The 114,001-nt window shown below is 67.7% G+C and carries 90 protein-coding genes and 19 pseudogenes (2 of these 109 only partly in view); 58 read left to right on the top strand and 51 right to left on the bottom strand.

The window, feature by feature from the left end:
- From scpB to ABFB10_RS18475, 8 genes and pseudogenes are all read right to left on the bottom strand, one after another.
- A protein-coding gene (scpB, locus tag ABFB10_RS18510) for an SMC-Scp complex subunit ScpB (protein WP_347168061.1) crosses the window boundary here: on the bottom strand, positions 1–11 show its start. 649 nt of this gene lie to the left of the window's left edge; 11 of the gene's 660 nt are visible here — the first part of the coding sequence; it begins with the start codon at positions 9–11; the stop codon falls past the left edge of the window.
- Between the two features lie 55 nt (positions 12–66).
- Positions 67–864: a segregation and condensation protein A gene (locus tag ABFB10_RS18505; protein ID WP_347167616.1), complete on the bottom strand. Its 798-nt coding sequence runs from the start codon at positions 862–864 to the stop codon at positions 67–69.
- Between the two features lie 50 nt (positions 865–914).
- Complete coding sequence (locus tag ABFB10_RS18500; RefSeq protein WP_347167615.1) at positions 915–1,865, bottom strand: glycoside hydrolase family 3 N-terminal domain-containing protein; 951 nt, start codon at positions 1,863–1,865, stop codon at positions 915–917.
- The gene (locus ABFB10_RS18495; RefSeq protein WP_347168060.1) at positions 1,862–2,068 is read right to left on the bottom strand and encodes an SPOR domain-containing protein; all 207 of its coding nucleotides are present in this window, start codon (positions 2,066–2,068) and stop codon (positions 1,862–1,864) included. Before ABFB10_RS18495 ends, ABFB10_RS18500 begins: the two co-directional genes overlap by 4 nt.
- Positions 2,069–2,314: 246 nt before the next feature.
- Positions 2,315–2,839 carry a hypothetical protein gene (locus tag ABFB10_RS18490; RefSeq protein ID WP_347167614.1) on the bottom strand — a complete coding sequence of 175 codons (525 nt, stop codon included), beginning with the start codon at positions 2,837–2,839 and terminating at the stop codon, positions 2,315–2,317.
- A gap of 83 nt (positions 2,840–2,922) precedes the next feature.
- Positions 2,923–4,662, bottom strand: coding sequence for an arginine--tRNA ligase (argS, locus tag ABFB10_RS18485; protein ID WP_347167613.1), 1,740 nt, complete (start codon positions 4,660–4,662; stop codon positions 2,923–2,925).
- 199 nt (positions 4,663–4,861) lie between these two features.
- A pseudogene (locus ABFB10_RS18480) lies at positions 4,862–6,734 on the bottom strand (cation:proton antiporter).
- A 179-nt stretch (positions 6,735–6,913) separates the two neighbouring features.
- Positions 6,914–8,098, bottom strand: coding sequence for a deoxyguanosinetriphosphate triphosphohydrolase (locus ABFB10_RS18475; protein ID WP_347167612.1), 1,185 nt, complete (start codon positions 8,096–8,098; stop codon positions 6,914–6,916).
- Between the two features lie 332 nt (positions 8,099–8,430).
- On the opposite strand from ABFB10_RS18475, the gene ABFB10_RS18470 reads away from it, so the two are divergent.
- The gene (locus ABFB10_RS18470; RefSeq protein ID WP_023852369.1) at positions 8,431–8,754 is read left to right on the top strand and encodes a HesB/IscA family protein; all 324 of its coding nucleotides are present in this window, start codon (positions 8,431–8,433) and stop codon (positions 8,752–8,754) included.
- Between the two features lie 164 nt (positions 8,755–8,918).
- Here the strand turns inward: ABFB10_RS18470 and ABFB10_RS18465 are convergent, their stop codons facing one another.
- Genes ABFB10_RS18465 through ABFB10_RS18455 form a run of 3 tightly spaced genes read right to left on the bottom strand, consistent with a single transcriptional unit; the run spans position 8,919 to position 11,260 of the window.
- Positions 8,919–9,833: a DMT family transporter gene (locus tag ABFB10_RS18465; protein ID WP_347167611.1), complete on the bottom strand. Its 915-nt coding sequence runs from the start codon at positions 9,831–9,833 to the stop codon at positions 8,919–8,921.
- Positions 9,830–10,891 carry a DUF6902 family protein gene (locus ABFB10_RS18460; protein WP_347167610.1) on the bottom strand — a complete coding sequence of 354 codons (1,062 nt, stop codon included), beginning with the start codon at positions 10,889–10,891 and terminating at the stop codon, positions 9,830–9,832. The genes ABFB10_RS18465 and ABFB10_RS18460 overlap by 4 nt, the downstream gene beginning before the upstream one ends.
- A 60-nt stretch (positions 10,892–10,951) precedes the next feature.
- A complete protein-coding gene (locus ABFB10_RS18455; protein ID WP_347167609.1) occupies positions 10,952–11,260 on the bottom strand; it encodes a hypothetical protein in 309 nt (102 codons plus the stop codon).
- A 489-nt stretch (positions 11,261–11,749) separates the two neighbouring features.
- On the opposite strand from ABFB10_RS18455, the gene xth reads away from it, so the two are divergent.
- From xth to grxD, 3 genes are all read left to right on the top strand, one after another.
- Positions 11,750–12,559, top strand: coding sequence for an exodeoxyribonuclease III (gene xth, locus ABFB10_RS18450; RefSeq protein WP_347167608.1), 810 nt, complete (start codon positions 11,750–11,752; stop codon positions 12,557–12,559).
- A 92-nt stretch (positions 12,560–12,651) separates the two neighbouring features.
- The gene (locus ABFB10_RS18445) at positions 12,652–12,888 is read left to right on the top strand and encodes a BolA/IbaG family iron-sulfur metabolism protein (protein ID WP_206565859.1); all 237 of its coding nucleotides are present in this window, start codon (positions 12,652–12,654) and stop codon (positions 12,886–12,888) included.
- 57 nt (positions 12,889–12,945) lie between these two features.
- Complete coding sequence (grxD, locus tag ABFB10_RS18440; protein ID WP_023852375.1) at positions 12,946–13,305, top strand: Grx4 family monothiol glutaredoxin; 360 nt, start codon at positions 12,946–12,948, stop codon at positions 13,303–13,305.
- 152 nt (positions 13,306–13,457) lie between these two features.
- On the opposite strand, the pseudogene ABFB10_RS18435 reads toward grxD, so the two are convergent.
- A pseudogene (locus tag ABFB10_RS18435) lies at positions 13,458–13,861 on the bottom strand (cell division protein ZapA).
- 50 nt (positions 13,862–13,911) lie between these two features.
- Here ABFB10_RS18435 and ABFB10_RS18430 point away from each other — a divergent pair.
- Both ABFB10_RS18430 and tkt read left to right on the top strand, forming a co-directional pair.
- Positions 13,912–14,517, top strand: coding sequence for a hypothetical protein (locus ABFB10_RS18430; protein WP_347167607.1), 606 nt, complete (start codon positions 13,912–13,914; stop codon positions 14,515–14,517).
- Between the two features lie 278 nt (positions 14,518–14,795).
- Positions 14,796–16,817, top strand: a complete 2,022-nt coding sequence (gene tkt, locus ABFB10_RS18425) for a transketolase (RefSeq protein WP_347167606.1) — start codon at positions 14,796–14,798, stop codon at positions 16,815–16,817.
- Positions 16,818–17,111: 294 nt separating this feature from the next.
- Here the strand turns inward: tkt and lpxB are convergent.
- The 12 genes and pseudogenes from lpxB to frr all read right to left on the bottom strand — a co-directional run bounded on the left by lpxB (position 17,112) and on the right by frr (position 28,593).
- A pseudogene (lpxB, locus tag ABFB10_RS18420) lies at positions 17,112–18,273 on the bottom strand (lipid-A-disaccharide synthase).
- Complete coding sequence (locus tag ABFB10_RS18415; RefSeq protein WP_347167605.1) at positions 18,273–19,061, bottom strand: LpxI family protein; 789 nt, start codon at positions 19,059–19,061, stop codon at positions 18,273–18,275. The pseudogene lpxB and the gene ABFB10_RS18415 overlap by 1 nt, the downstream one beginning before the upstream one ends.
- 33 nt (positions 19,062–19,094) lie before the next feature.
- The gene (gene lpxA, locus ABFB10_RS18410) at positions 19,095–19,883 is read right to left on the bottom strand and encodes an acyl-ACP--UDP-N-acetylglucosamine O-acyltransferase (protein ID WP_347167604.1); all 789 of its coding nucleotides are present in this window, start codon (positions 19,881–19,883) and stop codon (positions 19,095–19,097) included.
- A 20-nt stretch (positions 19,884–19,903) separates the two neighbouring features.
- Entirely contained in the window at positions 19,904–20,365 is a 462-nt protein-coding gene (fabZ, locus tag ABFB10_RS18405) for a 3-hydroxyacyl-ACP dehydratase FabZ (protein WP_347167603.1), read from the bottom strand.
- Positions 20,366–20,468: 103 nt separating this feature from the next.
- Positions 20,469–21,113 (bottom strand): OmpH/Skp family outer membrane protein, encoded by a 645-nt coding sequence (locus tag ABFB10_RS18400; protein WP_347167602.1) that lies wholly within the window; start codon positions 21,111–21,113, stop codon positions 20,469–20,471.
- A 7-nt stretch (positions 21,114–21,120) separates the two neighbouring features.
- A complete protein-coding gene (bamA, locus tag ABFB10_RS18395) occupies positions 21,121–23,388 on the bottom strand; it encodes an outer membrane protein assembly factor BamA (RefSeq protein ID WP_347167601.1) in 2,268 nt (755 codons plus the stop codon).
- A gap of 265 nt (positions 23,389–23,653) precedes the next feature.
- Positions 23,654–23,785, bottom strand: a complete 132-nt coding sequence (locus tag ABFB10_RS18390) for a hypothetical protein (RefSeq protein ID WP_347167600.1) — start codon at positions 23,783–23,785, stop codon at positions 23,654–23,656.
- A gap of 82 nt (positions 23,786–23,867) precedes the next feature.
- Positions 23,868–25,212: pseudogene (gene rseP / locus ABFB10_RS18385) on the bottom strand (RIP metalloprotease RseP).
- Positions 25,213–25,228: 16 nt separating this feature from the next.
- Positions 25,229–26,395, bottom strand: a complete 1,167-nt coding sequence (gene dxr, locus ABFB10_RS18380; protein ID WP_347167599.1) for a 1-deoxy-D-xylulose-5-phosphate reductoisomerase — start codon at positions 26,393–26,395, stop codon at positions 25,229–25,231.
- On the bottom strand, positions 26,395–27,180 hold the full coding sequence (locus ABFB10_RS18375; RefSeq protein WP_347167598.1) for a phosphatidate cytidylyltransferase: 786 nt from the start codon (positions 27,178–27,180) through the stop codon (positions 26,395–26,397). Before ABFB10_RS18375 ends, dxr begins: the two co-directional genes overlap by 1 nt.
- On the bottom strand, positions 27,177–27,902 hold the full coding sequence (uppS, locus tag ABFB10_RS18370; RefSeq protein WP_347167597.1) for an undecaprenyl pyrophosphate synthase: 726 nt from the start codon (positions 27,900–27,902) through the stop codon (positions 27,177–27,179). Before uppS ends, ABFB10_RS18375 begins: the two co-directional genes overlap by 4 nt.
- A gap of 127 nt (positions 27,903–28,029) precedes the next feature.
- On the bottom strand, positions 28,030–28,593 hold the full coding sequence (frr, locus tag ABFB10_RS18365; RefSeq protein ID WP_347167596.1) for a ribosome recycling factor: 564 nt from the start codon (positions 28,591–28,593) through the stop codon (positions 28,030–28,032).
- 212 nt (positions 28,594–28,805) lie between these two features.
- On the opposite strand from frr, the gene ABFB10_RS18360 reads away from it, so the two are divergent.
- The 3 genes and pseudogenes from ABFB10_RS18360 to glmM all read left to right on the top strand — a co-directional run bounded on the left by ABFB10_RS18360 (position 28,806) and on the right by glmM (position 32,264).
- Positions 28,806–29,744 carry a dihydroneopterin aldolase gene (locus ABFB10_RS18360; protein ID WP_347167595.1) on the top strand — a complete coding sequence of 313 codons (939 nt, stop codon included), beginning with the start codon at positions 28,806–28,808 and terminating at the stop codon, positions 29,742–29,744.
- 163 nt (positions 29,745–29,907) lie between these two features.
- Positions 29,908–30,918, top strand: coding sequence for a dihydropteroate synthase (folP, locus tag ABFB10_RS18355; RefSeq protein WP_347167594.1), 1,011 nt, complete (start codon positions 29,908–29,910; stop codon positions 30,916–30,918).
- 1 nt (position 30,919) lies between these two features.
- Positions 30,920–32,264 (top strand): annotated as a pseudogene (gene glmM / locus ABFB10_RS18350) (phosphoglucosamine mutase).
- Between the two features lie 278 nt (positions 32,265–32,542).
- Here glmM and ABFB10_RS18345 read toward each other — a convergent pair.
- Together ABFB10_RS18345 and proS are read right to left on the bottom strand one after the other, a co-directional pair.
- Positions 32,543–33,079 (bottom strand): DUF2937 family protein, encoded by a 537-nt coding sequence (locus ABFB10_RS18345; RefSeq protein WP_347167593.1) that lies wholly within the window; start codon positions 33,077–33,079, stop codon positions 32,543–32,545.
- Between the two features lie 477 nt (positions 33,080–33,556).
- Positions 33,557–34,896 (bottom strand): annotated as a pseudogene (gene proS / locus ABFB10_RS18340) (proline--tRNA ligase).
- Between the two features lie 250 nt (positions 34,897–35,146).
- Here proS and ABFB10_RS18335 point away from each other — a divergent pair.
- The 5 genes from ABFB10_RS18335 to ABFB10_RS18315 all read left to right on the top strand — a co-directional run bounded on the left by ABFB10_RS18335 (position 35,147) and on the right by ABFB10_RS18315 (position 42,029).
- Positions 35,147–36,691, top strand: a complete 1,545-nt coding sequence (locus tag ABFB10_RS18335) for a trypsin-like peptidase domain-containing protein (RefSeq protein WP_347167592.1) — start codon at positions 35,147–35,149, stop codon at positions 36,689–36,691.
- Entirely contained in the window at positions 36,682–37,401 is a 720-nt protein-coding gene (locus ABFB10_RS18330) for a hypothetical protein (RefSeq protein ID WP_347167591.1), read from the top strand. Before ABFB10_RS18335 ends, ABFB10_RS18330 begins: the two co-directional genes overlap by 10 nt.
- 411 nt (positions 37,402–37,812) lie before the next feature.
- Positions 37,813–38,883, top strand: a complete 1,071-nt coding sequence (locus tag ABFB10_RS18325; protein WP_347167590.1) for an AI-2E family transporter — start codon at positions 37,813–37,815, stop codon at positions 38,881–38,883.
- Positions 38,880–39,578, top strand: coding sequence for a P-loop NTPase family protein (locus ABFB10_RS18320; RefSeq protein ID WP_347167589.1), 699 nt, complete (start codon positions 38,880–38,882; stop codon positions 39,576–39,578). The genes ABFB10_RS18325 and ABFB10_RS18320 overlap by 4 nt, the downstream gene beginning before the upstream one ends.
- 276 nt (positions 39,579–39,854) lie before the next feature.
- Complete coding sequence (locus tag ABFB10_RS18315) at positions 39,855–42,029, top strand: RNA degradosome polyphosphate kinase (protein WP_347167588.1); 2,175 nt, start codon at positions 39,855–39,857, stop codon at positions 42,027–42,029.
- A 413-nt stretch (positions 42,030–42,442) separates the two neighbouring features.
- Here ABFB10_RS18315 and pyrH read toward each other — a convergent pair whose 3' ends face one another.
- The gene (gene pyrH, locus ABFB10_RS18310) at positions 42,443–43,177 is read right to left on the bottom strand and encodes a UMP kinase (protein WP_023850517.1); all 735 of its coding nucleotides are present in this window, start codon (positions 43,175–43,177) and stop codon (positions 42,443–42,445) included.
- Positions 43,178–43,291: 114 nt separating this feature from the next.
- Between pyrH and miaA the strand changes: the two are divergent.
- From miaA to ABFB10_RS18270, 8 genes and pseudogenes are all read left to right on the top strand, one after another.
- Positions 43,292–44,192, top strand: a pseudogene (miaA, locus tag ABFB10_RS18305) (tRNA (adenosine(37)-N6)-dimethylallyltransferase MiaA).
- Positions 44,189–45,046, top strand: coding sequence for a helix-turn-helix domain-containing protein (locus ABFB10_RS18300; protein WP_347167587.1), 858 nt, complete (start codon positions 44,189–44,191; stop codon positions 45,044–45,046). The pseudogene miaA and the gene ABFB10_RS18300 overlap by 4 nt, the downstream one beginning before the upstream one ends.
- A gap of 223 nt (positions 45,047–45,269) precedes the next feature.
- Positions 45,270–46,943, top strand: a complete 1,674-nt coding sequence (locus tag ABFB10_RS18295; protein WP_347167586.1) for an ABC transporter substrate-binding protein — start codon at positions 45,270–45,272, stop codon at positions 46,941–46,943.
- Positions 46,944–47,076: 133 nt separating this feature from the next.
- The gene (locus tag ABFB10_RS18290; protein ID WP_347167585.1) at positions 47,077–48,123 is read left to right on the top strand and encodes an ABC transporter permease; all 1,047 of its coding nucleotides are present in this window, start codon (positions 47,077–47,079) and stop codon (positions 48,121–48,123) included.
- Between the two features lie 10 nt (positions 48,124–48,133).
- Positions 48,134–49,576 carry an ABC transporter permease gene (locus ABFB10_RS18285; RefSeq protein WP_347167584.1) on the top strand — a complete coding sequence of 481 codons (1,443 nt, stop codon included), beginning with the start codon at positions 48,134–48,136 and terminating at the stop codon, positions 49,574–49,576.
- Positions 49,577–49,673: 97 nt separating this feature from the next.
- Positions 49,674–51,757, top strand: a pseudogene (locus ABFB10_RS18280) (dipeptide ABC transporter ATP-binding protein).
- Positions 51,758–51,914: 157 nt separating this feature from the next.
- Positions 51,915–53,225, top strand: coding sequence for a hypothetical protein (locus tag ABFB10_RS18275; protein WP_347167583.1), 1,311 nt, complete (start codon positions 51,915–51,917; stop codon positions 53,223–53,225).
- 470 nt (positions 53,226–53,695) lie between these two features.
- Complete coding sequence (locus ABFB10_RS18270; protein ID WP_347167582.1) at positions 53,696–54,646, top strand: cation efflux transmembrane domain-containing protein; 951 nt, start codon at positions 53,696–53,698, stop codon at positions 54,644–54,646.
- Positions 54,647–54,989: 343 nt separating this feature from the next.
- Here the strand turns inward: ABFB10_RS18270 and ABFB10_RS18265 are convergent, their stop codons facing one another.
- Positions 54,990–55,604 (bottom strand): lytic transglycosylase domain-containing protein, encoded by a 615-nt coding sequence (locus ABFB10_RS18265; RefSeq protein WP_347167581.1) that lies wholly within the window; start codon positions 55,602–55,604, stop codon positions 54,990–54,992.
- A gap of 159 nt (positions 55,605–55,763) precedes the next feature.
- On the opposite strand from ABFB10_RS18265, the gene ssb reads away from it, so the two are divergent.
- Positions 55,764–56,291 carry a single-stranded DNA-binding protein gene (gene ssb, locus ABFB10_RS18260; protein WP_206565895.1) on the top strand — a complete coding sequence of 176 codons (528 nt, stop codon included), beginning with the start codon at positions 55,764–55,766 and terminating at the stop codon, positions 56,289–56,291.
- Positions 56,292–56,417: 126 nt separating this feature from the next.
- Here the strand turns inward: ssb and ABFB10_RS18255 are convergent, their stop codons facing one another.
- The 3 genes and pseudogenes from ABFB10_RS18255 to ABFB10_RS18245 all read right to left on the bottom strand — a co-directional run bounded on the left by ABFB10_RS18255 (position 56,418) and on the right by ABFB10_RS18245 (position 58,608).
- On the bottom strand, positions 56,418–56,909 hold the full coding sequence (locus tag ABFB10_RS18255) for an asparaginase domain-containing protein (RefSeq protein ID WP_347167580.1): 492 nt from the start codon (positions 56,907–56,909) through the stop codon (positions 56,418–56,420).
- Positions 56,910–56,924: 15 nt separating this feature from the next.
- Entirely contained in the window at positions 56,925–58,037 is a 1,113-nt protein-coding gene (aroB, locus tag ABFB10_RS18250; RefSeq protein WP_347167579.1) for a 3-dehydroquinate synthase, read from the bottom strand.
- Positions 58,034–58,608, bottom strand: a pseudogene (locus ABFB10_RS18245) (shikimate kinase). Before ABFB10_RS18245 ends, aroB begins: the two are co-directional and overlap by 4 nt.
- 97 nt (positions 58,609–58,705) lie before the next feature.
- Between ABFB10_RS18245 and ABFB10_RS18240 the strand changes: the two are divergent.
- From ABFB10_RS18240 to ABFB10_RS18225, 4 genes are all read left to right on the top strand, one after another.
- Positions 58,706–58,855, top strand: coding sequence for a hypothetical protein (locus ABFB10_RS18240; RefSeq protein ID WP_023850535.1), 150 nt, complete (start codon positions 58,706–58,708; stop codon positions 58,853–58,855).
- On the top strand, positions 58,845–60,305 hold the full coding sequence (locus ABFB10_RS18235) for a hypothetical protein (RefSeq protein WP_347167578.1): 1,461 nt from the start codon (positions 58,845–58,847) through the stop codon (positions 60,303–60,305). The genes ABFB10_RS18240 and ABFB10_RS18235 overlap by 11 nt, the downstream gene beginning before the upstream one ends.
- On the top strand, positions 60,302–61,231 hold the full coding sequence (locus tag ABFB10_RS18230) for a site-specific tyrosine recombinase XerD (protein WP_347167577.1): 930 nt from the start codon (positions 60,302–60,304) through the stop codon (positions 61,229–61,231). The genes ABFB10_RS18235 and ABFB10_RS18230 overlap by 4 nt, the downstream gene beginning before the upstream one ends.
- A gap of 320 nt (positions 61,232–61,551) precedes the next feature.
- Entirely contained in the window at positions 61,552–62,880 is a 1,329-nt protein-coding gene (locus ABFB10_RS18225; RefSeq protein WP_347167576.1) for an HlyC/CorC family transporter, read from the top strand.
- 47 nt (positions 62,881–62,927) lie between these two features.
- Here ABFB10_RS18225 and ABFB10_RS18220 read toward each other — a convergent pair whose 3' ends face one another.
- From ABFB10_RS18220 to ABFB10_RS18210, 3 genes are all read right to left on the bottom strand, one after another.
- The gene (locus tag ABFB10_RS18220) at positions 62,928–64,046 is read right to left on the bottom strand and encodes a histidine kinase dimerization/phosphoacceptor domain -containing protein (protein WP_347167575.1); all 1,119 of its coding nucleotides are present in this window, start codon (positions 64,044–64,046) and stop codon (positions 62,928–62,930) included.
- 151 nt (positions 64,047–64,197) lie between these two features.
- A complete protein-coding gene (locus ABFB10_RS18215; RefSeq protein ID WP_347167574.1) occupies positions 64,198–64,440 on the bottom strand; it encodes a hypothetical protein in 243 nt (80 codons plus the stop codon).
- Positions 64,441–64,517: 77 nt separating this feature from the next.
- Complete coding sequence (locus tag ABFB10_RS18210) at positions 64,518–65,777, bottom strand: DUF2254 domain-containing protein (protein WP_347167573.1); 1,260 nt, start codon at positions 65,775–65,777, stop codon at positions 64,518–64,520.
- Between the two features lie 738 nt (positions 65,778–66,515).
- Here ABFB10_RS18210 and ABFB10_RS18205 point away from each other — a divergent pair.
- The gene (locus ABFB10_RS18205) at positions 66,516–67,124 is read left to right on the top strand and encodes a nucleotidyltransferase family protein (RefSeq protein WP_347167572.1); all 609 of its coding nucleotides are present in this window, start codon (positions 66,516–66,518) and stop codon (positions 67,122–67,124) included.
- Positions 67,125–67,154: 30 nt separating this feature from the next.
- Here ABFB10_RS18205 and ABFB10_RS18200 read toward each other — a convergent pair whose 3' ends face one another.
- From ABFB10_RS18200 to ABFB10_RS18185, 4 genes are all read right to left on the bottom strand, one after another.
- Entirely contained in the window at positions 67,155–67,553 is a 399-nt protein-coding gene (locus ABFB10_RS18200) for a response regulator (RefSeq protein ID WP_347167571.1), read from the bottom strand.
- Positions 67,554–67,742: 189 nt separating this feature from the next.
- Complete coding sequence (locus ABFB10_RS18195; protein WP_347168059.1) at positions 67,743–69,485, bottom strand: Ig-like domain-containing protein; 1,743 nt, start codon at positions 69,483–69,485, stop codon at positions 67,743–67,745.
- On the bottom strand, positions 69,424–69,831 hold the full coding sequence (locus ABFB10_RS18190; protein WP_347167570.1) for a hypothetical protein: 408 nt from the start codon (positions 69,829–69,831) through the stop codon (positions 69,424–69,426). The genes ABFB10_RS18195 and ABFB10_RS18190 overlap by 62 nt, the downstream gene beginning before the upstream one ends.
- Before the next feature lie 742 nt (positions 69,832–70,573).
- Positions 70,574–71,290, bottom strand: coding sequence for a GntR family transcriptional regulator (locus tag ABFB10_RS18185; protein WP_347167569.1), 717 nt, complete (start codon positions 71,288–71,290; stop codon positions 70,574–70,576).
- 149 nt (positions 71,291–71,439) lie between these two features.
- On the opposite strand from ABFB10_RS18185, the gene ABFB10_RS18180 reads away from it, so the two are divergent.
- The 8 genes and pseudogenes from ABFB10_RS18180 (at position 71,440) to ABFB10_RS18145 (ending at position 81,478) form a co-directional block, all read left to right on the top strand.
- Positions 71,440–72,471 (top strand): TRAP transporter substrate-binding protein, encoded by a 1,032-nt coding sequence (locus ABFB10_RS18180; protein ID WP_347167568.1) that lies wholly within the window; start codon positions 71,440–71,442, stop codon positions 72,469–72,471.
- Between the two features lie 118 nt (positions 72,472–72,589).
- Positions 72,590–74,666 (top strand): annotated as a pseudogene (locus ABFB10_RS18175) (TRAP transporter large permease subunit).
- Positions 74,667–74,724: 58 nt separating this feature from the next.
- Positions 74,725–74,847, top strand: a complete 123-nt coding sequence (locus ABFB10_RS18170; RefSeq protein ID WP_347167567.1) for a dihydroxy-acid dehydratase — start codon at positions 74,725–74,727, stop codon at positions 74,845–74,847.
- Between the two features lie 87 nt (positions 74,848–74,934).
- Positions 74,935–76,674, top strand: a complete 1,740-nt coding sequence (gene araD, locus ABFB10_RS18165; RefSeq protein ID WP_347167566.1) for an L-arabinonate dehydratase — start codon at positions 74,935–74,937, stop codon at positions 76,672–76,674.
- 45 nt (positions 76,675–76,719) lie between these two features.
- Positions 76,720–77,622: a dihydrodipicolinate synthase family protein gene (locus ABFB10_RS18160; RefSeq protein ID WP_347167565.1), complete on the top strand. Its 903-nt coding sequence runs from the start codon at positions 76,720–76,722 to the stop codon at positions 77,620–77,622.
- 27 nt (positions 77,623–77,649) lie between these two features.
- Positions 77,650–78,369, top strand: a complete 720-nt coding sequence (locus ABFB10_RS18155) for a ribonuclease activity regulator RraA (RefSeq protein ID WP_347167564.1) — start codon at positions 77,650–77,652, stop codon at positions 78,367–78,369.
- 3 nt (positions 78,370–78,372) lie between these two features.
- Complete coding sequence (locus ABFB10_RS18150; protein ID WP_347167563.1) at positions 78,373–79,893, top strand: UxaA family hydrolase; 1,521 nt, start codon at positions 78,373–78,375, stop codon at positions 79,891–79,893.
- Positions 79,894–80,038: 145 nt separating this feature from the next.
- Positions 80,039–81,478, top strand: a complete 1,440-nt coding sequence (locus tag ABFB10_RS18145; protein ID WP_347167562.1) for a hypothetical protein — start codon at positions 80,039–80,041, stop codon at positions 81,476–81,478.
- A gap of 686 nt (positions 81,479–82,164) precedes the next feature.
- On the opposite strand, the gene purC is transcribed toward ABFB10_RS18145, so the two are convergent.
- Positions 82,165–82,926: a phosphoribosylaminoimidazolesuccinocarboxamide synthase gene (purC, locus tag ABFB10_RS18140; RefSeq protein WP_206565919.1), complete on the bottom strand. Its 762-nt coding sequence runs from the start codon at positions 82,924–82,926 to the stop codon at positions 82,165–82,167.
- A gap of 227 nt (positions 82,927–83,153) precedes the next feature.
- On the opposite strand from purC, the gene ABFB10_RS18135 reads away from it, so the two are divergent.
- From ABFB10_RS18135 to ABFB10_RS18090, 10 genes and pseudogenes are all read left to right on the top strand, one after another.
- Positions 83,154–83,468 (top strand): DUF1476 domain-containing protein, encoded by a 315-nt coding sequence (locus ABFB10_RS18135; protein ID WP_347167561.1) that lies wholly within the window; start codon positions 83,154–83,156, stop codon positions 83,466–83,468.
- 494 nt (positions 83,469–83,962) lie between these two features.
- The gene (locus tag ABFB10_RS18130; protein ID WP_347167560.1) at positions 83,963–84,847 is read left to right on the top strand and encodes a DMT family transporter; all 885 of its coding nucleotides are present in this window, start codon (positions 83,963–83,965) and stop codon (positions 84,845–84,847) included.
- A 120-nt stretch (positions 84,848–84,967) separates the two neighbouring features.
- Positions 84,968–86,227, top strand: a complete 1,260-nt coding sequence (locus tag ABFB10_RS18125) for a hypothetical protein (protein WP_347167559.1) — start codon at positions 84,968–84,970, stop codon at positions 86,225–86,227.
- Positions 86,228–86,630: 403 nt separating this feature from the next.
- Positions 86,631–87,531: pseudogene (locus tag ABFB10_RS18120) on the top strand (DMT family transporter).
- A gap of 57 nt (positions 87,532–87,588) precedes the next feature.
- A pseudogene (locus ABFB10_RS18115) lies at positions 87,589–88,447 on the top strand (ATPase).
- Positions 88,448–88,534: 87 nt separating this feature from the next.
- Entirely contained in the window at positions 88,535–89,464 is a 930-nt protein-coding gene (gene metA, locus ABFB10_RS18110) for a homoserine O-acetyltransferase MetA (RefSeq protein ID WP_347167558.1), read from the top strand.
- Complete coding sequence (locus ABFB10_RS18105) at positions 89,464–90,429, top strand: alpha/beta fold hydrolase (protein WP_347167557.1); 966 nt, start codon at positions 89,464–89,466, stop codon at positions 90,427–90,429. Before metA ends, ABFB10_RS18105 begins: the two co-directional genes overlap by 1 nt.
- A gap of 87 nt (positions 90,430–90,516) precedes the next feature.
- Complete coding sequence (ppk2, locus tag ABFB10_RS18100; protein WP_347167556.1) at positions 90,517–91,386, top strand: polyphosphate kinase 2; 870 nt, start codon at positions 90,517–90,519, stop codon at positions 91,384–91,386.
- 15 nt (positions 91,387–91,401) lie between these two features.
- Positions 91,402–92,018, top strand: a pseudogene (locus tag ABFB10_RS18095) (TetR/AcrR family transcriptional regulator).
- Between the two features lie 352 nt (positions 92,019–92,370).
- Entirely contained in the window at positions 92,371–92,841 is a 471-nt protein-coding gene (locus ABFB10_RS18090) for an FkbM family methyltransferase (RefSeq protein ID WP_347167555.1), read from the top strand.
- Positions 92,842–92,847: 6 nt separating this feature from the next.
- Here the strand turns inward: ABFB10_RS18090 and ABFB10_RS18085 are convergent, their stop codons facing one another.
- Both ABFB10_RS18085 and ABFB10_RS24260 read right to left on the bottom strand, forming a co-directional pair.
- Positions 92,848–93,381: a glycosyltransferase gene (locus tag ABFB10_RS18085; protein ID WP_347167554.1), complete on the bottom strand. Its 534-nt coding sequence runs from the start codon at positions 93,379–93,381 to the stop codon at positions 92,848–92,850.
- A gap of 142 nt (positions 93,382–93,523) precedes the next feature.
- Positions 93,524–93,949 (bottom strand): annotated as a pseudogene (locus tag ABFB10_RS24260) (glycosyltransferase); the annotation flags it as partial.
- Positions 93,950–94,053: 104 nt separating this feature from the next.
- On the opposite strand from ABFB10_RS24260, the gene ABFB10_RS18080 reads away from it, so the two are divergent.
- The gene (locus tag ABFB10_RS18080) at positions 94,054–95,076 is read left to right on the top strand and encodes a glycosyltransferase family 2 protein (RefSeq protein ID WP_347167553.1); all 1,023 of its coding nucleotides are present in this window, start codon (positions 94,054–94,056) and stop codon (positions 95,074–95,076) included.
- Between the two features lie 99 nt (positions 95,077–95,175).
- Here ABFB10_RS18080 and rpsI read toward each other — a convergent pair whose 3' ends face one another.
- Together rpsI and rplM are read right to left on the bottom strand one after the other, a co-directional pair.
- Positions 95,176–95,664, bottom strand: coding sequence for a 30S ribosomal protein S9 (rpsI, locus tag ABFB10_RS18075; protein ID WP_206565933.1), 489 nt, complete (start codon positions 95,662–95,664; stop codon positions 95,176–95,178).
- A gap of 2 nt (positions 95,665–95,666) precedes the next feature.
- Positions 95,667–96,125, bottom strand: coding sequence for a 50S ribosomal protein L13 (rplM, locus tag ABFB10_RS18070; protein ID WP_206565934.1), 459 nt, complete (start codon positions 96,123–96,125; stop codon positions 95,667–95,669).
- Between the two features lie 247 nt (positions 96,126–96,372).
- Here rplM and ABFB10_RS18065 point away from each other — a divergent pair, with 247 nt between their 5' ends.
- On the top strand, positions 96,373–96,675 hold the full coding sequence (locus ABFB10_RS18065) for a hypothetical protein (RefSeq protein ID WP_347167552.1): 303 nt from the start codon (positions 96,373–96,375) through the stop codon (positions 96,673–96,675).
- On the top strand, positions 96,672–97,709 hold the full coding sequence (locus ABFB10_RS18060) for a hypothetical protein (protein WP_347167551.1): 1,038 nt from the start codon (positions 96,672–96,674) through the stop codon (positions 97,707–97,709). Before ABFB10_RS18065 ends, ABFB10_RS18060 begins: the two co-directional genes overlap by 4 nt.
- A gap of 55 nt (positions 97,710–97,764) precedes the next feature.
- On the opposite strand, the gene ABFB10_RS18055 is transcribed toward ABFB10_RS18060, so the two are convergent.
- The gene (locus tag ABFB10_RS18055) at positions 97,765–97,914 is read right to left on the bottom strand and encodes a hypothetical protein (protein ID WP_347167550.1); all 150 of its coding nucleotides are present in this window, start codon (positions 97,912–97,914) and stop codon (positions 97,765–97,767) included.
- A 96-nt stretch (positions 97,915–98,010) separates the two neighbouring features.
- Complete coding sequence (locus ABFB10_RS18050; RefSeq protein WP_347167549.1) at positions 98,011–98,436, bottom strand: PaaI family thioesterase; 426 nt, start codon at positions 98,434–98,436, stop codon at positions 98,011–98,013.
- 54 nt (positions 98,437–98,490) lie between these two features.
- Here ABFB10_RS18050 and ABFB10_RS18045 point away from each other — a divergent pair, with 54 nt between their 5' ends.
- The 3 genes and pseudogenes from ABFB10_RS18045 to gluQRS all read left to right on the top strand — a co-directional run bounded on the left by ABFB10_RS18045 (position 98,491) and on the right by gluQRS (position 101,530).
- Positions 98,491–99,273, top strand: coding sequence for an enoyl-CoA hydratase (locus ABFB10_RS18045; RefSeq protein ID WP_347167548.1), 783 nt, complete (start codon positions 98,491–98,493; stop codon positions 99,271–99,273).
- A 39-nt stretch (positions 99,274–99,312) separates the two neighbouring features.
- Positions 99,313–100,678: pseudogene (gene trmFO, locus ABFB10_RS18040) on the top strand (methylenetetrahydrofolate--tRNA-(uracil(54)-C(5))-methyltransferase (FADH(2)-oxidizing) TrmFO).
- A gap of 6 nt (positions 100,679–100,684) precedes the next feature.
- Positions 100,685–101,530: a tRNA glutamyl-Q(34) synthetase GluQRS gene (gluQRS, locus tag ABFB10_RS18035; RefSeq protein WP_347167547.1), complete on the top strand. Its 846-nt coding sequence runs from the start codon at positions 100,685–100,687 to the stop codon at positions 101,528–101,530.
- Between the two features lie 101 nt (positions 101,531–101,631).
- On the opposite strand, the gene hisI is transcribed toward gluQRS, so the two are convergent.
- The gene (gene hisI / locus ABFB10_RS18030; protein ID WP_347167546.1) at positions 101,632–101,988 is read right to left on the bottom strand and encodes a phosphoribosyl-AMP cyclohydrolase; all 357 of its coding nucleotides are present in this window, start codon (positions 101,986–101,988) and stop codon (positions 101,632–101,634) included.
- 81 nt (positions 101,989–102,069) lie between these two features.
- Here hisI and ABFB10_RS18025 point away from each other — a divergent pair.
- A pseudogene (locus ABFB10_RS18025) lies at positions 102,070–102,524 on the top strand (iron-sulfur cluster assembly scaffold protein).
- Between the two features lie 269 nt (positions 102,525–102,793).
- On the opposite strand, the gene ABFB10_RS18020 reads toward ABFB10_RS18025, so the two are convergent.
- The 5 genes and pseudogenes from ABFB10_RS18020 to sciP all read right to left on the bottom strand — a co-directional run bounded on the left by ABFB10_RS18020 (position 102,794) and on the right by sciP (position 108,516).
- Positions 102,794–102,916: a hypothetical protein gene (locus tag ABFB10_RS18020; RefSeq protein WP_347167545.1), complete on the bottom strand. Its 123-nt coding sequence runs from the start codon at positions 102,914–102,916 to the stop codon at positions 102,794–102,796.
- Positions 102,917–103,022: 106 nt separating this feature from the next.
- Positions 103,023–105,114 (bottom strand): annotated as a pseudogene (recG, locus tag ABFB10_RS18015) (ATP-dependent DNA helicase RecG).
- A pseudogene (gene ligA / locus ABFB10_RS18010) lies at positions 105,111–107,365 on the bottom strand (NAD-dependent DNA ligase LigA). Before ligA ends, recG begins: the two co-directional pseudogenes overlap by 4 nt.
- 62 nt (positions 107,366–107,427) lie before the next feature.
- Positions 107,428–108,144, bottom strand: a complete 717-nt coding sequence (gene ctrA / locus ABFB10_RS18005) for a response regulator transcription factor CtrA (RefSeq protein ID WP_206565515.1) — start codon at positions 108,142–108,144, stop codon at positions 107,428–107,430.
- Positions 108,145–108,237: 93 nt separating this feature from the next.
- Positions 108,238–108,516: a CtrA inhibitor SciP gene (gene sciP, locus ABFB10_RS18000; protein ID WP_347167544.1), complete on the bottom strand. Its 279-nt coding sequence runs from the start codon at positions 108,514–108,516 to the stop codon at positions 108,238–108,240.
- A 124-nt stretch (positions 108,517–108,640) separates the two neighbouring features.
- Here sciP and mnmA point away from each other — a divergent pair.
- The 5 genes and pseudogenes from mnmA to ABFB10_RS17975 form a co-directional block, all read left to right on the top strand.
- Positions 108,641–109,786, top strand: a pseudogene (gene mnmA, locus ABFB10_RS17995) (tRNA 2-thiouridine(34) synthase MnmA).
- 127 nt (positions 109,787–109,913) lie between these two features.
- Positions 109,914–111,053 carry an acyl-CoA dehydrogenase family protein gene (locus tag ABFB10_RS17990; RefSeq protein ID WP_347167543.1) on the top strand — a complete coding sequence of 380 codons (1,140 nt, stop codon included), beginning with the start codon at positions 109,914–109,916 and terminating at the stop codon, positions 111,051–111,053.
- A gap of 64 nt (positions 111,054–111,117) precedes the next feature.
- Complete coding sequence (locus ABFB10_RS17985; RefSeq protein WP_347167542.1) at positions 111,118–112,155, top strand: enoyl-CoA hydratase/isomerase family protein; 1,038 nt, start codon at positions 111,118–111,120, stop codon at positions 112,153–112,155.
- 3 nt (positions 112,156–112,158) lie between these two features.
- The gene (gene mmsB / locus ABFB10_RS17980; protein ID WP_347167541.1) at positions 112,159–113,031 is read left to right on the top strand and encodes a 3-hydroxyisobutyrate dehydrogenase; all 873 of its coding nucleotides are present in this window, start codon (positions 112,159–112,161) and stop codon (positions 113,029–113,031) included.
- Positions 113,032–113,089: 58 nt separating this feature from the next.
- Positions 113,090–114,001, top strand: the 5' portion of a protein-coding gene (locus ABFB10_RS17975) for an AI-2E family transporter (protein ID WP_347167540.1). Its footprint extends 267 nt past the window's final position; 912 of the gene's 1,179 nt are visible here — the first part of the coding sequence; the start codon lies at positions 113,090–113,092; its stop codon lies beyond the right edge, outside the window.

Raw genomic sequence — 114,001 nt, 5'->3', positions numbered from 1 at the left:
TCCGGGGTCATGGTATCCTTCGGGGCATCATTCGGGGCATTGTTGCGGGTCTCGTCCGGGGCGTCGTCAGTCATCGCGTCTCTCCCGGCGGCGCAGCTGGATCGGTTCGAAACTGCCGGACTGGCGCAGCTCGGCCTTGCCTTCCTTGACCAGCTCCAGCGAGGCGGCAAAGGTCGCGGCGGTGGCAGAGCGCCACATGACCTCGTCCTCGCCCCAGCCGTCCGGCAGGTAACTAGAGATCTCGGTCCACTGCCCGGCAAAGCCGATCATGCCGCGCAACCGCTCCAGCGCCTGTTCCATGGTGAAGACCTTGTCGCGGTCCATCACGAAGGGGCGGAATTCGTCGCGCGTGCGGATGCGCGCATAGCCCTGCATCAGGTCCAGCAGCGTCGCGGTGTATCGCACCCGCCGCACCCGTTCCATTTCCTCGGGCAGGCCCCGGGCGAAGAAGTTCATCCCCAGCCGGTCGCGCGCCATCAGCTTGGCCGCCGCCTCGCGCATGGCCTGCAGGCGTTCCAGCTGGAACGCGAGATGCGCGGCCAGTTCCTCGCCCGACGGGCCCTCTTCGGTGGGATCGGGCGGCAGCAGCAGGCGCGATTTCAGAAAGGCCAGCCAGGCCGCCATCACCAGGTAATCGGCGGCCAGTTCGATCCGCAGCGCCTTGGCCTTGTCGACAAAGGCCAGGTACTGCCGCGCCAGCGCAAGGATCGAGATCTTGCGCAGGTCGACCTTCTGCACCCGCGCCATGTTCAGCAGCAGGTCGAGCGGTCCCTCGAATCCATCCACGTCCACCACCAGCGCCTCGGCGGCGAGGCGGTCGGTGACGGACAGCGGCATTTCGGACTGGGCGTCAGGCTCTGTCATTCAAGGCTCTTGCGATCAAGGCCTCAAATTCCTGTTGCAGGGCCTCGATGTCAACCGGCGCGGGCGCCTGCCGGGCCGCCAGTGGCCGTCTCTGCGCGGGTCTGTGCCGCCGGGCTCATCGCGCCCGCCGCCTCTGCGACGGCCTGCATCTCGGCAAGGTCGCCGTTGCAATGCAGGACGACGTCGCAGCCCGCGTCCAATGCGGCGCGGGCACGCTCGGGCACCGTGCCGGACAGCGCCTGCATGGAGATATCGTCGGTCATCAGCAGCCCGCCAAAGCCGATGCTGTCGCGGATCAGCTCGATCATCACCGGCGACTGGGTGGCGGGCCTGTGGTCGATCGCCTCGAAGACGATATGCGCCGACATGGCCATCGGCAGGGTGTTCAGGGCCCGGAACGGGGCGAAGTCCATGCCATCCAGCGCGTCGAGGGGGGCCGCGACGCGGGGCAGTTCAAGGTGGCTGTCCAGCGTCCCCAGCCCGTGACCGGGGATATGCTTCATCACCGGCAGGACGCCGCCCTGCATCAGCCCCTCGGCCGCGGCGCGACCATGGGCCACCACCGTCGCCACATCCGCGCCGTAACAGCGGTTGTGCAGGAAGCGATGCGTCTCTGGGCGCGCGATATCCAGTGTCGGGATGCAATTTCCGTCGATGCCGAGGCCGCGCAGTTCCTCTGCCATGATGCGCTCGCGCAGCCAGAAGGCGCGCGCGGCATCGCGGCCCAATTGGGTGGCATCCTCCAGCGGCGGGCGCCAGTCGCGCGCCAGCGGCGGGCGCAGGCGCTGGACGCGTCCGCCCTCCTGGTCGATGAAGATCGGCGCGTCCCATCCGACAGCGGCGCGCATCTCTGCGCAGAGCGCGCGGATCTGCGCCGGCGTGTCGAGGTTGCGGGCGAAAAGGATAAAGCCGAAAGGCCGCGCCTGCCGGAACAGCGCGGTCTCGTCCTTGGTCAGGCGCAGCCCCGCGCAGCCGTAGATGGCCGCGCCGAACCCCGTCATCGCGTCACAACCGGGATGCAGTCGATGTTCTGCGACACCAGCGCCGAACAGAAGCGGCGCGCGTCGGCCAGATCCTCGAAACCATGGGCGCGCAGGCGGTAGAAGGTGCGCCCGCCAGAGCTGGCCTTCTGGACCACGCGGTCCTTGCCGTCGAGGAACTCGCCCAGACGCCCGCCCAGCTTGTCCCACTCGCTGCGGGCCAGTTCGGCGGAATCATAGGCGCCGATCTGTACCAGCCGGGTGCCGGAGGCAAGCTGCGCGGGGTCGATCTCCTCGCGTTGCGACGGCAGCGGCGGCCCCCGCTGCCACGGCGGCGGAGGCCTCCGGCGCAGTTGCGGCGCTTCTCAGGCCTGCGGGGCGCAGGTTCGGGCGCAGCGACCGGGCCAGCCCCGGCCCGAGGCTGGCCACCTGTGTCGTCTCTTCGGCCAGCGACGTCTCTCCGACCGAGGTCACCACCGGCACCATATCCCCGCCGTCCAGCGGTTCCAGTGGCCTCGCCGCCGATGCTTGCGACCAGCGCGGCAAGCTGGGCGTCTTCGTCTTCGGACAGCCCCGGCTCGATCTCGGCGATTTCGGCATTGGCGGCCAGCGAGGTCCGCATCGGCTCGGGCTGTTCGGCGGGCACCAGCAGCCCGGCGGCCACGTCCTCTGCCCCCAGCCCGGCGGCGCGCGGTGCCAGAACCAGCCGGTCCGCCGGAGAGGCCGCGGCGCCAAGGCCCGCGACCGTGTTCACAGCCAGCCCCTCGGTGATCGGCAAGCGTGCCGCCGGGATCGACGGGCGCCTCGCGCATCGGGCCGGCCAGGGCCATCACCACCGGCACGCCCGAGACGTCGCGCGCCATGACCTTGTAGCCCCAGACGCCCACGCCCACGACCAGCGCAACAGAGGCAGCCGCCCCAAGCCAATGGGCCAGCGATGCCGCTTTTACGGATGCAGGGGCCCCATAGGCCCCGTCAAAGGTATACTCTGCCATGTCTGCCTCATGTCTCCCCCGCACGGTACATGGCCGTTCGGGTGGGTGCCTGCTCGATCAGATCCGGCCGGGGCGCCTGTTTGTCAGCGCATCTCTTCGACCGGGGTCACGCCAAGGATACCAAGCCCGGCGCAAATCACAACCGCCGTGGCGCGGGCCAGCAGAATTTTCGCCTGTGTTGCGGCAGGGTCATCCTGCACGAAGCGCAGCGCCACATTGTCGTTGCCCTTGTTCCACAGCCCGTGCAGGTCGGCGGCCACCTCGGACAGGTAGGTAGCGACGCGGTGCGGCTCATGCGTGCGCGCGGCGATCTCGACCAGACGCGGCCATTCCGCCAGCTTCGCGGCCAGCGCGATCTCGGCGGGGTCTTCGAGCACCGGGGTCAGCCCCGCAAGCGTGGCGTCCGAGACGTCGACACCCGCATCGGCGGCCTTGCGCAGCACGGAACAGATCCGGGCATGGGCGTATTGCACGTAGAAGACCGGGTTTTCCTTGGACTGCTCGACCACCTTGTCGAAGTCGAAGTCGAGCGCCGCGTCGGGCTTGCGGGTCAGCATGTGGAAGCGCGCCACGTCGGCGCCCACCATGTCGACCAGGTCGCGCAAGGTGACGAAGGTCCCTGCCCGCTTGGACATCTTGAAGGGCTGGCCGTCCTTGAACAGCTTCACCAGCTGGATCAGCTTGATATCCAGCGGCACGCTGCCTTCGGACAGAGCGCTGACGGCGGCCTTCATGCGTTTGACATAGCCGCCGTGGTCGGCGCCGAAAATGTCGATGAGCATGTCGAAGCCGCGGGTCACCTTGTCGTAGTGATAGGCGATGTCGGGCGCGAAATAGGTCCAGGAACCATCCGACTTCTTGATCGGGCGGTCGACGTCGTCGCCGTGTTCCGTCGAGCGGAACAGCGTCTGTTCGCGCGGCTCCCAGTCTTCGGGGGTCTTGCCCTTGGGCGGCTCCAGCACGCCGCGATAGATCAGGCCCTTGTCGTCCAGCGTCTGGATCGCATCCTCGATCCGCCCGGTACCGTAAAGGCTTTTCTCGCTGAAGAAGTTGTCCATGTGGACACCCAGCGCGGCCAGATCCGCGCGGATCAGGTCCATCATCGCATCGGTGGCGAAGGTGCGCACCTCGGCCAGCCATTCCTCTTCGGGGGCGTCCAGCCAGCGGTCGCCGACCTTGTCCTTGAGCGCCTCGCCCACCGGGATCAGGTAGTCGCCCGGGTAGCTGCCCTCGGGCCAGTCGACGCTGAGGTCATGCGCCTCCCGGTAGCGCAGGTAGACAGACCGCGCCAGCACGTCGACCTGTGCGCCGCCGTCGTTGATGTAATATTCGCGGGTGACGTCATAGCCCGCATAGGCCAGCAGCGAGGCCATGGCGTCGCCGACGATGGCGCCGCGCGCATGGCCCACGTGCATCGGGCCGGTCGGGTTGGCGCTGACGTATTCGATATTGACCTTGGTGCCCGCGCCCATGTCGGAGCGCCCGTAACCGGTGCCGTCGGTCAGGATCGCGGCGGGCAGCGCCGCCCATGTGGCGTTCGACAGCCGCAGGTTCAGGAAGCCCGGCCCGGCCACCTCGGCGCTGGCGATGCGGTCATCGGCGCGCAGCTTCTCGGCCAGAGCCTCGGCGATGTCGCGCGGCTTCATCTTCGCGGGCTTGGCCAGCACCATAGCGGCGTTGGTCGCCATATCGCCATGCGCCGGGTCGCGGGGCGGCTCTGTGGTGACGGGATCGGTGTTCAGGCCCTCGGGCAGCGTGGCCTCGGCTTGCAGGGCGGAAATGCTGTCGATCACCAGCGCGCGGATATCGGAAAACAGGTTCATGGGATGCCTCTTGGATTGGCTGTCCTCTACCACTTTGACGGGCTGCGTCAAACAGGGGTGTTTCGCGCGGCCCTGCGGCCGCGCGACTGGCGGGGGCTTTGCCCCCGGACCCCCAAGGTATTTGAAAGACCAGAGAAGACGGGAGAGGCGCGCCGGGGCGCGGGCCGCGCCTTGCCCTGCCGGTCCGGCGGACCGCCCTCTAGGCGACGTCCTGCGGATCCTCGGTCTTGCGGGCTTCGCCGTTTCCGTTGCCCTCGCCATTGCGGTGCGGCTTCTTCGGGGTCAGCGACAGGATGCGGGTGCCCGCGGCGTCCTTGGGTTCGTCCTCCGGCCCGAGCAGGCGCAGCGTCCCGTTCGGGCCGATGTCTGCGAAGGCCGTGGCATCGGGCAGTTTCTCGCGCCAGTGCTCCAGCGTGAATTCCTCGGACAGCCGGGTGACGCGGAACTCGCAGCCCTGCGCCACGCGGGCGTTGACCTCGAAGAAGGTCTCGTCGGCGCCGAGGGCCCGGCCACCCAGCGTCGCGGGCAGCGCATGGCGCGACGAGGCCTGTTTCACCCGCTTCAGCTGATAGACGTTCTCGCGCCCGAACTCGGGCGCCAGATCGGTGGCCACCAGCGTGTTATAGGCGTCGTTGTCGGTGGCCGTGATCAGCTTTTCATAGGCGACGTGGTCGATCCGGTGCTCTGCCGCCTCGGAGAGGATATCGCCGAAGAAGGTGTCCAGTCCCGCCTCGCGCGCCGCCCGCAAATGCGCATGGTTCGGGTCGGCGATCATCACCGGCAGCTCCATCTTCCGCAGCGCCTTGCCCAGTTCCACCGACCATTGCGAGCCGCCGAGGATCAGCACCCCCGGCACCTTGGCCGCCGTCAGCCCCAGCCAGCGCGCCATGGGTGTCAGGGTGAAGCCGTGCAGCACCACCGTCGCCGCCACCAGCGCGAAGGCCAGCGGCCCGATGCGATTGGCATCGGTGATCTCCAGCGCCGCCAGCCGCTCTCCGAAGAGCCCGGCCACCGCCACCAGCACCACGCCGCGCGGGCCGGTGAAGGCCACCAGCAGGCGCTCTTTCCACGGGATATTCGACAGCGCCAGCGAGATCAGAACCGCCGCAGGCCGCGCGACGAGGATTACCACCACAACGAAGACCAGCGCCCGCCAGTCGAGGATGGCCAGCTTCTCGAAGCTCATGTTCGCCGCCAGCAGGATGAAGACGCCCGAGACCAGCAGGATGGTCGCATGTTCCTTGAAGCGGCGCAGCTCGGTGAAGCTGGGCAGTTCGGCATTGGCCAGCCACAGGCCCATGACGGTTACCGCCAGCAGGCCGCTTTCATGCAGCACGCTGTCCGACACCGCAAAGACCGCCAGAAGCACCACGAAGAGCACCGGCACCTTCATGTACTCGGGCACAAAGGCGTTGCGGAAGGCCCGGACCAGCCCCCAGCCCGCCGCCGCGCCAAGCACGATGGCGACGAGGATGCCGACGATCAGTACCTGCGCCGCATGGCCCGCGCCGGTCGCGGTCTCGAAGACCACGACGACCTCGAAGGCCAGCACCGCGGCCAGCGCGCCGATGGGATCGTTGACGATCGCCTCCCACTGCAAGAGCGCGGCGGGGCGGCGCGACAGCCGCGATTGCCGCAGAAGCGGCGCGATGACCGTCGGTCCGGTGACGATCATGATGCCGCCGAAAACCGCCGCGCCAGCCCAGCTGACGCCCGCCACGTAATGCAGCGCCAGCGTCGAGAACAGCCAGCCCAGCGGCGCGCCGATCACCACGAGGCGGCGCACCCCCTCGGCGGCATCCTTCAGCGAATGCAGGTTCAGCGTCAGACCGCCCTCGAAGAGGATGATGGCTACGGCAATGGCGATCATCGGCTGCAGCATGTCCCCGAACTGCGCGCCGGGATCGAGAAAGCCCAGCACCGGCCCGATCACCAGACCGGCGGCCAGCATCAGCACGATGGCGGGCAACCGCAGCTTCCGAGGCCAGCCACTGGCTGCCCACGCCAAGCGCGCCCACCAGCGCGAAGGCCAGTACCGGATCGAGCGCGCCGCCCGTTTCTGCCGTTGCCATCTGTCGGTCTTCCCTGTCCCAGTCGCAGCCCTTTGCGGGTCATGCGTAGCTAGCGCAGCCTGCGCCGGCGTCCATGGCCGGTCAAGACGGCGGAACGGGGGAGGCACGCCCGGCGGTGGGACGAGGCGCTGTCAGGCCACCCCGATCCGGGCCCGCACAGCGCCCGGACGGCGGCACCGTCAGTAGCCGCTGCCGCCCAGCCCTTCGAGACAATCGCGCCCGGTCAGCTTGATGTGCTGCTGCAGCGCGAAACGGTCGGTCATCCCCGCCACGTAATCCGCAACCAGCCGCGCCAGGCCGGCCTCGTCACCGGCCCGCAGGGCCGTCTCGACGTCGCCCTGCCAGCGCGCCGGAAGCAGCGTCGGATCGGCCATGTACAGCGGAAAGAGCGCCTCCAGAGCCTGCGTGACCCGGGCGCGCTTTTCCATGACCTCTGGGGCGCGGTACATGTTGGTGAACAGGAAGCTGCGGATCTGCCGCAGGTCCGCCCAGAGGGCCTCGGAGAAACGGATCACCGGGCGTCCCAACTCGCGGATCTCCTGTGCCGAGCCCGCGCCAGACTCCTTCAGGCAGGCCTCGGAGGTCTGGATGAGATCCGAGACCATGGCACCGAAGACCCGGCGCAGCGCCTCGTGCCGGCGGCGATAGGCATCCAGACCGGGATAGGTGGCATCGACTTCGGCATAGGCCTCGCGGATGATCGGCAACGCGGCGATCTCTTCCTCGGTGAACAGCCCGGCCCGCAGCCCGTCGTGCAGGTCGTGATTGTTGTAGGCCACGTCATCCGACAGCGCCGCCACCTGCGCCTCGGCGCTGGCATGGGTGTGCAGTTCGAGGTCATGCAGGGCGTTGTAGGCGGACAGCGCATAGGGGATGGCGCCCTCGACCGGCCCGTTGTGCTTGGCGATGCCTTCCAGCGTGTCCCAGGTCAGGTTCAGCCCGTCGAACTCGGCATAATGCCGCTCCAGCGTGGTGACGATCCGCAGCGTCTGGGCATTGTGGTCGAACCCGCCCCAGGGCTGCATCAGCGCATCCAGCGCATCCTCGCCGGTATGCCCGAAGGGCGTGTGGCCCAGGTCATGCGCCAGCGCCACCGCCTCGGTCAGGTCGGTGTTCAGGCCAAGCGCGTTGGAAATGGTGCGCGCCACCTGCGCGACCTCGATGGAATGGGTCAGCCGCGTGCGGTAGAAATCGCCCTCGTGTTCGACGAAGACCTGCGTCTTGTGCTTCAGCCGCCGAAAGGCCGAACAATGGATGATACGGTCCCGGTCGCGCTGGAAACACGAGCGGAAGGCGCTTTCCTCTTCGGCATGGCGCCGCCCGCGGGACACGGCGGGATGGCAGGCAAAAGGGGCGTCGGGCATGGCAGGGTCTCCGGATTCGGGGGCTGTTTACTGAATGACGGCCCCGAATGACATTGCTTCCTGCCCCCCGCCGGGCATTTGGCGGCAAGGACCGGGCCCCTTGCCCAGCCCAGGCCGCGATCTTCCGCCCCCCCGACGTCGCCGCCGAAGGCGCTTCCCTTCGCCCCAGGCCCGCTCCGCCAGCGCCCGCTTTTGCAGGCGCAGCCGACCGGTCACCGCGCTTCGACGCTGTTGCTCCTCGTGGCCACCGCCGCCGGCAAACCCGCCGGGGGCTTGCTGCCGCGTCCGCGCGGGCCTATCTCTGGGAAGAACCGCAATACCCCAGGTGCCCCATGCAACTGCCGCCCAAAGTCACCCCCCGCGCCTTCGAACGCCTGGCCGAAATTGGCGCCGGCGACGAGGGCAAGGCCCTGCGCGTCGCCGTCGAGGGCGGCGGCTGCTCCGGCTTCCAGTACGACATCCGCCTCGACGAACCCGCCGACGACGACCTGGTGATCGGCGAGGGCGCCGAAAGGGTTGTCGTCGATCCGGTCTCCCTGCCCTTCCTGTCCGGCGCCGTGATCGACTTTTCCGAAGAACTCATCGGCGCCCGTTTCGTGATCGAGAACCCCAACGCCTCCAGCTCCTGCGGCTGCGGAACCTCCTTCTCGATGTAACACGCCTGCCGCGCCCGCACCGCAGCGTCCGGGCCGGTTCCGCATCGCAGGGAAAAGCGGCGCCCGGAAAAAGCGCCGCATCCCTTTCGCACGGGACATCCTGCTTCTTCCTGCTTCTTCTTGGTCCAAATACCTCCGGGGGTCTGGGGGCAGAGCCCCCGTCCCTACTCCGCCGCCAGCGCCGCCGCCGGACGGGTGGCGCGCGCGCCGGCAAGGCTCTCGTCGGCCACCAGCCAGATCCCCGAGCCGATGACCAGCGTCACACCCATCCATGTGCCCGCCGCCGGAACCTCTCCGAAGGCAACCAGGCCGATGCCCACCATCCAGACGAATTGCAGGTTCATCAGCGGTGTCGCCACATAGGCGGGCAGCAGCCGCAGCGCCTCGGCCACCACGTAGCGCGCGGCGAAAAGCGCGGCGGCATAGGCCGCGACCCAGCCAAGATCCGCCAGTGGCATCGGCTTCCAGACCAGCGGCAGCGCCAGCGCCATCACCCCCATCAGCGCCGCGTTGGGCCAGAAGACCTGCGCCAGCGGCACGCGTTCGGCGCGCGCGATCACCCGCGCCGCCAGCATCGAGCCGGTGCCCGAAAGTGCCGCCAGAAGCGCCCAGCCATGGCCCGCCTGCGCGCCCGACAAGCCGCCCGGCATCAGGAACAGCACACCCCCGGCCCCCAGCGCCAGCGCCGCCCAGGCCATCGGACGCGGCGCCTCGTTCAGGACCGGGCCGCTCAGCGCCGCCGCGATCATCGGGATCAGCCCGATGAACAAGAAGACATCCGCGAAGGGCAGCAGCCGGAAGGCCATGAAGAAGGCGACCGAGGCGACCACGGTCAGCACCGCGCGCACCGCCATTGGTCTGACCGAGCGCAGGCGGATACCCTCGACCGCGCTCTTGCCCTGCGCCCGCGCCGCGCCCAGCGTGAAGGCCAGCACCAGCGCCGAGGACAGCACGAACAGCTGCGGCGCCTCGTAGCCGCCCGCGATGAACTTGGTGATGCCGTCGGCAGCGGCCATCATTCCGGTGTACAGCACGACCAGCGCCGCGCCCGCCCCGGCGCCTGTCGTCAGCGCCCTCATAGCCGCCCGGCCCGGGCGAAGCCCTCGAAATAGCTTTCGAAAAGCGCGCTCGACCGCGCCGCCGCGCTCAGCAGCTCCATCGCCTCCGGCGACAGCCTCGGCGCCATGCGGCGCCGCATCCTGTGCCAGTCGCCGCTGCGCCCCTCCTCCATGCCCAGCATGGCCTCGCTGATCTCGCGCAGGGCGTTGCCCTGACGCGGCGCCCGGTCAAAGCGCATCCGTGCATCCGCGACCGGCTTGCGAAAGACCGGTTCGCCGATCACCCCCAGATGCCAGTTGCCGACGAGGAACTCGTGGTAATCGTCGCTCAGCGCCACGCCCTCGCCTGCCGCAATGGCGAAACCCTCGGACCGGGCGCGCAGCCAGGCCGTCCAGACCGCCGGCGCGCTGTCCCCGGCATAGGCCGGGGCGATGCAGACCTCGGCCAGCAGGTCGGCGTTCTGGTCCAGAAAGGCGGTCAGCCCGGCGAAATGCAAGCTTTGCAGCACCTCGGGCGGCAGATCGGGATCGCGGCGGCCGTATTCCGACAGGTAGTAGACGATATGGGTCAGCTCGTAGGCCGCCTTCTTGTTGGGCAGCGCAAAGGTCGCGCTGCGGGCGGCGAAGGCGCGCAGCCGGTCGTCCAGCCCCGGCTCGCGGATCGGGTCGACGCCGCGCCGCGTCATCAGTCGTCGCGCCTCGGCGCGTTGCAGGTCGGAGAGTTCCGCCTGGGCCAGCCCTTCGGACGCGGCGAAATCCACCATGCGCGCGGCCTGCGCGCCGGGCATTCCGAGGTCTTCGAGATCCAGCGCCAGCGACAGGAAAAAGCGGTAGTACTGCGGGAAGAACCGCAGGCGTTTCTCGGCGCCGGCATAGAACCCGGCGTGGCGGGCCAGCGCCTCGGGCGGCACCGGGGTGCCGGTACATTCGAGGATGTTCAGAAGCTCGGCGTTCTCCTTCAGCCAGAAGACATCCTCTTCTGGCCGCCGATGGTCGGCGAAACAGCCCAGAAGCGCGGTCACCCGCGCTTCCGAGGGGGCAATCCGGGTCGGGACGGTCAGAGGGATGACATTGGTCATATCCGTGGCTCCTTGTCTGTCAGGACAGGGCCCGCCCCGCCCGGTTCGGCTGTCTGGGGGTCAGGCCTTGGGACCGGACCAGGAGGTGAAGGCCTGCACCTGCTCACCCTCTGCGATGCCGCCCTTCGCCGGGCCGGACCACGAGGTGAAGACCTCGACGTTGTCGCCCGAGCTGCGGTCGCCGGTCGCCGGGCCGGACCACGAGGTGAAAGCCTCGACGTTGTCGCCCGAGCTGCGGTCGCCGGTCGCCGGGCCGGACCATGAAGTGAAAGCCTCGATGGCATCGCCGGCAAAGCGGTCCCCGGTTGCGGGACCGGACCACGAGGTGAAGGCCTCGACTGCCTCGCCGGTCAGGGCGCTTGCTTCCACATTGGAAACGGCTTCTTCAGAGAATATACGTTTACTGCGTGCAGACATGTTCATGCTCCAGTTTAAGTTTTGGTGATATGCCCTTGAAATCTGCACGCAAAACGGGTTTGCAAAAAGTTAATTCTTGTTAAGGTTGTTTAAGGCTGGGGTTATGCACAGTCGGTGCCCAGTGCATCCGTTTCGAACTGCGAAACGAACGGGTTTTTCCACAGATATAAATTTCTTGGGGATAACACCGGAATTTGCAGCGCAACGCCCTTTGCAAAGCCGACAACAGCCGAATCATTGCCCCGCCCGGCAATGTCCTCGCCGCGCGTCAGCGTCAGCCTGTTTCTAATCCGCATCCCCCTCCCAACCCGCACAGCCCCCCTGTGCCAGACCCGACGCCAAGGGGCGGCACCCGGTGGCCCCACCCGCAACCCGGCCTGTCACCCCCTTGACCCGGCTGACCACATCGGGTCTGCCTGCGGCATATCGAAGGAGCCCGCCATGAAGATCGCCACGTTCAATATCAACGGGATCAAGGCCCGCATCGGCGCCCTGACCGACTGGCTGGACGAGGCCCAGCCCGACGTCGTCCTCTGCCAGGAGATCAAGTCCGTCGACGAGGCCTTTCCGCGCGAGCCCTTCGAGGATCGCGGCTACAACGTCGAGACCCATGGCCAGAAAGGCTTCAACGGGGTGGCGATCCTGTCGAAACTGCCGCTGGAGGACGTCACCCGCGGCCTGCCCGGCGACGACAGCGACGAACAGGCCCGCTGGATCGAGGCGACGGTGGTCGGCGACAGCCATGCCGTGCGGCTGTGCGGGCTCTACCTGCCCAACGGCAACCCGGTCGAGTTCGACGCCGAGGGCAAGCCCCTGCGCGACGGCAAATACGGTTACAAGCTGGACTGGATGGACCGGCTGGAGGCGCGCGCCCGCGCGCTGATGGCGGCGGAAATGCCCGCGATGATGGCGGGCGACTACAACGTGATCCCGCAGGCCGAGGACGCCGCAAAGCCGCAAAGCTGGGAAACCGACGCGCTTTACCTGCCGCAGACCCGTGCAGCCTTTCGTCGAATCCTGAACCTTGGCTTCACCGAGGCCTTCCGGGCGCGCGTGCAGGGCCCCGGTCACTATAGTTTCTGGGACTATCAGGCCGGCGCCTGGAACCGCAACAACGGCATCCGCATCGACCACCTGCTGCTGACCCCGCAGGCCGCCGACCTGATGACCGACTGCGTGATCGACAAGGCGGTGCGCGGGCGCGAGAAACCCTCGGACCACGTGCCGGTCTGGGTGACGCTTGCCGCCTGACCCGGTGCGGGCGCTCAGGCATCCGCTTGCACCCCGCCCCCGCGCACACTAATTTCAAACGGAACACTCAGGTAAAGACGAGGCTTCTCTTCATGCCCATGCACGCCCAGGAAATCGAGGATCTGCTGCGTCAGACCTTTCCCGATGCCCGGATCGTCGTCGAGGGTAACGATGGTGTACACATGTCCGCCATGGTCATCGACGAAAGCTTTCGCGGCAAGAACCGGGTCCAGCAGCAACGCGCGGTCTATGCCGCGCTGAAGGGCCGGATGGACGGCCCCGACGGGGACCTGCACGCGCTGGCGCTGACCACCAAGGCCCCGGATTGACACACCTTTCCGCCCCGGCACGGGCCGGGCGCGGATCATCAGAAGGATGAGACAGCCATGTCCGCCGAAGACCAGATCAAGCAGACCGTAACCGCCAATGACGTGGTCCTTTTCATGAAGGGCACCAAGACCATGCCGCAATGCGGCTTTTCCAGCCGTGTCGCCGGGGTCCTGAACTACATGGGTGTCGACTTCGCCGATGTGAACGTGCTGGCCGACGACGCGATCCGTCAGGGGATCAAGGATTACTCGGACTGGCCGACCATCCCGCAGCTTTACGTCAAGGGCGAGTTCGTGGGCGGCTGCGACATCATCACCGAGATGACCCTGTCGGGCGAGCTGGACGCGCTCTTCGAGCAGAACGGCGTTGCCTATGACAAGGATGCGGCAGAGAAGATCCGCGAAGCCAACGCCTGAGGCGCGCGCCGCTGCGCAGGCGGGATGACACGAAAAACGGGCGGGGAATTCCCCGCCCGTTTGCGTTCAGGGCTCTGGCAATGCATCGGCGCACCGGAACAGATCGACGCGCCGGACCGGCCCCGGTCCGGGGCCGATCGCGGCGCCTGACCTCAGGTCGCGCCAAGCGCCTCTTCGACCTGCTCTGCCAGAGATTCCGCCCGGGCGGCAATCTCTGCAAGGCTGTCGGTCAGGTCGTCCGGGATCACCGGCACCTCTACTTTTGTGGGCTCCGGCGCCGGACGGCCTTTTCCCTGGCCAGCGCGCTTTCGGCGGCGGCCAGTTTGTCCTGCGCGTCGCGCAGGCGCTCTTCCAGACCGGCGGTCTTGTCGGCCAGCATCAGCCCCGCCATCAGCAGCATCCGCGCCTCGGGCATCCGTCCGATCTGCGACACCAGGGTCCCGGCCTCGTCGTCCAGAAGCTTGGCGGCGGTAAACAGGAACTGCTCTTCGCCATCCTGACAGGCAACCTCGAAGGTGCGCCCGCCGATGACGATATCGACTTCTTTCTGAGCCATCAGCCCGCCTCCCCCGGGTTCGCACCGCATCGGCCAGCATCGGCTCCAGCGTGCCGATCACCGCCTCGACCTCGGCCACCTCAGAGGCGCGCGCGGCGCGCAGCGCCTCCAGTTCGGCGGCCATGGCCCTGTCGATCAGACCGGCATCGGCCAGCCCCTGCGCATTGGCCTCGCGCAGCGCGGCGCTGCTGTCCAGAAGCCCCTCGTTGGCCCTGCGCAGCCGCTGCATTTCGGGATCGAGCCTTGCCACCGCCTCGGGCGACGGGCCACCGGCGGGCCGCGCCTTCAGCGCCCTCAGGCGTTCCTGCAACTGGGCATTGGCCATCTGCTCGTCTTCCAGCGCCTCGCGCAGCGCGGTCAGTTCCGCCGGGTCGGCGGTGGGTTCGGAGGCCGCGGGCGCGGGCTCTGCCGGATCCTCTTCGGGGTCCGGCGCGGCCTCGGCCAGCGCGGCCTCGACCGCCTTGTCCAGATCGGCGGCAGCCTCGGCCCGCGCCGCCTCGACAGCCGCGGCCAGATCCTCATCCGCCTTCCGCCGCGCGGCATCCGCCGCCTCCTGCGCCGCTGTCAGGGCCGTCTCGGCCTCTGCCAGCCGCGCCTTCAACGCCTCGATCTCTGCCGCGGGGACGCTTGCAGCCCCGGCTTTTTCCACGGTCTGACCGATCCGGTCCAGCGCGCGGCTGAGCCGCGTCTGCAAGTCTTCGATCTGGCTCATGCCACCCCTCTTGCCGTCCCACCTGTCACCGGCGCGCGAATCACGCCCGGTGCTGTTTGGGTAAAGTTTAACAAGCGCAAAGGAAATTGCGCCCCCCATACGTTACAAGGCCTTACCGGCAGGCCCTCACCCGCGAAACCGGAGGCATGGCGCCCGATGCTTGCACTTTGTCCCGACATTGATATTGAGCCGTTATCGCTAAAACTTGAGGATGGACATACGGTGGATATCGCAGAGCTTCGCACCCGCAATCCCGATCACTGGATGCGCGCAACCGCCATTCGCGCCCTTGCGCTGGACGCCGTCGCAGCCGCCAATTCCGGCCACTCGGGGATGCCCATCGGCATGGCCGACGTGGCCACCGTGCTGTGGTCGAAGCACCTGAAGTTCGACGCCGCCAACCCCGGCTGGTACGACCGCGACCGCTTTATCCTGTCCGCCGGCCACGGCTCGATGCTGATCTATGCGCTGCTCTACCTGTCGGGTGACAAGCAGATCACGCTGGACGAGGTGAAGAACTTCCGCCAGTGGGGCGCCCGCACCGCCGGCCACCCCGAGAACTTCCTTGCCGACGCCATCGAGACCACCACCGGCCCGCTGGGTCAGGGCATCTCGAACTCGGTCGGCTTCGCCATGGCCGAGGAAATGCTGCGCGGTCGCTTCGGCAAGAAGATCATCGACCACCACACCTATGTGATCGCCGGCGACGGCTGCCTGATGGAAGGCGTCAGCCAGGAGGCCCTGGGCCTCGCGGGCCGCTATGAACTGGGCCACCTGATCGTCTTCTGGGACAACAACGACATCACCATCGACGGCAAGGTCTCGCTGTCGGACCGCACCGATCAGGTTGCACGCTTCAAGGCCTCCGGCTGGCATGTGCAGGAAATCGACGGTCACGACCCCGAGGCCATCGACGCCGCCATCGTGGCGGCCAAGGCCGAGACCGGCAAGCCCTCGATGATCGCCTGCAAGACCCATATCGCTCTGGGCCACGCGGCGCAGGACACTTCGAAGGGTCACGGCGCGCTGACCAACGCCGAGCAGAACGAGGCCGCCAAGGCCGCCTGGGGCTGGACCAACGGCGCCTTCGACATCCCCGCCGAGATCAAGTCCTGGTGGGAAGAGGCCGGTTCGCGCGGCGCCGCCGAGCGTGAGGCCCGGGAGGCCCGCCTGGCCGAGACCTCGGAAAGCCGCCAGAAGGAAATCCACCGCGTCTTCGCCGGTGAAGCCCCGAAGAAGCTTTCGGCGGTGATCAAGGCGCTGAAGAAACAGATCTCCGAGACCAAACCCAAGGTCGCGACCCGCAAGGCCTCGGAGATGGCGCTGGAAGTGATCAACCCGATCATGCCCGAGACCGTCGGCGGCTCTGCCGACCTGACCGGGTCGAACAACACGCTGACCGGCGACATGGGCACCTTCGACGTGGACAACCGCAAGGGCCGCTACGTCTACTGGGGCATCCGCGAACACGGCATGGCCGCGGCGATGAACGGCATGGGCCTGCACGGGGGCCTGCGCCCCTACGGCGGCACCTTCATGGCCTTCACCGACTACGCCCGCCCGGCGATGCGCCTTGCGGCCCTGATGAAGACGCCCACCGTCTTCGTCATGACCCATGACAGCATCGGCCCGGGCGAGGACGGCCCGACCCACCAGCCGGTGGAACATGTCGCCATCAGCCGCGCCACGCCGAACACGCTGGTCTTCCGCCCCGCCGACGCGGTGGAAACCGCCGAGGCCTGGGAAATCGCGCTGAAGCAGACGGCGACACCCTCGGTGATGTCGCTGACGCGCCAGAACCTGCCCACTGTCCGGACCGAGCACAAGAACGCCAACCTCACCGAGAAAGGCGCCTATGTGCTGGCCGAGGCCGAGGGCAAGCGGCAGGCCATCCTGATGGCCACCGGCTCGGAGGTCGAGATCGCCCTGGCCGCCCGCGACCTGCTGCAGGCAGAGGGCATCGGCACGCGCGTCGTCTCCATGCCCTGCTGGGCGCTCTTCGAGCAGCAGGAGGAAAGCTACCGCCGCCGCGTGCTGCCGCCCGCCGGTCCGGTGCGCGTGGCCGTCGAGGCCGGGGTGCGCTTCGGCTGGGACCGCTGGCTCTGCGGCGAGCGCGGCAATGCCAAGAAGGCGGGCTTCGTGGGCATGGAAGGCTTCGGCGCCTCGGCCCCGGCAGAGGTGCTCTACGAAAAGTTCGGCATCACCGCAGAGGCGGTCGCCGCCAAGGTGAAAGAGCTGCTCTGAGGCGGTGCGAAGGCCGCTGGAACGGCCTTCCCCCATCCCGAGACCAAAGGGCTGCCCGCGGGCGGCCCTTTTCCTTTTCGGGGGGGCTGAAAAGCACTCAGGTCCGGGACGGGGGCTCTGCCCCCGAACCCCCGAGGTACTTCAGGACCAAAGAAGCAGGGACGCTCGCCCTCCCTTCTTCTGTCTTCAAATATCCCGGGGAGCGCGAGGGGCTGGCCCCTCGCCTCCATGCGATCACTTGGCGGTAGGGGTCTTGTGATTGCCGGGCCCTGCCTCCCCGGGGCAAGGCCCGTCTCAGGCGCTGCCGGTTCCGCCGGACAGGCCGTCCAGCACCGCGCGGGCCGCGCGCAGCCCCGGCGGGTCTTCATGCAGGCCAAGCTGCCGCATGGTGTCCGCCATGGCCTCGCGTTGCGCCTCTGGTGCGTCCAGGAGCGCGGTGAAGGCGCGCGCGATCGGCTCTGGCCGGCAGGCCTTGCCGATGAACTCGGGCACGGTTCGGGTGCCGCTGACGAGGTTCACGAGGTTCACGCTGTCGACCAGAAGCAACCGCCCGATGATCTGGCGCGACAGCCAGCCCATGTCGTAGGCCACCACCATCGGTGTGCCCGCCGCCGCCAGTTCCAGCGCGACGGTGCCCGAGGCGGCCAGCGCCGCATCCGCCGCGCGGAAGGCAGCGCGCTTGTCCGCGCCGTCCGGGTCTTCGGCGGGGTCGATCAGCACCGGGTTCCCGGGCCAGTCGCGCGTGGCCGCGCGCACCGCCAGCGCCACATTCGCCGCCATGGGCACCACCAGCCGCAGGCAGGGCCGCGCGAGCCGCGATGCGGTGCACCGCGTCGGTCAGGACCGGCATCAGGCGCGCGATCTCGGACCGGCGCGAGCCCGGCAGGACAAGCGCCATCTCGCCGTCGATGCCGTGGCGCGCGCGGAAGGCCTGCGCCTCGGCGGCGCTGGCCAGCGGATCGGTCACGACCGGATGGCCGACGAAGTCGCAGGGGATGCCCGCGGCTTCCATATAGGGCGGTTCGAAGGGCAGCAGCGCCAGGACCTGATCCACATGCGCCGCCATCTTCACCGCCCGTTTCGGGCGCCAGGCCCAGACCGTCGGCGCCACGTAATGCACCGTGCGCACGTCAGAGGCCGCCTTGACCAGCCGTGCCACGCGCAGCGAGAACTCGGGCAGGTCGATGGTGACCAGCACGTCCGGCTGCGCCGTCACCACCGCCTCGGCGGTCTGGCGGATGCGCGCCTTGAGGTGGCGGTATTCCTTCAGGATCTCGGTGATCCCCATCACGCTGATCTCGTCCATCGGGAACAGGCTTCCCAGCCCCTCGGCAATCATGCGCGGCCCGCCCACGCCGGTAAAGCGCACCCCCGGCACAAGCGTCTTCAGCCCGGCCATGAGCGCCGCGCCCAGTTTGTCGCCCGAGGCTTCCCCGGCGGTAATGAAAACATGCATCAGGCGGGCCTTTCGCGGATCCAGAGGAACAGGCCATGGGCGTCGAGCGTCTCGACCAGCGCCTCGCGGTCCAGCACCAGCACGCCGCCCGCTTCGATCACCATGCCCGAGAGGCCCGCGTCGACGCAGGCCCGCGCCGTGGCGGGCCCCACCACGGGCATGTCGACGCGGCGGTCCTGCGTGGGCTTCAGGGCCTTGTAGAACAGCCCGCCGCGGGCCTCGGCGGGCAGCGCGCCAAGCATGGCATCGGTGCCCTCCCGCGTCTCGCGGGCCAGCACGCGGCCCTGCCCCAGCACGCAGCACTGGCCAAGGTCGCGGTTGCCCTGCTCGACGCTCACCCCGTCGCCAAGCGCGGCGTCGCGGCGCTGCACGGGGGAGGGCTGCACCCGGGTATATACCCCGGCGGGCGGCAGCAGCCCCGGTGCGATCTCATGCGCGCCGACAACCCGCACCCCGGCATCCTCGAAGACCGCGATCGCCGCGCGCAGGGCGCCGTCTTCGCCCTGCCTCAGCACCCGCAGGATCTTCGGCAGCACCCAAAGCGTCGAGACGCTCAGCCGGGACAGCCGCAGCGGCGGGCGGGTCACCACGCCCGCCATGCACAGCTCGGTCACCCCCCGCTGCCGGAGCCAGCGCAGAAAGTTGCCCAGTCTCTCGATGCAGAACAGGTGGTCCGGCTCCAGCCGGTCGGGTGGCGCATGGGCCGTGGCGCAGACCGAGGGCCGCTCTGGCAGCGCGGCCAGCAAGGCCTCGGGCAGCCTGCCGCGCCCGGCGATCACCGCCAGCATGGCAGCCCCCGACCCCGTAGTTCCGCCATCGGATCAGCCCGGCGTCAGGTAGTGGCGGTCGCTGTCGCCAAGGATGAAGTCGACGATCTCGCGCACGTAGTCGCTTTGCGTTTCGGCGCCCAGCTTCCCGGCGCGGTCGGCAAAGGCCCCCTCGCCCTGCGCCAGCATCTGGAACGCGGCCCGCAGCGCGGTGATATCCGCGCGCGCCACGCCCCGGCGCTTCAGCCCGACGAGGTTCAGCCCGTCCAGCTTGCCACGCGGTGCCTGCACCAGCCCGTAGGGGATCACGTCATTGGTCACCATGGTCACGGCGCCGATGATCGCGCCGCGCCCGATGCGCACCCATTGATGCACCCCCGACAGCCCGCCGACGATCACGTCGTCCTCGAGCACGCAATGCCCGGCCAGCGCGGCGTTGTTCACCAGGATCACCCGGTTGCCGACCTGCGCGTCATGGGCGACGTGACAGCCCGCCATAAAGAGGCCGTCGTCGCCGACACGGGTGACGCCGCCGCCTCCCTCGGTACCGGCGTTCATCGTGACATGCTCACGGATGCGGTTGCGGGCGCCGATCTCCAGCCGGGTCTTTTCGCCGCGGAACTTCAGGTCCTGCGGGATCTCACCGATCACCGCGAAGGGAAAGATCACCGTTTCCGCCCCGACCGAGGTCCTGCCGTTCACCACGACATGGCTTTTCAACTCGACGCCGTCGCCCAGAACGACCTCTGGCCCGACGTGGCAGAAGGGGCCGACGCGCACGCCCTGCCCCAGTTGCGCGCCCTCCTCGACGACAGCCGAGGGATGGATGACGGTTTCGGGCACAGAACCCCCTTCGGTTTCGCTCAAGACGGCAGGTCCATCATCGCGGTGAACTCGGCCTCTGCGGCCATCTCACCCTCGACCGTGGCCACGCCGCGGAATTTCCAGACCTTGCCGCCGGGCTTGCCGCGCAGCGTCTCCAGCTTCATCCGAAGCTGGTCGCCGGGCACCACCTTGCGGCGGAACTTGCAGGCGTCGATAGCCATGAAATAGACCTTCATCTCCTTGTCGGCCATCTCCAGCGTGACACCCACCATGACGGCGGCGGTCTGGGCCATGGCCTCGACAATGGTCACGCCGGGCATGATCGGCAGACCCGGGAAATGGCCCCGGAAATGCGGCTCGTTCATGGTGACGTTCTTCAGGCCGACCGCGCTGGCCGTCCCGTCGATCTCTTCGACCCGGTCGACGAGCAGGAAGGGATAGCGGTGCGGGATGATCCGCTGGATCAACTGGATGTCGGCGGATATTTGCGTGTCACTCATGCGCGGGGCCTGCCTTTTCTTTCTATTGGTGCCTTGTCCGTAGCAATCCGCGCCCGTCAGGGCAAGCAAGCCTGTCGGGCCTGCGCCGCTTCCCGCCCTGCCTTCAGTCCGCGGTGGCGGGGGCCTCGGGGATCCTGTCGTCCGCCGGCTCCGCATCGGGGACGGCGCCTTCGGGCAGGTCCGGCAGCACGTCAGAGCCGCCGTCGCCGACCACATGATCCAGAAGCGCGATCGCCCGGTCGGTGGCGTCCACCGCATCGGCGGCCACGAAGACCGCGCGCCGTTCAAGGATCATCACGGCGCCGGTTTCCCGCATCAGCTGTTCGATGGCAGGCTCCGCAAGGCTGAGAAAGCGCCGCCGCGCCTCGTCCTGACGGGCCGACAGCGCGCGCGCCTTGGCATCCTGTTCGCTGCGCAGACGCTGCACCTTCTCGTCGAAGGCATCGGCAAGATTGCGGAACTCTGCCGGGGGCATGGTCGGACGCTGGTCGGTCAGGCGCCGCTCTTCCTCGATCAGTTCCGCCTCGATCCGGCGGTTTTCCGCAGCAATGGCAGAGCCTTCGCTTTCAAGCGTGTCCTCCAGCCGTTGACCAAAGGCGCTTTGCGCGAAGACCCTGTCGAAATCGATCACCAGGATCGGGCTGTCGGTCAGGCCGGTGTCCAGCGGCGCGCCCATCGACTGCGCAAGGGCGCCGGCGGGGCCGAGGCCCGCCAGCAGGATGCAGATCGCAGCGAACCGGCGCAGCATCGACCGCTCAGAACTGGGTCGAGACGGTCAGGTTGAAACGCCGGTCGTCGTCGAAGTCCCGCTTCTTCAGCGGCTCCGAGAAGTTCAGGCGAAGCGGGCCGATGGCGCTGTCCCAGAAGATCGAGAAGCCGACCACATGGCGGGCGTCGAAGTCCTCGGACACGATGCTGTTGCCGCCGGCCACCTTGGCCTTGGTGGCATCCGACAGCCCCCAGACAGAGCCGACGTCGTAGAACAGACCGCCCGAGATGCCGTATTCGTCCGGCAGACCGATGGGGAACTCTGCCTCGAAACGCGCGACGGCGAAGTATTCGCCGCCCAGCGGATCGTCGACATTGTTGCCGATCTCACGCGGACCGATGCCGCCGTAATCGAAGCCCCGCAGCTGGTTCGGCCCCACGAGGAAGCGGTCGGTCACCCGGCTGTTGCCGCTGGAGTAGCTGATCGCACCGGCATCGAGCGAGGCCCGCAGCGTCACCTCTTCAGAGAAGACCTTGGTCTGGGCCACGGCGCGGACATTGGTCCGCACATAGGTGGAATCGCCGCCAAGCCCGGCAAAGTCCTGTCCGAATTCCAGCAGGTAGCGCGTCTTGTCGTCCAGACCGAAGCGGGCGGTATCGAAGTTCAGCGTATAGCCGAGCGAGCTGTCGAACCGCTCGCCCTCTGCGGCCTCGGCCTGGATGATCCCGCCGATATCGTCGTCCTTGGGATCGACGTTTCGGATGTCGCTGTAGCGCGCCGAATAGCGCAGTTGCAGCGAGGTCGCTTCCGACAGCGGGAAGGTCAGCGCGGGCTGGAACAGGCCCTTCGCCGTGTCGAAGGTCGCGTTCAGGTTGTCCGTCTCGCTGTAGTTCAGATCGAAGCTCAGCGACAGGTCGCGGCCCAGCAGGGCCGGTTCGGCGAAGCGCAGCGAATAGGACCGCGAGGACGAGGCGGTGTTGATCCCGAAGCTGAAGAACTGGCCCCGGCCAAGGAAGTTGCGTTCCGAGAAGGTGATCGCGGCGCCGATGCCGTCGGTGGTGGAATACGAGCCGCCGAAGGACAGCGAGCCGGTCGGCTGCTCTTCGACGTCGACGTCGACGATGACCTGCTGCGGGCTGGACCCTTCGCGGGCCTGCACGTCGGCGGTGGCGAAGAAGCCAAGCGCGCGGATGCGTTCGGCGGCCTCGCGCACGGCGCGCGGGTTGAAGGGATCGCCCTCGACCACGTCGAACTGGCGCCGCACCACGCGGTCCAGCGTGGTGGTGTTGCCCTCGATGTCGATGCGTTCGATAAAGACCCGCTCGCCGCGCGTCAGAACCAGATCGACATCCAGCGACAGGTCGCGGTCGTTGCGGCTGATCCGCGGTTCGACCCGGACAAAGTTCAGACCTTCCTGAATCGCCAGCTTTTCAAGCCGCGCGATCTCGTTCTCGACCAGAACCGGCGAGTAGACCTTGCCCGAGCGCATCTTGACGCGGCGCTGGAACAGCGCGGTATCGACCTCGGCGAGATCCGAGGAGACCGTCACATTGCCGACGCGGAACTGCTGGCCTTCCTCGACGTTGAAGGTGACGAAATAGCCGTCCCGTTCCTGCGCCAGTTCGGCGTTCACCCCGGTGATGCGGAAATCGACGTAGCCGCGCGAGGAATAGAAGTCGCGCAGAAGCTGCTTGTCGAACTCGACACGGTCCTCGATGAAGGTGTCTTTCGAGATCACCGCCCGCAGCAGGCCCGCCTGCTTGGTTTCCAGCACGCGGCGCAGGCGCCGGTCGGTGTATTTGCCGTTCCCCGAGAAGCCGATGCGCTCGACCTCGGCGACGCCGCCCTCGAAGACCTCGAAGACCAGGTCGACGCGGTTGTCGCTGCGGCGGATGACCTTGGGCGACACGCGGGCGGCCACCCGGCCCTGCGTCACATAGGCCTCGGACAGGGTCTGGGCGTCGGCCTCGGCCACGCTGGGGCTGAAGACGCGGCGCGGCTGCGATTGCAGCGCGGCGGCAAGGTCTTCGTCCTTGATGCGGCGGTTGCCCTCGATCGAGATGCGGTTGATCGTCGGGTACTCGACCACGCGGATCAGCAGCGTGCTGCCCTGCGGCACGATCTCGACCCGTTCGAAGAGGCCGGAATTCAGGACGCGCTGGTAGGCGTCGTTCAGCTCGCCGCCGGACACGGTCTGCCCGCGCGCGATCCCGGCGTAGGACAGGATCGTGCTGGCGTCGACGCGGCGGTTGCCCTCGATCCGGACGGAACTGAAACTGTAGGCCTGCGCCACGGCGGGGCTTGGCAGGGTCACGACCCCGGCGCCCAGCCCAAGGGCGAAGGACAGGGTTACGGCCTGAACCGCCGTCCTGACCCGAAATTTGTTTTTATCAATCTGCGCTGCTCGCGCGGAAATGACTGAGGCCATTCTCGCAATCCACTTCGACATCCCACGCGAAGGGAGTATCGGGATTGCAGGGGCTTGTCAAAAGCCAGCGTCGCCTTTTTGCCCCTTCTGTCGCGCAGAGGCCGCCCGTGCGGCGGGGCGGTACCGTTCATGCAGGGGTCAAAGGCCCGTTTCAGGTCAGGACGGTCCCGAGGTAGGCGCCCAGAAACAGCGCGAAGACGACGGTCGCGATGTAAAGAAGCCGGTCCCAGTTGATGGTGACCAGCAGGCTCATGCTGCGGTATCCGGCGGAGAGGGTCTGCATGGATTCGGTTCCCCTTGACTGCTGGAAACCGTCCTACCCCCGGATTCAGACCGAATTTTGGCAGGGACCGGGCGAACTGTTGTCAGGGACAGAACAGATCGTTGGTCAGCGCGAAGATCATCAGCGACAGCACAACAGTCAGGCCGATGGACATCAGCACCTTCAGCGCCTTGTCGCTGGGCGGACGGCCCGAGACCGCCTCGTAGGCGTAGAACACCAGGTGTCCGCCATCCAGCACCGGCACCGGGAAGAGGTTCAGCAGGCCCACCGCCGTCGACAGCACCGCGACGAACCAGATGAAGCTGGTCGTGCCCTGCCGCGCCATGTCGCCGCTGGTTTCGGCGATACCGATGGGGCCGGACAGGTTGCAGGTGCTGATCGAGCCGGTGATCATGTGCCACATGCCCGAGATCGAGCCTTCCATGATGCGGCCCACCTGGCTGACCCCGCCCCAGAGCGCGGTGCCGAAGCCCGGTGTCACGGTGGCCGGTTCAAAGGCCACGCCGCCGACGATGCCGATGCGGTAGAAGGTCTGGAAGCCGCCGCCGGGCTGCGGTTCGTCGATGCGGCGCGGCGTCAGCTCCTTGGCAAGGATGTCGCCGTCACGCCAGACCTGCAGCGCCAGCGTCGCGCCGTCAGAGCCCTCGACCTTGTCCTTGAGCTGCTCGAAGGCAAAGACCTCTTGCCCGTCGATGCTGACGATCACGTCGCCCGCCACCAGACCGGCATCGCCGGCGGCAGAGCGCGGCGCGATCTGCGTGGCGATGGGCGGATAGACATAGGGGCCGGCCACGGTTGTTTCCTGCCCGTCACGGCGCACGGTGTAATCCAGCAGCGGCTCTTCCGGCAGCGCCTGCATGTAGGCCTCGTAGGCGATGCTGTCCGAGAAGGAGGGCAAAGCGTTGCCCTCGATGGCGATGACCTCGTCACCCTCCTGCAATTCCTGCTGCACCGGCAGCGGGCGCAATTCGCCCACGGTGACGGGCTCCGCGATCTCGCCACGGACCATGAAGACGCCGGTGAAGATGATGATCGACAGGGCGAAGTTGAACAGCGGTCCCGCCGCGACCGTTGCCGCGCGCGCCCAGAGCGGCGCGCCGGACATGGTGTGGCGCATTTCCTCTTCGTTCAACCCGCGCAGCGCCTCGTCGTCGATGCCGCCAGAGGGATTGGCGTCGCCGCGGAACTTGACGTAGCCGCCAAAGGGAAAGGCCGCGATCTGCCATGTCGTGCCGTCGCGGTCGACGCGCGACCAGATGACCGGGCCGAAGCCCAGTGCTGAAGACCTCGGGAAAGATGCCCGATTTCTTGCCGACGATGTAATGGCCGTATTCGTGGATGGCGATGATGATGGACAGCGCGACGACGAAGAAGACGACGGTCCAGAGGAATCCGCCGAACTGCGGTATCAATGTCATCAGGTCCAAAGGAACGCCCCCGTTATCAATTCCTGCCGCCGATATCTCGGGCCGTATGCCTCGCGAGATGGTCAGCCTGCAGGATCATATCAAGTGTAAACTGGTCACGATTGTGTCCCGCGTGGGACGAAAGGCAGGAGAGTGTCTCTTCGACCACCCCCGCCATGCGGGTGAAAGGGATCTGCCCCACGATGAACTGGTCCAGCGCGACCTCTTTCGCCGCATTGAAGATCGCCCCGGACAAACCGCCCGCCTGCATCACCTCGCGCGCCAGCCGCAGAGCCGGCCAGCGCGTTTCGCAGGGCTCGCGGAAGGTCAGTTGCCCCAGCTTCACCAGGTCCAGCCGTTCGACCGGCAGCGCCCGGCGTTGCGGATGGTGCAGGGCAAAGCCGATGGCGTGGCGCATGTCGGGTGGGCCGACATGCGCCATGAGCGCGCCGTCGCAGAAGCCGACCAGCGCGTGAATCATCGATTCCGGGTGGACGACAACCTCGATCTGCTCGGGGTCCAGCGCAAAGAACTCTCTTGTTTCAATGACTTCCAGCGCCTTGTTGAACATGGAGGCCGAGTCGATGGTGATGCGCTGGCCCATGTCCCAGTTGGGATGGGTGGCGGCCTGTTCCGGCGTGGCCCGGGCCAGATCCTCCAGCGGCCAGTCGCGGAAGGCGCCGCCGCTTGCGGTGATGATCACCCGTTCGACCGCCGCCATATCCTCGCCGATCAGGGCCTGGAAGACGGCGGAATGCTCGCTGTCCACCGGCAGCAGGGCCGCGCCATGGGCCTGCGCCGTGCGCAGCATCAGCGGCCCGGCGCAGACCATGCTTTCCTTGTTGGCCAGCGCCAGCGTGGCGCCCTGCTCCAGCGCCCGCAGGCCCGGTTCCAGCCCCGCCGCGCCGACGATGGCCGACATGACCCAGTCCGCCGGGCGGCTCGCCGCCTCGATCAGCGCCGCGCGGCCCGCCGCCGCCTGCACGCCCGACCCGGCCAGCGCCTCGCGCAGCTCGGGCAAGAGGTCGTCATGCGCCGTGACCGCCACCTGCGCCCGCAGGGCGCGCGCGTCCTTCGCCAGCTGCGCGATATTGCGCCCGCCGGTCAGGGCCACGACCGCGTAGGCGTCGCGGTCGCGCGCGATCAGGTCGATGGTGTTCTGCCCGATAGAGCCGGTGGCCCCGAAAATGGAAATCCGCCGCATCAGACCCCCGACGGAAAGCCCACGATCTGGCCGGCGATGATCAGGAAGACCGCCCCGCCCAGCATCCCGTCAAAGCGGTCCATCAGACCGCCGTGCCCCGGGATCAGGTTGGAGCTGTCCTTCACACCCGCCTTGCGCTTGATCGTGCTTTCGGCAATGTCGCCGATCTGGCTGGCCATGCTGACGGCGATGGAAATGCCGATCAGCCCCGCGCCCTCGATGGTCCATCCGGCCCAGAAGGCGCCGACAACCGCCGCGCCGACCCAGCCGCCCACGGTGCCCGCCCATGTCTTGTTGGGAGAGACGCGGGGCCAGAACTTCGGCCCGCCGATGCTTTTCCCGGCGAAATACCCCATGACGTCGGTGGCGACGATCACCGCCACCAGCCACAGCATCCAGGTCAGACCGTAGTCGCTGCGCAGCGCCATCATCGAATAGCCCGCCAGCAGGATCATCATGGTCGTGACCGCATAGGTGACGCCGCCCCGCTCCATCCGGCTGAACCCCAGCATGGTCGGCAGCATCAGCAGCGGCAGCGCGAAAGAGGGCGGAATGCGGATCGCGACGAAGACGCAGACAACCGTTGCGGCGGCCAGGATATACTGCGCCTTGGTGCGTCCGCTGTCGACCATGGTCACCAGTTCCCAGACCATGCCGCCGCAGATCAGCGCGATCAGCGCCTGCCACCAGACCCCGCCCAGCCAGACCGCCGCCATGCCGATGGCGATCATGATCAGGCCCGAGATCACCCGGGGCTTCAGGTCGGACCAGCGCTTGCGCGTCATCGGCCCACGGCGCCGAACCGCCGGTCCCGCTTGCCATAGGCGCCGCAGAGCGCCGCGAATTCCTCGGCTGAGAAATCCGGCCAGAGCGTATCGACGAATTCGTATTCCGCATAGGCCGACTGCCACAGCAGAAAGTTGGAGATCCGGGCCTCTCCGCTGGTGCGGATCACAAGATCCGGATCCGGCAGCACATGCGTGTCCAGATAGCGCGGCAGCGTCTCTTCGTTGACGTCGTCCGGGTGCAGCTTGCCGTCGGCCACGTCCTGCGCCAGCCGCTGGGTGGCGCGCGCCACCTCGTCCCGCCCGCCATAGTTGAGCGCGATGGTCAGGTTGGTGCCGGTGCAATGCCCGGTCATGCGCTCCGCCTCGTCCATCAGCCCGCGCAGCTTGGCATCCAGCCGGGGCCGGTCGCCGATAAAGCGGACGCGGACGTTTTCCTTCACGAAGGCCTGCATCTCTTTCATGATATAGCGCCGGAACAGGCTCATCAGGCCTGCCACCTCGACCTGGGTGCGCTTCCAGTTCTCTGTCGAAAAGGCGAAGATCGTCAGGTACTTGACCCCGGCATCCGGGCAGGCCTCGACGATCTCGCGGACCCGGCGCGCACCGGCGTGGTGCCCGAAGAGGCGCGGACGCCCCTTCTGCGTGGCCCAGCGTCCATTGCCGTCCATGATGATGGCCACGTGGCACGGGCCATCGGTTTCACGGAGGGGTCTGGACATTACACTGTTCCCTGAGATCAATCGTCTGCCCCCCTCTGTAGCCTATCGGGCGGTCAACCCAAAGCCGATAGCTGGCGGCACGGTCAAAGCAGGCGGCATGGCGCGCGCAGAGGCACGCGCCGGGCGCTCAGACCTGCATGATCTCTTCTTGTTTGCCGGCCAGCGCCTCGTCGACCTTCTTGATATAGGTGTTGGTCAGGTCCTGAACCTCGGATTCCCAAAGCTTCTGGTCGTCCTCGGATATGCCGTCGGCCTTGGCCTTCTTGATCTGGTCCATGCCGTCGCGGCGCACGTTGCGGATCGAGACCCGGGCGTGTTCGGCATATTGCGCGGCGACCTTGGTCAGCTCCTTGCGGCGCTCCTCGTTCAGCTCGGGAATCGGCAGCATGATGATGGTGCCGTTGAGCTGCGGGTTGATGCCAAGGCCCGACTCGCGGATCGCCTTTTCCACCTTGCCCACAAGACCCTTGTCCCAGACGTTGATGGTGACCATGCGCGGTTCCGGCACGTTCACGGTGCCGACCTGGTTGATCGGCGTCATGGAGCCGTAGGCATCCACCTGGATCGGTTCCAGCATGGAGCCCGAGGCGCGCCCGGTCCGCAGCGAGGCAAATTCCGTGCGCAGGTTGGACATCGCGCCATCCATGCGGCGGGTCAGGTCGTCTGTATCGAGCATGAAGTCGTCGGACATGGGTTTCAGAACCTCGTTCTAGGGGTCGTGCCTTGAAAAAACGGCTTATCGCCTCGGGATGCGAAGATCAATCGAGCATGGCACCCGCACCGACAATCGCTGTCGACCTCCCCCTGACGCGTCGCGCCACCCTGCATATCCGTCGCTCCTGCCCTCGCCAAGCCGGGCCGGGCGGTGCATAAGGGCCGCAAGCCGGAAACCGGAGAGACATCATGGTCAGCGAAACCCGCCTAGCCTTCGCCCACCCCGCCGAGCGCGCCATCGCCACGGCAGAGGACAGCCTGCGCGACCGTATCAGCCTGCGCGATCACCTCGTCGAGGTCGAGATCGGCGCCTTTCAGGCCGAACGCGGCACCCGGCAAAGGATACGCTTCGACGTGGTGGTCGAGGTCGTGCCCTTCAGCGGGCCGCTGGACGACGACGTCGACCGCATCCTGTCCTACGACCGCGTTACAGAGGCCATCGCGCACGAGCTTGCCGCCGAGCGGGTGAACCTTCTCGAAACCCTGGCCGAACGGATCGCAGAGCGCATCCTGCTGGAACCCCAGGCCCTGCGCAGCTTCGTGCAGATCGAAAAGCTGGATCGCGGGCCGGGCGCCCTTGGGGTCGAGATCGTCCGCGCCCGGCAGGACGTGGCGGCCCATCGCGAGGCGCTGGCACAGGAAGTGGCGCAGGAACGCCCGCATCCCCGCGTGGTGTACCTGTCCAATGCCGCCATGGCCGATGACCGGCTGGCGGCCTGGCTGGATGCGCTGGCGGCCCGGCCCGAGCCGCTGATCCTCTGCGTCGACCGGCCCGACCTGCCCGCCCCGGTCACCGGCCACAAGATGACCCAGCGGCGCATCGACCTGCTGTCGATCGAGCAGAACGCCTGGCTGCTGGCGGCGCGGGACCTGCGCTGCAAGGTTGTTGCCACGCGGACGGAACTGGACTGGGCCATGAAGAACGGCCAGATCTGCGTCTGGGCGCCTTCGAAGATCGTGCTCGACGCCACGCATGGCCCCGGGGTGCAGCCCGCTGAGTCGGTCGCCCTTGCCGCCTGGTTCGCGGCAGAGATGGAAGCCTCGGAGATGGTCGTGCTGGGCGAGGCCGCACCGGCGCAGGCCGAGGTGCCGCTGCGCGCCCTGGCGCTGCACGACGCCTTGTTCTGACCCGAGGTCCGGCAGCGGATTCGCCAATCCGCTGCCGACCCGGGCTGCGGCGGCCCGTTGTAACATGGCGTGAGCGCTTTCGGCGACGGTCTGCCAGCCGGATCTGCCGCCCGTCGCCCGCGTCTCTTGCCAAGACCGGCCCGATCCGTCAGTCACTTCGGCCATGACAGAGTATTACAGGCCCATCGTCCGCTTCGGTCCCGACCGCCCCGAAGGCGCCCTGCCCCTTGCGGGCGGGCCCGGCTGGTTCACCGAGGTCCAGCTCCGACGCCGCGACACCGCCCCCCGTGCCCTGCCCGCGCAGGACCTGCCCCCGGACTGGCGCCAGCGCCTGACCGCACCGCGCGCCGCTGTGGCCGGGCTGGACATGGGGCGGGCCAACGTCATGGGCATCCTGAACGTCACGCCCGACAGCTTTTCCGACGGCGGCAGCCACCAGACCGCCAATGCGGCGCTGCACCGGGCGCGCGGCATGGTCGCGGCGGGCGTCGACATGATCGATGTCGGCGGCGAAAGCACGCGGCCCGGCGCCGCCACGATCCCCCCCGAGGCAGAGATCGCGCGGATCGAGCCGGTGATCCGCGCCATCGGTCACGAGATTCCGGTGCCGGTCTCGATCGACACGCGGAAGTCCAGCGTCGCCGAGGCGGCGGTCGAGGCGGGCGCGGCGCTGGTCAATGATGTCTCGGGCTTCACCTACGATCCGATGCTGGGCCGCTTCTGCCAGACCCGCGGCCTGCCGGTCTGCGTCATGCACGCGCTTGGCGACCCGGAAACCATGCAGGACGATCCGCGCTACGACGATGTGCTGCTGGACGTCTACGACTTCCTCGAGCGGCAGGTCTCCGCGCTGGAACGGACCGGCATCCCCCGCGACCGCATCGTGGTCGACCCGGGCATCGGCTTCGGCAAGACCATGGCGCACAACCTGACGCTCCTGCACAATGTCTCGCTGTTTCACGGGATGGGCTGCCCGGTGCTTGTGGGCGCCTCGCGCAAGGGCTTCATCGGCACCCTGTCGGGTGCCGTCGAGCCCTCGGGACGCGTGGCGGGATCGCTGGCCGCCGCTCTGGCCGCCGCGGCGCAGGGCGTGCAGATCGTCCGGGTGCATGACGTGACCGAAACCGTGCAGGCGCTGAAGGTCTGGCGCGCAATTGAACAAGCAGAGGCATGAGATGAGCAGGACACTCTTCGGCACCGACGGCGTGCGCGGCACCGCCAACACCTATCCGATGACCGTCGAGATGGCGATGATGCTGGGCGCCGCCGTGGGCCGCCACTTCCGCAACGAGCATGGCGGCGTGCACCGCGTGGTGATCGGCAAGGACACGCGGCTGTCGGGCTACATGTTCGAGAACGCCCTGACCGCCGGGCTGACCTCGACCGGCATGAACGTGCTGCTGCTGGGGCCGGTGCCGACGCCCGCCGTCGGGCTGCTGACACCCTCGATGCGGGCCGATCTGGGCATCATGATCTCGGCCAGCCACAACCCGGCGGAAGACAACGGCATCAAGTTCTTCGGCCCCGACGGCTTCAAGCTGTCCGATGCGGTCGAGGCCGAGATCGAGGCCCTGGTCGAAGGCGGCGTGCGCCCCGCCGCGCCCGAGAACATCGAGCCGCGCCAAGCGCATCGACGACGACCGCTTCCGCTATCAGGAACGGGTGAAGTCCACCCTGCCCCACGGGCTGCGGCTGGACGGGGTGAAGGTGGTCGTGGACTGCGCCAATGGTGCCGCCTACAAGACCGCCCCCGAGGTGCTGTGGGAACTGGGCGCCGATGTGATCCCGGTGGGCGTCTCTCCGAACGGGCTGAACATCAATGCCGAATGCGGATCGACCAAGCCGCAGCGCGCCGCCGAGGCGGTGGTCGCCCATGGGGCCGACGTCGGGCTGTGCCTCGACGGCGATGCCGACCGGATCATCCTGATCGACGAGAACGGAGAGATCGCCGACGGCGACCAGATCATGGCGCTGATGGCGGCCCGCTGGGCCGAGGAGGACCGCCTGAAGGACGGCACGCTGGTGGCCACCGTGATGTCGAACCTCGGGCTGGAACGGTTCCTGCAGGACCGGGGCCTGCGGCTGGAGCGCACCAAGGTCGGCGACCGCTACGTGGTCGAGGCCATGCGGACGGGCGGCTTCAACCTTGGCGGCGAGCAGTCGGGCCATATCGTGATGACCGACTATGCCACCACCGGCGACGGGCTGATGGCAGGGCTGCAGTTCCTCTGCGAGATGGTGCGCACCAATCGCGCCGCCTCGGAACTGACGCATAGCTTCGCCCCGGTGCCGCAGCTTCTGAAGAACGTGCGCTACGGCGCGGGCGGGCTGCCGCTGGAAGAGGCCCGCGTGCAGGCCGCCATCGCCGAGGCCGAGGCCTCGCTGACCGGCAAGGGGCGGCTGTTGATCCGCAAGTCGGGGACGGAACCGCTGATCCGGGTCATGGCGGAATGCGAGGACGAGGGCCTGCTTGCGCAGGTGGTCGACGGAATCGTCGCCGAGGTGCAGGCGGTGGCCTGAGCCGCCCGGACCCGCGCGCCGGGTGGAAGGCGGGCTCGCCTGTCCTTGGCCGATGTCGCAGGGGCTCTGCCCCCCGGCCTGCGGCCTCCCCCCGAGGTATTTCGGGACCAAAGAAGCGAGGGGCAGCGCACCGGGGGCGAGGCGGGACCTTGCAGTCCGGCGATGTGCGGCCTGTTGCGGGTTCCGGCCTGCGCGCAGGCCCCAAAGGGGCGGCTGGCGGTGCGCCGGTCCGGCCCGGGGCCGGAGGCTTCAGGGGGGCTGGGCGTGACTGGCGCGGCTCAGCCCTGCCGCGCGGTCCGGCGGCGCCGCCCCGGAAAGAGGACCGCGCGGGCGGTGCGCCAGGAGGTCTTGAGGAACCACAGCGCGATCCCGAGAGCGAGCCAGCCCGCGAAGAACCCCACCCCGGCGAAGGTGATCCCCTCGAAGGTCAGCGGCAGGGCGGGCTTGAAGCTTTCCATGGTGCGTTCGGCCACCGCGCGGTCGCCGATATGCGTGGCGAGTTTCGCGCGCATGAAGGGGCCGGCGCCCTGAAGCGCCGTCAGCGCCGCTGACATTTCCCCGAGGCGCGCGATGTCGCTGGCCATATTCGCCGCCTGCGTCTGTGCGAGCGGCCCCTCGGCGCCGAGCCGTTGCAGGTAGGTCGCCATGGGCAGGCCCGCCGCCTCTGCATCGGCGCCGTAACGGTCGACCTGCCGGGACAGCTCGTCCACCGCGCCGCCGAGGCGCTGCATGTATTGCTGAGAGAATTCCGGGAACTGCGACAGCCCCGCGGCCCCGGTCAGCCCGGCGGCCAGTGTCACTGCGCGGGTGATCATCTCCGGCGCCTCTTTGTTTTTCTGCTCGGCGGAAGAATACCGCGCGGAGGATGGCCGGATCAAGCATTGGCAGCATGGGCTGGATATGCGCCCCGCGACAACCGGGGGTCGGTTCGGCGAAGGGCGCGGGCTTTGAAGGGGGCCGTGCAGCCGCGCCCGCCGAGATGCCTGTGTGGCGCATTCGGCAAGACCGCACGGGTCGGCAGCGGAGGCCGTGACGCGCAGAGACGCCGGGGCGGTCCGGGCGGAACCGCCTTCAATCTACGCGGTCGGATCCAATCTGTCGGAGGAGGGCATCGACGGGCGCGCGGCGGGTGTCGGGTCGGCGGCGGACATCGGCGGGTGCACGGAGGGCTTCAGGTCGCGGGTCTCAGGACGGCTCGATCCGTGACCGTCATTGGAGGTGCGCCCCCATGCAAGCCGGCCCCGGGCAAGGGCGGGTGGCGGACAGGATCGCCCTGCCCGCCACCCGTCCGGTCAGGCCGACTTGCCGTAGATCTGCGCGATGCGGGCCACCGCCGCTTCGGGCGGCAGTTCCTCGCTTTCGCCGGTGCGGCGCGAGGTCAGTTCCACCACGCCGTTCTTCAGCCCGCGCGGCCCGACGGTGATCCGCCAGGGCAGGCCGATCAGGTCCATGGTGGCGAACTTGGCGCCCGCGCGTTCGTCGGTGTCGTCGTAGAGCGGCTCCAGCCCCGGGGCGGTCAGCGACGCATAAAGCGCCTCGCAGGCCGCGTCCGCCTCGGCGTCGCCGGTCTTGAGGTTGACGATACCGCAGTGGAAGGGTGTCACGCCCTCGGGCCAGATGATGCCCTTGTCGTCGTGGCTGGCCTCGATGATGGCGCCCAGAAGGCGGCTGACGCCGATCCCGTGGCTGCCCATGTGCACCGGCACCTCGGCCCCGTCGGGGCCCTTGACCGTCGCGCCCATCGGCTCGGAATACTTGGTGCCGAAGTAGAAGATCTGCCCGACCTCGATGCCCCGCGCGGTGCGGCGGCGTTCTTCCGGCACCTCGTTGAACAGCGCCTCGTCGTGGGTTTCATCCGTGCGGGCATAGCGCGAGGTGAACTCTTCCAGCACCGCCTGGCACTGCTCGACCGAGTCGTAATCGATCTGGCGGTCGCCGAACTTCAGGTCGGTGATCTGGCTGTCGTAGAAGACCTCGCTTTCGCCGGTCTCGGCCAGCACGAGGAATTCATGCGTGTCGTCGCCGCCGATGGGGCCGGAATCGGCGCGCATCGGGATTGCCTGCAGGCCCATGCGCTCGTAGCTGCGCAGGTAGCTGACGAGGTGGCGGTTGTAGGCGTGCAGCGCGTCTTCCTTGGTCAGGTCGAAGTTGTAGCCGTCCTTCATCAGGAACTCGCGCCCCCGCATCACCCCGAAGCGCGGACGGATCTCGTCGCGGAATTTCCACTGGATGTGGTAGAGCGTCAGCGGCAGGTCCTTGTAGCTGCTGACATGGCTGCGGAAGATGTCGGTGATCAGCTCTTCGTTGGTGGGACCGTAGAGCATGTCGCGGTCCTGCCGGTCGCGGATGCGCAGCATCTCGGGACCGTAGGCGTCATACCGACCGGATCCTTCCACAGCTCCGCCGATTGCAGCGTCGGCATCAGCAGCGGGATATGCCCGGCGCGCTGCTGTTCCTCGTGCACGATGCGCTCGATATTGCGCAGCACCTTGTAGCCCAGCGGCAGCCACGAATAGATGCCCGCGCTGGCCTGCTTGATCATGCCGGCGCGCAGCATGTAGCGGTGAGACACGATCTGCGCCTCGGAGGGCGTTTCCTTGAGGACGGGCAGGAAGTAGCGGGACAGGCGCATGGGCGGGACCTTCGGTTGCGTTTCGCCCTTCCCTAGCGGCTCGGCGAAGGGCGGACAAGGGTGGCGCGCGGTGCAGGCCGGATGGCCCGCGAAGCGGCCCTGCCTTTCGCGGCAGCACGCCCTTGGGCCCGGCCCCATCCGCCCCGGCAGCGGTGTTTCCCGTCGACCCGATGCCATCCAGCCGGAAATCCCCACCTTCCCTTGCGTCGAACCCGTGGCATACTGCGGCAAAGCCATTTCCGGGGAGACCATGCGTTTTCTGATCACCGCCCTGTTCCTGCTGGCCGCCCTGCCCGCCCGGGCGCAGATCGCCGATTGCGACTTCGGCTTCGACATCGACCGGCAGTCCAGCGCCTTCCAGTCCATGCTTGTCGACGGCGAGCAGAAAAAGGGCTTCTGGCTGTCGGTCAACCGCGCGCCGCCGGAAATCCGCGGGCTGGCGAAATACATCGGGCGGTTGCAGGTCTGCCTGATCACCCCCGACGGCAAGCCGCGCGAGATCCGGCGGGGCGGCGGCACGATGACGCTGGACAGCCCCTTCGTCGCCAATTGCACCGCCGCTCTGCTGCCGGACAACCGGCTGCTGACCAACGCGCATTGCTACTTCGACCCCGATCTGGTGGCGGCGGGTTTCTCCATCGTGCAGGAGGCGCGGATCAATTTCGACTATACCTCGAAGGACGACACCGGGTCGGTCCGAACCTATCGCGTGCTGACCGGCCCCATGGCGGTGGACGAGGATCTGGACGCGCTGCTGTTGCAGGTGATCGGCGATGCCAATGCGGATCTGGGCGGGCACATCCCGATGAAGATGCGCCGTGACCTGCAACCCTACCAGTCGCTGGCCATGATCCACCACCCGGGCGCCGAGCCGCAGCAGTATTCAACCGGGACCTGCCAGATCCACCGCCGTCAGGACGAGATCGACGCGGGCCGTTCGCCGCTGCGGCACACCTGCGAAAGCATCGGCGGCTCGTCCGGGTCGCTGCTGTTCGACGCGCGGACGCTGGCGGTCGTGGGGCTGCACAACCAGGGCGGGTTGTCGCGGCTGGACGAGAGCTTCAACGGCGGCCACAAGATCGCGATGATCGACGAGGCTTTCGGTCTGGGTTTCGAAGAGGTCGGCACCGCCGCCCCCGCCGCAGGCCCGGCCACCCCGGCCCCCTCGCGCGCAGAGCAGGCCCGCGCCGCATTGTCCGAGGCGCTGCTGGAGCCGGAGGCCGAGACCCAGATCGCCCGCCTGCGCGCGGTGATCGAAGAGTACCCCGGCACCGACATGGCCAAGCGCGCCCAGTCGATGCTGGCGCGGCTGGAAGACCAGCAGGCCAGCGCGTTGACGACACAGGCCAACGCTGCCCTGACCGAGGCCTTGCTGATGCCGGAAGGCGCCGCCAAGCTGACCGCCCTGCAAGCAGTGGCCCGCGACTACGCGGGCACCACGGCGGCGGTCAACGCAGGCGATGCGGCGCGGCGGCTGCAGGCTTCGATGCAGGCGGCACAGGCCGCGCCCACGGTTCAGCCGCGCGTACAGGCCGCGCCGGTGGCCCCGAGAGAGACCACCCGCCAGCCCACCCTGCGGGTCTGCTACGTCAACGACGTGCGCCCGCCGGATGCCTATCTTGCCCTGCGCTCGCAGCCCTCGTCGCGCTCGGGTAGCCGCCTGCGCCTGCTTTACAAGGGCGAGAGCTTCTCGATGGTCGGCCCGCGTCAGGGCGACTGGCACCTCGTCTCGACCCCGGACGGGTTGCAGGGCTGGGTGTCCTGGGCCAAGTCGCGGTGGATCACATGCCCCTGAAGGCGCTTTTCGCGGCGCTCTTTCTGGCGGGCGGCGCGGCGGCAGAATGCCCCGCCGTGCTGACCGGCGCCGCGCGTCTGCTGGTGGTCACCACCCCCGGCATGAGTGCGCCCACGGGCACCGGGCAGCTTTGGAAGCGCACGCCCGGCGCCGACTGGCAGGCGGTCGGCGGCCCGATCGCCATGGTGCTGGGGCGCAACGGGCTGGGCTGGTCGCACGATCAGGGCGCGCTGGCGCGGGGCAGCGAGCCGATCAAGCGCGAGGGCGACGGGCGCACCCCCGCCGGGATCTTTGCGGCGGGCGAGGCCTTTGGCATGGGGCCGACGCTGCTGCCCGAGGGCCGCCGCCGCACCCTGACCGAAGGCACCGCCTGCGTCGACGACCCGCGCAGCCCCGCCTACAACAGCATCACCACCCGCAGGCTTGCCAAGGGCATCAGCCACGAGAAGATGTGGACGATCCCGCAATACCGGCAGGGCATGGTGATCCGCAACGCCACCGATGCGGCGAAACGCGGCGGCTCCTGCATCTTCCTGCACGTCTGGCGGGCGCCGGGAAAACCGACCTCGGGCTGCATCGCCGCCGAGGAACGCCATGTCGAGGCGGTGCAGCTGCTGTTCGACGGCCTGCCCTCGGCGGTGGCGATCCTGCCCCGCGACGGCGGGGCGCGGATCGCGGGCTGTCCCCTGCCCGGTCTCGCCCGGGACTGACCCGGTCCCGGCCCCGCCCCCCGCGATGGCCTGCCCGGCTGCCTGCCGGTCTGCCTGTCGGCGACGCCTCTCAGGGCAACAGCCTTGCGGCAGGGCCTATGGCGGCGCGCGCAAAGGCGTCGGAGGGCGCCAGGCGCGCCAAAGCTGCAGGCCCGGCCCTTCCGGACCCCGTCACGGCAAGGACCGGCGCGCCGCCGTGCGACCGGCGCGGCCCCGACAGGGCCATGCCCATCGGCGGGATGCGCCATGACACCGGCTGCCGCGCCGCCGCCACCCGGCTGGCCGGGCGCCCTGTGCGGTCTGTCGCGACAGGAAGCGACACCGACCTCTCGGAACAACTTTCCCTTTGCGCGGCGCGGTGATACGCGCAATCCTGCGCCAGACAGCGACCGGAAGCAGGAGAAAGGCAGCGTGGCTTTGCCAGTCAGGACTCAGCTCAAATACTGGGGCATCGCCGCCCTGATCTTTGCCGTCGTCCTCTGGTCGCTGGGCAATGTGCTTCTGCCGTTCATCCTTGGCGGCGCCATCGCCTATTGCCTTGATCCGGTGGCCGACTGGCTGGAGCGTCTGGGCCTGTCGCGCGCCGCCGCGACCGCCGTGATCACCGTGGTCACCATCCTGATCTTCGTCATCATGGTGCTGGCGATCATCCCGACGCTGGTCAACCAGACGGTCTCGCTGTTCAATACCGCGCCACAGGTGTTCCGCGACCTGCAGGCCTTCCTGTCGGAGAAATTCCCCTCGGTCCTGACCGAGGGCAGCGTCGTGCGCGAAACCATCACCTCTGTCGGCACCGCGATCCGCGACAAGGGCGGAGAGCTGATGAACACCGCGCTGGCCTCGGTCGCCTCGCTGCTGAGCATCGTGACGCTGTTCGTCATCGTGCCGGTGGTGGCGGTCTACCTGCTGCTGGACTGGGACCGGATGGTGGCCAAGATCGATGCCATGATCCCGCTGGACCACCGCGCGACCGTGCGCCACCTCGCGCGGGAAATCGACCGCGTGCTGGCGGGCTTCATCCGGGGCATGGGGTCGGTCTGCATGATCCTTGGCGTCTATTACGCCGGGGCGCTCTGGCTGGTCGGGTTGCAGTTCGGGCTGGTGGTGGGCGTCGTGGCGGGGATGCTGACCTTTATTCCCTATGTCGGCGCCATCGTTGGCGGGGTGCTGGCCATCGGCCTCGCGCTGTTCCAGTTCTGGGGCGACTGGGTCTGGATCATCGTGGTCTGGGCGATCTTCCAGTCCGGCCAGTTCATCGAAGGCAATGTGCTGACGCCGCGCCTGGTCGGCAACTCTGTCGGGCTGCACCCGGTGTGGCTACTGCTGGCGCTGTCGGTCTTCGGCTCGCTCTTCGGTTTCGTGGGCCTGCTGGTGGCGGTGCCTGTCGCCGCCGCGCTGGGGGTCGTCGCGCGTTTTCTTGTGGATCGCTACAAGGGCAGCCGGCTGTACCTCGGGCTCGGGCAGGAGCACGACGAGCCATGAGCGGTCCAGAGCAGCTTCCCCTGCCCCTGCCTGCACTCGAGGCACTGGGGCGTGAGGACTTTTTCGTCAGCCCTGCCAATGCACTGGCCGTGGCGCAGGTCGAGGCCTGGCGCGACTGGCCGTCGCGCAAGATGGTGGTCTACGGCCCCGAAGGCAGCGGCAAGACGCATCTCGCGCATGTCTGGGCCTCGCTGTCGGGCGCCCGGATCGTCGAGGCCGTGGCGCTGTCGGAGGACAGCGTGCCGGGGCTGGCCGAGGCACCGGCCTGCGTCGAGAACGTCGAGGCCATCGCCGGAAACGCCGCCTGCGAGCGGGCGCTCTTTCACCTGCACAACCTTTGCCTGGCGCAGGGCCACGCGCTGCTGATGACCGCGGCCCGCGAACCCGCGCGCTGGCGGCTGGGCCTGCCCGACCTGCAAAGCCGCGTGCAGGGCGCGCAGGCGGCACGGCTGTCCGAACCGGACGACCTGCTGCTGACCATGCTGCTGGCGAAACTGCTGTCCGACCACCAGACCCAGGTGCGGCCCGATGTCATCCCCTATCTCGTCAGCCACATGCCGCGCAGCTACCGCGCCGCTCGCGCGCTGGCCGAGGCGCTGAGCGCGGATCTCGCTGGCGGCGAAGAAAGCGGTGTCCCGGCGCATGGCCGCAGAGGCCCTGGAGCGGCTGGGCCCCGGGCTCTGATCGCGGCGTAACGCCACGGGGCGCGGCGCCGATGCCCCGGCACCCGGGCACGGGACCGGGCAGATCCGCAAGCGGCCCGCCCGCGACCCACCGGCCAGACAGGTATTTTTGCCAAGAAGAAACCCAGGGCGGTTCCCTGTCGGCGACGGGTCGGGGCCGGAACGGCCTTTCCGCGCGGCAGGCCCTTGGGGGCTTGCGGCGGGGCATCGGAACACGGCAGAGTGTGGGTGCCCGGGCGCGGCGTTCCGCGTCATGAAACCGTTGCACTTCATCCGCATAAGCCCCCCATGACTCAAGCCGATTTCCTCAAATCCCCGCTCCCGCCTGCCATCGACCTGCCGGATCTCGACCTGTCCGGACCGGGGCGCTTCTTCAACCGCGAGCTCAGCTGGCTGGGCTTCAACTGGCGTGTGCTGGAAGAGGCCGAGAACCCGCGCGTGCCGCTGCTGGAGCGGCTGCGCTTCGCCTCGATCTCGGCGGCGAACCTCGACGAGTTCTATACCGTCCGCGTCGCCGGCCTGCGCGAGCTGGCCCATGCGGGCAACACCGCCCTGGCCGCCGACGGGCTGACGCCGGCGGAACAGCTGGTGCTGATCGACGAGGATGCGCGCCGCCTGATGGCGCAGCAGCAGACGGTCTGGGGCGAGTTGCGCGCCCTGATGGTCGAACAGGGCATCCACGTGGTGCTGCGCAAGGACCTGACCGACGCCGACCGCGCCTATCTGAACGAGGCCTTCCTGAACCAGGTCTTTCCGGTGCTTTCGCCGCTGGCCATCGACCCGGCGCATCCCTTCCCCTTCATCGCCAACATGGGCTACTGCCTTGCCCTGCAGCTGGAGCGGATGCGCGACAAGCGCGCGCTGCAGGCGCTGCTGCCGGTGCCCGCGCAGATCGACCGCTTCATGCGCCTGCCCGCCGAGGACGGCACCCACCGCTTCATCCTGCTGGAAGACGTGATCCTGCTGCATATCGACAGCCTGTTTCCGGGCTATCGCAGCAAGGACCACTTCGGCTTCCGCGTGCTGCGCGACAGCGACCTGGAAGTCGAGGAAGAGGCCGAGGACCTGGTGCGCGAGTTCGAGGTGGCGCTGAAGCGCCGCCGACGCGGCGAGGTGGTGCGGCTGACCGTCACCACCGGCGCCCCCAAGGCGCTGCGCAATATCGTCATGCGCGAGCTGCATGTCGAGCCGGAAGAGGTGATCGAGCTGGACGGCATGATCGGCCTTGCGGATACCAAGGAGCTGGTGATCGACCAGCGCCCCGACCTTCTGTGGCCCTTGTTCACCCCGCGCGTGCCCGAGCGCGTGCAGGACCACGACGGCAACATGTTCAAGGCCATCGCGCAGAAGGACATGCTGCTGCACCACCCCTACGAGACCTTCGACATGGTGGTCCGCTTCCTCAACCAGGCGGCGCAGGACCCGGACGTGGTGGCGATCAAGCAGACGCTCTACCGGACGTCGAAGAACTCTCCCATCGTCGAGGCGCTCTGCGAGGCCGCGGAGGACGGCAAGTCCGTCACCGCGCTGGTGGAACTGAAGGCGCGCTTCGACGAGGCCGCCAACATCCGCCAGTCGCGGCGGCTGGAACGGTCGGGCGCCCACGTCGTTTACGGCTTCCTCGACTGGAAAACCCATGCCAAGATTTCCTCGGTGGTGCGGCGCGAGGGCGACAAGCTGGTGACCTACACCCATTGGGGCACCGGCAACTACCACCCGATCACCGCGAAGATCTACACCGACCTCAGCTTCTTCACCTGCGATGCGGCGCTGGGGCGCGATGCGGCGAAGATCTTCAACTACCTGTCCGGCTACGCCATGCCGGAGGGGCTGGAGAACCTGCATATCTCGCCCCACGACCTGAAGTCCGGCATGATCGAGATGATCGAGGCCGAGATGGCGCATGCGGCCAAGGGCAAGCCCGCGCAGATCTGGATCAAGATGAACTCGCTGATCGAGCCCGACATGATCGACGCGCTTTACCGCGCCTCGCAGGCCGGGGTGCGGATCGACTGCGTGATCCGGGGCATCTGCGGGCTGCGTCCGGGCGTGAAGGGCCTGTCCGAGAACATCCGGGTGAAGAGCATCGTGGGCCGCTTCCTCGAACATTCGCGCATCGCCTGTTTCGGCAACGGCCACGGCCTGCCCCATGCCAAGGCGCGGGTCTTCATGTCCTCGGCGGACTGGATGGGCCGCAACCTGAACCGCCGGGTCGAGACCGGGGTGGAGATCATGAACGCCACCGTGAAGGCGCAGATCGTCAGCCAGATCATGGCCGCGAACCTTGCCGATACGGCGCAAAGCTGGGTCATGGAGCCCTCGGGCGCCTTCACCCGCCACCCCATGCCGGAGGGGGCCTTCTCTTTCAACTGCCACCGCTTCTTCATGGAAAACCCCTCGTTGTCGGGGCGGGGCACGGCGGGCGCATCGGATGTGCCGAAGCTGACCCACACAGAGGACTAGGCCCCGGGAGGGCGGGCCACGGCCCGCCCTGCACCGGGTGTTCATGGTCGTCAGCCGGAAACAGCGAAAGACCGCCGCGCCCTGTCGCTGCGGTCTTTTTTCTGCGTTCAAATGGCTGTCGAGCCGCCCGGATCCCTTGTCAGACCGTCTGTTCCGCAGGCACCTGGGACATCCCGCGCGTCGGAGACCGGGTCAAAGCTGTGCGGCTGGGTCGCGGCAGAGGGTTCAGGGCCGCGTCAGGCGGGCGCGGTGGGTGCGGGCCTTCAGCGCAGTCTGCGACGACGACAAGCCCACCCGCACCGAGGCAGGTCCGCAGACCCAGACGGGCGCCCTGATGCTCTGCCCCAATGCCGCGCCGCAGGTCCTGCCAGGCCTGTTCCGGCAGCGGCCCGGCCTACCCGGGCCGACCGCCGTTACGCGTGGATGCGCGTGCAGGTGCCCTTGCCTTCGAGGATGCCGCGGAAACCGCCCGGTTCGTCCAGCGAGAAGACGATCAGCGGCATGTTGTTGTCCCGCGCCAGCGCGATCGCGGAGGCATCCATGACCTTGAGGTTCTTCGACAGCACCTCGTCGAAGGTGACCTCGTCGAAGCGCACCGCGTCCGCATGGGCGCGCGGGTCCTTGTCGTAGACGCCGTCGGTGCCGTTCTTGCCCATCAGGATCGCCTCGCAGGCCATCTCGTTGGCGCGCAGCGCGGCGGCGGTGTCGGTGGTGAAATAGGGGTTCCCGGTCCCGGCGGCGAAGATGCAGACGCGCTTCTTCTCCAGGTGGCGGACGGCGCGGCGGCGGATGTAGGGCTCTGCCACCTCGTCCATGCGGATCGCGCTGATCACCCGGGTGAAGACGCCCAGACCTTCCAGCGCCGACTGCATGGCCAGAGCGTTCATCACCGTGGCCAGCATGCCCATGTAATCGGCGGTCGTCCGTTCCATGCCCTGAGCCGACCCGGCGAGGCCCCGGAAGACGTTGCCGCCACCGATCACCATGCAGATCTCGACGCCGAGGGCATGCACCGCCTGCACCTCGCGGGCGATGCGCTCGACGGTCGGCGGATGCAGGCCGTAGCCCTCGGGGCCCATCAGAGCCTCGCCGGAAATCTTGAGCATGATGCGCTGGAAAGCGGCGGGTTGAATGGATGTGTCGCTCATGTTGCGCTCCGTCTTGGCCCGGGGGTAGGATTGCGGGCATATGTGGCCGAAAACCGCCCGCGCCGCAATGGTGCACGGAGGGTGAACACCGCCACCAGAGGGACCGAGGGCAGGATGAGCGACAGCACCGCGATCACCGCGCGCATTTCCGCGCTGGACCCGGCGCGCCCGGTGCTGATCGCCGGGCCGACCGCCAGCGGGAAATCGGCGCTGGCGCTGAGGATCGCCGAGACGCAGGGCGGCACGGTCGTCAATGCCGACGCGATACAGGTCTTCGGGGACTGGCGGGTGCTGACCGCCCGCCCCTCGGTCGCGGAAGAGGCGCGCGCGCCGCATGCGCTCTTCGGCCATGTCCCCGGCACGCAGACCTACAGCGTCGGCGACTGGCTGCGCGATCTCGCGCCGCTTCTGCGCGGCCCGCGCCCGATCATCGTGGGCGGCACCGGCCTGTATTTCACCGCGCTGACCGAAGGGCTGGCGCAGATACCCCCCGTGCCGCCCGCGATCCGCGCCGAGGGCGAGGCGCTGTTGCGCGCGCAGGGTCTTCCTGCCCTGCTGGCGGATCTCGATCCCGAGACCGCCGCGCGCATCGACCGGCAGAACCCCGCCCGCGTGGCCCGCGCACTGGGAAGTCCGGCGCGCCACCGGGCGCGGGCTGGCCGACTGGCAGGACGAGACGCCGCCGCCGCTGCTGCCCCTTGCCAAGGCGCAGCCGATCCTGCTTCATGCACCCAAGGACTGGCTGACGCCCCGGATCGAGACGCGCTTTCGCCAGATGATCGAGGACGGCGCCCTGGACGAAGCCCGAAACAACCGCGCCACGTGGCGCCCCGACCTGCCCTCGGCCAAGGCCATCGGCGCGGCCGAGCTTATGGCCTATCTGGATGGCACAATGGATCTGGACCGGGTGATCGACCGCGCCACCATCCTGACCCGGCAATTCGCCAAGCGCCAGCGCACCTGGTTCCGGGCGCGGATGGGCAACTGGCCGCAGATCAACATGAGCACGCCATGAGCCGACCGGGCTTCCTGCGCAACCCGATGCCCCCGGCACCGGCCCGCGCCGGTGGCCCCGTCCGCAGCGGCTCTTTCGGACCGGAATTGCAGGCCGCGCCGTGGAAATACACCCTGTCGCACGACCGCGAAGAGGATTGCCTGCTGTGGATCACCCGCGGACAGGGCCGCGTGACGATCAACGGCCTGCGGCGCGGCCTGTCCATGCATCACGCGATCTTCCTGCCCGCCGGGACGCTCTTTGCGCTGGATCTTCAACAGGGCACGCAGGCGCTTTTTGTCCAGTCGCCGCACGGGCTGGCGCCGCGCATGCCGCAAGAGCCGCTGCTCTTGCGCATCCGCGACGGGCTGGCGCAGGCCGAACTGACCGGAGAGATCGACGCCATGGCCCGCGAGACCCAGCGCGCGCGTTCGCTGATGGGCGATGCGCTGGAGGCGCGGCTGCAACTGGTCGCCATCTGGTTGCGCCGCCAGATCGAGGCCGGCGCCGCCGAGGCCCCGGAAGAGACCGCCGCCCTGCGGCTGGTCCGGCGCTACGCCCGCCTTGTCACCCGCGAATTCCGCAGCGCCGAGCCGATCGCCCATCATGCCGGGGTGCTGGGCGTCACGCCCACACATCTGTCGCGGGTCTGTCGCCAGTGCTGCGGCAAGACCGCCGCCGACCTGCTGACGGAACGGCGCCTGCATGCCGCCCGCGTCGCGCTGGAAAGCCCGCGCCCGCCTGTGCAGGAGATCGCGCGCGGCCTGGGCTTTGCCTCGCCGGCCTATTTCACCCGCTTCATCCAGAGCCATACCGGCCTCACCCCCAGCGCCCTGCGCGCGGGCGCCGCCCGCGCCTCGCCCCGGCGCGCGTAAAGGTCTTGTGACATTGTCCTTTGCCCCGTTGCCTTTCCGGCGATGTCGCTTTTGAATGGTAACCATGTCGTATTTTGACCACGGAATGTCGAATTCGGGCTTTGACGCATCGACTTGCGGCATGCGCAATGCGATCAGCCCCCTTCCGCCTCGCGGGTCCGGCGCGCCCGTGGCCAACCGTAACCGAGTTAACGACACCCATCCGTGTCACAGGGAGACCAAGATGACCGATACGCACAGCCAGGACCGGGTCCATCCCGCCGCCAAGCTTTATGCGCGCGAGTTCAGGGCAGGCCAGCTTGGCCGCCGCGAGTTCCTGGCCCGCAGCACGGCGCTTGGGCTGACGGCGGGCGCGGCCTACATGCTGGGCGGTCTGTCCCAGCCGGCCCGCGCGCAGGGCGCCATGCAGGAGGGCGGCACCATCCGCCTGCAATGCGAGGTGCGCGCCCACAAGGACACGCGCACCTACGACTGGACGCAGATGGCCTATGTCACCCACGGCACGCTGGAATACCTCGTCGAGTACAACTCTGACGGGACCTTCCGCGGCATGCTTCTGGAAAGCTGGGAGGTGAACGACGACGCCACCGAATACACGCTGAAGGTGCGCCCGGGCATCACCTGGTCGAACGGCGATCCCTTCACCGCCGAGGACGTGGCCCGCAATGTCACCCGCTGGTGCGACGGTTCGGTCGAGGGCAATTCCATGGCCGCGCGCATGGCATCGCTGATCGACGACCAGACCGGCAAGGCGGCAGAGGGCGCGATCACCGTGGTCGACGACATGACCGTGGCGCTGGTCTGCAAGCAGCCCGATATCACCATCGTTGCGGGCTTCGCCGATTATCCCGCCCCGGTCGTGCATTCCAGCTACGACCCGAACGCCGACCTGTCGGAGCTGGTCGGCACCGGCCCCATGGACATCGTACAGATGGACGTCGGCGTGAAAGCGGTGCTGCAGAAATCCGACCGCCCGTGGTGGGGCAACGAAGCCTTCGAGGAAGGCGGCTGGTACATCGACACGTTGGAAATCATCGACTACGGGCAGGACCCGGCGGCCTGGGTCGCGGCTGCGGAATCCGAAGAAATCGACGTCTTCTACGAGACCGTGGGCGATTTCATCGACATCATGGACGCGATCGGCTGGCAGAACTCCGAGGTGGCGACCGGCTCGACCATCGTGATCCGCCCGAACCAGCTGGCCACCGATGCCGAGGGCAACACGCCCTATGCCGACAAGCGCGTGCGGCAGGCGCTGGCCATGGCGGTCGACAACGCGATCTGCCTCGAACTGGGCTATGCCGACCGGGGCACGGTGGCCGAGAACCACCACGTCGGGCCGATCCACCCGGAATACGACCCCTCGGTCGGGCGGCTGCCCCATGACCCGGCCCGCGCCATGGAGCTGATGACCGAGGCCGGCATGGCCGATTACGAGCACGAATTGCAGTCCATCGACGACGACTGGCGCAAGAACACCACCGACGCGGTGGCGGCGCAGCTGCGCGACGCGGGCTTCAAGGTGCGCCGGACGATCCTGCCCGGCTCGACCTTCTGGAACGACTGGACGAAATACGCCTTCAGCTCGACCAACTGGAACCACCGCCCGCTGGCCGTGCAGATCCTTGCGCTGGCCTACAAGTCCGGCGAGGCCTGGAACGAGTTCGGCTTTGCCAACCAGGAATTCGACGCCCTGCTGGCCGAGGCCTCGTCCATCGCCGACGCCGACAAGCGGCGCGCGGTCATGGGCAAGTTGCAGGCCATCCTGATCGAGGAAGGCGTGACGATCCAGCCCTACTGGCGGTCGCTCTACCGCCATTCGGCAGAGGGCATCCTGGGCGCAGAGCAGCACATCTCTTACATGCCGCAGGTCTACAAGTGGGGCCTTGCCGCCTGACGGATCCGCTGACGCTCGACCGGGCCGTTTCCTGACCGGGGCGGCCCGTTTCGCAACAGCGCGCCCCGAAGCGGGGTGCCAGCAAGGGCGGGCGGCGATGCACCCCCTGCCCGGCCAGCCCTGAGAGGCCCATATGGGATTGTTCATACTCAGGCGGATCGGCGTCATGCTGCTGACCGCCCTCTGCCTGACTTTTCTGGTTTTCTACCTGACCAACCTTTACCCGAACCTTGAAAAGCTCGCCAAGACGCAGGGCAATTTCCGCATGTCGGACGAGGCGGTGGCATCCTGGCTGGACAAGGGCGGCTACCTGCAACCGACGCCGGTGAAATACGCCGAGTGGCTGGGGCTGGTGCCCTCCTACCGCCACACCGACGCCGAGGGCAACGTGACGGGCCGCTGCATCGAACCGGGCATGACGGCAGAAGAGGCGCCCGCGTTCTGCGGCGTGTTGCAGGGCTACTGGGGCTATTCGACGGTCTTCCGGGACCCGGTGGCCGAAATCATCGGCACGCGGCTGTCGCTGACCGGCGTGCTGATGTTCTGGGTGATGATGCTGATGGTGCCCGGCGCGCTGATCATCGGCGTGCTGGCGGGCATGAAAGAGGGCTCTCCGCTGGACCGGTCCCTGTCGACCGTGTCGATCACCACGACGGCGACGCCGGAATATGTCTCGGGCGTGCTCTTCATCGCGGTCTTCGCCTCTTCCGCCGTCGGGCTGAAATGGTTCAAGGGCACCGCGACCAGCGCCATGGACGGCCCGACCTTCGAGAACTTCTTCCTGCCGGTGCTGACCATCGCGCTTTTCGGCATGGGCTATATCGCGCGGATGACGCGGGCCGCCATGGCCGAGGTCATGACCGCGCAATACATCCGCACCGCGCGGCTGAAGGGCGTTTCCTTCCGCAATATCGTGTTGAAGCACGCGCTCAGGAACGCCCTTATCGCCCCCTTCACCGTCATCATGCTGCAATTCCCGTGGCTGCTGAACGGCGTGGTGATCGTCGAGACCCTGTTCAACTACAAGGGCTTCGGCTGGACGCTGGTGCAGGCGGCCTCCAACAACGACATCGAGCTGCTGCTGGGCGTCTCGGTGGTCTCTGTCATCGTCGTGCTGGTGACGCAGCTGATTTCCGATATCGGCTATGTCTACCTGAACCCCCGCATCAGCGTGACCTGAGGAGGGCGTGATGGAAGACCTTACATGGACAGGCTGGCTGGGCACGGTGCTGGACCCCGTGTTTTACGTGCTGGTACCGGTCTTCGCCGCCTCGCTGGCGGCGCGCATCCTGCTGTCGTGGTTCGAACCCGATCCCGGCATCCGCAGCAACCCCGACGGCACGCTCATGGCGACGGGCGGCCTGCGCGGCCTCTCGGCGCGGGTGTCGAACCGGATCGGGCTGGCGCTGCTGGCCCTCGTGATGGCCTACCTCTTGGGCGGCGTGGTGCTGGGCGCGGATGCGGGCATTGTCGGCGCCATCAGCCAGCGGTTCACGCCGGTCTGGATCGCGCTGGCGCTGACCTTCGGCCTGTCGATCACCTACAAACGGCGGCTGGGGCTGTACGGCAAGCTTTTCGACTCGACCATCGGCATGATCGGCTTTGGCCTCGTGATGTTCTGGGTCTACACGGCCCTCTTCACCGGGCTCCTCGACCTGATCGCCACACATCCGCCGCTGGACCAGGTTTCGGGCATGAAGAACAAGGTCCCCGGCACGCCCCTGCGCGGCGCCGAGACGGGGGAATACCTCTGGTATCTGCTGGGCGGCGACAACCTGGCGCGCGACGTCTTCAGCCGCGTGGTCAAGGGGGCGGTCGTGGTAATCCAGATCGCGCCGCTGGCGACGCTCTTCGCCTTCATGGTGGGCATCACGCTGGGCCTGCCCGCGGGCTACTACGGCGGCAGGCTGGACCTGTTCCTGTCCTTCCTCGCCAACCTCATCCTCGCCTTCCCGGTGATCCTGCTGTTCTACCTGCTGGTCACGCCCGAGATCGTGGCGACGGGCCTGCCGCAATACATGGCGGTGGTGCTGTTTGCCTTCCCCATCGTCTTCGCAGGCGTCCTCATCCATGCGCGCTATCGCACCCAGCCGTCGAAGGACCGGCTGTGGCTGGCGCTGGTGCTGGGGCCGATGGCGCTGGTCTACCTCTCGGTGATCAATCAGCCGGGATCGGGGATCGCCTTCTGGCCGCTGGATTTCTTCGATGTGCCGCCGGGGATCCTGGTGGTCTTCGTCTCGGTGGTCTTCGTGAATGCGCCGACGGTCTTCCGCATCGTCCGGGGTCTGGCGATGGACATCAAGACCCGCGACTATGTCGCCGCGGCCCAGACCCGGGGCGAGCGCCCGTGGTACATCATGCTGTGGGAGATCCTGCCCAATGCGCGCGGGCCGCTGATCGTCGATTTCTGCCTGCGCATCGGCTACACGACGATCCTGCTGGGCACGCTGGGCTTCTTCGGGCTGGGGCTGCCGCCCGAAAGCCCGGACTGGGGATCGACGATCAACGACGGGCGCAAGCTCTTGTCGATCTACCTGCACCCCGCGCTGCCGCCGGCCTTCGCGCTCTTGTCGCTGGTGCTGGGGCTGAACCTGCTGGCGGACGGTCTGCGGGAAGAGGCGTTGCGCGATTGACCCCGGACGGACCGGGGGCCAGCCCCCGGACCCCCGAGGTATTTTCAGGACCAAAGAAGCAGGGGCGCGCCCCTGCCGGAGACGAGGGATGACGGGAATGACAGAGGCGTATGACGGGCCGATCCTTGAAATCGAGGACCTGTCGATTTCCTTCTTCACGCGGCTGCGCGAGATCCCGGCAGTGATGGATTTTTCCGTCACGGTCATGCCGGGCGAGGCGGTGGGGCTGGTGGGCGAGAGCGGCTGCGGCAAGTCCACCGTGGCGCTTGGGGTCATGCAGGATCTTGGGCGGAACGGGCGGGTCGTGGGCGGATCGATCCGGTTCAAGGGGCGCGATCTGGGCGCGATGGGCGCGGAAGAGCTGCGGCGGCTGCGCGGGTCGGAGATCGCGATGATCTACCAGGAGCCCATGGCCTCGCTGAACCCGGCCATGAAGATCGGCAGGCAGCTGATGGAGGTGCCGATGATCCATGCGGGCGCCTCGGAGAAGGAGGCCCATGACCGGGCGCTGCAGATGGTCACGGACGTCAAGCTGCCGGATCCCCGGCGCATTCTCGACAGCTATCCGCACCAGCTGTCGGGCGGCCAGCAGCAGCGCATCGTCATCGCCCTGGCGCTGATGGCGGAACCCGCGCTTCTGATCCTCGACGAGCCGACCACGGCGCTGGACGTGACCGTCGAGGCGGCGGTGGTGGAGCTGGTCAAGGAGCTGGGCCGGAAATACGGCACCTCGATGCTGTTCATCAGCCACAACCTGGGTCTGGTGCTGGAGACCTGCGACCGCATCTGCGTGATGTATTCCGGCGAGGCGGTGGAGACCGGCGCCATTGGCGATGTCTTCGACCGGATGCGCCACCCCTACACGCAGGCGCTGTTCCGCTCGATCCCGCTGCCCGGGGCGGACAAGGCGGCGCGGCCTCTGGTGGCGATCCCGGGCAACTTCCCCCTGCCCCACGAGCGCCCCGACGGCTGCAACTTCGGCCCGCGCTGTGCCTATTTCCAGCCCGGGCGCTGCGATGCGGTGAAGCGGGTGCCGATGGAGATGGTGCCGGGCGGCGCGCGCCACCGCTCGCGCTGCCTGCGGCTTCACGACATCGACTGGGAGGCGCCGCCGCAGGCCGTTTCGGTCAAGGAGAAGGCGCAGCCCGGGCCTGTGGTGCTGAAAATCGACCGGCTGAAGAAATACTACGAGGTCGCGGCCAATGCGCTGCTTGGCTCGGGCGCGCGCCGGGTGGTGAAGGCCAACGAGACGCTCAGCTTCGAGGCACGCGAAAGCGAGACGCTGGCCATCGTGGGGGAAAGCGGGTGCGGCAAGTCGACCCTCGCCAAGGTGCTGATGGGGCTGGAGACGGCCACCGAGGGCGCCATCGTGCTGGACAACCGCGAGATCCAGTCGACGCCCATCGAAAGGCGCGACACCCGGACCGTGGCCGATGTGCAGATGGTCTTTCAGAACCCCTTCGACACGCTCAACCCCTCGATGACCGTGGGCCGCCAGATCACCCGGGCGCTGGAGATCTTCGGCGCGGGCCGCGACGATGCCGAGCGGCGCGAGAGGATGCTGCACCTGCTGGATCTGGTGAAGCTGCCGCGCGCCTTTGCCGAGCGCATGCCGCGCCAGCTTTCGGGCGGGCAGAAGCAGCGGGTCGGCATCGCGCGGGCCTTTGCCGGCGGCGCGCGGATCGTGGTGGCGGACGAGCCGGTCTCGGCGCTGGATGTCTCGGTGCAGGCCGCCGTCACCGACCTTCTGATGGAGATCCAGCGCGCCCAGAAGACCACGCTGCTGTTCATCTCGCACGACCTGTCCATCGTGCGCTATCTCAGCGACCGGGTCATGGTCATGTACCTTGGCCATGTGGTCGAACTGGGCGAGACCGAGCAGGTCTTCGCGCCGCCCTACCACCCCTACACCCAGGCGCTGCTGTCCGCCGTGCCGATCGCCGACACCCGGGTGGAAAAGCAGCACATCGTGCTGGAGGGCGACATCCCCTCGGCCATGAACCCGCCGCCGGGCTGCCCCTTCCAGACACGCTGCCGTTGGAAGGCCCGCGTGCCGGACAACCTGTGCGAGCGCGAGGTGCCCCCCTGCGGCAGATGGCCCGGGGGCATCAGGTAAAATGCCACCTTTCCGAAGAGGAATTTGCTAGCATGGAGCCGGTGATCCGGATCGCCGCCGAATAGCGGCGCCCGGGCCGATTGGAAGGAAACCGTTTCATGCCCCGCCTGTTCGCCTGCCTCTTTGCCCTGATCCTGCCCGGCCTCGTCTGTGCCGCAGAGATCGGGCCGGGCAAACCGGGGCTCTGCCAGCTGACCCTGACGGGCGAGATCCTGCCCGGCGATGCACGGGAGCTGTCGCAGGCCGGGATGGACCGCCCCGACGACTGGCCGGATTTCGAGGACGACTCGATGGAAGGCGCTCTGTCTCGACAGCCCCGGCGGCAGCCTTGCCGCCACGCTGGAACTGGCGCAGGTGCTTCTGGACAACCGCATCGGCACGGTCGTCGACGAGGGCGCCGAATGCCTGTCGTCCTGCGCGCTGGTCTTCATGTTCGGCACGGCGGCGCAGCACGAAAGCCTGCCGGTCACCAACCGCAGGATGCATCCGCGCGCGCGGCTGGGCTTTCATCAACCCGAGCTGACGCTGGACCGTGACCGGGAGTACAGCGCCGCAGAGGTCGAGGCCGCCTTCGACCTTGCGATACAGGCGACGCTGCGGCTGCTGGCGCTGGCCGCCCGGCCCCGCCCCGAGGTGCCGCGCCCCTTCGTGGACGGCGACCTGATGGAGGCGATGCTGCAATACAAGGGCGCCGAGTTCTACGAGATCGACACGGTCAACAAGGCCGGACGCTGGGACATCGCGCTTTACGGCTTTCCCGAGCGTGGCCCGACCGAAGAGGGCAAGTTCTACGCCTGCCAGAACATGACGACCTGGGATGCGCGGTTGGAACGGGACCAGATCCCCTATGAACCCGACGGATACAGCGCCACGATCACCACCGAAGAGGGTCAGGAGGGCTTTGCCGACGGGCGGCGCACGGCGATCAGTTTCGCAGGCATGATGCGCTATGACTGCGCGATCGGGCTGGTCGCACAGCCGGACGGTGCCACGGTTCCGGTGATCTGCGGGTTCCGGGAAAGCCAGTCGACCCGGGTCGGCCCCGAAGGCTGCCTGCGCGGAGAGGTCCCGCCCGACCGCTGGCGCCCGATCCCGCCGCTTGCCTTCTTCGCCGCCGATACGCCGCTGGCAGAGCTGGCCCCCGCACCGAAGCCGCAGGCCGCGCCGGACGCGGCACCAGCGCCTGCCCCACTCGAAAGCGCGGGACCCAGCCCCTGCATCGCGGAAAGCCGGATCGCGCGGGTCGTCGACGTGCAGAATTACACCTCACTGCGCGCAGGCATCACCCACGAGTCAGAGCGCATCGACGAGTTGCCGCTGGGGTCGGTCTATACCGTCCCCGAGGCACCGGTGGTGGACTGGACCCACCCCGAGGCAGAGGCCTGCGCCGCGCTGTGCCGCGCGGCGGACGCGGCAGAACCCTACGACGAGGACAAGCTGGCCGCCTGCATCGAGAGCGACTGGATGTGGTTCGAACTGACCGGCCCCTCTGGCCGCCGCGGCTTTGCCAGCGCGCGCTACCCGGACTACTAGGGCGCCCGCTCTCCCGGCCAAAGCCACCCGAGGCATGGGCCATGAAGGCCTGCCTCGCGGAGGGGCAAACCACGGCCTAAAACAGCTGGCGGGGCTTCAGCGCAGGGCCAGGGTTGCCTTCATCACACAGGTCTGCCGCTTCGGGCCGAATGAGAAGCGCTCTGCCGGAAATTGTGGTTCAGGCATCGCATGGCGCGCCGATGTCAGCCTACAGAGGCGGCCAAAGACCTTTTGGAACCATGATGGGTTTCGCCACGGAAATGTGGCACAAGGTCATCTCGGGCTATCAGGACCATGCCGTCGCCTATCACAACGCCCGTTCCTGGCCCGAGGGTTAAGACAGTATATTTTTGCGCAAGGCTTGGATTTTTCTGACGCCCGTTCAATGGTCCCCGCGATATGCGTTGGATACCTTGGAAAAAGCCGGTCCCATTCTGATGTGGCGTTGCAGCTTCGCTTGAGGATAGAAAATGACATCGACGGTAGAAAAGCGCCTTGAAAGCCGCTCTCTTGGTGTTGCCATGTGGGGCAATCTGCTCATGGCCGGAGCAGGGTTGCTGGCCGGTCTACTGGCGAATTCCAATGCAATCCTGCTGGATGGTCTGTTCTCGTTGATCGGCTTTGGATCGGCGCTGCTTGCACGTCGGATCAGCCGCCGGATCGATGCAGGGCCCGACAACGCACGTCCCCTGGGCTATGCTGCGGACGAGGCGATCTTTGCGACCTTCCGCGCTCTCTCGCTTCTTGGCTTGCTGCTGTTTGCCATCACCAACGCGCTCCGGAACATCTACAACTACATCGGCGGCATGATGCCCGAGCCTCTGAACTTCGCTCCGATGATCGCCTATTTCACCGGCATCGGCCTGATGTGCGCCGTGCTCTGGGGCTTCCATTACTTCACCTGGCGCAAGACCGGAAAGAAAAGCGCGATCCTGCGCCTTGAGGCGAAAGCCGCGCTGTTCGACGGGATGATCACGGTGGCGGCGGGGGCTGGTCTGGGCGCCATCTACCTGTTCCGGGACGGCCCGCTGGCGCCGATTGCGCCGGTGGGCGATTCCGTGATCGTCCTGCTGCTCTGCATGCTGGCCATCGCGTCCTATGCCCGCGAGCTTCGCGACGGCTTGGGTGAACTGGCCGGGGTCAGTGCAAGCCCCGCACATCTTGCGACGGTGCGTCGGGCGCTTCGGTCCGCGATCGCCGAGGATGGCGGCAGACTGCAGGATATGTCGATCACCAAGCTGGGCCGGACCTACATGGTGATGGTGTATTATGATCCCGACCGTCGGGTTTCGGCAGCGGAAATCGACAGCCTGAATCTGCAGATGATCCGGGATGCCCGGACCGCCCTGGCGAATGCAGATGTGTTTCTGGTGATCTCGGAGCACCCCAGACGCTGGCCCGACGCACTCAATCCCTCTTGATCGGTTCAATCCGGGGGAACCCGGCCCCGTCCCCCCCGGCAGAGGCGACCACGATCGCGGACGTACCAAAAGCGGACATTGGTGATGCCATCGTGAAAAGGCACGCTGCCCGCGCCGCTGCCGCTCGCCCCCGCCGCAGCGCAAGGCCGCGCCGCGGTCATCCGCGCCGTCAGGGGCCGCTGCTGAGACCTGCGTGGTTCTCTCGGCTCTCACGGCCTCCATCGCCCCTGCCGGGCCGCCTTTGCGGGATGTTCTGGAAGGGCGCCGAGCCGGAGTTCTGGCAGGCGCCGGGCGGCCCGGGGACAAAGGCGCGCGGCACGGGCCAAGCCCGCCGCGCAGCCGGTCAGCTGCCCCAGATGACCTTCACGTAGTTCTTGGTCTCGCGGTAGGGCGGCACGCCGCCGTGCTTGATCACCGCACCCGGCCCGGCGTTATAGGCCGCCAGCGCCAGCCGCCACGAGCCGAACTTCACGTATTGCGCCTTCAGGTAGCGCGCCCCGCCCTCGAGGTTCTGCTCGGGGTCGTGCGGATCGACGCCCAGCACCTTCGCGGTGCCCGGCATCAGCTGCGCCAGCCCGATCGCGCCCTTGTGGGACAGGGCCTTCGGGTTGAAACGCGATTCCTGCATGACCAGCCGCAGGAACAGGTCCTCGGGGATGCCGTTGCGCCGCGCGGCGACGCGGGCCAGATCCGCATAGGGGCCATTGTAACGCCCGCGATAGCGCGGCACCGTCCCGTCCTCGGGCGTTACCGTGCCCCATTTCGTCGGAGTCACGACGGTCGGCGGCTTCAGCCTTACAGAGTTGTTGTATTGCTGCGCGGCCCGGCTATCCAGAACCCGTGTCTGGTTGCCGAACAGCATGGCCCGGTTCTTGGTCGAAAGTACATCCGCTGCCGCACCCGTGGTCAGCAGCGCGGCCCCTACGACCGCTCCGACTTTCAAAGCCGCCAGCCCCATGGCATCCCGTCCCGTAATCGTTCAATCACTGTCCGGGCGCGACCTTACCCAGTTTTCGCCCATAGGACCAGCACCGATGCCCTGCCCCTTTCGGCCAGGGCCACGGCTGGTATACGGTCGGCGAAACGACGCCGAAAACAAGATTCGAAAGGGAACGACATGGCCGGATCGGTGAACAAGGTGATCCTCATCGGCAACCTCGGGCGCGACCCCGAGGTGCGCACCTTCCAGAACGGCGGCAAGGTCTGCAACCTGCGGATCGCCACCTCGGAAACATGGAAGGACCGCAACACCGGAGAGCGCAAGGAACGCACAGAGTGGCACTCTGTCGCGATCTTCCAGGAAGGGCTGGTGCGGGTCTGCGAACAGTATCTGCGCAAGGGCTCGAAGGTCTATATCGAGGGCCAGCTTCAGACCCGCAAATGGCAGGACCAGAGCGGTCAGGACCGCTATTCGACCGAGGTCGTGATCCAGGGCTTCGGCGGCTCGCTGCAGATGCTCGACGGTCGTGACGGCGGCGGCGGTGGCGGTGGCGGCGGTGGCAGCTACGGCGGTGGTGGCGGTGGCGGCTACGACGACCGCGGCGGTTACGATGACGGCGGCTACGGCGGCGGGTCCTCCTCGGGCGGCGGCTCTGGCCCCTCGCGCGCGCCTTCGCGCGATATCGACGACGAAATCCCGTTCTAGGGCTTTCGCCTTCAGAACGAACAAGACCCCGGCCCATCGGTCGGGGTCTTTGCGTTCAGGGGGCTGCCGCCTCCTCGGCCTTCGTCCTTCGCGCGCGCCGCACCCTGCCCGTGACAGCGCCGCAGCTCAGGCGTCGAAGCGCCCCTGTTCGACGTTCTTGTTCAGCGCCTCGGCAGCGAAGACCCGCCCGTTCATCACGCCCCAGACGCCCGGCGCCAGCATCTGCGCCGCCACGACCGCGCCGCCCAGATTGAACTCGCCATCCGAGGCATAAAGCGAGAAGGGCCGCATCGCGCCGGTCAGCACCACGGTCTTGTCGCCGACCAAGGGGGCGAGAAAGCGCGCGGTCTCGCCCATGGTGCCGGTGCCGTGGGTGATGACGACGCAGGGCTCGGGCGCGTCCTCGACGGCCTTGGCAATGGAAGCGCGGTCGGCATCGTCGAAATACAGGCTGTCCTTCAGCATCAGCAGCTGCACCACCGGGAAATGACAGCGCGCGATGCGCAGCATCTCGGGCAGATGCGTGGCGCCGTCGGGCGAAAAGGACAGGCCCTCGGTGCGCGGGTCATGCACCTTGTCGATGGTCCCGCCGGTCACGAGGATGCGCAGGTCTTTCATAACTCCCCCAACGGTTCAGCGGCGATCCAGCTCTTCGCGCAGCAGCTCCAGAACGGTGTCGCGCGGCACGTCCGAAGTGACGAAGCTGTCGCCGATCCCCCGTGCGAGGATGAAGCGCAGCTGCCCGTCCACCACCTTCTTGTCCTGCCCCATGAGATCCAGCAGCGCCTCGGCCCCCGGCAGGTCTCCGGGGATATCCGAAAGGTCGCAGCGCATCCCCAGGTCGCGGATCAGCGCGCGCACGCGGCTTGGATCCTCTTGCGGACAGAGGCCCAGCCGCGCCGACAGGGCGAAGGCCAGCGCGCAGCCGATGGCCACGCCCTCGCCATGCAGCAGCCGGTCGGAATAGCCGGTCGCCGCCTCCAGCGCGTGACAGAAGGTATGGCCAAGGTTCAGCAGCGCGCGGTCGCCCTGTTCGGTTTCGTCGCGCAGGACGATCTCTGCCTTCATCTCGACAGAGCGGCGGACCGCATGGCTCCGGGCCGCCCGGTCCCCTGCCACAACGGATGAGCCATGCGCCTCAAGCCACTGGAAGAATTCGGAATCCCCGAGCATTCCGTACTTCACCACCTCGCCCATGCCGGCGCGGAAATCGCGCGGCGTCAGCGTGTCCAGCACGCCGATGTCGGCCAGGACGAGGCTGGGCTGGTGGAAGGCGCCGATCAGGTTCTTGCCCTGCGGCGCGTTGATCCCGGTCTTGCCGCCCACGGAACTGTCGACCTGCGCCAGCAGCGAGGTCGGCACCTGCACGAAGCGCACGCCCCGCCGCAGGACGGCGGCGGCAAAGCCCACGAGGTCACCGATGACGCCACCGCCAAGGGCGATCACCACGTCGCGGCGCTCGATCTTCTGCTCCAGCAGCCATTCCACCGTGCGGGTGAACTGCGGCCAGCCCTTGGTCGCCTCTCCGGCGGGCAGGGTCAGGGCGGTGCTCTCGATGCCCTGGGCCTTCAGGGCCTGTTGCAAGACCGGCAGCCAATGCGCCGCCACGGTCTCGTCGCTGACCACGGCCACGCGCGGGCGGCGCAAGAGCGGCGCAATCTGCGCGCCCGCATCCTCGATCAGACCCGCGCCGATGCGCACCTCGTATGCGCGCCCCGGCAGCGGGACGGGGACTACTTCGATCATTCGCGTCTCTCCAGCACGTCGGGCCGCTCTGCCAGCAGCGCCTCTGTCACCCGGCGCGCCATGGCGTCGAGCGTCATTCCCGGGTCCGAGCGCACGGTCAGATCCGCCTGCGCATAGATCGGCACCCGTTGTTCATAAAGCCGGGTCAGGGTGCCCAGCGGATCCGGCGTCTTCAACAGCGGGCGCGTGTCCTTGTGCCGGACCCGGTCCCAGAGCACCGGCAGATCGGCGTTGAGCCAGACCGAGACCCCCAGTTCGGTGATCATCCGGCGGTTGCCTTCGGTCATGAACGCCCCGCCGCCGGTCGACAGCACCCCCGGCCTGCCTTCCAGCAGACGGTACCGATCACCTGGCTTTCCTTGCGGCGAAAGAAGGCCTCGCCATCGCGTTCGAAGATCTCGGCGATGGTCATGTTGGCGGCTTCTTCGATCTCGTGATCCGAATCGCGGAAGACCACACCCAGCCGGGCGGCAAGGGTCCGGCCCACGGCAGTCTTGCCCGCGCCCATCATTCCCACGAAGACCACAGTCTTGTGCAGGATCAAACCCTTGTGAACCGCCCCTTCGGCCATCCCTTGCCCATCCGTTTCTTCGTTGCGTGAATGACGTGAACGGGACAAAAAGGCTAGGTACAAGTTCAAAAAATAACATGAGGCAAGGACCAATGGCATGGGCCGACTGATCAAATGGCTGTTTTATCTTCTGGTGCTGGGCGCGATTGCCCTGGTGGCCTATGCCTATGTCGGGCCGTTCTTCGGCGCCGACTTCAGCCCGCCGCAATCCGAGATCCGCGTCCCGGTGGAGCTGGATGAGAACTGAGACCCGTGCGATCCTGCTGGCCCTGCTGACGGCGGGGCCCGCTCTGGCGCAGGATGCGCCTGTGGCCGACAGCGCCACGCCCCCGTCGGTCGAGACCGCCCCGCTGGACGCGCCGAACCCCGGCGCCGCAGGGCTCTTGCCGCCCTCGGTGACGGGGCTGCCCGGCAGCCTGTGGCGGTCCTCGGACCCGGCGGTCCTGTCGACGCTGATCGCCGCGCTGGACCTTTCGGTGCCGGTGCTGCGGGAACAGATGCGCACGCTGATGCTGGCCGAGGCGGACCCGCCCGCGGGCGACGCCGACCTTGCGCATCTGACCGGGCGGCTGGGCTGGCTGGTGGACAGCGGCGCCGTCGAAGAGGCCCGCGCCCTGCTGGACCTGACCGGCGTGGACGATCCCCGGCTGTTCCGCCACTGGGCCGACCTGGGGCTGCTGCTGGGCCGGTCGGAACCGGTCTGCCAGACGCTGGAACGCAACCCGATGCTCAGCGACGACATGTCCCTGCGCATCTTCTGCACCGCCCGGGGCGGCGACTGGACCCGCGCCGCCCTGCTGTTGCGCACCGGCGAGACGCTTGGCGAATTGCGCGGGCGGCAGGTCGAGCTGCTGACCCGGTTCCTTGATCCCGAACTAGCAGAGGGCGAGCTCTTGCCGCCGGTGCGGCCCTCGCCGCTGGAATTCCGGCTGTTCGAGGCGCTGGGGGAGCCGCTGCCCACCGCCCCGCTGCCCCTGCCCTTCGCGGTTCTGGACCTGTCGGGCGACAACGGCTGGCGCGACCAGATCCAGGCGGCGGAACGGCTGGCGCGGGCGGGCAGCCTGCCGCCGAACCGCCTGCTGGGCATCTACTCGCTGCGCGAACCCGCCGCCTCGGGAGGCCTGTGGGACCGGGTCGAGGCCCTGCAGGCCTTCGAGCGGGCGCTGGAGCGCGGGGCGCCGGATACCGTCGGCCTGACCCTGCGGCAGGTCTGGCCGCAGATGGCCAGCGCCGGGCTGCTGGTGCCCTTCTCGCAGCTCTTCGCCGCGCCGCTGGCGACGGTCGAGGGGCTCGACCCGGCGGCGGCACGGCTGGCGGCGCGGGCCGCCTTCCTCTCGCCCGCCTACGAAGAGCTTGCGTCGGGCCTGACCGGCAACAGCCCCGAGATCGCCTTCCTGAGCGCCATTGCCCGTGGCGATGCGCCCGCCGCGCCTCTGCCGGACCTGCCCCATGCCGAGGCGATCGCCGAGGGCTTTGGCGAGGCCGCGCCCCCGCCGGTGCTGACAGAGCAACTGGCGCAGGGCCGCTTGGGCGAGGTGATCCTGCGCGCCATGGCGCTGTTTGCCAGCGGCGCGGCTGGCAACGGCGGCGACCTGACCGATGCGCTTGCCACCCTGCGCGCGGTGGGGCTGGAAGACACGGCCCGCCGCGCCGCGCTGGAACTGGTGCTGCTTGACGCGGAACGGGCGCGGCGATGAGCACCGCCCAGTGGATCCCCCGCTTCCTCGAAGCCATGGCCGCCGAGCGCGGCGCGGCGGGCAATACGCTGGCCGCCTACGAGCGCGACCTGACCCATGCCGCCGACTGGCTGGGCGATCAGGGCCGCGACTTTGCCACGGCGATGCAGGACGACGTCGAGGCCTACCTGGTGCATTGCGATCGCCGGGGGCTGTCGCGGGCCACGCGGGCGCGGCGGCTGTCGGCGATCAAGCAGCTGTACCGCTTCGCCTTCGAAGAGGGCCTGCGCGGGGACAACCCGGCGGTGCAGATCGCCGGGCCGGGCCGCGACAGGCGCCTGCCCAAGACCCTGTCGGTCGAGGAGGTGGACCGCCTGCTCGACGCGGGCGCGGCACATGGCCGGACAGCGGTCGACCGCAGCCGCAACGCCTGCCTGATGCAGCTGCTTTACGCCACCGGCATGCGGGTCACGGAACTGGTGTCGCTGCCGGTTTCCTCGGCCCGGGGCGATCCGCGCATGCTGCTGATCCGCGGCAAGGGCGGCAAGGAGCGCATGGTGCCGCTGTCGCCGCCGGCCCGCGCGGCGCTGGCCGACTGGCTGGTCCAGCGCGAGGCCGGCGAAGAGGCAAAGCAGGCAGCGGGCAAACCGCTGTCGCCCTTCCTGTTCCCCTCTCGCGGCAAGGCCGGGCACCTGACACGCCATGCCTTCTACATGGCGATCAAGGACTTCGCGGTGGCGGCCGGGGTCAGCCCCGCCAAGGTCACCCCGCACACGCTGCGCCATGCCTTCGCCACCCATCTGCTAGCCAATGGCGCCGACCTGCGGGCGATCCAGACCCTGCTGGGCCATGCGGATGTGGCGACGACCGAGATCTACACCCATGTCCTGGAAGCGCGTTTGCGGGCGCTGGTGCTGGATCACCACCCCCTGGCCCGCGACGGCTGAGAGCGGTTTCGCCTCGCTGCGCGAGCCGACCGGCGCGCCGCTGCGCGGCGCGCGGGCGGCCCCGGAGAAGACTGATCGGCGCTGGCGGAGCCGGGACATCATGGCCATCTCGCAGGGGGCTCTGCCCCCGGCCCTGCGGGCCTCCCCCGAGGGTATTTGGAAGACCAAAGAAGCAAGGGCCCGCGCCGGGGTGGCGGGTCGCGGTCCGGCGGGAAGTTTGACCCGCCGGGCTTGAACCGCCCCGGGCGGAGGCCCATAACCCTGCGAGGGGGCCGGACAGAGACCGGCCGCACCGCATCTATAGGGAAAAGACCTGATCCATGGAAACGGCTGGCAGCCTTCTCGATTCATCCTTCTGGTTCACCTCCGGGGCGATCCTGGCGCTGATCATGCTTTCGGCCTTCTTCTCGGGGTCCGAGACGGCGCTGACCGCCGCCTCGCGCGGGAAGCTGCGGGCGGCCTCTGACAAGGGGTCGGGCGGCGCCGAGAAGGCCCTGAAGATCACCGAGGACAACGAGCGGCTGATCGGGTCGGTCCTTCTGGGCAACAATATGGTGAACATCCTCGCCACCTCGCTGGCGACAGCCCTGTTCACCCGGCTTTTCGGCGAAAGCGGCGTGGCGCTGGCGACGCTGTTCATGACCTTCCTCGTGCTGATCTTCGCCGAGGTGCTGCCGAAGACCTATGCGATCACCAATCCCGAAACCGCCGCCGCGCGCGTGGCGGCGCCGATCGCCGTGGTGGTGCGGCTCTTCGCCCCCGTGGTCTCTGCCGTGCGGCTGCTGGTGCGCGGCGTGCTGCGCGTCTTCGGGGTGCGCGCCGATCCCGACAGCCACATCCTGGCCGTCCGCGAGGAAATCGCCGGGGCGCTGCAGCTTGGCCACTCGGAGGGTGTCGTCCAGAAGGAGGACCGCGACCGCATCCTTGGCGCGCTGGACCTTGGCGACCGGACGGTGGAAGAGGTCATGCTGCACCGCTCGAAGATCGAGATGATCGATGCCGACGCGCGCCCGCAGGAGATCCTGGGGCAATGCCTCGAAAGCAGCCACACCCGCCTGCCGGTCTACCAGGGCGACCCCGAGAACATCATCGGCGTGCTGCATTCCCGGGACCTGCTGCGCGCCATGTACCGCCTGGTGGACGAAGAGCGCCCGATGGCCGGTGTCATTCAGGACTTCAAGGTGACCGATGTCGCCATGAAGCCCTATTTCGTGCCCGACACGACCTCTCTGGACGAGCAGATGCGCCAGTTCCTGCGGCGCCGCACGCATTTCGCGCTGGTGGTGGACGAATACGGGTCGCTGAAGGGGCTGATCACGCTGGAGGACATCCTCGAGGAGATCGTGGGCGAGATCACCGACGAATTCGACCCGGATGCCGAGCACCCGATCCGCAAGGCCGAGGACGGCAACTACGTGATCGACGGCGCCATGACGATCCGCGACTTCAACCGGGCGACCGACTGGACGCTGCCGGACGACGAGGCCAATACCGTGGCGGGTCTGGTGATCTTCGAAAGCCAGATGATCCCGGCGGTCGGACAGGTCTTCAACTTCCACGGCTTCCGCTTCGAGGTGCTGACGCGCGAGAACAACCGCATCACCCGGCTGAAGATCCGCCCGCTGGACCCCGACGGCGGCTCTGCCTGAGCACGGGTGCCGTGCCGGGGCGTCGCGTCCCGGCTCGGCCCGTCACGTCAGGCCGCGACGCCCTCGCGCAGCGCGGGCGGCGGCACCACCAGATGCAGCCGGTAACCCGTGTCCGCCGCCGCAAGCGTCAGCTTTCCGCCGACCTGCTCTGCCGCGGCATGCATGAGCCGCTTGCCGATCCCGGCGCCCTCCTCTGCCTCCGCGACCTCCGCGACCCCCGCGCCCCTGCCATTGTCTTCGCAGAACAACTCCAGCCCCTGCGGCCCCTCGCCCAGGCGGATCGTCAACCGGCCTGCCTGAACGCCCGCGAAGGCATGCTTGAAGGAATTGGCGGCGAATTCGCTGATCACCACCGCAAGCGCCGAGGCCACGTCGGGCGCGATCCGCACCGGCGCCAGATCCTCGGCCAGCGTGACCGCTTCGGGCGCCTGGCTGCGCAACAGCGCCACGACCCGGCCAAGATAGGTGTCGGCGGGGATCTCGGAGCGCAGCTCTGACTGGTAGAGCGCCGAGTGCAGTTCCGCCACCGCCGTCACCCGCCGGGCCACCGCGTCCAGCATCTCTTTGGTTTCCGCCTCGCGGGCGCGGGCGCGGTAGAGCCGCACCAGAGACGACACGGTCTGCAGAGAGTTCTTCACCCGGTGGTCGATCTCGTCGCGCAGGATCTCTTCGTTCCGCAGCGCCCGGCGCAGATCCAGCTGGCGCATGACCTGATCGGCCATGACCTGCAGGGTGCGGCGCTGAAGCTCTGTCAGGCGGCGCGGCTGGGTATCCAGCACGCAGAGCGTGCCCAGCCGGTGCCCCGAGGCGGACTTCAGCACCGCCCCGGCGTAGAAGCGCATGTCCGACAGCTCTCCGCAGCACAGCGGGTTGCCCGCGGTCCGCGCATCGTCCAGCGTGTCGGGGATCTCGAACAGACTGTCGGCCTGGATCGCATGGGCGCAGATCGACTGGCCCAGAGGGGTCTGCGGGCTGTCCATGCCGACACGGGCCTTGAACCATTGCCGGTCCCCGTCGACGAGGCTGATCAGGGCGACCGGCGTGTCGAGAAGCTGCGCGACGAGGTTGACCACCTCATCGAACTCCGGCTCCGGCGCGCTGTCGAGGATCTCGTAGTCGTGCAGCGCGGTCAGACGCGCCGTTTCCGTTTCGGACAGGCCGGTCACACGGCACCCCTCAATCATCCCAAGGCGGGCACGGTAACCGCTTGGAACCGGAAATCAAGCGAGGCCGCGAGTGGCGGCCCCCACCGGCGTCCATCCGCCGCCGGGCTTGGCGGTCGGCCAGAGAGCCTGTCGCAAACCGGGCCGCCACCCCCTAGCCGTTGCAGGCGCAGCCCGGGCCGACACGGCAGGACTTGCTGGTCGAGATACAGGAATTGCCGCAGGCCTTTCCCTTGCGGCAGGTCTTGCAGCACCCCTGGGACAAGGCGGGACCGTTCATCAGGTTCTGCATCCGGAACTCGAAACTGGCCGGATCGACCGGCAGCTCTGGTGCCGTCACCCCCTCGGCCTGGGCCGCCCCCGCAAGCATGACCAGACATAAAACGATCCACCGCATCCCGAATCCTCCCATGGTTCGGAACACGTTAACCTTTCGTTAACCATTTGTGTCGCAGCGCGCCGTGAAAAGAGCGTTTACGGGCGCCCGGGCTCGGACGCGGCCCGCACCTTTTCAAGGTCAGGCGGGTAGCGGATGTCCAGCGCCGCCCGATCCAGCGCCCTTCCCGCGCAGGCGCGGGCGGCCTCGGCCACGCGCGGATCGCGGGCGGCAAAGCACACCTGCCGCAGGGCCACCTGAAGGGTGCGGTGCACGTCCAGGTCCTCGCCCGCGCAGCGGGCAATGGGGTCGAAGCCCGCCTCGAACAGCGTTTCCGGGTCCAGCCTGCGGGCCCAGATGCGCGGGTACTGCGGTTCCTCCATGGCGCCGACCCGCGCCGACGACAGGACCCGGGCCATCCGGTTGAGGATATCGATGGCCGTGCCGGGGTCGTTGATCCCCGGCGACAGCGCCTTGACCGCGACCTCTGCCAGAACCCGGGCGCCGAATGCCGGGTCTTCCTCGAAAGAGCGCAGTTCGCTCAGGGGCAGGCATTTGCGCAGCCGCTGCTCGGCCTCCTCGGAGAGGGTCTCGGCACAGTCGACATAGACCAGCGGCTCTCCATGCAGCAGGTACTGCCCGACCTCCGTCACCACGTAGACGCGGAAATCGGCGGCCTCTGCGGCATCCTGAAGCGCCGCCTGAAAGATCTGCTGAAGATAGCCGCAGCGGTCGGCGCGCAGCGGCCATGCGCTTTGCGGGATCTGCGCCTGCGCATCGTCCAGCGCATGGGCGCCGTGACAGGGCAGATCGGCGGCGCGGGTGACGGCGCGGGCCACTTCTGCCTCGATCTGCGCGGCGGTGAAGGTCAGGCTGCCAAGCCCTTCCAGGTGGACGATCCAGCGGATCAGCGAGACGACCACCATCCCCACGACCAGCAGAGACATGAAGAACAGCACCACGATCTCGCGCTCGTCGAAGAGCCCGGCGTGGCGCATGATGATGCCGATCAGCGAGAACAGGTAGGCGCCGAGGAAGTTCGCCAGCACGCTTTGCGTGACCGTGTCCTCGCGCAGGATCAGGTGGCTGCGCGGCGTCCAGAGATTGGCCGCCGAGATCAGCGCGTTCAGCATGATGGTCAGCGAGAAGGTCGTGACCGTCAGCATCGAGGTCGCGAGGATGTTCAGGATCGTATCCACGGCCTCGGCGCCCACCCGGCCCTTGAGGTCGAAGGGGATCAGCGGCGCGATCAGTTTCGACAGCAGCACCGCCACCACCGCGAAGACGGCAAAAAGCGTGACGCGCACATAGATCCGGCGCGACAGTTGGCGCAGCCGCTTGAGAAGGCTGTTCAGCACATGGGGCCCCTTCGTTCGTGAGATCGCCCGTCACGGACAGGCGGTTCCTGCCCAACTCTGGCCCGGAAATTCCGGTGAGGGAACAGGAGACTGGACACGGCCCCCTCCGCCTCTGCGCAATTGGTGGCGGCTGTTGCAGCCAGTACCGCCGGGAAAAACCTGGCCGGTCGAACCTCTTGTCGGGCGAAGGGCCCGGGTTCTCCTCCGGTTCCACCGGGCCTGGCGACGGGCGGCGATCAAAACCCGAACAGCAGCAGGACCGCCGCCGCGCGTCCCGGCCATGCGATGCGGCTGCACCAGGGGCCCCGTTACGTCACATGAAGATAACACCTCAACAATCTGAATTTATATACAAAACTTCCATAAATGGCGGGCGATCCGGGGGTAAGCTCCAAGATCCGCGCCCTTGCGCCCGATGGCACCCGGACTCACCGTGGCGCTGTCAGCAAGGCCGGGTTCGGCGGCACCGGACAGAGGGTCTGCATCTCTGGCGGGTATACCCACCCCGCGGGCGGCCTTGTCCTGCGGAGCCGTCAGCCGCCGAAAGCGATCCCCGAAGACCCCATCCCCGCCGCGCCGCGCTTCGGTCCCGCCGACCTTGGCATGCCGCACTGACATGGCGCTTTGTGAATGTTGCAGCGCAGCATGATGCGGCATTTTCTTGCGCAGACACAAAATATACTTGCCTTGTCACAAAGAGCGACCACACTTCGCGCAACTTTATGCTAGGGTGCGCGCATGCAGGACATAGCCATTCTTCTTCCCGCCGCTGGCGCAAGTTCGCGGATGCGCGGACGCGACAAGCTGACCGAACTGGTGGAGGGCACACCCCTTCTGCGCCGTCAGGCACAGCGGGCAATCGCAGCCGGAGCGCATGTCTGCGTCACCCTGCCCGATTACGACCACCCCCGGGCCAAGGTGCTGGCCGGGCTTCCCGTTCAGCTTGTGGCTGTACCGGACAGCGATCAGGGCATGTCCTCGTCTATCCGGCGCGGTATCGGCATGCTGCCGCGGGGCATCGTCGCCGCGATCATCCTGCCCGCCGATATGCCGGATCTGGACACCCAGGACATATCGCTGCTGATCACCGGCTTCCGCGCCACCCCTCAGCCGATGCTTCAGCAGGCGACATCCGAAGACGGCAGGCCGGGTCACCCGGTCCTGTTTCCGGCCGATTGCTTCATGGCCCTGCAACAGTTGACCGGAGATCAGGGCGCGCGGGATGTCCTGAAGACCAACGAACACCGGGTGCGACGGGTGGCGCTGCCCGGGGCCAAGGCGCTGACCGACCTCGACACGCCGGAGGCCTGGGAGGAATGGCAGGCGGCGCGCATATGCGCACAATAATGCGTTAAGTCAAAGCCTTGCCGTAAAGACCTAATGCAACGCATGAGTGCATACAGCCCGTTGAACCGCTGGCGCCACGAACTCTCGCTTGGACCAGACCTCTCTGACATTGGCGGCCTGGGCCTTGGCGTACATGAAGGGTGACGGGAAGTCCGAAACGATAATGACCGGCACCCGGCGCAAATTCCGGTCTTCCGCCAGTTCCGACACGAAATCCACGCCTCGCCCGTCCGGCAGGGAATTGTCGAGGAACAGGATAGACACGGTTCTTTCGCGCAGCCGCCTGCGCGCTTCGCCCAGATTGTGGGCAACGATCATCGGCAGCCCGGGGCAGCTTTTCCCGACGACGCGGCGCATCATGCGGCGGTCGAACGCGATATCGTCGACGATCAGGCAGACAGCTTTCTCAACAGCTTTCTTATCGGACATGATGCACCTCACGGTATCCATTGCCACCATGCGCCAGCTGCTTTGCGCTTCGATTAACGGGCCACCGCCGAGTCCCTAAAATTGAAACGGGGCGATCATCGCCGCCCCGTTTCACTGTGTTCCGTTCCTGCGCGCGAAGGGTCGACCGCGTCGCCGGAACGGGCTGCATATTCCGTTCCGGCGCGCCGGTTACTTCGTCAGAAGCGCGGCCTCGTGCTTTTTCAGCGAGCGGCGGGCAGAGCCGTAGGCCTTCAGACCCTCGGCATGCTCCAACTCGGGGAAGAGTTCGAGGATCTCTTCGCGCTGCGCGTTTCCGATGCCCTTGAGACTGTAGTCGCCGGGCTGGAAGCTTTCGGTCCAGGCGCCGTTCGACAGGATGACCTCGTGCTGGTCGAACATCACGTGGATGTAGGACACGCCGTTGGCCTCGACCTCGTCGACCCCGTCCAGACCGGTCAGGTGCTTGGCGGCCACAAGGACTTCGCGCTCTTCGAAATAGAGCGTCGTCTTGTCGTTGGCCACCAGCACGCGGTGGTTCGGAGAAACCAGCATGTCATGCTCGGGCAGGTTGTTCCCCAGCGCGCCCTGCTGGATCAGGATCGGCTTGAACTGCGGCTTGCGGGCCAGATCGAAGCCCGTCAGGTCCTTGCGGCCCACCCACTTGATTTCCTGGATGCCGTTGTCGCGGGTGATCACGCGGTCGCCGACCTCCAGATCCTCGACCAGACGCTCGCCGCGGGGCGTGGCGATCAGGGTGCCGGGGGTGAAGCAAGGCACGATTTCCTCGACCTCGATGGTGATCAGACCCTCGTCGGTCAGAGAGCCGTCGGTAACGGTATAGGGAATCGTCACGGTGCCGGTGAAGCCGGGCGGCGGCGTGTAGGTCACGGTGCCGTCGGGGTTCAGGGTCGCGGTGCCTTCAGAGGGCGTCCCGACCGAAGAGGTGGTCAGGTCGTCGCCGTCCGGATCGGTATCATTGGCAGCCGGATCCAGCGTGACGACCGTGTCGGGGTCGGTGGTCAGCTCGTCATCGACGGCGACCGGCGGGTCGTTCGAGGGCGGCGGCGGCGGCGGTTCCGTGCCGACGGTCACGGTCACGGTGCCGGTATCGCCAAGGCCGGTCGGATCGACGACTTCATAGGTGAAGCTGTCGGTGCCGGTGAAGCCAGCGTTCGGCGTGTAGGTCACGGTGCCGTCCGCATTGATGGTGACAGTGCCGTTGGTTGCCGGGCCAACGCTGTCCAGGCTCAGCGGTTCGCCTTCCGGGTCCGTGTCGTTCGCGATCGGATCCAGCGATACGGGCGTACCCTCGACGGTGGAGGCCGTATCGTCGACGGCGACCGGAGGCAGCTCGTCGTCCGCCATGCCCACCACGATACGCACCTCGGCGGTCGAGCTGAACTCGCCGTCGGTGATGGTATAGGTAAACACGTCGACCCCGGTGAAACCGGCGTTCGGCGTGTAGGTGAAAGAGCCATCCGCATTCTGAACGGCACTGCCATTGGCCGGGTCGGTGTTGCCGGTGATGGTCAGCACATCGCCATTCGGATCGACGTCGTTGCCCAGCACATAAAGCGTCGCGGCGGTATCCATATCGATGGACACCGAGTCGTTGACGGCGATCGGCGGCTTGTTCACATCGTCAACGTCGACGGTGGAAAAGAGCACGTCGGACACAAGCAGGGCCTGCGCCGAGGCATCGCCATTGGCATAGGCGATCTCGATACGGGTCACAGGGCCCGGGATCGACACCAGCACAGAGCCGGTGTCCGCGTCGTAATCGCCCTCGATGGTGCCGGTGGCCGTATCCCCGGCGACCGATACGGCGCTGGCCGGAGTCAGGGTCACGGGCACCTCGTTGCCCTTCGCGTCATAGGCCGTGACCGTGACGATATCCTCGGAACCCGGTGCCGCCAGCGGCCCGGTCCCCATCGGCACCGGCGTCGACGTCGTTCAGCCGGAAGGTCAGATCCTGCACGCTGTCGGTATAAAGACCGGTGCTGGTCGACCGGAAGTCGAAGCTGACCGTCGAGGTGTCGCTTGCCCCCAGCGTATTGTCACCGAACAGCTTGAGGTGCGAGTTCGGGTTGATGCCCTCACCGGCGGCAACGTAACCGTCCGCGCTGAAGGTGAAGGCCTGCGTACCCGGAGCCAGTTCGTTGTATGTGATATCTACGGCAACGCCCCCGGTATCGACGGTGGCAGAAATGCCCCCGGTGTCCGTGACCTGCGTGCCAAAAGGCCCCAACGCGCCCCAATTCAAAGTCAAATCAGCCATCTTACGACCCTTTTACTCCTCAAAACGGGGTATGCCCGTTCCGCCAGGCGCGGCAACAATGCCCGCGCATAGCCCGTTTCGTCACGCGCCCGCCTTGGCTGATGAATTGCGAAGTGATCACGTTCCCCGGCCCACGTTTTTTCTTGCGTGGACGTAGATCGCCGTCGCGGCAACGGGCGTTACATCGCCCTCGCTTCACTTCGCATCCTTTCGCGATGCGAGCTGTTCAGCGAGCCGCCCCCGTGGCCAGCAGTCTTCACCCCCCAGTCGGGCTTGTGCCTATTAATACGGCGAATGGATCAACTGGGAAGGGGGAAATTCCGAGAACCAGGTTGCCAAGCGCCGCTTTTCCACGCGAGCCGAACGAAAACCAGCCCGGCTTGCGGATCGATCCGGCTTCATTGTCCCGGGCGGAGAAACACTAGAAACCTGTAAACGCTTTGCCTTTCCCGGTTTCCGCCTGTGGCGCGGCCAGCATTGCCGAACACCCGGTCGCCACTGTCATGGTTGCCGCAACAATCCCCTGGGGCGGTCAATCGCCCTTCGGTCCGCCCCGATCCCGCCGCATATCCGGGCAATTTGTTCCGCGCGCGGCACCAATGAACACGCATGACGGGAATTGGCCTGGACGGCCGCCCGCAAAGGTAAACAAGTCGCGAATCATTCGATTCGATTTGCTGCGGATAGGGGCACGCCGAGCGCCGCATCGCCGCCCGTTCGCGGGCCATGGCGCGGCGCCGGATCAGGCCTCGCCGGTCTCCGTGAAGCAGGCCGGGAAAGCGTCGCGCAGGTGTTCGAGCCGGGTGATGGTTCCCGCCAGATGGCTGCGCATGGCTGCCGTGGCGGCGTCGCAATCCCCCGCGGCGATGGCCTCGACCACGGCCCGGTGCGCGGCGACGATGCTTTGCATCTTGCCGCCCTCGGGCAGCTCCAGCCGCTGGCAGCGCATCAGGTGGCCCATGTGCCGGGCAACCATGTGGTAGATCTTCTCGACCCCCGCCGCCTCGAAGAGCGTGCGGTGAAAGCTGCGGTCGAGTTCCGAGAACATGTCCATCTGTTCGATGTCGCCCACCAGGACCTCTTGCAGGGACAACAGGCTTCGCGCGCGGCGCAACAGGGCCGGGTCCGGGTCTTCGGCCAGGCGGCGGACCACCTCGGTTTCCGCCGCGACGCGCAGGAAATGCGCCTGCTCCAGCTCTGACTGGTCGATGCGCGTGACCACGGTGCCGGATTGCGGGCGGATGCGCACCAGCCCGTCCTGCTCCAGCGCCTGAAGCGCCTCGCGGATCGGGGTCAGGCTGACGCCGTATTCCGCCGCCAAGTCGGCCCGGCTCAGCACCCGGTCCGGCGCAAGGTCGAAGTGCAGGATGCGCGCGCGCAGATCCTCGTAGACGGCCTCGGGGGCCGAACGAGAGGCCCGGTCGGCCAGCAGGCCCTGAGAGGAATGGCGTTGGATCATGGCGTTCGACCGCTGAGAACACAGGCAAATGGTTAACGCAAGGAGAACAGGATTGATCGGATTATTCAACTAATATATTAGTTATTGCAGGGTCGCGTCTTGGAGGATGACGCCCCTGCCCATCGGGACATTTCAAGGGAGGAAACTTAATGACTTTCAAGATGATGGCAGCCGCGTCTGCCCTGGCTCTCGCAGCCGGAATCACCGGCTCGCAGGCGGATGCAGCGGACCGCGTGCTGAAGATCCAGACCTCTTCGAACGCCAGCCACGCCTCGCTCGCCTATCTGAACGAAGAGTGGGTACCCAAGCTCGAGGCCATGACCAACGGCGCCATCACGGTCGAACTGCTGCCCATCGATGCCGTCGTGCCGCGCCGCGAAACCGCCGAGGCAATCGCCGTGGGCATCCTCGACGGCGACCTGACCTCGATCAACTATTTCGCCGGCATCGACCCGGCCTTCGCGCTGATGGGCGACCTGATCGCGGGCTATGACAGCGCCGACCAGATCCAGGCCTTCTGCGCGCAGGGCGGCGGCAAGGAGATCCTGCAAAAGCTGTACGACGAGCACTTCGAGGGCGTCCATGTCGTCGGCTGCGGCGCCTATGCGCGCGAGGCCTTCGTGTCCAAGGTGCCCGTGCGCGGTGTCGCCGACCTCGAAGGCCTCAAGATCCGCTCGCCCGAGGGCCTGGCTGCCGACGTCTTCAAGCGCGCGGGCGCGGCGCCCGTGTCGATGTCCGGCTCGGAAACCTACGGCGCGCTGGAAAAGGGCGTGATCGACGCCGCCGACAACTCGGCCTATGCCAACAACGACGCCAATGGCATGCACAAGGTCGCCAAATACCCGATCTTCCCGGGCATCCACTCGACCCCGATCCTGCAATTCACCCTGTCCGACGCGGCATGGGAAGAGATCGGCGAGGCCAACCAGATCGCGCTCGAAACATGGTATCTGGCCGCCTACAACGGGCTGCGCCAGCACTTCGACCGCCTCGACCGCCAGCTTGTCGCCCGCGACAAGGCCGCCGGAGAGATCGAGGTCATCGACTGGCCGCAGGAAGAGCGCGACGCGCTGCGCGCCATCGCCGAACAGGCATGGTCCGACTTCGCCTCGCAGTCCGACCTCGCGAAAGAGGTCTATGACGCGCATATCGCCTTCATGAAGGAAGCGGGCCTCCTCTAGGGCCACCTGACCGCCCCCGGGCCGACCCCGGCCCGGGGTACTTCGAACCCGGACGCGCCCCGCGCCGCCGGGCTGCCTTGGCGCACGACCGGGCGCACGAGCCATCAGGGGGACAGGCATGGCCACCGAGTATCAGAGCAAACTGGACGAGACCGAGATCGAGATCGGAGCGCAGAATCCCGATCACGACGAGGTGCAGATCGCCATGGGCGACTACACCCCCGTCGACCATTTCAGCCATATCACCGGCATCGCCATATCCGTCTTCTACATCGTCGCGGCCATCGCCACGCTGATCGAGGTCTTCTCGCGCTACGCGCTGAACGCGCCGACCTTCTGGGCCTTCGAGACGGTCATGGTCACCGTCGCCGCGGCCTGGATGCTGTCGGCGGGCTATGTCACGCTGAAGCAACGCCATATCGCGATCACCGTCATCCACGGCATCACCACCCCGCGCACCCGCTGGTGGCTGGATCTCTTTGCCATGGTTGTCGGGGTCATCGCGCTGTACATGCTGCTGACCGACGCGCCGATCCGCGCCTATATCAGTGTCGAGCGGGTCGAGAAATCCGGCTCTGCCTTCAACTCTCCGCTGCCGATGATGATGAAGTCGCTGATGGTCATCGGCGCCTTCATGTATCTCGCGCAGCTGATGGTGAACCTGCACCGGCATGTCACCAGCGGGCCTGCGAAACTGGTCGTGAAGCTGGTCGCGGCCTATTTCGTGCTCTACTTCGTCTCGGCCTTCCTGTCCGAGGTCTTCGGGTTCGCGCCGGCACAGGCCTTTTCGGGCTTCATCAGCGATATCGGCAAGGCGATGGATCCGTCCAAGGCGCTGAACATGCGCGAAATGGGGCTGGGCACCGTCTCGCTGATCATGGTGGTGCTGCTGATCGCGCTGATGATGACCGGCATGCCGCTGGGCATCGTCACGCTGATCGTCTCTGTCATCATGGCGGTGGCCTTCTTCGGTCCGCGCGGGCTGTTCCTTGTGTCCTCGAACGCCGTGGGCCTGCTGGAGCATTACAGCCTCGTGGCCGTGCCCTTCTTCGTGCTGATGGCCTCGATCCTCGAACGGGCGGGCATCGCCGAGGATCTCTTCGACGCGATGTCGGTCTTTGCGGGGAACCTGCGCGGCGGCGTGGCGATCCAGACGACGGTTGTCGCCGTCATCCTCGCCGCCATGTCCGGCGTCATGGGCGGCGAGATCGTCATGCTGGGCCTCGTCGCCCTGCCCCAGCTGTTCCGGCTGGGCTACGACCGCAAGCTGTCCATCGGACTGATCTGCGCCGCGGGCGCCCTGGCCACGCTGATCCCGCCCTCGATCATCATGATCGTCTACGGCCTGCTCGGCCGAGGTCGGCATCGGCGATCTGTTCATGGCGGGCGCCATTCCCGGCATCATGCTGGCGGTCTTCTACGCGGGCTACGTGGTGATCCGGGTGAACCTGAACCCCAAGCTGGCCCCCACCGCCGCAGAGGTGGCGCAGATGACCGGGCGGGACAGCAAGCTGACCAAGGACCGGCTGATCGCCGTGGTGCTCTGCATCATCCTGATCGGCGCGGTCATGGGCTCGATCTACGGCGGGGTCGCCTCCGTGACCGAAGCCGCCGCCGTGGGCTGCGTCGGCGCGCTCTTCGTCGCCGCCGTGCGCAACCAGTTCAAGTGGGAGGTGCTGTCGGCGGCGATGCTGGGCACCATGACCACCGTGGGCACGATCATCTGGCTGGTGCTGGGCGCGGTCAGCTTCGTCGGCATCTTCAACCTTGTGGGTGGCGGCGATTTCATGCGCTCGCTCTTCCTGGACCTGGGCCTTTCGGCCATGGGGACGGTGCTGGTGATGATGCTGATCCTGATGATCCTCGGCACCTTCATGGAATGGATCGCCATCGTCCTGATCACCGTGCCGGTCTTTGCGCCGGTGGTCATGACGCTGGCCCCGGAACTGGGATTGACCGAGGATCAGGCCAAGATCTGGTTCGGCATCCTCTTCGTCATGAACATCCAGATCTACTTCCTGTCTCCGCCCTTCGGCCCGGCCTGCTTCTGGCTGAAGTCGGTGGCGCCCAAGGATGTGACCCTGCAGGAGATATTCATCTCTGTCCTGCCCTTCATCGCGCTTCAGATCATCGGTCTGGTGCTGGTGATGATCTTCCCGCAGATCGCGCTTTTCCTGCCCGAACTGCTGAACTGACACGGACCGCCGCCGCGTCCCGCGTGGCGGCCACCCCCACCCGACCAAGGAGACCGACATGATCGGACGCGACTCTAGACAAGACATCGACGGATACGGCGTCTGGCCCTGGCTGCTGGGTTTCGCCATGGTTGCCGTCATCATCTGGGTGATGTTTACCTTCGCCTCGCCAATCTCGTGACCACGACCCGGCGGCGCGCGGCCCGTACGGGCCCCGGCGCGCCCCGGTTCAGGCTTTCCACAGGACCGACCCACAGGACCCGCCGCCATGACAGACAGCCGCAAACGCCCCGAAGACCTCCGCTCGGCCCGCTGGTTCGCGCCGGACGACCTGCGCTCCATGGGCCACCGGTCCCGCGCCATGCAGATGGGCCTCGACGGCGCCGACTGGGAAGGCAAGCCGGTGATCGCCGTGATCAATACCTGGTCCGACCTGTCGCCCTGCCACCACCACCTGCGCGACCGCGCCGAGTTCGTGAAGAAGGGCGTTTACCAGGCCGGGGGCATGCCGGTCGAGATGCCGGTGCATTCCTTCAGTGAGCAGTTCCTGAAACCGACCTCGATGCTCTACCGCAACATGGGTGCGCTCGAGGTCGAAGAGACGCTGCGCAGCCATCCCATCGACGGGGTCGTGCTGCTGGGCGGCTGCGACAAGTCCACGCCCGCGCTGGTCATGGGCGCGGTCAGCATGGGGCTGCCCTTCATCTTCCTGCCCGCGGGCGCGATGCTGCGCGGCAATTACGCGGGTGAAAAGCTGGGCTCCGGCACCGACGTCTGGAAATACTGGGACGAGCGGCGCGCTGGCACCATCGGCAAGGAGCAGTGGGACGGCGTGCAGGGCGGCATCGCGCGCAGCTACGGCACCTGCATGACCATGGGCACCGCCTCGACCATGATGTCGATCGCCGAGGGCTGGGGCCTGACCCTGCCCGGCGCCTCGTCGATCCCGGCGCCCGATGCCGGTCACAAGCGCATGTCGGCGGCCTGCGGGCGGCGCATCGTCGACATGGTCTGGGAGGATCTGACCCCCGACAGGATCATGACCCGGGAGTCCACCCGCAACGCCGTCACCGTCGCCATGGCCACGGGCTGTTCGACCAACGCCATCATCCACCTGATCGCCATGGCGCGGCGCGCGGGCATTCCGCTGACGCTGGAACACCTCGACGAGATCGGCCACAGGACGCCGGTGCTGGCCAACCTGCGGCCCTCGGGCAAGGACTACCTGATGGAGGATTTCTTCTACGCCGGTGGCCTGCCCGCGCTGATGAAGGAACTGGGCGACAAGCTGGATCTTTCGGTGACAACCGTGACCGGGCGCAGCCTTGGCGAGGACATCGAGGGCGCGCAGAACTACAACGACGACGTGATCCGGCCCCTGTCGAATCCGGTCTACCACGAAGGGTCACTGGCGGTTCTGAAGGGCAACCTTGCCCCGGACGGTGCGGTGATCAAGCCCGCCGCCATGGACGCCGAGTTCCAGAAGCACGCAGGCCCCGCCATCGTCGCCGACAGCTATGCGCAGCTGAAAGAGATCATCAACGACGAAAACTACCCCATGACGCCCGACAGCGTGATGGTGCTGCGCAACGCCGGGCCGCAGGGCGGGCCGGGGATGCCGGAATGGGGCATGATCCCGATGCCCAAGGCGCTGCTGAAACAGGGCTACCGCGACATGCTGCGCCTGTCGGATGCGCGCATGTCCGGCACCTCTTACGGGGCCTGCATCCTGCATGTCGCGCCCGAGGCCTTCGTCGGCGGTCCGCTGGCGCTGATCCAGACCGGCGACATCATCGAGATCGACGTGCCCAACCGCGTGCTGAATGTCCGCCTGACCGAGGCAGAGCTTGCCGCGCGCCGCGAAACATGGACCCCGCCGGACCCGCGCTTCGAACGGGGCTACGGCTACATGTTCTCGAAGCATGTCGAGCAGGCGGACAAGGGCTGCGACTTCGACTTCCTGCGGACCGAATTCGGCGCCCCGGTGCCGGAGCCGGAAATCAACTGATGTCGCTTGACCCGACCGCCTCACGGGAAACCTTCGGAGACTTCCATGACACATGACCTCTCGCGCGCCCTGACCGGCGTATCGGGCATCCTTGCCACCCCCTTCGACGAGGCCGGAGAGATCGCGCCCGACCTGCAACGCGCCATCGTCGACCGCGCCGTGGATGCGGGCGTGCATGTGCTGACCGCGAACGGCAACACCGGAGAGTTCTATTCCCTGACGCTGGACGAGGCCATGGCCATGGTCCACGCCTCGGGCGCGCATATCGACGACCGCGTGCCCATGGTGGCGGGCGTGGGCCGGGGCGTCCGGGACGCGCAGGCGCTGGCAGAGGCCTCGGGCCTCGCCGGAGCCTCGGCGCTGATGATCCACCAGCCGCCCGACCCCTTCGTGGCCCCGCGTGGACTGGTGCATTACGTCGAGGCGGTGCGCGAGGCGGGCGACGGGCTGCCGCTGATCCTGTATCTGCGCAACGACGCCATCGGCACCGATGCGATCCGCGCGCTCTGCGCGGTCGAGGGCGTTGTCGGCGTCAAATGGGCCACGCCCAACCCGATGAAGCTGAAGGCCGCCATGGCCGCCTGCCCCGATCACATCACATGGACCGGCGGGCTGGCCGAGGTCTGGGCCCCCGCCTTCTACGCCGTGGGGGCCCGGGGCTTCACCTCGGGCCTGATCAACGTCTGGCCCGAGCGCTCGGTCGCCATCAACACCGCGCTGGAGGGCGGCGACTACGAAGAGGCCCGCGCCCTGATCGCCGAGATGCAGGTCTTCGAGGACATCCGCGCCGAGGATCAGGGCGGCGCCAACGTGCCAGGCGTCAAGGCCGCGCTGCAGCTGATGGGTGAGGACTGCGGCGCCGCCCGGCCGCCCGCCGCATGGCCGCTGAGCGACAGCCAGATGCGCCGCCTGACCGCCTTCATGACGGGCGCCGGACTGCTGTCCTGACCGCCCCCGACCCCGGAGAACGATCCCATGACCGACGTCAAACCCGAGACCATCGAGAAACTGCGCGACGTCTCTGTCGCCACCCTCGCCACCGCGCTCTTCAAGCGCGGATTGCGGCGTCAGGTGATCCAGGACGTGCGCCCGGTGCAGCCCAAGGGCCGCAATATGGTCGGCCCCGCCTTCACCCTGCGCTACATCCCGGCCCGCGAGGACCGCAACCAGCTGTCGGAATTCCGCCGCCCCGACCACCCGCAGCGCCACGCCATCGAAACCTGCCCCGAGGGCCACGTTCTGGTGATGGACAGCCGCCGCGATGCCTCGATGGCCAGCGCGGGCGACATCCTGATCACCCGCCTGATGATGCGCGGCGCCGAGGGCATCGTCACCGACGGCGGCTTTCGCGACGCCATGTGCATCGGCGCGCTGGAGATGCCCGCCTATCACAACCGGCCCTCGTCTCCGACGAACCTGACCAACAACGAGGCCATCGCCATCAACGAGCCCATCGGCTGCGGCGATGCCCCGGTCTTTCCGGGCGACATCCTTGTGGGCGACGACGACAGCGTGATCGTCATTCCCGCGCATATGGCCGACGAGATCGCCGACGAGGCCGTCGAAATGACCGCCTACGAGGATTTCGCCATCGAGCAGGTGCGGAATGGCGAGACCATCATCGGCCTCTATCCCGCCACGAAGGAAGAGAACCTCGACCGCTTCAAGGCATGGCGGCAGAAGAACGGGCGCTAGGCCATGACCTCTCCGGTGATCCGGCTGGACCCCGCCGACACTGTGGTGGTCGCGCGAGAGGATATCCGCAAGGGGACGCGGATCGAGAGCGAGGGCCTGACCGCCCTCGCCGACATCCCCGCCGGGCACAAGCTGGCGACGCGCGCCCTGCGCCGGGGCGAGCCGGTGCTGAAATACGCCACCGTCATCGGCTACGCGGGTGAGGATCTGGCGCCGGGCACCTATCTGCACACGCATAACGTCCTGGTGGACGAGATTCAGAAGGACTATCGCTTCGGGCAGGACTACCGCCCCGCCCAGCTGCTGCCGCAGGCAGAACGCGAGACCTTCATGGGCTATCGCCGCGCCGATGGCCGGGTCGGCACGCGCAACGTCATCGGCGTCTTCATCACGGTGAACTGTTCCGCCACCGTCGCGCGCAAGATCGCGCAGTACTTCGACGAAGAGCGGCTTGAGAACTTCCCCAACGTCGATGGCGTCGTGCCCTTCATCCACCAGCAGGGTTGCGGGATGGAGCAGACGGGCGAACCCATCGACCTGCTGCGGCGCACGCTCAAGGGCTACATCCAGCACCCCAATATCGCCGGTGCGCTGATCGTGGGGCTTGGGTGCGAGCGCAACAACCTGGAACGCTTCTTCGAGGCGACGGCGCTGGAAACCGGCACAATGCTGCGCAGTCTGCGGATGCAGACGCTGGGCGGCACGGCGGAGACCATCAGGCAGGGCCGCGCCATGGTGCGCGAAATGCTGACCGAGGCGAACAGGGCCACCCGCAGCCCCTGCTCTGCCGAACACATCAGGATCGGGTTGCAATGCGGGGGCTCGGACGGGTTTTCCGGGCTCTCGGCCAATCCCGCGCTTGGCCGCGCCGTCGACCGGCTGGCGCGCAATGGCGGCACGGCGATCCTGTCGGAGACACCCGAGCTTTACGGCATCGAACACACGCTGACCGCCCGCGCCCGGGACGAGAGCGTGGGCCGCGCCCTGCTCGACCGCATCCGCTGGTGGCTGGACTACACCGAGGGACGCGACGTGCAGATGCAGGGCGTCGTCGGTCCGGGCAATCAGAACGGCGGCCTTGCGAATATCGTCGAAAAGGCGCTGGGCGGCGCGAAAAAGGGTGGCTCGACCGGCATCGAAGCGGTCTATCGCTACGCCGAAAAAGTCGATCACAGCGGTCTGGTCCTTATGGATACACCGGGATACGATCCTGTTGCCGCCACCGGGCAAATCGCCGGCGGCGCCAACCTGATCTGTTTCACCACCGGGCGCGGAAGCTGCTTTGGCTCCTACCCCGCGCCGACGATCAAGCTGGCTTCGAACACGCCGATGTACAACCGGATGAAGGGCGACATGGATATCAACTGCGGCCCCGTCATCGACGGCACCGCCACGCTGGAGCAGATGGGCGACGCGATCTTTCGCAGCATCCTCGACGTGGCGTCCGGCCAGCGGACCAAGAGCGAGGCCCTGGGCGTCGGCGCCGAGGAATTCGCGCCCTGGCCCATCGGCGTGACCGGCTAGGGCATCCGGGCCAAACCGGGGTGCGGTCCCTGCCGCCCCGGAGGCCTTCTTCTCTGGACATTCCTGTCGCGGATAGCCCAAGTCAGACCCGAAACCCTGTAGGACAAGACATGCACGACCCGGCCCCTGCACACAGGCATCCCAGTTGAGCGACGCGCCCCGGCCAGCCACCGCCCCGGCGGCGGCGCACACCCCGGCCCCCCGGCCCTTCCTTGCCACCCTGCTGATGAGCGTCGCGGTCCTCGAACTGCTGGCGCGGTTCAGCGGCTCGGACCTGCTTCAACAGATCGCCTGGGGCCTTGTGCTGACGGTCGTGGTTCTGGCCGTGCGGCAGCTGACCCTGCGCGAGATCTACCTGCTGGGCGCCAGCGCGGTGCTGAGCGTTCTGGTGATCGTCACCCAGCCCGACCCCGGCACCATCCTGTCCGGTGCGATGGATCAGGCGGTCTTCCTGATGGCCTTCATCCTGCTCTTGGGGCTGTTGCAGGCTACGGCGCGATCCTCGCCCTCTGTCGAGATCCTCGGCGAATACCTGACGCGCCAGCCGCCGGGCCGCCGCTACGTTGCGCTGAGCGGCGGCACCTCTCTGCTGGCCGTGCTGTTCAACCTTGGCGTTGTCAGCTTCCTTGTGCCGCTGATCCAGCAGGGCATTCGCCGGGCGGGCGCCGACGACGGGCTGAACCCGCTGCGCGAACAGCGTCAGCTGTCGGCCCTGCTGCGCGGCTTTGCATGGTGCGTCACCTGGTCCCCCACCGCCTTCGCGCCGCTGATCGTGGCAGAGCTGATGCCGGGCGTCGAACGCACCGCCTGGATCGGTTACGGCTTCGCCTTCTTCATGCTGCTGATGCTGGTCGGGGCGCTGGAGGACAAACTGCGGTTCCGCGCCTACCGGCCCAGCGGCAAGCGCGCCGTCATGGCCTTCCCCCGGACCGCCGCGCTGCGCTTCGCCGCGACGACGGGCTGGTTCCTGCTGCTGGTGGTTTTCTTCGTCGAGGTCTTCGACGGCTCCATCGTCTTCGGCGTGCTCGCCGCCTGCCCCGTGATGATGGCGGGATGGCTGACCGCCCAGTTCGGCCTGCGCTCTCCGACGCTCTGGCCGGACCTGAAGGCCCGGATGCGCACCTTGGTGGTCGAGGAGCTGCCCGGCTCTCTGAACGTGGCGATCACGCTGGCCTGCTCGGGCTTTATCGGGCGCGCGGGTGCGGGGCTGACCCCGGCGGCAGAGGTCGCGGCCTTCCCGGGCCTTGGCGCCATGCCGGACTGGCTGCTGCTGTCGGCGATCCCGCTCTTCATCGCCCTTGTCAGCCTGCTGGCCCTGTCGCCCACGATGATGGCGGTCTTCATGGGGTCGTTCTTCGCCGCCCTGCCAGAGATGCCCGCCGACCCGACCCTGCTGGCCTTCTCGATCTCCTGCGGCTGGGCGCTGTCGATGACCTTTTCGCCCTTCGCCACCGTGGTTCTGGTGATCGCCCGCGCCTCGGGCCTGCCCGCCACGCGCCTGACATGGGGCTGGAACCTGCACTTCACCCTGATCGCGGCCATCTTGCTGGTGCCGCTGTTCGCGCTGCTGACCATGGGTGCCTAGCGGCCCCCGGGCCTGCCTCGCCCGGTTGCCGCTTGGCCCGGGCGATCCACCGGCGCATCGCTTCGCGGATCGCAACGGCCCGGACCGCTGTCGGGCAGTGCCATTCCGGCAGGATGCGCCGGTACAATGCGCGCGGCGCCGTCGCACCGGCCATCCCGGCCCCGGTCGTGCTGCGGGCAACGCTGACCCCATCGCCGGGCCCGTGGCTGATCCTGTTTTCCGACAATCCTCCGCTTTGGGTGATCACCGCCTTCATGACCGCCCACGAGGCCTGCGGCGCAACGCGCGGAAGACGGTCTTCCGCATGATCGCCTTCCTGCAACCTGGCTGGCTCTGGCGCTGGATCAGGCCATGGATCCCGGCCAGATGGCTGCGGTGGAAGCGACGCCTCGACTGCCGGATCGCGCGCTCGGTGGTCCGGCGCCGCCGCATGACCGTCCAGCAACGGACCGCCCGCAAGGCCCGCTTGCCGTTTCGGCATGCGGTCATGGTCGGGTCGCTGTTGCAGCCGCCGGGGCGCGGGCTGCGACGGGCCTACCGCAGCGGTCCGGCCCGGGGCAGACGCCGCGTCGACCCCCGCCTGCCGCCATCCCCGGACAGAGAAAGGGGCGCGGCACCCCTGTGCCACGCCCCCGTTTTTATCCCGATGCCATCGGCCCCGACCGCGCTGCGACCGGGGCGATGCCTCAGTTGATCAGCTTGGGCTTGGCCATGTGGGTGGCCTGCTTGGGCATCACGCCAAGGCGCTTGGCGACTTCCGTATAGGCATCCGCGAGGTTGCCGAGGTCATGGCGGAAGACATCCTTGTCCAGCTTCTGGCCGGATTCCAGATCCCACAGGCGGCAGCTGTCGGGGCTGATCTCGTCAGCGACCACAAGCCGCTGGAAATCGCCCTCGTAGACGCGCCCGACCTCAATCTTGAAATCGACCAGCTTGATGCCGACGCCATACATCAGGCCCGACATGTAGTCGTTGACCCGCAGCGCCAGCGCCACGATGTCGTCCATGTCCTGCTGCGAGGCCCAGCCGAAGGCGGCGATATGTTCCTCTGTCACCAGCGGATCGCCCAGCTTGTCGTCCTTGTAGCAGTATTCGACGACCGGACGCGGCAGCGGCGTGCCCTCTTCGATGCCAAGACGCTTGGACATCGACCCGGCGGCGAAGTTGCGCACGATGATCTCCAGCGGGATGATCTCGCAGGCCCGCACCAGCTGCTCTCGCATGTTCAGCCGCTTGATGAAGTGCGTGGGCACCCCGATGTTGGTCAACCCCGTCATGAAGAACTCGGACAGCCGGTTGTTCAGCACGCCCTTGCCCTCGATCACGTCCTTCTTCTGCGCATTGAAGGCGGTGGCGTCGTCCTTGAAATATTGCACGATGGTGCCCGGTTCGGGGCCTTCGTACAGGATTTTCGCCTTGCCTTCGTAGATTTTCTTACGCCGTGCCATTTCGGACCCTTCCAAACAGGAAAACCGCGCTGTGGGCGCGGTGTTGCGTTCTCTTACGTCAAGCAGGGGGCCACCGCAAGGGTGACGGCGCCGCGCCCCCCGGGGCAGGCCCGTGCCGCGCGCGACCGACCGGCCCCGATTGCCGCAGCGAAACCGCCAAGCCTTGCGAAAACGCCCCCGGAGCGTCATATCGAAAGGGAAACACCATCCCCGAGGGAGCGAGAGCGATGACCACCTTCGACGACCGCGAGACAGCGTTCGAAAACAAGTATGCCCATGACGAGGAAATGAAGTTCCGCGCCGAGGCGCGCCGGAACAAGCTGCTCGGGCTCTGGGCGGTCGAGATGCTGGGCAAGACCGGCGATGCGGCCAATGCCTATGCTGTCGAAGTCGTGAAGTCCGATTTCGAGGAAGCGGGCCACGAGGACGTGGTGCGCAAGGTCTCGGGCGATCTGGGCGATCTGGCCACCGACGACGAGATCCGCGGCAAGATGGACGAATTGCTGCTGGTCGCCAAGGACCAGCTGATGAAGGAAAGCTGAGCCGCCCCCTTTCGGGAATCTCGGTTCGGAATGCATGGCGCGCCCCCTGTCGGGCGCGCCTTTTCTTTGGGCCGGCCCCGCCGCAGCCTGGGCCGGGCGCCGCCGACATCCGCCGCGCGATCCTGCAACCGCCGGGCTCAGCCGCTCGACCGGGGACATCCGGGAAAGGGGCGCGCCGTTCGCGCATCCCGGACGCCCAGCCCCCCTGCACCGCACCGGTGGAGCCGCGCCGCCTTGCCCTGCCCCCGGCGCGTGCCTGCGCCGAATGTCCGGCGCCAGCGCGGGTCCGTTCCAAGGTTCCCGCCACGCCGATCCCGCCCCGGCCCAATACCCGCCCCCCCTGCGGGCCTGCCCCGGCCCGGCCCACGCCCCGGCCCTGCCCATCCCGCGCCCCGACCCCGGGGCACGCCTGTGCACAATATCCGGGCACCCGGCTTGCCATTCGCGCAGGCCCGTGACCACATGCCTCCGCAAGACTGGAAGGCGCTTTGCCCATGAACGACACCCTCAAGGCCTGCCTCTGGATGACCGGGGCCATCGCGTCTTTCACCACCATGGCCGTGGCGGGCCGCGCCGTCAGCCTGGACCTCGACACCTTCGAGATCATGTTCTTCCGTTCGCTGATCGGCATCGTGATCGTGGTAAGCGTGGCCCGGCTGGCCGGGACGCTGGGCCAGGTCGACACCCGCAACTTCGGCACCCATGTGGTGCGCAACCTCGGCCATTTCGCCGGGCAGAACCTGTGGTTCTACTCGATCACCGTGATCCCGTTGGCGCAGGTCTTCGCGCTGGAGTTCACCTCGCCCTTCTGGGTCATGCTGTTGAGCCCCCTCGTGCTGGGCGAGCGCCTGACCGGCAACCGCCTTGCCGCCGCAGCGGTGGGCTTTGTCGGGATCCTGATCGTCACCCGCCCCACCCCCGAGACGCTGCAGTTCGGCCAGCTGACCGCCGCGCTTGCCGCCGCGGGCTTTGCCGCCTCCGCGGTCTTCACCCGGCGCCTGACGCGCACCACGACGATCACCAATATCCTGTTCTGGCTGACCGTCCTGCAGGCGGGCTTCGGCCTTGTCTGCGCCGGATACGACGGCGATATCGCGCTGCCGAGCCTTGCCAGCCTGCCCTGGGTCGTGATCATCGCCCTTGCCGGGCTGGTGGCGCATTTCTGCCTGACCACCGCGCTGAGCCTCGCGCCCGCAACCGTGGTGATGCCCATCGACTTTACCCGCCTGCCGGTGATCGCCATCGTTGGCATGATGCTCTACGCAGAACCCCTGGACCGATACGTCTTCCTTGGGGCGGCGCTGATCTTTGGCGCCAATTACGCCAATATCACCTATGAGACCCGCCGCGCGCGGGCAGCGCGCCCCGCTGTCACTTAGATGTGACGCTACGTTTGCGCCATCACCCTTGACGTTCCGTCAAAGATTGACCGCAGAGACTCGGGTCTCCTAGCGTAGGTTGCAGGAGACTTCCGCACGCTCGGGATGAGGGACAAAACAATGAACAAATTCATAGCCGGGGCCGTCCTGGCCCTACTGTCATCGCAGGCCCAGGCCGCCGGTCTCGACCGTTCGGGACAAAGCGTCGCGTCCATCTTTGCCGCCGACGGCACCGCCAGCCTGAGCTTCGGCTACGTGATGCCCAGCGTCACCGGCACGGACAGCCGGGGCGCCGATTACGATGTGGGCGAATCCTACACCCAGACCGCGATCACCTACACCAACGGGCTCAAGGGCACCGGCTTCAACTACTCGCTGATCTTCGACCAGCCCTATGGCACCAACGTCGATTACGACGCCGACCCGACGACCTCGAACCTCGGCGGCACCATGGCCGACCTCGACTCGCGGGCGCTGACGGTGATCGGGCGCTACAAGTTCGGCGATCGCTTCAGCATCTTCGGCGGCATCGGCGTCGAACGCATCGAGGCCGACGTTGCCCTGAACGGTCTGAGCTACGCGGGCGCGATCTCGACCGCGGCGGTCGCCTCGACCGTGCCGGGGCTGGATTCGACCCTGCTGGGCGCCGCGCTGTCGGGCAGCGCCGCGGCGGCGACGGCGATCGACAGCACCTATGGCGCGGGCACCACCGCCGCACTGGGCAGCGCCGTGGCGAGCACCTCTGGCAGTTTCCTGGGCACCGGCGGCTATACCTTCGCCATGGACCAGTCGACCAAGCCGACCTACCTGATCGGCGCCGCCTACGAGATCCCGGATATCGCGCTGCGGATCTCGGGGACCTACCGCTTCCAGACCGAGCACAGCGCCGACACCACCGAAGAACTGCTGGGCCGCACGGTGCGCGACTCGGTGGATTTCGTCTCTCCGGCCAGCTTCAACCTGGATTTCCAGACCGGCATCATGGAAGGCACCCTGCTGACCGCCTCCTACCGCTGGACCGACTTCTCGGCGGTGGACATCGTGCCCTCGGCGCTGGGGGCCGACCTTGTGAACCTTGACGACGGGCACCGCTACACGCTGGGCGTGGCGCGCCGCTTCTCCGAGAGCTTCGCGGGATCGATGAGCGTCAGCTACGAGCCCGAGAACAACAATGACACGGTGTCCCCGCTGGGGCCGACCGACGGTCTCTGGGGTGTTTCGCTTGCGGGCCAGTACAGCAGCGGCGCGCTGAAGATCTCGGGCGGGCTGAACTATTCCTGGCTGGGCGATGCCGTGGCCGGCGTGGCCGAGCGCCCCGCCGCCAGCTTCGAGGACAACCACGCGGTCGGCATCGGATTCAAGGCCGAGATGGTCTTCTGATCGCCACTTTCGGGTGAAATGAAGAGAACCCTCGCCGCCCGCCCGCGAGGGTTTTTTCATGGCGGCGCAGGACCGGGACAAGGAGAGGTGTCGCCGTCCCGGCGCAGGGCGAGCCGGACCGGGACCTTCTTCCGTCACCATCGCTTCCCGGACCAATGGCGCGACAATGGCGACCGGACGGGGGCTCTGCCCCCGGACCCCCGGGATATTTCGGGACAGAAGAAGATGGGGCCGGTCCGAAGATGGAGGCCGATCCGACCGGGGGCTGGCGGCGCGGCCTGCGGTGGCGGCTGCAGGCCGGGACCGGCGGTGCTGGCGACCATCCGGCAGGGGGCGTGCAGGATCGGTGTCAAAGCGCAGAATCCGGGTCGTCAATTGCGCGTGGGCCTGCCAGAGATGAGCCATGACATCCCCGACCCTCTCTGCCCGCGCATGGGCGCAACTGGCACTGCTCGGCCTCATCTGGGGCGGGTCCTTCCTTGCCATCCGCACCGCGCTTGACGAGATCCCGCCGCTGACCTCGGTGCTGTTCCGCACCGCCATCGCCGCCGCGATCCTCTGGCCCATCGTGCTGCTGCGCGGCCTTCCGCTGCCCCGCTCTCCGCGCCCCCTGATCGGGCTGCTGGTCATGGGGCTGTTGAACAACGTCATTCCCTTCTCGCTGATGGCACTGGGGGCAGATGCATATTCCCACCGGGCTGACCTCTATCCTCAATGCCAACAGCGCGATCTTCGGGGTGCTGGTCGCGGCGCTTCTGCTGGCCGACGAGCGGCTGACGCTGCGCAAGACCGCCGGGGTACTGCTGGGCTTTGCCGGGGTCGTGATCGCCATCGGCCCGGCGCAGCTGCTGGCGCTGGACCTGACCTCTGTCGCGCAGCTGGCGGTTGTCGCGGGAACGCTGTCCTATGCCTTCGCCGGGGTCTGGGCGCGCAAATGGCTGGGCGGCCTGCCGCCGCTGGTCTCGGCTGCCGGGATGCTGACCGCCTCGAGCCTGATCATGCTGCCCCTCGTGCTGGTCACCGAGGGGCAGCCCCCGCTGGCCCTGTCGGCGGTCACATGGGGCGCCATCGCCTATTACGCCGCGGTCGCCACGGCGCTGGCCTACCTGCTGTACTACCGGGTGCTTGCGGTGGCGGGCTCCGGCAACCTGATGCTGGTGACACTGCTGATCCCGCCGGTCGCCATCACGCTGGGCGCGCTGGTGCGGGACGAGACATTGGCGCCCACCGCCTACCTTGGCTTTGCGCTGCTGGCGGCGGGGCTGACGGTGCTGGCATCGGGGCCGCGACCCAAGAGGGTTTGACGCGCGCGCACGGGCAGAATATCCCCCAGCCGAGCCAATCTGTTCCGGACCACGCCCATGCTTTATCCCGACGCCCGCGCCTGGCGCCATGCCCCGCAAAAGCGTGTTGTCCTCTTTGCCATGTCGGGGCTGGGCAAGACCCATGTCTCGACCCGGCTGCGCGACAGCGGCGACTGGTTCCACTACTCGATCGATTACCGCATCGGCACCCGCTACATGGGCGAGTACATCGCCGACAATGCCAAGGCGCAGGCCATGCAGGTGCCCTTCCTGCGCGATCTGCTGATGACGGATCTCGATCTACATCGGCTCTAACCTCAGCTTCGACAACCTCAACGCGGTCTCGACCTACCTCGGCAAGCCCGGCGATCCGGCCGTGGGCGGCCTGTCGATGGCAGAGTACCGCCGCCGCCAGTCGCAGTTCGAACGGGCCGAGCGGCAGGCGCTGCTGGATACGGGGTATTTCATCACCCGCGCGCAGGAGCTTTACGGCTACCCGCATTTCGTCTGCGACACCGGCGGCTCGATCTGCGAATGGGTCGATCCGGCCAACCCCGAGGACCCGATCCTGAAGGAGCTGGCCTCACAGGCGCTGCTGGTCTGGATCCGCGGCAGCGAGGACCACACCGCAGAGCTGATCCGCCGCTTTGACAAGGCGCCGAAGCCCATGGCCTACCGGCCCGACTTCCTCGCCGCCGCCTGGGCGCGCTACCTGTCGGAGACCGGGCTGGCCGAGGCCGAGATCGACCCCGATGCCTTCATCCGCTGGACCTACGCGCAGGCGCTGGCCCACCGCCAGCCGCTGTACGAAGAGATGGCCGCGCGCTGGGGCGTCACGGTCGAGGCCGCCGACATGGCCCGGGTGCAGAACGCCGGGGATTTCGAGGCGGTGATCGCCGAGGCCCTGCCCGGCTGAGGACCGCGCGCCGCCCCTCGCCGTGGCGCCTTGCCCCTCTGCCCCCCATCGCCTATCTGTCGGTCCTGTCAATTCAGGACCATCCCCATGCCCATCAAGCTGCCTTCCGACCTGCCCGCCTTCGACGTCCTCACCCGCGAGGGCGTCATGGTCATGGCAGAGGAGACCGCGGCGCGGCAGGATATCCGGCCGCTGCGCATCGGTTTGCTGAACCTGATGCCCAAGAAGATCCAGACCGAGAACCAGTTTGCCCGGCTGATCGGCGCCACGCCGCTGCAGATCGAGCTGTCGCTGATCCGCATGAGCGAGCACCAGACCAAGAACACCGCCGCCGAGCACATGGAGACCTTCTATCGCCCCTTCGCAGAGGTCGCCGATACGGGAGAGAAGTTCGACGGGCTGATCATCACCGGCGCGCCCATCGAGCATCTGCCCTTCGAAGAGGTCACCTACTGGGAGGAGCTGACCCGCGTCTTCGACTGGACGCAGGGCCACGTGCAGTCGACCTTCGGCGTCTGCTGGGGCGGCATGGCGATGATCCACCACTTCCACGGCGTGCAGAAGCACATGCTGGACGCCAAGGCCTTTGGCGCCGTGCGGCACCGAAACTGCGATCCGGCCTCGCCCTACCTGCGCGGCTTCTCGGACGACATGGTGATCCCGGTTTCGCGCTGGACGGAACTGCGCCGCAGCGAGATCGAGGCGGCGGGGCTGAAGATCCTGATCGACAGCGATGAAACCGGCCCCTGCCTCGTCGAGGACCCGGACCATCGCGCGCTTTATATCTTCAACCACCTCGAATACGACTCGGGCACGCTGAAGGAAGAATACGACCGCGACGTGGCCTCTGGAAAACCGATCAACGTGCCCGCGAACTACTACCCCGGGGACGATCCGACCCAAAGGCCGCAGAACCGCTGGCGCAGCCATGCGCATCTGCTTTACGGCAACTGGATCAACCAGATCTACCAGTCGACGCCCTACGATCTGGCCTCGATCGGCAAGGCGGGCCGGTGATGTCGAAACTCCTGCTGGCGGCGCTTCTGCTGCTGGCGGGGCTTGTCGGGGTCACGCTGCTGCGCGCCGCCGCGCGCGAGCGGGCGGCAGAGGCGGCCTATCCGCCCGGCGGCGATTTCGTCACGGTCGAGGGCCACCGGGTGCATTACACGGTGACCGGCGAAGGCCCGGACCTCGTGCTGATCCACGGGGCCTCGGGCAACCTGCGCGACATGACCTTCGGCCTGGCGGAACGGCTGGCCGCGCACTACCGCGTGATCGCCTTCGACCGGCCCGGGCTGGGCTACACCGACCGCATCGGCGCGGCTGGAGCCTCTATCGGGGAACAGGCGGCACTGCTGGCGCGTGCCGCCGCGCTGCTGGGCGCCGAGCGTCCGGTGGTCATGGGCCAGTCCTACGGCGGCGCCGTGGCGCTGGCATGGGCGGTGAACCACCCAGAAACGCTGTCGGCGCTGGTGCTGGTGGCGGCGCCCTCCTATCCTTGGGAGGGCGGGTTACCGAGGCTCTACAAGGTCAATGCGCATCCTGTCCTCGGCCCGCTGGCGATCCCCTTCCTGACCGCATGGGTGCCGCAGTCCTACGTCGACCGCGCCGTGGCCGGCGTCTTCGAGCCGCAGCAGGAGCTGCCCGGCTACGCCGACCACATCGGCGCGCCGCTGACCCTGCGCCGCCACAGCCTGCGCGAAAACGCCCTGCAACGGGCCAGCCTGAAGGGCGAACTGGCGGCGCTGTCCGAACGCTACGACGGGATCGACCTGCCCATCGAGATCGTTCACGGCACGGCGGACGAGACCGTGTCGCTGACGATCCACTCGCAGCGCATGGCGCGGGATCTGCCCGGGGCCAACCTTGCGACGCTGGAGGGGATCGGCCACATGCCGCACCATACCCGCCCCGGTGCCGTGGTCGAGGCCATCCACCGCGCGGCGGACCGCGCCGGCATCCGCACCGCCCCGGGGCCCTGACAGGCCCGCAGCCCAGACCAAACGGTTTGCGCTAATCCGCTTAACATCCCATATTACCCGTGACTTGCACGGCATCAGAGGCCCTTCATGACCCTACCTTTCGACGGCGCCATCTCCGAGTTCTTCGAAACCGACGCGCCGCGACAGGTGCGCGAAGCGATCAAGCGCGCCGACAAGGACGAGGTGCTGGACCCGGCTTTTCCCTATTCCGACATGCTGGGGCGCAAGCCCTACGACAAGGACATGGACAGGCTTCAGGTCGAACTGGTCAAGCTGCAGGCCTGGGCCAAGGAAAGCGGTGCGCGCATCGCCATCCTCTTCGAGGGCCGCGACGCCTCTGGCAAGGGCGGCACGATCAAGCGCTTCCGCATGAACCTCAACCCGCGCGGCGCGCGCGTGGTGGCGCTGTCGAAACCCTCGGACGTCGAGGCAACGCAGTGGTATTTCCAGCGCTACATCGACCACCTGCCCGCCGCCGGGGAAATCGTGTTCTACGACCGCTCTTGGTACAATCGGGGCGTGGTCGAGAAGGTCTTCGACTTCTGCACCGACGACCAGCGCGATCACTTCTTCGGGCAGGTGCCGGACTTCGAGAAGATGCTGGTGGACGAGGGCATCCTGCTGTTCAAGATCTGGCTCACCGTGGGCCGGGCCGAACAGCTGCGCCGCTTCCTGAAGCGCGAGAACGATCCGCTGAAACAGTGGAAGCTGTCGTGGATCGACGTCGAGGGGCTGAAGCGCTGGGACGCCTATACCGACGCCATCGCCGAGACGCTGGAGCGCACGCATACCCGGGAAGCCCCCTGGACGGTGATCCGCTCCGACGACAAGAAGCGCGCCCGGCTGGAGGCGATCCGCCACGTGCTGTTGCAGATCGACTATGCCAGCAAGGCGCCCAAGGCCGTGGGCCAGCCCGACCCGAAGATCGTCGGCGGGCCTGATCTCTGGCATGGGTAAGGGCGCGTGCTGAAGATGGGCAAGCGCGGCTATCACCACGGCAACCTTCGGCAGGCGCTGGTCGACGCGGCCCTGCGCCTGATCGAGGAAAAGGGCCCGACCGGCTTCACCCTGTCAGAGGCGGCAAAGCTGGCGGGCGTGACCCCGGCGGCGGTCTACCGCCACTTCGCCGGGCGCGAGGACCTGATCGCCGAAGCCGCCCGGCAGGGCTACGCGATCTTCGCCGACGTGATGCAGTTCGCCTATGACAAGGGCCAGCCCTCGGCGCTTGCCGCCTTCGAGTCGACGGGCCGCGCCTACCGGCCTTTGCCCGCCGTTATCCGGGCCACTATATCGCGATGTTCGAAAGCGGCATCTCGGTGAACCACTCGCCGGACCTGGCCGCGATCTCCGCCAAGGCGCGCGGGGTGCTGGAGAAGGCCGCGAACGACCTGTCGCAGCACATCCCGCCGGAAAAGCGCCCGCCGCCGCAGATGGTGTCCTCGCACATCTGGGCCTTGTCGCACGGCGTGGTGGAACTTTTCGCGCGGAACTCTCCCGGCACCCGCGCGCCCTTCCCGCCCGAGGACCTGCTGGAATCCGGCATCGGCATCTACCTGCGCGGCCTCGGCCTTTTGCCGCCCGACAATTGACCGGCGGGCCCCCCCGGCCTTGCCAAGCCACCGGGGCGCTCGTTATCTAGGGCACGACGGCGCGGCGCCCGGCGCGGGCTTCGCGCCGTCGGCCAGCCACCAACGACGACCGAAAGTGACACAATGGCCCAATCCGTCAGCCCCCGCACGCGCGCCTATTATGCCCTGATGTCCAACCTGCCCGGACGGCGCGGCCTGCGCTATCTGCGCAAGCTCAGCCGCAGCCGCCACGACGAGGTTCAGGCCGCCTTCGAGGCCGCGCTGGAGGCGGCGCGCGGCAAGATCTGCATCGATCTCGGCGCGAATGTCGGGGTCTTCAGCCAGCGCATGGCGCAGGTGGCGGCCAAGGTCTATGCCTTCGAGCCCGATCCACTGGACGGCGGCACAGCTGCGCGAGACCCTGAAAGACTGCGACAATATCGAGGTGATCGAGGCCGCCGCAGGAATCGCGCCGGGCCGGATGCCGCTGTACCGGTCGGAGAAATTCGACAGCGATCCGCGCAAGGGCTCGCTGTCCTCGACGCTTCTGGCCGCGAAGAGCAATGTCTCGGACAGGCCCGTCGCAGAGGTCGAGGTGCGCGATTTCCCCGCCTTCCTGCGCGAGCTCGACCGCGACATCGCCCTGCTCAAGATCGATATCGAAGGCGGCGAGGTCGCCCTGCTAGAGGCGCTTCTGGACGATCCCGTGGCGCAGCGCATCGACTTCATCTTTGTCGAGACCCACGAGACCAAGCTGCCGCCGGATCTGGTGGCGCGCTCCCGCGCCCTGCGCAAGCGGGTCAGCCGCATGGCCCGGCCCGGGGTCGACATGGACTGGGTCTGACCCCGGTCAGCCCGCCGTGATCTCTGCGTAAAGCGCCTCGATCCGGGTCAGGTGGGCGGCAAGGGAAAATCGCTCGCGGCACAGCACCTGCGCCGCCGCGCAGCGCCGTGCCGCCTCTTCTGGATTGGCCAGAACCTCCAGCGTGGCCGCCGCGAACCCCGCCGCATCGTCGGGCGCGACCAGCCAGCCGGTCCGGCCCCTGTCGACGATTTCCGGGGTGCCGCCCTCGTCGGTCGCCACCAGCGGAACCCCGGCCATGCCCGCCTCGATCAGCGTGCGGCCCAGGGCCTCGTGCCGGGCCGGGGCGACCAGCGCCGACATTCCCGCCATCACCGGGCCGAAGGGGCTGCGCGGCCCGACCGGCAGCACGCGCCCGGTCAGCCCCTCTTCCGCGATCCGCGCCTCGACCGCGGACAGGAAGGGCTGGTGCAGCGCGCCATACATCGGGAAGACCACCGGCCCCGGCGCGGCCGCCGCGATCCGCGCGGCGATCTCGACGAACAGTTCCGGCTCGCTTGCGGTCCGAGAGATTGGCGACATAGCCCACGATGGCGGTGCCCGGCGCTACGCCCAGCTCGGCGCAGAGCGCCGCGCGCGCCTCGGCGCTGGCCTCTTCTTGCGGCAGGAAGGGGTTGTAGATCATCCGCGCGTAGCCCTGCAGCGGCCCCGGCAGGCTGGACAGGGTAAAGCGCGAGACCGCCACGAAGGCATCCGCCCGCCCGCCCCAGACCGCCATATGCCGCCCCGAGGCCGGGGTGCGCTGGTGCCAGACGTGCCGCGCCGCACCGCCTTCGGTCGCTGCGCTCCAGATCAGGTGATTGCGCATGTCGTGGCTGTGGACGATGTCGTAGCCCGACGCCACCGGCCCAAGAACCCGCCGCACCGCCCGGCGGCGCAGCAATTGCCGCCACGGCGCCCGCAGCTCGGGGGCCGTCACCTCTGGCAGCGAGACCCGGGACTCGCCCAGCCCGCGCAGGTGATCCTCCAGCGCGCCAGAGCGGTGCAGGCCAAGCGTCACGGAATGCCCCGCCTCGCGCAGCGCCCGCGCCAGCAGCAGCGAAGAGATATGAGAGCCGCCGACACTGTCGCCGGTATAGGGAAAGAGAATCCTGAGGGGGGCAAGGCGGGCTCCGGCTTGTTGGGCCGTCCCATGCTAGAATATCCACCGCGGCTCTGCTAGGCCAAGTCCGTTGCGCTGCCCCGAGGATACCGATGCCAGACCTGCCCCGCGCCGAGGACGTCACCGTCCGCCACAACGACCTGAGCGACCGCCCCGGCCTGCCGCTTGTTCTTGTGGTGCGCAACGAACGGCCCTTGATGCCCGAGTTCCTCGACCACTACCGCGCCATCGGTGTGGAACGGTTCTTCATCCTCGACGATGCCTCGACCGACGGCACGCCCGACCTGCTGATGCAGGAGCCCGACGTCTGCCTAATGCAGTCCAGCCGCCGCTACGGCGAGACCCCCGAACCCGAAAGCCTGCCGCCCGCCCTGCGCAAGGCCGGCGACACGCGGATGATCCACGTCTGGCGCACCGGGCTGATGAATCGCTTCTGCGCCGGGCAATGGGCGCTGCAATGCGATGTGGACGAGTTCCTGCTGCTGCCCGAGGGCGTCCGGCTGCCGGATGTGATCCAGAGGCTGACCGCCGAGGGCGCGGCGGGGGTCTGGGGCGGGATGATCGACCTCTACCCGCGCGACATGGCGGCGCTGGCCGCCTGCCCCGACAGCGGCTTCACCTGGCCCCGCTGCGAGTGGTTCTTCGACGGGCGGCGGCATTTCTCGCTGCGCCCGGACAAGCCGCCCCGGCACCACTATGTCGGCGTGCGCCACCGGCTGGACGTAGCCTTCGCGGAAAAGCCCGACCTGTCGCCGCTCGCCCGGGCCAAGCTGCGCTTTCTGGGGCGGCGCAAGGCGCCCTCGGGGACGCTGGTGAAGCCAATCCTGCAACACTGGCAGCCCGGCAGCTACTACCTGAACAGTCACCTGACCACGCAAAGCCTGAGCGCACGCATCCTGTTGCCGCTGCTGCACTACCGGTACACGCCCGCCATCCTGCGCAAGCTGGAATGGGCCATGACCGAGGGCGGCTATTCCAAGGGCAATGCGGACTACCAGCGCGTCGACCGGATGCTGGCCGAGATGCGTGCGCGGAACGCCAGCTTCCTCACGCCGGTCTCGGTGCCGCTGACCGGCTTCGACAGCCTTGCCCGGACCGGCAACGCCATCTGGTAGGCGCCTGCCATCAAACGAAAAAGGGAACGAAAAAGGCCGCCCCGATACGGGACGGCCCTGACTTTCGGCACGGCGGGGTCTGCACCCCTCCGGCTGTGATTAACGCTTCGAGAACTGGAAGCTGCGGCGCGCCTTGCGCTTACCGTATTTCTTCCGCTCGACGACGCGGCTGTCGCGGGTCAGGAAGCCTGCCGCCTTCAGCGCGCCGCGCAGCTCCGGGTTGTACAGCTGCAGCGCCTTCGAGATGCCGTGCTTGACCGCGCCGGCCTGACCGGTGAGGCCACCGCCCTTGACGGTTGCGAAGACGTCGAATTCACCTTCCACGCCAGCAATCTGGAACGGCTGGCGCAGGATCAGCTGCAGCACCGGACGGGCAAAGTACTTGTCCTGGTCCTTGCCGTTCACGATGACCTTGCCGGAGCCCGGCTTGATCCAGACGCGGGCAACCGCGTCCTTCCGCTTGCCGGTGGCGTAGGAACGGCCCAGCTCGTCACGGACGGGCTCGCGGGGGGCCTCTTCGAGAACCGAGGTGTCGACAGAGCCAGCGGCCGCGCCGAGTTCTTCCAGGGAGTTGATCTGTTCAGCCATGATTACACCCGGGTGTTCTTGGAGTTCTTGGATTTCACGTCCAGAACCTCGGGGTTCTGGGCGTCGTGCGGGTGCTCTGCCGACGCGTAGATGCGCAGGTTGGTCAGCTGCTTGCGCGACAGGCGGTTGCCCGGCAGCATGCGCTTGACGGCCTGGAACACGACGCGCTCGGGGTGTGCGCCCTCGAGGATCTGCGCCTTGGTGCGGGACTTGATGCCGCCCGGGTGGCCGGTGTGCCAGTAGAAGTGCTCTTCGCGCTTCTTGCCGGTCAGCTGGACCTTGTCGGCGTTCACGATGATGACGTTGTCGCCCATGTCCATGTGGGGGGTGAAGGTGGCCTTGTGCTTGCCGCGCAGGCGCATGGCGACGATCGAGGCGAGACGGCCCAGAACAACGCCCTCGGCGTCGATCACGACCCACTTCTTCTCGATGTCTGCCGGAGTCGCAGAGAAGGTTTTCATGTGATAGTTCCGTTTATTGACAAGGGCCGCGCGATGAATCCGCCCGGCCCGGTATCCGATTGCGGGGTTATACAGCCTGCGGAAAGCCAGTCAAGCGGCACATATCGTAAATAAACAAACGTTTTCAATAGTTTAAAATTACGGTATCTGAATACCCCATGAAAATCGGCCTTCCCGGCCCCTTGACCCTGCCGGCTTCAGCCGCCACCAAGGGCGCGTTGCGACGCCCCTGATTGATCCCGATACGATGGCCCTGATTTTGACCGCCCTGACACTTGCGCTATCCGCGCTTCTCGGCACCGGGGCCGTGCGCAAGATGATCGAGGTCTACGAGGCGAAGCACGAGCTGAAGCAGGGCTCTGCCGGGTTCTTCCGCATGATCCGCGGCTGGTCGCGCATCGGCTTCTGGCTGCTGATCACCTGGTTCATCGCCACGGTCCTCGGCGACTGGCACCGGACCGACGACCTTGCGGGCGCCATCGACCGCGCGCAACTGCGGCTGTATCTCATGATGGAAATCCTTGCGGCAATGGCGGAGTCGGACAGTTGAGCATCGCGCAGTCCGACCTTCTGTGCCAGAGCTGCGCCGGGCAATGCGCCTTCGACCCCGCGCATCAGGGGCTGACCTGCACCCACTGCGGCACGCGCCGCTCGCTTGCAACGCCGTGGGACACACAGGCCGCCGCCGAGACCCGCTACAATCCCGGCGCCAATGACGCCACCGCCCCCGCCCTGCCCGAGAGCATCCACTGCCATTGCGAGACCTGCGGCGGAGAGGTCACCTTTACCGGCCCGGCGCTGTCGACCCATTGCCCCTATTGCGACGGCCCGGTGGTCATGACCTCTGCCGCCGAGGGCTTTCGCGCCATGGCGCTGATCCCCTTCCGGGTGCCCGCCGAAGCCGCGCCCGACCATATCACGCAATGGATCAAGGGCCGCCTCTGCGCGCCGAACGACCTGAGCGCAACGTCCTCCGAAGGCCGGATTGCCGGGCTTTACGCGCCCTTCTGGACCTTCGACAGCACCGAGTTCGTCCGCTACACCGCCACCTACCGCAGGGGTTCGGGCGACAAGGCGCGGCGCGTCCGCGTGAGCGGCTCCCTTCAGGTGCATTTCGACGACATGCTCGCGCCCGCCTCGGATCACGTCACCCCGCTGATCCGCGACGGCATCCTGCATGACTTCGACCCGCGCCGCCTGCGCCCCTATCGCGCGGGCTATCTTGCGGGCTTCGCCGCAGAGCGGCACCGGCAAAGCGTCGCCGAGGGGCTGGCCTCGAACGAGGCCGACAAGCACCTTCTGCTGCGCAATCGCGTGAGGGATCACGTCGGCAAACCCGCCACCCGGGTCTCGCAAATGGACACCGACACCAGCGGCATCCACTACCGGCGCATCCTGCTGCCGGTCTGGATCCTGCACTACAGTTATGGCGACAAACCGATGAAGGTCGTGGTCTCGGGGATCGACGGGCGCACCTACGGGGAACGGCCCTTCTCGCGCATGAAACTGCTGCGGGCCTCGGCGATCTTCGCCGCCGCCGCCGTGGCCTTCGGGTTCCTCTGGGGCTACGCCGGGGCCCCCTGAAACGCAAAACGCCCCGCCCGGTCGGGGCGAGGCGTCTGCACGCCGCGTGGGCTGTTCAGATCTTGCGGCGCAACATCCGGAACAGCCCGCTGGCCACCTGGCTTTCGGCGCTGCGGCGGCTGCGGACGGGACGGCGGCGATGGCGGCCGGTCTTGGCGGCACTGTAGCTTCCGACGGCGCGGCGGATCATGCTTCCGATACTCATGGTCTTTCCTCCGTTTGGTTCATGGCGCCCTGAGGCGTCTGCTGGGGAAAGAACGCCCGGCGCGACCTGCCGTTCCATGACCCGGCGAAGCGCCGCCTAGCCGCGCGCGGGCGGAATCGAGTAGGTCAGCGAGGCATGGGCCACCGGATCGCCGCTGCCCTCGGAGTAGAGCAGCACGCCGGTCACCGACAGCGTCCGCCCCAGCTTCAGCACCCGCGCCTCGGCCAGCAGGTCCACACCCGCCGCGGGCTTGCGCATGAAGTCGATCGAACAATGGGTCGTCACCGCCAGCGCCTGACGCCCGATCCGCGCCATGGTGGCCACATAGGCCGCCACATCCGCCAGCCCGAACATCGACGGTCCCGACACGGTGCCGCCCGGGCGCAGGTGCTGCTCGTCCACATGCAGGCGCATGACCAGCCGCTCTTCGGTCAGCTCGTCGATCTCGAACATGCCGCGCACCTGCGGAAAGACCTCGTCCAGGTAGCCCGCCATTTCCTCGGCTTCGATCATCAGCGCCATTCGCTTTCCTCCTTGCTTTGCGGCAGCTAAGCTGCCCCAAAAGCGGAGGACAAGATGGAAATCCTGCAACGTCGCGACACCGGGGGCGTCACCCGGCTGCACATGAACGCACCCGAGCGGCTGAACGCGCTTTCGGACGAGATGCTGGCGGCGCTTCAGTCCCAGATCGACGCGCTGATGGAAGACCGCGACAGCCGCGTGGTGATCCTGTCCGGCGCGGGCAAGGCCTTCTGCGCGGGCCACGACCTGAAGCAGATGCAGGCCGGGCGGCAGGCCGAGGACGGCGGCGCCGCCTATTTCGCCGACCTCTTCAACCGTTGCGGCGCGGTGATGCAGGGGCTGCAACGCCTGCCCCAGCCAGTCATCGCGCAGGTCCACGGCATCGCCACCGCCGCCGGGTGCCAGCTTGTCGCCTCCTGCGACATGGCCCCGGCCGCCGAGGGCACGCGCTTCGGCGTCAACGGGGTGAACATCGGCCTCTTCTGTTCGACGCCCATGGTCGCACTCTCCCGCAGTATCCCGCGCAAGAAGGCCTTCGAGATGCTGACCACGGGCCGCTTCCTGTCCTGCGCAGAGGCAGAGGCCGCCGGTCTGATCAACCGCACCGTCGCCCCCGAGACGCTGGAAGACGCCTGCGACGAACTGGCCGCGACGGTCGCCGCCAAGCTCTCGGCCGCCGTGCGCATCGGCAAATCCGCCTTCTACGACCAGCTGCAGATGCCGCTGGATCAGGCCTATGCCTTCACCGGCGAGGTCATGGTCGAGAACATGCTTTGGCGCGACACCGACGAGGGCATCGCGGCCTTCCTCGAAAAGCGCAGCCCGGACTGGGCCTAGACCCTTGGCAGAGCGCGCGGCAGCGTCTATCTGCGGCCCATGACAGAGACATTGCATATCGTGGGCGGCGGCATGGCCGGGTCCGAGGCCGCATGGCAGGCCGCAAACGCGGGCGTGAAGGTCGTGCTTCACGAGATGCGCCCGCAGGTGAAGACCTTCGCGCACCAGACTGAAAACCTTGGGGAAATGGTCTGCTCGAACTCCTTCCGTTCGGATGACGACGAACAGAACGCGGTGGGCCTGCTGCATTGGGAAATGCGTCAGGCCGGCGGCCTGATCATCGAGACCGCGCATAAGCACCGCCTGCCCGCCGGCGGCGCGCTGGCCGTCGACCGCGAGGCTTTCGCGGAATCGGTGACCGCCGCGCTGACCGCCCATCCGAATATCACGATCACCCATGAAGAGATCTCTGACCTGCCCGCCGAGGGCCGCTGGATCTTCGCCACCGGCCCGCTGACCTCCGAGGCTCTGGGCGCCGCGATCCAGTGCGGAAACCGGCGCCGACCGGCTGGCCTTCTTCGACGCCATCGCCCCCATCGTCTACGCCGAGACCATCGATATGGGTGTGGCCTGGCGCCAGTCACGCTACGACAAGGGCGAGACCGAGGAAGAACAGAAGGCCTACCTGAACTGCCCGATGACGAAGGACCAGTACGAGGCCTTCATCGACGCGCTTCTGGCCGCCGACAAGACGGAATTCCACGAGGGCGAGACGGCGAAATACTTCGACGGCTGCCTGCCCATCGAGGTCATGGCGGAACGTGGCCGCGAGACCCTGCGCCACGGCCCGATGAAGCCCGTGGGCCTGACCAATGCCCATAAGCCGGACCAAAAGCCCTACGCCGTGGTCCAGCTGCGCCGGGACAATGCGCTGGGGACGCTCTACAATATCGTCGGCTTCCAGACCAAGATGAAGTACGGCGCGCAAAATGCTGTTTTCAAAATGATTCCCGGGCTGGAGGACGCCAGTTTCGCGCGCCTCGGCGGCATCCACCGCAACACCTTCCTGAACAGCCCGACGCTGCTGGACGCACAGATGCGCCTGCGCTCCGAGCCCAATATCCGCTTTGCCGGTCAGGTGACCGGCGTCGAAGGCTACGTCGAATCCGCCGCCATGGGCCTGCTGGCGGGCCGCATGGCCGCCGCCGAGATCCTCGGTCACACGCTGCCCACGGTCCCGCAAGACACAGCGCACGGCGCGCTGATCCACCACATCACCGGCGGCGCCGAGGCCAAGACCTTCCAGCCGATGAATGTGAACTTCGGCCTGTTCCGCCCGCTCGAAGGCCTCAAAGGCGGCTCGCCGGGGCCGTCGCGACCGCTACAAGGGCTATACCGACCGCGCCAAGGCGGAATGGTCGGGCTGGTTGGCGGATCAAGCGAACGTCACCCCGGAACCCTCTGAAAAAGCGTGACCTTCCGGACGCGCTTCGCCCCCAGCCCAACCGGGCCGCTGCATCTGGGTCACGCCTTCTCGGCGCTGACCGCCTTCGACATGGCCCAGGCAGCGGGCGGCACCTTCCTGCTTCGCATCGAGGACATCGACAGCACCCGCTCGCGCCCGGAATGGGAGCGGCAGATCCACGATGACCTGCGCTGGCTGGGCCTCGACTGGCCCGAACCGGCCCTGCGCCAGTCCGACCGGCTGCCCGCCTATCGCGCCGCCCTCGACAGCCTCTGGTCGCAGGGCCTGCTCTATGCCTGTAGCTGCAGCCGCCGCGACATCGCCGAGGCCGCCTCTGCCCCGCAGGAAGGCGCGCCGCTGATCGGCCCCGACGGCCCGGTCTACCCGGGCACCTGCCGCGGCAAGCCCCGCAGCGGGCCGCTGCCCGAAGGCGCCCTGCGGCTCGACATGGCCCGCGCCATGGAAAGGCTCGGCCCCGCCGACATCACCTTCACCGAAACAGGCGCCCGGACGGCGCCGCAGGTCACCGCGCGCGGGATGATCGACACGGTCGGGGACATCGTGCTGTCGCGGCGGGACTTCCCGGGCTCCTACCACCTGTCGGTCGTGCTGGACGACGCGGCGCAGCAGATCACCCATGTGATCCGCGGCGAGGACCTCTTCGACGCCACGCCGATCCATGTCGTGCTGCAGCGCCTCATGGGCCTGCCGACACCCGGCTACCATCACCACCGCCTGATCCGGGACGAGCATGGCAAACGCCTCGCCAAACGCGACGACGCCCGCGCCCTCGCCACCTACCGGGCCGAGGGCGCCACGCCGCAGGACATCCGCCGCCTGGTCGGCTTCTGAGCCGCAAGCCTCCCGGCACCCCAGGCCGCCAAGAAAGCGCCGTCCCTCGGCTTCTTCTTGGCCCAAATACCCAAGGCCCACAGCCGCCGCGCGCGGCGCGGTCAGACCATGGGCGCCATCAACTCGGTCTCTTCGCCCACCACCGAGGTATAAAAGCACGACCGCCGGTTGGTGTGACAGGCCGGTCCCTCCTGCCGGACCACGGCCAGCAGGCAATCGCGGTCGCAATCGACCCGAAGATCCACCAACTCCTGCGTATGCCCCGAGGTCTCGCCCTTGATCCAGAAGGCCTGCCGCGACCGCGACCAATAGGTCACGCGCCCGGTTTCCAGTGTCTTCGCCACGGCCTCGGCAGTCATCCAGGCCATCATCAGGACTTCACCGGTCCCCTCGGCCTGGGCGATACAGGGGATCAGGCCGCGCGCGTCATAGACCAAGGTCGCAGGATCGAAGGGCATGGGCAAAAACCTTTTGCTTGTCTGAGTGCGATGCCTATGTATGGAACTCACGGCCAAAGGGAAACCACGAGGACGCAGCCAATGTCCGGCGAGACCGATCTTATCAAGCTCTATTCCGGGCGCATCCTTGAACTGGCCGCGGATATCCCGCGCCTCGGGCGGCTGGAGGCCCCCGGCGCCACCGTCAAGAAGCGCTCGCCGCTCTGCGGCTCGACCGTGACCGTCGACCTGGTGATGGAAGACGGTACCGGGTCGCCGACTACGCGCAGGATGTGAAGGCCTGCGCCCTTGGGCAGGCGGCGGCCTCGGTCGTGGGCGGCGCAATCCTCGGCTGCACCCCGGACCAGATCGCCCGGGCCCGCGACATGCTGCGCGCCATGCTGAAAGAGGACGGGCCGACGCCCGAGGCCCCCTTCGACGGGCTGGAGGTGCTGCGTCCCGCGCAGGCCTACAAGAACCGCCACGCCTCCATCCTGCTGGCACTCGACGCCGCCACCGAGGCGGCAGAGATCGCCCGCGTGAACCGGACCGCCTGACGCCCCCACCGCATTCCGCGCAGCGGTGCGCCGAGTCGAACCGGCGCGCCTCACGTCCGGCATTCTGGCCCCGGTCAGGCGCAGGCCGTGCCCGACCCTCAACCAAAAAAACCGCCGCGCTCCGGGGATGGAGGCGGCGGAAAGGCGCGCGTTTTGGGCGCCGGATCTGATCGGTCACAGGCAGTGGAACCGAGGTTGGGAACAGGCCGGCACGCTGTCGGGACAGACAGGTGCCGGGATCCGGGACAGGAACACGCAGGCAGAAAGGGTTACAGAAGCACCGGCAGATGCAGGGCGCAGACGAGTATGACAATCAGCGACAGCCCGCCAAGGGCATCCTGCCAAAGCCCGTCGTGGTCACGGGTCAGGGCGGTTTTGACGATCTCGAACATGGGCTGTCTCTCCATCGGCTGCTTTGTTACCCATTTGTTCTCATATCATTTACGCTGTGTAAAGAACTTTATGAGAACATTTGAGAACAAAGTGGAAGTGGACGGGTCAGCCCACGCCGATCAGGCGGATCGCCTCGTCCTGCCGCATCAGCCACAACAGGTGCCGCGCGGCCCTGCCCCTCGGGCTTTCCAGCGCCGGATCCTCGGCCAGCAGCTTGCGCGCGTCTGACTGCGCCACGGCCATCAGCGCCGACTGCCGTTCCAGATCCGCGACCTGAAACCGTGGCAGACCGGACTGGGCGACGCCGATCAGGTCACCCGCGCCGCGCATCTCCGAGGTCGACCTCGGCGATGCGAAAGCCGTCCTCGGTCTCGCGCAGCGTGGTCAGGCGTTTCAGGCCGCTTTCCGAGAGCGGCGGCTGGTACATCAGCAGGCAGGTGGACTGGGCCTCGCCGCGCCCGACCCGGCCCCGCAACTGGTGCAGCTGGGCAAGGCCGAAGATCTCGGCCCGCTCGATCACCATGATCGAGGCATTGGGCACGTTCACCCCCACCTCGATCACCGTGGTCGCCACCAGAACGCTGGTCCGCCCGGCGACGAAATCCGCCATCGCCCGGTCCTTTTCGGCGGGTGGCATCTGGCCATGGACCAGCCCCACCACACCCTCGCCAAGCGCCGCGCGCAGCAGCTTGAACCGATGTTCCGCGGCGATCAGGTCAGAGTTCTCGCTTTCCTCCACAAGCGGGCAGACCCAGTAGGCCTGCCGCCCCTCGGCCACGGCGCGGTGCAGATGCGCGACCACCTCTTCCATGCGTTCGACCGACATCAGCGCGGTCTTCACCGGCTTCCGGCCCGGCGGTTTTTCGTCCAGCACCGACACGTCCATGTCGCCGTATTGGGCCAGCGCAAGCGAGCGCGGGATCGGAGTGGCGGTCATCACCAGAACATCCGCGGCGGCCCCCTTGCGCCCCAGTTCAAGCCGCTGGCGCACGCCGAAACGGTGCTGTTCGTCCACCACCGCAAGACGCAGATCCGCAAAGCCCACATCCGCCTGAAAGACCGCATGGGTCCCCACCAGCACCTGGATCTCGCCCGCGGCCAGCGCCGCCAGCTTGGCTTCGCGCTCGGCGCCCTTGTCGCGCCCGGTCAGGATCTCCAGCACCACGCCCGCGCTTTCGGCCAGAGGCTGCAAGCCCTCCATGTGCTGCCGCGCCAGGATCTCGGTCGGCGCCATCATCACGCCCTGCCCCCCGGCCTCGACCGCCGTCAGCAGCGCCTGAAAGGCGACCAGCGTCTTGCCCGCGCCCACGTCGCCCTGCAACAGCCGGTTCATCCGGTCCGGCCCGGCCATATCCGCCGCGATTTCCGCCACCGCCCGCTCTTGCGCGCCGGTGGGCCTGTAGGGCAGCGCGGCCAGCACCCCGGCCCGCAGGCGCCCGTCGCCCCGGGTCACCATGCCGCGCGCCTTGCGCCGGTGGGCGCGCGCAAGCGCCAGCGTCAACTGATGCGCCATCAACTCGTCGTAGGCCAGCCGCATCCGCGCCGGGGCGGTCTGCTGCAGATCCCCCGGACCCTCGGGCGCATGGGCGGCGCGCAGGGCCTCGGCCCAACCCGGCCAGCCCTCCTGCGCCTGCTGTCCCGGGTCGATCCATTCGGCCAGATCCGGCAGGCGGGTCAGCGCGTCGCGCAGGGCGCGGACCATCTGCTTTTGCGTGACCGGCCCGGTCAGCGGATAGACCGGCTCGTACCCCGGCAGATCGCCGGCGTCTTCGGGCGGCAGGATATGCTCTGGATGGACCATCTGCGGCACGCCGTCGAACAGCTCGACCCGGCCCGACAGAATGCGCCGCGCGCCGGTGGGCAGCACCTTGGTCAGGTAATCGGCGCGGCCCCTGAAGAACACCAGCTGAAAGCGCGTCTTCGCGTCGTCCGCCTCGATCCGGTAGGCGCCGCCCTTGCGGCTGGCGGGCCGATGCGCGCCAATCACCGCCTCGACGGTCAGCACAGCGGGCAGATCGGCGCCCTGCACGGTCTCGCGCAGCTGCCGGTCGATCCCGGAATAAGGCAGCGTATACAACAGGTCGCGCGGCGTCTCGATGCCCGCCCCCTGCAAGGCCTGCGCCGTCTTCGGGCCGACGCCATCCAGCGCCTCGATGCCCGCGAACAGCGGCCAGAGCGGCTCTGGCCGTCCGCTCATCCGCCGATCAACGCCAGCCAGGCGTCCTCGTCCAAAACCATCAGCCCCAGCTCGCGGGCCTTCGCCTCCTTGCTGCCCGCGCCCGGCCCGGCCACGACGATGTCGGTCTTCTTCGAGACCGAGCCCGAGACCTTGGCGCCCAAAGCCTCGGCCCGCGCCTTGGCCTCGGCCCGGGTCATGCGTTCCAGCGAACCGGTGAAGACCACCGTCTTGCCCGCCACCGGAGAGCCCTGCGTCTGCGGGCGGTCGGGCGCCTGCACCTCGAGCTTGCCCACCAGCCTGTCGATCGACTGCCGCTCGCGCGGGTTGGCAAAGGCGTCGGACAGCGATTGCGCCAGCGTCGCGCCGACGCCGTCGATGCCGGTCAGGTCGGCCCATGCCTCCTGCGCGGCGGGCGGGACATCGGCCATGGCCGCGTCGCGGGTTTCCTTGATGCGGGCGCGCCGGCCTGCGTCGACCGCCGCCGCACGCTCGGCCCGTTCGGCCTCGTCGGCCTCGCGGTGGGCCAGCGCCGCCGGGCGGGCCCGGTCCACGGTCTCCGCAAGCGGCTCCCAGCCGCCGAAATGCAGGGCAAGATCGCGGGCGGCGGCCTCTCCGGCATGGCGGATGCCCAGCCCGAAGATCAGCCGTTCCAGCGGGATGCGCCGCTTTTCCTCGATCGCGGCAAAGAGGTTGGCGGCGGATTTCTCGCCCCAGCCCTCGCGGTTCTTCAGCTGTTGCAGGCCCTGCCCGTATTGCGACGACAGGTCGAAGATATCCGCGGGCTCGGCGATCCAGCCGTCGGCGTAGAACTGTTCGACCTGTTTGGCGCCCAGCCCCTCGATGTCAAAGGCCGCGCGGCTGACGAAATGCTTCAGCTTTTCAACGGCCTGCGCGGGGCAGATCAGCCCGCCAGAGCAGCGGCGGACCGCGTCGCCCTCTTCGCGGCTGGCGTCAGAGCCGCATTCCGGGCAGGTTTCGGGAAAGCGGTAGGGTTCGGCATCGGCGGGGCGCCGGGACAGGTCGACATCCGCGACCTTCGGGATCACGTCACCCGCGCGGTAGACCTGCACCCAGTCGCCGACGCGGATATCCTTGCCGTTGCCCTCGTCGTCGGGGCGGATCGCCGCGCCGCTGTTGTCGCGACCCGCGATGTAATCCTCGTTGTGAAGTGTCGCGTTGGAGACGACGACCCCGCCCACCGTGACCGGCGTCAGCCGCGCCACCGGCGACAGCGCCCCGGTGCGCCCGACCTCGGATGTCGATGGCCTCCAGCCGGGTCCAGGCCAGTTCCGCCGGGAACTTGTGCGCGATGGCCCAGCGGGGCGTTGTCGAGCGAAAGCCAAGCCGTTCCTGCAGCGACAGGTCGTCCACCTTGTAGACCACGCCGTCGATGTCATAGCCCAGCGTCGCCCGCTGCGCTTCGATGGCGGCGTAGTGCATCAACATTTCCGGGACGGTTTTGCACAGCCGGGTCAAGGGGTTGGTCTGAAAACCCGAGGCCCTGCAACCGGGCGATGGCCTGCCACTGCGTTTCGGCCAGCGGCTCTGACAGGTCGCCCCAGGAATAGGCGAAGAAGCGCAGGGGCCGCGCGCGGGTGATCTGTGGGTCGAGTTGACGAAGCGACCCGGCGGCGGCGTTGCGCGGGTTGGCGAAGGTCTTGCCCCCCTGCGCCGCCTGCCGGTCGTTCAGGGCCGCGAAATCCTCGTGGCTCATGTAGACTTCGCCCCGGACTTCCAGCACCGCGGGCGCCCCCGTCAGCCGGGCCGGAATATCGGCGATGGTCCGGGCGTTGGCGGTGACATTCTCGCCCGTGGTGCCGTCGCCCCGGGTCGCCGCCTGCACAAGGTCGCCGTCTTCATAACGCAGCGACAGGGACAGGCCGTCGATCTTGGGCTCTGCCGTGTAGGCAACCGCCGCATCCTCCGAAAGCCCCAGATAGCGCCGCACGCCCCGGTCGAAATCACCGATGTCCCCGTCTTCGAAAGCATTCGACAGGGACATCATCCGCAGCGCATGGCGGACCTTGGAAAACCCCTCGGACGGGGCCGCGCCCACCTGCTCCGACGGGCTGTCGGCGCGCTTGAGTTCCGGAAAGCGCGCCTCGATCTCGGCATTGCGGCGCTTCAGGCGGTCATATTCGCCATCGTCGATCTCTGGCGCATCTTCCGTATGATAGGCCCGGTTCGCCGCCTCCAGACGGTCGGCCAGCACCGCCAATTCGTCGCGCGCCTGCTCTTCCGTCAGTTCCTCGACCGGGATCTCGCTCATGGTCCTTGCTCCGCCGCCTGTCACTTCGCATGTGATAGGCGCGCGCAGGCGCAAGGTCCATATCAGCCGTTTACGGCCAGCGCCTTCGGTTCGTCCTTCGAAGGCTCCGGGTCGCGCAGGACATAGCCCCGGCCCCAGACCGTTTCGATGTAATTGTCGTCGCCGGTGGCCACGGAGAGCTTCTTGCGCAGCTTGCAGATGAAGACGTCGATGATCTTCAGCTCGGGTTCATCCATGCCGCCATAGAGATGGTTGAGGAACATCTCTTTGGTCAGCGTCGTGCCCTTGCGCAGGCTCAGAAGCTCCAGCATCTGGTATTCCTTGCCGGTCAGATGCACCGACTTTCCCTGCACCTCGACCGTCTTCGCGTCCAGATTGACCGAGACCTTCCCGGTCCGGATGATCGACTGCGAGTGGCCCTTGGACCGGCGGATGATGGCGTGGATGCGGGCCACAAGCTCATCCCGGTGAAACGGCTTGGTCAGGTAGTCGTCGGCGCCGAAACCGAAGCCCTTGATCTTCGATTGCGTGTCGTCGTCGCCGGTCAGGATCAGGATCGGCGTATCGATCCGCGCAACCCTGAGTTGGCGCAGAACCTCATGCCCGTTCATGTCGGGCAGGCCGAGATCCAGCAGGATCAGATCGTAGTCATACAGCTTGGCGAGGTCGATGCCCTCCTCCCCCATGTCGGTGGAATAGACATTCAGATTCGCGTGACTCAGCATCAATTCGATGCTTTTCGCCGTCGTCGGGTCGTCTTCTACCAGCAGTATCCGCATGGGCCGTCTCCGGGTGATGTCTGTGCCTGCGGAAAACCTGAGCCAAAAAGGTTAACGCCCTGTTACCATACCCTGACCAGTTTCGATTTCCACTCAAGGTTGCCGATATTTCTGAACCCGCGTGATCTTCAGCGCATCTTCGCCATGCTCTGTGGCGGCGCGCACCCATTCCAGCAGCTCTTCTTCCGACAGGCTGTAGCGGTCGCGGGCCTGGTCCGGCGACAGCAGTCCGTATCGGACCGCCCTCACCACCGCCGCCTTGCGCGAGGCCACCCAGCGCCGGGTTTCCGAAGATGGCAGATCGGCCCGCGTCATGACCGAGCCATCCGGCAGCTTGACGGCCCGCGGACCGTCCACTTTCTTGAGGTACATGGGCAGCTCTCCGAACCGTGAACACGGCCCATAAAGCCCGGCGGGATTTAACGACGGCTAAAACCGCCCCTTGAGAGTGTGTCGGATTTTCCTATATTCGCGCGGAACCTTCAGGATATGTCCCATGCCCCTTGATACGCGCCCGCTGAACTCGCTGGGCCTGCCGAAACCGCCATCCGAAACCCGCGTCGTCGTCGCCATGTCCGGCGGCGTCGACAGTTCGGTCGTGGCCGCGATGCTGAAAGAGGAAGGCTACGACGTGGTCGGCGTGACGCTTCAGCTGTACGACCACGGCGCCGCGCTGGCCAAGAAGGGCGCCTGCTGCGCGGGCATCGACATCCACGACGCGCGCCGCGTGGCCGAGGAAATGGGCTTTCCGCATTACGTGCTGGACTACGAGAACATCTTCCGCGACGCGGTGATCGAGGAATTCGCCGAAAGCTACCTTGGCGGCGCCACCCCGGTGCCCTGCATCCGCTGCAACGAGCGGGTGAAATTCAAGGACCTGCTGGAAACCGCGAAGGACCTCGGAAGCCGACTGCATGGCCACGGGCCACTACATCCAGCGCCTGGCCGGGGAAAACGGCCCGGAACTGCATTCCGCCGCCGACGCCAACCGCGACCAGAGCTACTTCCTGTTCTCGACCACGCCCGAGCAGCTGTCCTTCCTGCGCTTCCCGCTGGGCCACCTGCCCTCGAAGGACGCGACGCGCGAGCTGGCCGCGAAATACGGGCTCGCCGTGGCCGACAAGCCGGATCTCGCAGGACATCTGCTTCGTGCCCGACGGCAATTATGCCAGCGTGATCGAGAAACTGCGCCCCGGGGCCGCCGAGCCGGGCGAGATCGTCCACGCCGACGTACCGCGTTCTGGGCAAGCACCGGGGTGTCATCCACTACACCATCGGCCAGCGCCGCGGGCTGGGCATCGGCGGGCTGTCGGAACCGCTCTACGTGGTCCGCCTCGACGTCGACAGCAAACGCGTGGTCGTGGGCCCCAAGGAGATGCTTGCCACCCGCACCGTCCCGGTGCGCGAGATCAACTGGCTGGGCGACGCGCCCTTCACCAGCCGCGCGGAATGGCACCTGTCGGTCAAGGTCCGCTCGACCCGCCCCCCGCGCGAGGCGGTGATCCGCCCGCTGTCGGAGACCACGGCAGAGGTCGAGCTTCTGACGCCCGAGGAAGGCATCAGCCCCGGACAGGCCTGCGTCTTCTACGACCCCGAGGGCACGCGGATCTTCGGCGGCGGCTGGATCTGGCGCGGGCAGTAGCCGCGACCCGCGCCCGAAACGCCTGACACAGGCGCAAGACCGGACCGCCCGGCGACAGGCTTGCATCGCGCCCCCTCTCGGCCACAATCTGAACAAGCGTTCATTTCACACCGGGAGGGAGGCCGCGATGGATTTTGCGCTGAGCGAGGAGCAGACGGCGATCTTCGACATGGCGCATGGCTTCGGACAAGAGGCCATCGCCCCCAACGCCCGCCAGTGGGAGGCCGAGGGCACGATCCCCAAGGATCTCTGGCCGCAGCTCGGCGCGCTTGGCTTCGGCGGGCTCTACGTCAGCGAAGAGGCGGGCGGCGCCGGTCTGACGCGCCTCGATGCGACGCTGGTCTTCGAGGCACTCTCCATGGCCTGCCCCTCTGTCGCGGCCTTCCTGTCGATCCACAACATGTGCGCGCGCATGATCGACGCCTATGGCAGCGACGAACTGAAAGGCCGCTTGCTGCCCGGCGCCGTGGCCATGACCACCGTGCTCAGCTACTGCCTGACCGAACCCGGCTCCGGCTCGGACGCCGCCGCGCTGAAGACCCGCGCCGAGAAAACCAACGAGGGCTACCGCCTGACCGGCACCAAGGCCTTCATCTCGGGCGGCGGCTACTCTGACGGCTACGTGACCATGGTGCGCACCGGCGTGGATGGGCCGAAGGGGATCTCGACGGTCTATGTCGAGGCGGGCAGCGACGGCCTGTCCTTCGGCGGGCTCGAGGACAAGATGGGCTGGAAATCCCAGCCCACCCGGCAGGTGCAGTTCGACGCCTGCCCGGTGCCGCACGGCAACCTCGTCGGAACCGAGGGCGACGGCTTCAAATACGCCATGGCCGGGCTGGACGGCGGTCGCCTGAACATCGCCGCCTGCTCGCTGGGTGCCGCGCAACAGGCCCTGACGCAGACCCTGCAGTACATGGGCGAACGGCAGGCCTTCGGCCAGAGCATCGACCGTTTCCAGGCGCTGCAATTCCGGCTTGCGGACATGGAGACAGACCTTCAGGCCGCCCGCATCTTCCTGCGGCAGACCGCCTGGAAGCTCGACACCGGGGCGCCGGACGCCACGGCCTTCTGCGCCATGGCCAAGAAACTGGTGACGGAAACCGGCTCGCGCGTGGCGGACATGTGCCTGCAACTGCACGGCGGCTACGGCTACCTTGCCGACTACGGCGTGGAAAAGACCGTCCGCGACCTGCGCGTGCACCAGATCCTCGAAGGCACCAACGAGATCATGCGCCTGATCGTGGCACGCCATCTCCTCTCGCGCTGACGCAAATTCCTTCGAAGGAATTTGCAAAAGTTTTCGAAAACTTTTGCCCCCGAAAGACGCACCCTTGTCCGATATCCAGATCCGCACCGAAGGCCGCGCCGACCGCATCACGCTGACCCGCCCGAAGGCTCTCAATGCCCTGACCTACGCCATGTGCACCGCCATCGAAGAGGCGCTGGACCGCTGGCGCAACGATGACAGCGTCGCCCTGGTCCTGCTCGACGCCGAGGGCGACAAGGCCTTCTGCGCGGGCGGCGATATCGCCGAGATGTACCGCACCGGCACGGCGGGCGACTACGATTACGCGCGCCGCTTCTGGCGCGACGAATATCGCCTGAACGCCAAGCTGGCCGACTACCCCAAGCCGATCGTGGCTTTCCTGCAGGGCTTCACCATGGGCGGCGGCGTGGGCCTCGGCGGCCATGTCTCGCACCGGATCACCGGCGAAAGCAGCCAGATCGCAATGCCGGAATGCGGCATCGGTTTCGTGCCGGACGTGGGCGGCACCTATCGCCTTGCCCGGGCACCGGGTCGCCTTGGCGCCTATCTTGGCCTGACCGCCGCCCGCATGGGGCCCGGCGATGCGATCCATGCGGGGTTTGCCGACAGCTTCGTGCCCGAAGCGCGCTGGCCCGACCTGAAGGCCGGGCTGGTCCGCTCGGGCGATCCCGACGCCATCGCCGCCCAGAGCGATACGCCGCCCGACAGCCCGCTTGCCGCGGCGCAGCCAAAGATCGACGCGGATTTCGCGGGCACCGACCTGCCCGCCATCCTCGACCGCTTGAAGGCCTCCGGCACGCCCCTCGCGCAGCAGGCGCTCAAGGCCATGGGGCGCAACGCGCCCCTGTCCATGGCAACGACCCTGCGGATGCTGGACTGTCTTGGCCCCGATGCCACGATCCGCGACGCGCTGGAGCTGGAATACCGCGTCAGCCACCGCATCATGGAACAGGGGGACTTCCCGGAAGGCATCCGCGCAGCCATCATCGACAAGGACCGCAGCCCGCGCTGGCGTCACGGTGCCGATTCCGTCCCCGCCGGGGCCGTCGAGGCGCTGCTGGCCCCGCTTGGCCCCGACACGCTGACCCTTGAGGAGGACTAGACCATGCAGATCGCCTTTATCGGACTGGGCAACATGGGCGCGCCCATGGCCGCCAACCTCGCCAAGGCGGGGCACGCCGTCACCGGCTTCGACGTCGCGGGCACCACGGCGGAGGGCGTCGCCAAGGCCCGGACCGCCGAGGACGCCGTGGCCGGCGCCGAGGTGGTCATCACCATGCTCCCCAACGGCGAGATCCTGCGCGACGTCGTCGCCGGGATCGTGCCGCATATGACCGAGGGCGCGGTGCTGCTCGACTGTTCCACCGTCGACGTGGCCTCGGCCCGGGCGGTGGCGGAACTGGCGGGGGCCGCGGGCCTCGGAACCCTCGACGCGCCGGTGTCCGGCGGCACCGTCGGCGCGACCAACGGGACGCTGACCTTCATGGTGGGCGGCGACGAAACGGCCTTCGAGACCGCCCGGCCGCTGTTCGAGATCATGGGCCAGAAGGCCGTTCACTGCGGCGCCTCGGGCAACGGTCAGGCTGCCAAGATCTGCAACAACATGATCCTCGGGGTCACCATGATCGCCACCTGCGAGGCCTTCGCGCTGGCCGACAAGCTGGGCCTCAGCCGCGAGGCCATGTTCGATGTGGTTTCCACCTCGTCGGGCTATTCCTGGTCGATGAACGCCTATTGCCCGGCGCCGGGAGTCGGCCCGCAAAGCCCCGCCGACAACGGCTACAAGCCCGGTTTCGCCGCCGAGCTGATGCTGAAGGACCTGCGGCTGTCCCAGCAGGCGGCAGAGGCCGCCCATGCGCAGACCCCGATGGGCCGCGCCGCAACGGATCTGTATCGCAGCTTCGTCGAGGACGAGGACGGCGCAGGCCGCGATTTCTCGGCCATGCTGCCGCGTTTCGAGAAACTGAACCGGGGCTGACCGGCGCCGGGAACCCCCTGCGGTGCCGGCGCGTTGGCTGGCAACCTCGGGGGAGCTGATGTCAGCCACACACACACCAAAGACCATCGCGATCCCGCTGGTCGGGATCTTTCTCATTCTCTTCGTGCAGGGCCTGTCCAGCGGCGCCAGTTTCCTGATCCCGGTGACCTCGGCGATCCTCGCCTATTTCGTGCTCAGCCGCCCGCGCCGCTGGCTGTCGCAGCGCGGGCTGCCGAACGGTCTGGTCGCCCTGGGGTTCACGCTGCTGATCCTGCTTCTGGTGGTCGGCGCGCTGATCTATTTTGCCGAGCCGGTCAGCGATCTTCTGCGCCGCCTGCCCTGGCTGGTGCGCGACGTCCAGCGCGAGATCGGCAGCCTGTCCGACAGCCCGATCCGCGCCGTGGCCGAGGCCGCCGACGCCATGAACGCGATGATCGATACCGACGAGGACGGCGACGGCAAGATGAAGGTCGAGGTCGTCGAGGAAGGCTCTGCCTCCAAGCAGATCCTCTTCCTTGCTCCCATGGTGCTCAGCCAGGTGCTGTTCGCGATCATCTTCCTGTATTTCCTGCTCGCCTCCGGCGACTTCTTCCTGCGCCGCATGATCGAGTCGCTCGACCGGGTCGAGGACAAGTCCCGCGCGCTGGAGGTGGTGGAAACCATCGAACTGCGGCTGGGCCAGTATCTGGGCGCAATCACGGTGATCAACGCCGGGCTGGGCCTGAGTGTCGGCACCCTGATGTACCTCTGGGGGATCGAGCAATACATGGTCATCGGCGTCATGGCCTTCGCCCTGAACTTCGTGCCCTATGTCGGCGGGCTTGTCGGCACCTGCATCGCCGTGCTGCTGGCCTTCTCTCAGGGAGAGTCCTTCTGGGTACTCGTCGGCGCGGGGGCCTCTTACGCTGCGGCCACCGGCCTTGAAGGCCAGCTGATCACACCCTCGCTGGTGTCGCGCCAGATGCGGCTG

Origin of the sequence: Ponticoccus litoralis, from assembly GCF_039769985.1 — a bacterium.
Lineage (GTDB): Bacteria > Pseudomonadota > Alphaproteobacteria > Rhodobacterales > Rhodobacteraceae > Ponticoccus > Ponticoccus litoralis.
The sequence above is the reverse complement of the archived record's forward strand: the minus strand, read 5'-3'. Positions and strand labels throughout refer to the sequence as shown.

What these genes read in the sequence shown, in the direction of transcription:
- ABFB10_RS18505 (WP_347167616.1), bottom strand. Translation starts at nt 864, where the DNA reads ATGACAGAGCCTGACGCCCAGTCCGAAATGCCGCTGTCCGTCACCGAC.
- ABFB10_RS18500 (WP_347167615.1), bottom strand. Translation starts at nt 1,865, where the DNA reads ATGACGGGGTTCGGCGCGGCCATCTACGGCTGCGCGGGGCTGCGCCTG.
- ABFB10_RS18490 (WP_347167614.1), bottom strand. Translation starts at nt 2,839, where the DNA reads ATGGCAGAGTATACCTTTGACGGGGCCTATGGGGCCCCTGCATCCGTA.
- argS (WP_347167613.1), bottom strand. Translation starts at nt 4,662, where the DNA reads ATGAACCTGTTTTCCGATATCCGCGCGCTGGTGATCGACAGCATTTCC.
- ABFB10_RS18475 (WP_347167612.1), bottom strand. Translation starts at nt 8,098, where the DNA reads ATGCCCGACGCCCCTTTTGCCTGCCATCCCGCCGTGTCCCGCGGGCGG.
- ABFB10_RS18470 (WP_023852369.1), top strand. Translation starts at nt 8,431, where the DNA reads ATGCAACTGCCGCCCAAAGTCACCCCCCGCGCCTTCGAACGCCTGGCC.
- ABFB10_RS18465 (WP_347167611.1), bottom strand. Translation starts at nt 9,833, where the DNA reads ATGAGGGCGCTGACGACAGGCGCCGGGGCGGGCGCGGCGCTGGTCGTG.
- ABFB10_RS18460 (WP_347167610.1), bottom strand. Translation starts at nt 10,891, where the DNA reads ATGACCAATGTCATCCCTCTGACCGTCCCGACCCGGATTGCCCCCTCG.
- xth (WP_347167608.1), top strand. Translation starts at nt 11,750, where the DNA reads ATGAAGATCGCCACGTTCAATATCAACGGGATCAAGGCCCGCATCGGC.
- ABFB10_RS18445 (WP_206565859.1), top strand. Translation starts at nt 12,652, where the DNA reads ATGCCCATGCACGCCCAGGAAATCGAGGATCTGCTGCGTCAGACCTTT.
- grxD (WP_023852375.1), top strand. Translation starts at nt 12,946, where the DNA reads ATGTCCGCCGAAGACCAGATCAAGCAGACCGTAACCGCCAATGACGTG.
- ABFB10_RS18415 (WP_347167605.1), bottom strand. Translation starts at nt 19,061, where the DNA reads ATGCTGGCGGTGATCGCCGGGCGCGGCAGGCTGCCCGAGGCCTTGCTG.
- fabZ (WP_347167603.1), bottom strand. Translation starts at nt 20,365, where the DNA reads ATGAGTGACACGCAAATATCCGCCGACATCCAGTTGATCCAGCGGATC.
- ABFB10_RS18400 (WP_347167602.1), bottom strand. Translation starts at nt 21,113, where the DNA reads ATGCTGCGCCGGTTCGCTGCGATCTGCATCCTGCTGGCGGGCCTCGGC.
- ABFB10_RS18390 (WP_347167600.1), bottom strand. Translation starts at nt 23,785, where the DNA reads ATGCAGACCCTCTCCGCCGGATACCGCAGCATGAGCCTGCTGGTCACC.
- dxr (WP_347167599.1), bottom strand. Translation starts at nt 26,395, where the DNA reads ATGCGGCGGATTTCCATTTTCGGGGCCACCGGCTCTATCGGGCAGAAC.
- ABFB10_RS18375 (WP_347167598.1), bottom strand. Translation starts at nt 27,180, where the DNA reads ATGACGCGCAAGCGCTGGTCCGACCTGAAGCCCCGGGTGATCTCGGGC.
- uppS (WP_347167597.1), bottom strand. Translation starts at nt 27,902, where the DNA reads ATGTCCAGACCCCTCCGTGAAACCGATGGCCCGTGCCACGTGGCCATC.
- frr (WP_347167596.1), bottom strand. Translation starts at nt 28,593, where the DNA reads ATGTCCGACGACTTCATGCTCGATACAGACGACCTGACCCGCCGCATG.
- ABFB10_RS18360 (WP_347167595.1), top strand. Translation starts at nt 28,806, where the DNA reads ATGGTCAGCGAAACCCGCCTAGCCTTCGCCCACCCCGCCGAGCGCGCC.
- folP (WP_347167594.1), top strand. Translation starts at nt 29,908, where the DNA reads ATGACAGAGTATTACAGGCCCATCGTCCGCTTCGGTCCCGACCGCCCC.
- ABFB10_RS18345 (WP_347167593.1), bottom strand. Translation starts at nt 33,079, where the DNA reads ATGATCACCCGCGCAGTGACACTGGCCGCCGGGCTGACCGGGGCCGCG.
- ABFB10_RS18335 (WP_347167592.1), top strand. Translation starts at nt 35,147, where the DNA reads ATGCGTTTTCTGATCACCGCCCTGTTCCTGCTGGCCGCCCTGCCCGCC.
- ABFB10_RS18330 (WP_347167591.1), top strand. Translation starts at nt 36,682, where the DNA reads ATGCCCCTGAAGGCGCTTTTCGCGGCGCTCTTTCTGGCGGGCGGCGCG.
- ABFB10_RS18320 (WP_347167589.1), top strand. Translation starts at nt 38,880, where the DNA reads ATGAGCGGTCCAGAGCAGCTTCCCCTGCCCCTGCCTGCACTCGAGGCA.
- ABFB10_RS18315 (WP_347167588.1), top strand. Translation starts at nt 39,855, where the DNA reads ATGACTCAAGCCGATTTCCTCAAATCCCCGCTCCCGCCTGCCATCGAC.
- pyrH (WP_023850517.1), bottom strand. Translation starts at nt 43,177, where the DNA reads ATGAGCGACACATCCATTCAACCCGCCGCTTTCCAGCGCATCATGCTC.
- ABFB10_RS18300 (WP_347167587.1), top strand. Translation starts at nt 44,189, where the DNA reads ATGAGCCGACCGGGCTTCCTGCGCAACCCGATGCCCCCGGCACCGGCC.
- ABFB10_RS18295 (WP_347167586.1), top strand. Translation starts at nt 45,270, where the DNA reads ATGACCGATACGCACAGCCAGGACCGGGTCCATCCCGCCGCCAAGCTT.
- ABFB10_RS18290 (WP_347167585.1), top strand. Translation starts at nt 47,077, where the DNA reads ATGGGATTGTTCATACTCAGGCGGATCGGCGTCATGCTGCTGACCGCC.
- ABFB10_RS18285 (WP_347167584.1), top strand. Translation starts at nt 48,134, where the DNA reads ATGGAAGACCTTACATGGACAGGCTGGCTGGGCACGGTGCTGGACCCC.
- ABFB10_RS18275 (WP_347167583.1), top strand. Translation starts at nt 51,915, where the DNA reads ATGCACGGGAGCTGTCGCAGGCCGGGATGGACCGCCCCGACGACTGGC.
- ABFB10_RS18270 (WP_347167582.1), top strand. Translation starts at nt 53,696, where the DNA reads ATGACATCGACGGTAGAAAAGCGCCTTGAAAGCCGCTCTCTTGGTGTT.
- ABFB10_RS18265 (WP_347167581.1), bottom strand. Translation starts at nt 55,604, where the DNA reads ATGGGGCTGGCGGCTTTGAAAGTCGGAGCGGTCGTAGGGGCCGCGCTG.
- ssb (WP_206565895.1), top strand. Translation starts at nt 55,764, where the DNA reads ATGGCCGGATCGGTGAACAAGGTGATCCTCATCGGCAACCTCGGGCGC.
- ABFB10_RS18255 (WP_347167580.1), bottom strand. Translation starts at nt 56,909, where the DNA reads ATGAAAGACCTGCGCATCCTCGTGACCGGCGGGACCATCGACAAGGTG.
- aroB (WP_347167579.1), bottom strand. Translation starts at nt 58,037, where the DNA reads ATGATCGAAGTAGTCCCCGTCCCGCTGCCGGGGCGCGCATACGAGGTG.
- ABFB10_RS18240 (WP_023850535.1), top strand. Translation starts at nt 58,706, where the DNA reads ATGGGCCGACTGATCAAATGGCTGTTTTATCTTCTGGTGCTGGGCGCG.
- ABFB10_RS18235 (WP_347167578.1), top strand. Translation starts at nt 58,845, where the DNA reads ATGAGAACTGAGACCCGTGCGATCCTGCTGGCCCTGCTGACGGCGGGG.
- ABFB10_RS18230 (WP_347167577.1), top strand. Translation starts at nt 60,302, where the DNA reads ATGAGCACCGCCCAGTGGATCCCCCGCTTCCTCGAAGCCATGGCCGCC.
- ABFB10_RS18225 (WP_347167576.1), top strand. Translation starts at nt 61,552, where the DNA reads ATGGAAACGGCTGGCAGCCTTCTCGATTCATCCTTCTGGTTCACCTCC.
- ABFB10_RS18215 (WP_347167574.1), bottom strand. Translation starts at nt 64,440, where the DNA reads ATGCGGTGGATCGTTTTATGTCTGGTCATGCTTGCGGGGGCGGCCCAG.
- ABFB10_RS18205 (WP_347167572.1), top strand. Translation starts at nt 66,516, where the DNA reads ATGCAGGACATAGCCATTCTTCTTCCCGCCGCTGGCGCAAGTTCGCGG.
- ABFB10_RS18200 (WP_347167571.1), bottom strand. Translation starts at nt 67,553, where the DNA reads ATGTCCGATAAGAAAGCTGTTGAGAAAGCTGTCTGCCTGATCGTCGAC.
- ABFB10_RS18195 (WP_347168059.1), bottom strand. Translation starts at nt 69,485, where the DNA reads ATGGGGACCGGGCCGCTGGCGGCACCGGGTTCCGAGGATATCGTCACG.
- ABFB10_RS18190 (WP_347167570.1), bottom strand. Translation starts at nt 69,831, where the DNA reads ATGGCTGATTTGACTTTGAATTGGGGCGCGTTGGGGCCTTTTGGCACG.
- ABFB10_RS18185 (WP_347167569.1), bottom strand. Translation starts at nt 71,290, where the DNA reads ATGATCCAACGCCATTCCTCTCAGGGCCTGCTGGCCGACCGGGCCTCT.
- ABFB10_RS18180 (WP_347167568.1), top strand. Translation starts at nt 71,440, where the DNA reads ATGACTTTCAAGATGATGGCAGCCGCGTCTGCCCTGGCTCTCGCAGCC.
- ABFB10_RS18170 (WP_347167567.1), top strand. Translation starts at nt 74,725, where the DNA reads ATGATCGGACGCGACTCTAGACAAGACATCGACGGATACGGCGTCTGG.
- araD (WP_347167566.1), top strand. Translation starts at nt 74,935, where the DNA reads ATGACAGACAGCCGCAAACGCCCCGAAGACCTCCGCTCGGCCCGCTGG.
- ABFB10_RS18160 (WP_347167565.1), top strand. Translation starts at nt 76,720, where the DNA reads ATGACACATGACCTCTCGCGCGCCCTGACCGGCGTATCGGGCATCCTT.
- ABFB10_RS18155 (WP_347167564.1), top strand. Translation starts at nt 77,650, where the DNA reads ATGACCGACGTCAAACCCGAGACCATCGAGAAACTGCGCGACGTCTCT.
- ABFB10_RS18150 (WP_347167563.1), top strand. Translation starts at nt 78,373, where the DNA reads ATGACCTCTCCGGTGATCCGGCTGGACCCCGCCGACACTGTGGTGGTC.
- purC (WP_206565919.1), bottom strand. Translation starts at nt 82,926, where the DNA reads ATGGCACGGCGTAAGAAAATCTACGAAGGCAAGGCGAAAATCCTGTAC.
- ABFB10_RS18135 (WP_347167561.1), top strand. Translation starts at nt 83,154, where the DNA reads ATGACCACCTTCGACGACCGCGAGACAGCGTTCGAAAACAAGTATGCC.
- ABFB10_RS18130 (WP_347167560.1), top strand. Translation starts at nt 83,963, where the DNA reads ATGAACGACACCCTCAAGGCCTGCCTCTGGATGACCGGGGCCATCGCG.
- ABFB10_RS18125 (WP_347167559.1), top strand. Translation starts at nt 84,968, where the DNA reads ATGAACAAATTCATAGCCGGGGCCGTCCTGGCCCTACTGTCATCGCAG.
- metA (WP_347167558.1), top strand. Translation starts at nt 88,535, where the DNA reads ATGCCCATCAAGCTGCCTTCCGACCTGCCCGCCTTCGACGTCCTCACC.
- ABFB10_RS18105 (WP_347167557.1), top strand. Translation starts at nt 89,464, where the DNA reads ATGTCGAAACTCCTGCTGGCGGCGCTTCTGCTGCTGGCGGGGCTTGTC.
- ppk2 (WP_347167556.1), top strand. Translation starts at nt 90,517, where the DNA reads ATGACCCTACCTTTCGACGGCGCCATCTCCGAGTTCTTCGAAACCGAC.
- ABFB10_RS18090 (WP_347167555.1), top strand. Translation starts at nt 92,371, where the DNA reads ATGCCTTCGAGCCCGATCCACTGGACGGCGGCACAGCTGCGCGAGACC.
- ABFB10_RS18085 (WP_347167554.1), bottom strand. Translation starts at nt 93,381, where the DNA reads ATGTCGCCAATCTCTCGGACCGCAAGCGAGCCGGAACTGTTCGTCGAG.
- ABFB10_RS18080 (WP_347167553.1), top strand. Translation starts at nt 94,054, where the DNA reads ATGCCAGACCTGCCCCGCGCCGAGGACGTCACCGTCCGCCACAACGAC.
- rpsI (WP_206565933.1), bottom strand. Translation starts at nt 95,664, where the DNA reads ATGGCTGAACAGATCAACTCCCTGGAAGAACTCGGCGCGGCCGCTGGC.
- rplM (WP_206565934.1), bottom strand. Translation starts at nt 96,125, where the DNA reads ATGAAAACCTTCTCTGCGACTCCGGCAGACATCGAGAAGAAGTGGGTC.
- ABFB10_RS18065 (WP_347167552.1), top strand. Translation starts at nt 96,373, where the DNA reads ATGGCCCTGATTTTGACCGCCCTGACACTTGCGCTATCCGCGCTTCTC.
- ABFB10_RS18055 (WP_347167550.1), bottom strand. Translation starts at nt 97,914, where the DNA reads ATGAGTATCGGAAGCATGATCCGCCGCGCCGTCGGAAGCTACAGTGCC.
- ABFB10_RS18050 (WP_347167549.1), bottom strand. Translation starts at nt 98,436, where the DNA reads ATGGCGCTGATGATCGAAGCCGAGGAAATGGCGGGCTACCTGGACGAG.
- ABFB10_RS18045 (WP_347167548.1), top strand. Translation starts at nt 98,491, where the DNA reads ATGGAAATCCTGCAACGTCGCGACACCGGGGGCGTCACCCGGCTGCAC.
- hisI (WP_347167546.1), bottom strand. Translation starts at nt 101,988, where the DNA reads ATGCCCTTCGATCCTGCGACCTTGGTCTATGACGCGCGCGGCCTGATC.
- ABFB10_RS18020 (WP_347167545.1), bottom strand. Translation starts at nt 102,916, where the DNA reads ATGTTCGAGATCGTCAAAACCGCCCTGACCCGTGACCACGACGGGCTT.
- ctrA (WP_206565515.1), bottom strand. Translation starts at nt 108,144, where the DNA reads ATGCGGATACTGCTGGTAGAAGACGACCCGACGACGGCGAAAAGCATC.
- sciP (WP_347167544.1), bottom strand. Translation starts at nt 108,516, where the DNA reads ATGTACCTCAAGAAAGTGGACGGTCCGCGGGCCGTCAAGCTGCCGGAT.
- ABFB10_RS17990 (WP_347167543.1), top strand. Translation starts at nt 109,914, where the DNA reads ATGGATTTTGCGCTGAGCGAGGAGCAGACGGCGATCTTCGACATGGCG.
- mmsB (WP_347167541.1), top strand. Translation starts at nt 112,159, where the DNA reads ATGCAGATCGCCTTTATCGGACTGGGCAACATGGGCGCGCCCATGGCC.